General features: G+C 39.3%; 118 protein-coding genes, 1 tRNA gene and 1 pseudogene (2 of these 120 running past the window's edge). 91 read left to right on the plus strand and 29 right to left on the minus strand.

From position 1 onward, the window contains the following. The 12 genes from nosZ to nosD all read left to right on the plus strand — a co-directional run. Window positions 1–1,840: the 3' portion of a Sec-dependent nitrous-oxide reductase gene (gene nosZ, locus ETP70_RS00895; protein WP_151899396.1), read on the plus strand. The gene continues 767 nt to the left of window position 1, outside the view; 1,840 of the gene's 2,607 nt are visible here — the last part of the coding sequence; its start codon lies beyond the left edge, outside the window; it ends in the stop codon at window positions 1,838–1,840. Window positions 1,841–1,993: 153 nt separating this feature from the next. Further along, a complete protein-coding gene (locus ETP70_RS00900; protein ID WP_151899397.1) occupies window positions 1,994–2,779 on the plus strand; it encodes a cytochrome C in 786 nt (261 codons plus the stop codon). Between the two features lies 1 nt (window position 2,780). Next, a complete protein-coding gene (locus tag ETP70_RS00905; RefSeq protein ID WP_151899398.1) occupies window positions 2,781–3,995 on the plus strand; it encodes a nitrous oxide reductase family maturation protein NosD in 1,215 nt (404 codons plus the stop codon). 25 nt (window positions 3,996–4,020) lie between these two features. Then, window positions 4,021–4,764, plus strand: coding sequence for a 4Fe-4S dicluster domain-containing protein (locus ETP70_RS00910; RefSeq protein ID WP_151899399.1), 744 nt, complete (start codon window positions 4,021–4,023; stop codon window positions 4,762–4,764). A gap of 8 nt (window positions 4,765–4,772) precedes the next feature. Continuing rightward, window positions 4,773–5,387, plus strand: coding sequence for a c-type cytochrome (locus tag ETP70_RS00915; protein ID WP_230973289.1), 615 nt, complete (start codon window positions 4,773–4,775; stop codon window positions 5,385–5,387). Then, window positions 5,384–5,884, plus strand: a complete 501-nt coding sequence (locus tag ETP70_RS00920) for a c-type cytochrome (RefSeq protein WP_151899400.1) — start codon at window positions 5,384–5,386, stop codon at window positions 5,882–5,884. Before ETP70_RS00915 ends, ETP70_RS00920 begins: the two co-directional genes overlap by 4 nt. Window positions 5,885–5,886: 2 nt before the next feature. Next, window positions 5,887–6,792, plus strand: a complete 906-nt coding sequence (locus tag ETP70_RS00925; RefSeq protein WP_151899401.1) for a NapH/MauN family ferredoxin-type protein — start codon at window positions 5,887–5,889, stop codon at window positions 6,790–6,792. 3 nt (window positions 6,793–6,795) lie between these two features. After that, a complete protein-coding gene (locus tag ETP70_RS00930; RefSeq protein WP_151899402.1) occupies window positions 6,796–7,434 on the plus strand; it encodes an ABC transporter ATP-binding protein in 639 nt (212 codons plus the stop codon). Further along, a complete protein-coding gene (locus tag ETP70_RS00935; protein WP_151899403.1) occupies window positions 7,435–8,262 on the plus strand; it encodes an ABC transporter permease in 828 nt (275 codons plus the stop codon). It abuts the gene before it with no gap. 8 nt (window positions 8,263–8,270) lie between these two features. Further along, window positions 8,271–8,738, plus strand: a complete 468-nt coding sequence (locus ETP70_RS00940) for a nitrous oxide reductase accessory protein NosL (protein WP_151899404.1) — start codon at window positions 8,271–8,273, stop codon at window positions 8,736–8,738. A gap of 9 nt (window positions 8,739–8,747) precedes the next feature. Beyond that, complete coding sequence (locus ETP70_RS00945) at window positions 8,748–9,272, plus strand: PAS domain-containing protein (protein WP_151899405.1); 525 nt, start codon at window positions 8,748–8,750, stop codon at window positions 9,270–9,272. Window positions 9,273–9,291: 19 nt separating this feature from the next. Continuing rightward, window positions 9,292–10,500, plus strand: coding sequence for a nitrous oxide reductase family maturation protein NosD (gene nosD, locus ETP70_RS00950; protein WP_151899406.1), 1,209 nt, complete (start codon window positions 9,292–9,294; stop codon window positions 10,498–10,500). On the opposite strand, the gene ETP70_RS00955 is transcribed toward nosD, so the two are convergent. Together ETP70_RS00955 and ETP70_RS00960 are read right to left on the minus strand one after the other, a co-directional pair. Further along, window positions 10,481–10,927, minus strand: coding sequence for a hypothetical protein (locus ETP70_RS00955; protein WP_151899407.1), 447 nt, complete (start codon window positions 10,925–10,927; stop codon window positions 10,481–10,483). The genes nosD and ETP70_RS00955 overlap by 20 nt on opposite strands. Before the next feature lie 65 nt (window positions 10,928–10,992). Further along, window positions 10,993–12,318: an MFS transporter gene (locus tag ETP70_RS00960; protein ID WP_151899408.1), complete on the minus strand. Its 1,326-nt coding sequence runs from the start codon at window positions 12,316–12,318 to the stop codon at window positions 10,993–10,995. A 111-nt stretch (window positions 12,319–12,429) separates the two neighbouring features. Here ETP70_RS00960 and rdgB point away from each other — a divergent pair, with 111 nt between their 5' ends. Further along, window positions 12,430–13,020 (plus strand): RdgB/HAM1 family non-canonical purine NTP pyrophosphatase, encoded by a 591-nt coding sequence (gene rdgB, locus ETP70_RS00965; RefSeq protein WP_151899409.1) that lies wholly within the window; start codon window positions 12,430–12,432, stop codon window positions 13,018–13,020. A 145-nt stretch (window positions 13,021–13,165) separates the two neighbouring features. Here the strand turns inward: rdgB and ETP70_RS00970 are convergent, their stop codons facing one another. Then, window positions 13,166–13,936 (minus strand): undecaprenyl-diphosphate phosphatase, encoded by a 771-nt coding sequence (locus ETP70_RS00970; protein ID WP_151899410.1) that lies wholly within the window; start codon window positions 13,934–13,936, stop codon window positions 13,166–13,168. Between the two features lie 90 nt (window positions 13,937–14,026). Between ETP70_RS00970 and ETP70_RS00975 the strand changes: the two genes are divergently transcribed. The 18 genes from ETP70_RS00975 (at window position 14,027) to ETP70_RS01060 (ending at window position 31,122) form a co-directional block, all read left to right on the plus strand. Beyond that, window positions 14,027–15,154 (plus strand): pyridoxal-phosphate-dependent aminotransferase family protein, encoded by a 1,128-nt coding sequence (locus ETP70_RS00975; RefSeq protein WP_151899411.1) that lies wholly within the window; start codon window positions 14,027–14,029, stop codon window positions 15,152–15,154. Beyond that, complete coding sequence (locus tag ETP70_RS00980) at window positions 15,155–16,003, plus strand: ATP phosphoribosyltransferase regulatory subunit (RefSeq protein WP_151899412.1); 849 nt, start codon at window positions 15,155–15,157, stop codon at window positions 16,001–16,003. A 19-nt stretch (window positions 16,004–16,022) separates the two neighbouring features. Continuing rightward, window positions 16,023–17,282 carry an adenylosuccinate synthase gene (locus ETP70_RS00985; RefSeq protein WP_151899413.1) on the plus strand — a complete coding sequence of 420 codons (1,260 nt, stop codon included), beginning with the start codon at window positions 16,023–16,025 and terminating at the stop codon, window positions 17,280–17,282. Between the two features lie 9 nt (window positions 17,283–17,291). After that, complete coding sequence (locus tag ETP70_RS00990; protein WP_151899414.1) at window positions 17,292–17,720, plus strand: flagellar export protein FliJ; 429 nt, start codon at window positions 17,292–17,294, stop codon at window positions 17,718–17,720. Beyond that, window positions 17,717–18,226 carry a MotE family protein gene (locus tag ETP70_RS00995; protein ID WP_151899415.1) on the plus strand — a complete coding sequence of 170 codons (510 nt, stop codon included), beginning with the start codon at window positions 17,717–17,719 and terminating at the stop codon, window positions 18,224–18,226. The genes ETP70_RS00990 and ETP70_RS00995 overlap by 4 nt, the downstream gene beginning before the upstream one ends. A gap of 41 nt (window positions 18,227–18,267) precedes the next feature. Next, window positions 18,268–18,819 carry a DUF507 family protein gene (locus ETP70_RS01000; RefSeq protein ID WP_151899416.1) on the plus strand — a complete coding sequence of 184 codons (552 nt, stop codon included), beginning with the start codon at window positions 18,268–18,270 and terminating at the stop codon, window positions 18,817–18,819. A 4-nt stretch (window positions 18,820–18,823) separates the two neighbouring features. Continuing rightward, window positions 18,824–19,963, plus strand: coding sequence for a glutamine-hydrolyzing carbamoyl-phosphate synthase small subunit (gene carA / locus ETP70_RS01005; RefSeq protein WP_188110015.1), 1,140 nt, complete (start codon window positions 18,824–18,826; stop codon window positions 19,961–19,963). A 212-nt stretch (window positions 19,964–20,175) separates the two neighbouring features. Continuing rightward, the gene (gene ccoN, locus ETP70_RS01010; RefSeq protein WP_151899417.1) at window positions 20,176–21,669 is read left to right on the plus strand and encodes a cytochrome-c oxidase, cbb3-type subunit I; all 1,494 of its coding nucleotides are present in this window, start codon (window positions 20,176–20,178) and stop codon (window positions 21,667–21,669) included. A gap of 18 nt (window positions 21,670–21,687) precedes the next feature. Continuing rightward, complete coding sequence (gene ccoO, locus ETP70_RS01015) at window positions 21,688–22,380, plus strand: cytochrome-c oxidase, cbb3-type subunit II (protein ID WP_151899418.1); 693 nt, start codon at window positions 21,688–21,690, stop codon at window positions 22,378–22,380. 14 nt (window positions 22,381–22,394) lie between these two features. Further along, a complete protein-coding gene (locus tag ETP70_RS01020; RefSeq protein WP_151899419.1) occupies window positions 22,395–22,598 on the plus strand; it encodes a CcoQ/FixQ family Cbb3-type cytochrome c oxidase assembly chaperone in 204 nt (67 codons plus the stop codon). A gap of 9 nt (window positions 22,599–22,607) precedes the next feature. Continuing rightward, window positions 22,608–23,549, plus strand: coding sequence for a c-type cytochrome (locus ETP70_RS01025; RefSeq protein ID WP_151899420.1), 942 nt, complete (start codon window positions 22,608–22,610; stop codon window positions 23,547–23,549). A 1-nt stretch (window position 23,550) separates the two neighbouring features. Next, the gene (locus ETP70_RS01030) at window positions 23,551–23,760 is read left to right on the plus strand and encodes a DUF4006 family protein (RefSeq protein ID WP_151899421.1); all 210 of its coding nucleotides are present in this window, start codon (window positions 23,551–23,553) and stop codon (window positions 23,758–23,760) included. Between the two features lie 109 nt (window positions 23,761–23,869). After that, window positions 23,870–24,589, plus strand: coding sequence for a 3-dehydroquinate dehydratase (locus tag ETP70_RS01035; protein ID WP_151899422.1), 720 nt, complete (start codon window positions 23,870–23,872; stop codon window positions 24,587–24,589). Beyond that, entirely contained in the window at window positions 24,567–25,094 is a 528-nt protein-coding gene (locus ETP70_RS01040) for a FixH family protein (protein ID WP_151899423.1), read from the plus strand. The genes ETP70_RS01035 and ETP70_RS01040 overlap by 23 nt, the downstream gene beginning before the upstream one ends. A gap of 2 nt (window positions 25,095–25,096) precedes the next feature. Then, window positions 25,097–27,442 (plus strand): PD-(D/E)XK nuclease family protein, encoded by a 2,346-nt coding sequence (locus ETP70_RS01045; RefSeq protein ID WP_151899424.1) that lies wholly within the window; start codon window positions 25,097–25,099, stop codon window positions 27,440–27,442. 309 nt (window positions 27,443–27,751) lie between these two features. Further along, window positions 27,752–28,039: a nucleotidyltransferase family protein gene (locus ETP70_RS01050; RefSeq protein ID WP_151899425.1), complete on the plus strand. Its 288-nt coding sequence runs from the start codon at window positions 27,752–27,754 to the stop codon at window positions 28,037–28,039. Next, window positions 28,032–28,412: a HepT-like ribonuclease domain-containing protein gene (locus ETP70_RS01055; protein WP_230973290.1), complete on the plus strand. Its 381-nt coding sequence runs from the start codon at window positions 28,032–28,034 to the stop codon at window positions 28,410–28,412. The genes ETP70_RS01050 and ETP70_RS01055 overlap by 8 nt, the downstream gene beginning before the upstream one ends. After that, window positions 28,405–31,122 (plus strand): RecB-like helicase, encoded by a 2,718-nt coding sequence (locus ETP70_RS01060; protein WP_151899426.1) that lies wholly within the window; start codon window positions 28,405–28,407, stop codon window positions 31,120–31,122. The genes ETP70_RS01055 and ETP70_RS01060 overlap by 8 nt, the downstream gene beginning before the upstream one ends. Window positions 31,123–31,175: 53 nt before the next feature. Here the strand turns inward: ETP70_RS01060 and ETP70_RS01065 are convergent, their stop codons facing one another. The 6 genes from ETP70_RS01065 to ETP70_RS01090 form a co-directional block, all read right to left on the minus strand. Then, window positions 31,176–31,553 (minus strand): response regulator, encoded by a 378-nt coding sequence (locus tag ETP70_RS01065; protein WP_151899427.1) that lies wholly within the window; start codon window positions 31,551–31,553, stop codon window positions 31,176–31,178. A 10-nt stretch (window positions 31,554–31,563) separates the two neighbouring features. Continuing rightward, complete coding sequence (locus tag ETP70_RS01070) at window positions 31,564–34,746, minus strand: ATP-binding protein (protein WP_151899428.1); 3,183 nt, start codon at window positions 34,744–34,746, stop codon at window positions 31,564–31,566. 3 nt (window positions 34,747–34,749) lie between these two features. Then, entirely contained in the window at window positions 34,750–36,216 is a 1,467-nt protein-coding gene (locus tag ETP70_RS01075) for an Hpt domain-containing protein (protein ID WP_151899429.1), read from the minus strand. Between the two features lie 11 nt (window positions 36,217–36,227). Beyond that, on the minus strand, window positions 36,228–36,644 hold the full coding sequence (locus ETP70_RS01080; protein ID WP_151899430.1) for a PAS domain-containing protein: 417 nt from the start codon (window positions 36,642–36,644) through the stop codon (window positions 36,228–36,230). A 69-nt stretch (window positions 36,645–36,713) separates the two neighbouring features. Beyond that, complete coding sequence (gene uvrC, locus ETP70_RS01085; RefSeq protein ID WP_151899431.1) at window positions 36,714–38,516, minus strand: excinuclease ABC subunit UvrC; 1,803 nt, start codon at window positions 38,514–38,516, stop codon at window positions 36,714–36,716. Continuing rightward, window positions 38,506–38,844: a hypothetical protein gene (locus tag ETP70_RS01090; protein WP_230973291.1), complete on the minus strand. Its 339-nt coding sequence runs from the start codon at window positions 38,842–38,844 to the stop codon at window positions 38,506–38,508. Before ETP70_RS01090 ends, uvrC begins: the two co-directional genes overlap by 11 nt. 81 nt (window positions 38,845–38,925) lie before the next feature. Between ETP70_RS01090 and ETP70_RS01095 the strand changes: the two genes are divergently transcribed. From ETP70_RS01095 to ETP70_RS01150, 12 genes are all read left to right on the plus strand, one after another. Beyond that, the gene (locus ETP70_RS01095; protein ID WP_151899433.1) at window positions 38,926–39,120 is read left to right on the plus strand and encodes a hypothetical protein; all 195 of its coding nucleotides are present in this window, start codon (window positions 38,926–38,928) and stop codon (window positions 39,118–39,120) included. Beyond that, window positions 39,120–40,571: an L-aspartate oxidase gene (nadB, locus tag ETP70_RS01100; RefSeq protein ID WP_151899434.1), complete on the plus strand. Its 1,452-nt coding sequence runs from the start codon at window positions 39,120–39,122 to the stop codon at window positions 40,569–40,571. The genes ETP70_RS01095 and nadB overlap by 1 nt, the downstream gene beginning before the upstream one ends. Next, a complete protein-coding gene (gene nhaD, locus ETP70_RS01105; protein ID WP_151899435.1) occupies window positions 40,571–41,878 on the plus strand; it encodes a sodium:proton antiporter NhaD in 1,308 nt (435 codons plus the stop codon). The genes nadB and nhaD overlap by 1 nt, the downstream gene beginning before the upstream one ends. Before the next feature lie 249 nt (window positions 41,879–42,127). Next, window positions 42,128–43,678, plus strand: coding sequence for a glutamine-hydrolyzing GMP synthase (gene guaA / locus ETP70_RS01110; RefSeq protein ID WP_151899436.1), 1,551 nt, complete (start codon window positions 42,128–42,130; stop codon window positions 43,676–43,678). Window positions 43,679–43,804: 126 nt separating this feature from the next. Then, window positions 43,805–44,446, plus strand: a complete 642-nt coding sequence (locus ETP70_RS01115) for a uroporphyrinogen-III synthase (protein ID WP_151899437.1) — start codon at window positions 43,805–43,807, stop codon at window positions 44,444–44,446. Between the two features lie 298 nt (window positions 44,447–44,744). Next, window positions 44,745–46,010, plus strand: coding sequence for a phosphoribosylamine--glycine ligase (gene purD / locus ETP70_RS01120; RefSeq protein ID WP_151899438.1), 1,266 nt, complete (start codon window positions 44,745–44,747; stop codon window positions 46,008–46,010). A gap of 11 nt (window positions 46,011–46,021) precedes the next feature. Further along, window positions 46,022–46,471 carry an RDD family protein gene (locus ETP70_RS01125; RefSeq protein WP_151899439.1) on the plus strand — a complete coding sequence of 150 codons (450 nt, stop codon included), beginning with the start codon at window positions 46,022–46,024 and terminating at the stop codon, window positions 46,469–46,471. Then, on the plus strand, window positions 46,464–48,656 hold the full coding sequence (locus ETP70_RS01130; protein WP_151899440.1) for an LPS-assembly protein LptD: 2,193 nt from the start codon (window positions 46,464–46,466) through the stop codon (window positions 48,654–48,656). Before ETP70_RS01125 ends, ETP70_RS01130 begins: the two co-directional genes overlap by 8 nt. Window positions 48,657–48,667: 11 nt before the next feature. Beyond that, complete coding sequence (locus tag ETP70_RS01135; protein WP_151899441.1) at window positions 48,668–49,336, plus strand: phosphoribosyltransferase; 669 nt, start codon at window positions 48,668–48,670, stop codon at window positions 49,334–49,336. Continuing rightward, window positions 49,333–51,513 (plus strand): polyribonucleotide nucleotidyltransferase, encoded by a 2,181-nt coding sequence (locus ETP70_RS01140; RefSeq protein WP_151899442.1) that lies wholly within the window; start codon window positions 49,333–49,335, stop codon window positions 51,511–51,513. Before ETP70_RS01135 ends, ETP70_RS01140 begins: the two co-directional genes overlap by 4 nt. Window positions 51,514–51,654: 141 nt before the next feature. Next, the gene (locus ETP70_RS01145) at window positions 51,655–51,969 is read left to right on the plus strand and encodes a F0F1 ATP synthase subunit C (protein ID WP_151899443.1); all 315 of its coding nucleotides are present in this window, start codon (window positions 51,655–51,657) and stop codon (window positions 51,967–51,969) included. Window positions 51,970–52,040: 71 nt separating this feature from the next. Then, window positions 52,041–52,124: transfer RNA gene (locus ETP70_RS01150), tRNA-Leu, on the plus strand. A gap of 115 nt (window positions 52,125–52,239) precedes the next feature. Here the strand turns inward: ETP70_RS01150 and ETP70_RS01155 are convergent. From ETP70_RS01155 to modA, 6 genes are all read right to left on the minus strand, one after another. Next, window positions 52,240–53,892: an EAL domain-containing protein gene (locus ETP70_RS01155; protein WP_188110016.1), complete on the minus strand. Its 1,653-nt coding sequence runs from the start codon at window positions 53,890–53,892 to the stop codon at window positions 52,240–52,242. Window positions 53,893–53,993: 101 nt separating this feature from the next. After that, window positions 53,994–55,673 (minus strand): two-component system response regulator, encoded by a 1,680-nt coding sequence (locus ETP70_RS01160; RefSeq protein ID WP_151899445.1) that lies wholly within the window; start codon window positions 55,671–55,673, stop codon window positions 53,994–53,996. 99 nt (window positions 55,674–55,772) lie between these two features. Beyond that, window positions 55,773–56,627, minus strand: a complete 855-nt coding sequence (locus ETP70_RS01165) for an ATP-binding cassette domain-containing protein (protein ID WP_151899446.1) — start codon at window positions 56,625–56,627, stop codon at window positions 55,773–55,775. Next, window positions 56,624–57,295 (minus strand): molybdate ABC transporter permease subunit, encoded by a 672-nt coding sequence (gene modB / locus ETP70_RS01170; RefSeq protein ID WP_151899447.1) that lies wholly within the window; start codon window positions 57,293–57,295, stop codon window positions 56,624–56,626. The genes ETP70_RS01165 and modB overlap by 4 nt, the downstream gene beginning before the upstream one ends. Then, on the minus strand, window positions 57,292–57,690 hold the full coding sequence (locus ETP70_RS01175; protein ID WP_151899448.1) for a TOBE domain-containing protein: 399 nt from the start codon (window positions 57,688–57,690) through the stop codon (window positions 57,292–57,294). The genes modB and ETP70_RS01175 overlap by 4 nt, the downstream gene beginning before the upstream one ends. After that, window positions 57,687–58,433: a molybdate ABC transporter substrate-binding protein gene (gene modA / locus ETP70_RS01180; RefSeq protein ID WP_151899449.1), complete on the minus strand. Its 747-nt coding sequence runs from the start codon at window positions 58,431–58,433 to the stop codon at window positions 57,687–57,689. Before modA ends, ETP70_RS01175 begins: the two co-directional genes overlap by 4 nt. Before the next feature lie 118 nt (window positions 58,434–58,551). Here modA and rplM point away from each other — a divergent pair, with 118 nt between their 5' ends. The 9 genes from rplM to ETP70_RS01225 all read left to right on the plus strand — a co-directional run bounded on the left by rplM (window position 58,552) and on the right by ETP70_RS01225 (window position 66,299). Then, window positions 58,552–58,974, plus strand: a complete 423-nt coding sequence (gene rplM / locus ETP70_RS01185) for a 50S ribosomal protein L13 (RefSeq protein ID WP_151899450.1) — start codon at window positions 58,552–58,554, stop codon at window positions 58,972–58,974. Between the two features lie 11 nt (window positions 58,975–58,985). Continuing rightward, complete coding sequence (rpsI, locus tag ETP70_RS01190; RefSeq protein WP_151899451.1) at window positions 58,986–59,378, plus strand: 30S ribosomal protein S9; 393 nt, start codon at window positions 58,986–58,988, stop codon at window positions 59,376–59,378. Between the two features lie 127 nt (window positions 59,379–59,505). Continuing rightward, the gene (locus ETP70_RS01195; RefSeq protein ID WP_151899452.1) at window positions 59,506–60,861 is read left to right on the plus strand and encodes a YdgA family protein; all 1,356 of its coding nucleotides are present in this window, start codon (window positions 59,506–59,508) and stop codon (window positions 60,859–60,861) included. Continuing rightward, window positions 60,861–62,378 carry a peptide-binding protein gene (locus tag ETP70_RS01200; RefSeq protein ID WP_151899453.1) on the plus strand — a complete coding sequence of 506 codons (1,518 nt, stop codon included), beginning with the start codon at window positions 60,861–60,863 and terminating at the stop codon, window positions 62,376–62,378. Before ETP70_RS01195 ends, ETP70_RS01200 begins: the two co-directional genes overlap by 1 nt. A gap of 1 nt (window position 62,379) precedes the next feature. Then, a complete protein-coding gene (locus ETP70_RS01205) occupies window positions 62,380–63,033 on the plus strand; it encodes an HAD family hydrolase (RefSeq protein WP_151899454.1) in 654 nt (217 codons plus the stop codon). A gap of 112 nt (window positions 63,034–63,145) precedes the next feature. Continuing rightward, window positions 63,146–63,703, plus strand: a complete 558-nt coding sequence (locus ETP70_RS01210; RefSeq protein ID WP_151899455.1) for a pyruvate flavodoxin oxidoreductase subunit gamma — start codon at window positions 63,146–63,148, stop codon at window positions 63,701–63,703. Window positions 63,704–63,713: 10 nt separating this feature from the next. Then, on the plus strand, window positions 63,714–64,109 hold the full coding sequence (locus ETP70_RS01215; RefSeq protein ID WP_151899456.1) for a 4Fe-4S dicluster-binding protein: 396 nt from the start codon (window positions 63,714–63,716) through the stop codon (window positions 64,107–64,109). After that, window positions 64,110–65,333: a 2-oxoacid:ferredoxin oxidoreductase subunit alpha gene (locus ETP70_RS01220; protein WP_151899457.1), complete on the plus strand. Its 1,224-nt coding sequence runs from the start codon at window positions 64,110–64,112 to the stop codon at window positions 65,331–65,333. It begins immediately after the preceding gene. 9 nt (window positions 65,334–65,342) lie between these two features. Then, window positions 65,343–66,299, plus strand: coding sequence for a thiamine pyrophosphate-dependent enzyme (locus ETP70_RS01225; RefSeq protein WP_151899458.1), 957 nt, complete (start codon window positions 65,343–65,345; stop codon window positions 66,297–66,299). A 193-nt stretch (window positions 66,300–66,492) separates the two neighbouring features. Here ETP70_RS01225 and ETP70_RS01230 read toward each other — a convergent pair whose 3' ends face one another. Then, a complete protein-coding gene (locus tag ETP70_RS01230; protein WP_151899459.1) occupies window positions 66,493–66,900 on the minus strand; it encodes a hypothetical protein in 408 nt (135 codons plus the stop codon). A 66-nt stretch (window positions 66,901–66,966) separates the two neighbouring features. Between ETP70_RS01230 and ETP70_RS12490 the strand changes: the two are divergent. Next, window positions 66,967–68,072: pseudogene (locus ETP70_RS12490) on the plus strand (ISAs1 family transposase). 14 nt (window positions 68,073–68,086) lie between these two features. Here the strand turns inward: ETP70_RS12490 and ETP70_RS01245 are convergent. Further along, window positions 68,087–68,968 carry a hypothetical protein gene (locus tag ETP70_RS01245; protein WP_151899462.1) on the minus strand — a complete coding sequence of 294 codons (882 nt, stop codon included), beginning with the start codon at window positions 68,966–68,968 and terminating at the stop codon, window positions 68,087–68,089. Between the two features lie 284 nt (window positions 68,969–69,252). On the opposite strand from ETP70_RS01245, the gene luxS reads away from it, so the two are divergent. The 3 genes from luxS to ETP70_RS01260 are packed head-to-tail and all read left to right on the plus strand — an operon-like array spanning window position 69,253 to window position 70,570. Further along, entirely contained in the window at window positions 69,253–69,768 is a 516-nt protein-coding gene (gene luxS / locus ETP70_RS01250; RefSeq protein ID WP_151899463.1) for an S-ribosylhomocysteine lyase, read from the plus strand. Next, entirely contained in the window at window positions 69,768–70,070 is a 303-nt protein-coding gene (locus tag ETP70_RS01255) for a hypothetical protein (protein ID WP_151899464.1), read from the plus strand. Before luxS ends, ETP70_RS01255 begins: the two co-directional genes overlap by 1 nt. Window positions 70,071–70,078: 8 nt before the next feature. Then, a complete protein-coding gene (locus tag ETP70_RS01260) occupies window positions 70,079–70,570 on the plus strand; it encodes a hypothetical protein (RefSeq protein ID WP_188110017.1) in 492 nt (163 codons plus the stop codon). 105 nt (window positions 70,571–70,675) lie between these two features. Here ETP70_RS01260 and katG read toward each other — a convergent pair whose 3' ends face one another. Continuing rightward, entirely contained in the window at window positions 70,676–72,838 is a 2,163-nt protein-coding gene (gene katG, locus ETP70_RS01265; protein WP_151899465.1) for a catalase/peroxidase HPI, read from the minus strand. Window positions 72,839–72,988: 150 nt separating this feature from the next. Here katG and ETP70_RS01270 point away from each other — a divergent pair, with 150 nt between their 5' ends. Beyond that, window positions 72,989–73,780, plus strand: coding sequence for a tRNA (5-methylaminomethyl-2-thiouridine)(34)-methyltransferase MnmD (locus tag ETP70_RS01270; protein WP_151899466.1), 792 nt, complete (start codon window positions 72,989–72,991; stop codon window positions 73,778–73,780). On the opposite strand, the gene recQ is transcribed toward ETP70_RS01270, so the two are convergent. The 4 genes from recQ to ETP70_RS01290 form a co-directional block, all read right to left on the minus strand. After that, window positions 73,777–75,552 carry a DNA helicase RecQ gene (recQ, locus tag ETP70_RS01275; RefSeq protein WP_151901477.1) on the minus strand — a complete coding sequence of 592 codons (1,776 nt, stop codon included), beginning with the start codon at window positions 75,550–75,552 and terminating at the stop codon, window positions 73,777–73,779. The genes ETP70_RS01270 and recQ overlap by 4 nt on opposite strands. Before the next feature lie 169 nt (window positions 75,553–75,721). Next, window positions 75,722–76,336: a riboflavin synthase gene (ribE, locus tag ETP70_RS01280; protein ID WP_151899467.1), complete on the minus strand. Its 615-nt coding sequence runs from the start codon at window positions 76,334–76,336 to the stop codon at window positions 75,722–75,724. Between the two features lie 75 nt (window positions 76,337–76,411). Beyond that, entirely contained in the window at window positions 76,412–77,098 is a 687-nt protein-coding gene (locus tag ETP70_RS01285; protein ID WP_151899468.1) for a tetratricopeptide repeat protein, read from the minus strand. After that, complete coding sequence (locus tag ETP70_RS01290; protein WP_151899469.1) at window positions 77,098–77,301, minus strand: hypothetical protein; 204 nt, start codon at window positions 77,299–77,301, stop codon at window positions 77,098–77,100. Before ETP70_RS01290 ends, ETP70_RS01285 begins: the two co-directional genes overlap by 1 nt. A gap of 428 nt (window positions 77,302–77,729) precedes the next feature. Between ETP70_RS01290 and mnmG the strand changes: the two genes are divergently transcribed. From mnmG to ETP70_RS01360, 14 genes are all read left to right on the plus strand, one after another. Beyond that, window positions 77,730–79,607 carry a tRNA uridine-5-carboxymethylaminomethyl(34) synthesis enzyme MnmG gene (mnmG, locus tag ETP70_RS01295; protein WP_151899470.1) on the plus strand — a complete coding sequence of 626 codons (1,878 nt, stop codon included), beginning with the start codon at window positions 77,730–77,732 and terminating at the stop codon, window positions 79,605–79,607. Further along, window positions 79,604–80,470, plus strand: coding sequence for a hypothetical protein (locus ETP70_RS01300; protein WP_151899471.1), 867 nt, complete (start codon window positions 79,604–79,606; stop codon window positions 80,468–80,470). The genes mnmG and ETP70_RS01300 overlap by 4 nt, the downstream gene beginning before the upstream one ends. A gap of 61 nt (window positions 80,471–80,531) precedes the next feature. After that, window positions 80,532–81,068 carry a ubiquinol-cytochrome c reductase iron-sulfur subunit gene (petA, locus tag ETP70_RS01305; RefSeq protein WP_151899472.1) on the plus strand — a complete coding sequence of 179 codons (537 nt, stop codon included), beginning with the start codon at window positions 80,532–80,534 and terminating at the stop codon, window positions 81,066–81,068. 14 nt (window positions 81,069–81,082) lie between these two features. Continuing rightward, the gene (locus ETP70_RS01310; RefSeq protein ID WP_151899473.1) at window positions 81,083–82,297 is read left to right on the plus strand and encodes a cytochrome b; all 1,215 of its coding nucleotides are present in this window, start codon (window positions 81,083–81,085) and stop codon (window positions 82,295–82,297) included. Window positions 82,298–82,307: 10 nt separating this feature from the next. After that, entirely contained in the window at window positions 82,308–83,276 is a 969-nt protein-coding gene (locus ETP70_RS01315; protein ID WP_151899474.1) for a c-type cytochrome, read from the plus strand. A 234-nt stretch (window positions 83,277–83,510) separates the two neighbouring features. After that, window positions 83,511–83,975, plus strand: a complete 465-nt coding sequence (locus tag ETP70_RS01320; protein WP_151899475.1) for an RDD family protein — start codon at window positions 83,511–83,513, stop codon at window positions 83,973–83,975. A gap of 54 nt (window positions 83,976–84,029) precedes the next feature. Next, window positions 84,030–84,995, plus strand: a complete 966-nt coding sequence (moaA, locus tag ETP70_RS01325) for a GTP 3',8-cyclase MoaA (RefSeq protein ID WP_151899476.1) — start codon at window positions 84,030–84,032, stop codon at window positions 84,993–84,995. Further along, complete coding sequence (locus ETP70_RS01330; RefSeq protein WP_151899477.1) at window positions 84,992–85,750, plus strand: 7-carboxy-7-deazaguanine synthase QueE; 759 nt, start codon at window positions 84,992–84,994, stop codon at window positions 85,748–85,750. Before moaA ends, ETP70_RS01330 begins: the two co-directional genes overlap by 4 nt. A gap of 178 nt (window positions 85,751–85,928) precedes the next feature. Continuing rightward, on the plus strand, window positions 85,929–86,510 hold the full coding sequence (locus ETP70_RS01335) for a 6-pyruvoyl trahydropterin synthase family protein (protein ID WP_151899478.1): 582 nt from the start codon (window positions 85,929–85,931) through the stop codon (window positions 86,508–86,510). A 91-nt stretch (window positions 86,511–86,601) separates the two neighbouring features. Further along, entirely contained in the window at window positions 86,602–88,035 is a 1,434-nt protein-coding gene (gene sufB / locus ETP70_RS01340; RefSeq protein ID WP_151899479.1) for a Fe-S cluster assembly protein SufB, read from the plus strand. 5 nt (window positions 88,036–88,040) lie between these two features. Continuing rightward, the gene (gene sufC, locus ETP70_RS01345; RefSeq protein WP_151899480.1) at window positions 88,041–88,784 is read left to right on the plus strand and encodes a Fe-S cluster assembly ATPase SufC; all 744 of its coding nucleotides are present in this window, start codon (window positions 88,041–88,043) and stop codon (window positions 88,782–88,784) included. A gap of 1 nt (window position 88,785) precedes the next feature. Beyond that, complete coding sequence (locus tag ETP70_RS01350; RefSeq protein ID WP_188110018.1) at window positions 88,786–90,018, plus strand: SufD family Fe-S cluster assembly protein; 1,233 nt, start codon at window positions 88,786–88,788, stop codon at window positions 90,016–90,018. Beyond that, entirely contained in the window at window positions 90,015–90,437 is a 423-nt protein-coding gene (locus ETP70_RS01355; protein WP_230973292.1) for a SufE family protein, read from the plus strand. The genes ETP70_RS01350 and ETP70_RS01355 overlap by 4 nt, the downstream gene beginning before the upstream one ends. Next, window positions 90,434–90,784 carry a metal-sulfur cluster assembly factor gene (locus tag ETP70_RS01360; RefSeq protein ID WP_151899482.1) on the plus strand — a complete coding sequence of 117 codons (351 nt, stop codon included), beginning with the start codon at window positions 90,434–90,436 and terminating at the stop codon, window positions 90,782–90,784. The genes ETP70_RS01355 and ETP70_RS01360 overlap by 4 nt, the downstream gene beginning before the upstream one ends. 10 nt (window positions 90,785–90,794) lie before the next feature. Here ETP70_RS01360 and ETP70_RS01365 read toward each other — a convergent pair whose 3' ends face one another. Beyond that, window positions 90,795–92,006, minus strand: a complete 1,212-nt coding sequence (locus ETP70_RS01365) for a molybdopterin molybdotransferase MoeA (RefSeq protein ID WP_151899483.1) — start codon at window positions 92,004–92,006, stop codon at window positions 90,795–90,797. Window positions 92,007–92,066: 60 nt separating this feature from the next. Here ETP70_RS01365 and ETP70_RS01370 point away from each other — a divergent pair, with 60 nt between their 5' ends. From ETP70_RS01370 to ETP70_RS01435, 14 genes are all read left to right on the plus strand, one after another. Further along, the gene (locus tag ETP70_RS01370; protein WP_151899484.1) at window positions 92,067–92,480 is read left to right on the plus strand and encodes a hypothetical protein; all 414 of its coding nucleotides are present in this window, start codon (window positions 92,067–92,069) and stop codon (window positions 92,478–92,480) included. A 1-nt stretch (window position 92,481) separates the two neighbouring features. Beyond that, entirely contained in the window at window positions 92,482–93,153 is a 672-nt protein-coding gene (locus tag ETP70_RS01375) for a 16S rRNA (uracil(1498)-N(3))-methyltransferase (RefSeq protein ID WP_151899485.1), read from the plus strand. 23 nt (window positions 93,154–93,176) lie between these two features. After that, entirely contained in the window at window positions 93,177–94,853 is a 1,677-nt protein-coding gene (locus tag ETP70_RS01380; RefSeq protein WP_151899486.1) for a sensor domain-containing diguanylate cyclase, read from the plus strand. 112 nt (window positions 94,854–94,965) lie between these two features. Continuing rightward, the gene (gene rpmE / locus ETP70_RS01385) at window positions 94,966–95,166 is read left to right on the plus strand and encodes a 50S ribosomal protein L31 (protein ID WP_151899487.1); all 201 of its coding nucleotides are present in this window, start codon (window positions 94,966–94,968) and stop codon (window positions 95,164–95,166) included. A 9-nt stretch (window positions 95,167–95,175) separates the two neighbouring features. Continuing rightward, complete coding sequence (rsmI, locus tag ETP70_RS01390; RefSeq protein ID WP_151899488.1) at window positions 95,176–95,985, plus strand: 16S rRNA (cytidine(1402)-2'-O)-methyltransferase; 810 nt, start codon at window positions 95,176–95,178, stop codon at window positions 95,983–95,985. Window positions 95,986–96,033: 48 nt separating this feature from the next. Further along, the gene (rlmB, locus tag ETP70_RS01395; RefSeq protein WP_151899489.1) at window positions 96,034–96,720 is read left to right on the plus strand and encodes a 23S rRNA (guanosine(2251)-2'-O)-methyltransferase RlmB; all 687 of its coding nucleotides are present in this window, start codon (window positions 96,034–96,036) and stop codon (window positions 96,718–96,720) included. After that, window positions 96,710–97,492, plus strand: a complete 783-nt coding sequence (locus ETP70_RS01400; protein WP_151899490.1) for a hypothetical protein — start codon at window positions 96,710–96,712, stop codon at window positions 97,490–97,492. Before rlmB ends, ETP70_RS01400 begins: the two co-directional genes overlap by 11 nt. Beyond that, complete coding sequence (locus ETP70_RS01405; protein WP_151899491.1) at window positions 97,486–98,319, plus strand: hypothetical protein; 834 nt, start codon at window positions 97,486–97,488, stop codon at window positions 98,317–98,319. The genes ETP70_RS01400 and ETP70_RS01405 overlap by 7 nt, the downstream gene beginning before the upstream one ends. A gap of 74 nt (window positions 98,320–98,393) precedes the next feature. Further along, window positions 98,394–99,626, plus strand: coding sequence for an LL-diaminopimelate aminotransferase (locus ETP70_RS01410; protein ID WP_151899492.1), 1,233 nt, complete (start codon window positions 98,394–98,396; stop codon window positions 99,624–99,626). Next, complete coding sequence (locus ETP70_RS01415) at window positions 99,626–100,888, plus strand: homoserine dehydrogenase (RefSeq protein WP_151899493.1); 1,263 nt, start codon at window positions 99,626–99,628, stop codon at window positions 100,886–100,888. Before ETP70_RS01410 ends, ETP70_RS01415 begins: the two co-directional genes overlap by 1 nt. An 8-nt stretch (window positions 100,889–100,896) precedes the next feature. Next, window positions 100,897–101,628 (plus strand): SDR family NAD(P)-dependent oxidoreductase, encoded by a 732-nt coding sequence (locus tag ETP70_RS01420; RefSeq protein WP_151899494.1) that lies wholly within the window; start codon window positions 100,897–100,899, stop codon window positions 101,626–101,628. Window positions 101,629–101,750: 122 nt separating this feature from the next. After that, window positions 101,751–103,826: a molybdopterin oxidoreductase family protein gene (locus tag ETP70_RS01425; RefSeq protein ID WP_151899495.1), complete on the plus strand. Its 2,076-nt coding sequence runs from the start codon at window positions 101,751–101,753 to the stop codon at window positions 103,824–103,826. 126 nt (window positions 103,827–103,952) lie between these two features. Next, window positions 103,953–104,282 carry a YraN family protein gene (locus tag ETP70_RS01430; protein WP_151899496.1) on the plus strand — a complete coding sequence of 110 codons (330 nt, stop codon included), beginning with the start codon at window positions 103,953–103,955 and terminating at the stop codon, window positions 104,280–104,282. Window positions 104,283–104,333: 51 nt separating this feature from the next. After that, window positions 104,334–105,422 (plus strand): HD domain-containing phosphohydrolase, encoded by a 1,089-nt coding sequence (locus tag ETP70_RS01435; RefSeq protein ID WP_151899497.1) that lies wholly within the window; start codon window positions 104,334–104,336, stop codon window positions 105,420–105,422. Here the strand turns inward: ETP70_RS01435 and ETP70_RS01440 are convergent. Continuing rightward, window positions 105,419–105,817: a thioredoxin family protein gene (locus ETP70_RS01440; protein WP_151899498.1), complete on the minus strand. Its 399-nt coding sequence runs from the start codon at window positions 105,815–105,817 to the stop codon at window positions 105,419–105,421. The two genes, ETP70_RS01435 and ETP70_RS01440, sit on opposite strands and share 4 nt — an antisense overlap. A 73-nt stretch (window positions 105,818–105,890) precedes the next feature. Here ETP70_RS01440 and ETP70_RS01445 point away from each other — a divergent pair, with 73 nt between their 5' ends. Both ETP70_RS01445 and ETP70_RS01450 read left to right on the plus strand, forming a co-directional pair. Next, entirely contained in the window at window positions 105,891–107,309 is a 1,419-nt protein-coding gene (locus tag ETP70_RS01445; protein ID WP_151899499.1) for an aldehyde dehydrogenase family protein, read from the plus strand. Between the two features lie 165 nt (window positions 107,310–107,474). Next, window positions 107,475–107,939, plus strand: a complete 465-nt coding sequence (locus ETP70_RS01450; RefSeq protein ID WP_151899500.1) for a 2-thiouracil desulfurase family protein — start codon at window positions 107,475–107,477, stop codon at window positions 107,937–107,939. Here the strand turns inward: ETP70_RS01450 and ETP70_RS01455 are convergent. From ETP70_RS01455 to ETP70_RS01465, 3 genes are all read right to left on the minus strand, one after another. Then, on the minus strand, window positions 107,908–108,141 hold the full coding sequence (locus tag ETP70_RS01455; RefSeq protein WP_151899501.1) for a hypothetical protein: 234 nt from the start codon (window positions 108,139–108,141) through the stop codon (window positions 107,908–107,910). The two genes, ETP70_RS01450 and ETP70_RS01455, sit on opposite strands and share 32 nt — an antisense overlap. 86 nt (window positions 108,142–108,227) lie before the next feature. Next, window positions 108,228–108,695, minus strand: a complete 468-nt coding sequence (locus ETP70_RS01460) for a DsrE family protein (RefSeq protein WP_151899502.1) — start codon at window positions 108,693–108,695, stop codon at window positions 108,228–108,230. Window positions 108,696–108,769: 74 nt separating this feature from the next. After that, complete coding sequence (locus ETP70_RS01465) at window positions 108,770–109,240, minus strand: rhodanese-like domain-containing protein (RefSeq protein WP_151899503.1); 471 nt, start codon at window positions 109,238–109,240, stop codon at window positions 108,770–108,772. 296 nt (window positions 109,241–109,536) lie between these two features. Between ETP70_RS01465 and ETP70_RS01470 the strand changes: the two genes are divergently transcribed. Both ETP70_RS01470 and ETP70_RS01475 read left to right on the plus strand, forming a co-directional pair. Further along, the gene (locus tag ETP70_RS01470) at window positions 109,537–110,775 is read left to right on the plus strand and encodes an IS110 family RNA-guided transposase (protein ID WP_188109952.1); all 1,239 of its coding nucleotides are present in this window, start codon (window positions 109,537–109,539) and stop codon (window positions 110,773–110,775) included. 410 nt (window positions 110,776–111,185) lie between these two features. Then, on the plus strand, window positions 111,186–111,545 hold the full coding sequence (locus tag ETP70_RS01475; protein WP_151899504.1) for an ArsR/SmtB family transcription factor: 360 nt from the start codon (window positions 111,186–111,188) through the stop codon (window positions 111,543–111,545). A gap of 16 nt (window positions 111,546–111,561) precedes the next feature. Here ETP70_RS01475 and ETP70_RS01480 read toward each other — a convergent pair whose 3' ends face one another. Next, on the minus strand, window positions 111,562–112,512 hold the full coding sequence (locus ETP70_RS01480; protein WP_151899505.1) for an MBL fold metallo-hydrolase: 951 nt from the start codon (window positions 112,510–112,512) through the stop codon (window positions 111,562–111,564). 64 nt (window positions 112,513–112,576) lie between these two features. Here ETP70_RS01480 and ETP70_RS01485 point away from each other — a divergent pair, with 64 nt between their 5' ends. Next, on the plus strand, window positions 112,577–114,289 hold the full coding sequence (locus ETP70_RS01485; RefSeq protein WP_151899506.1) for an oleate hydratase: 1,713 nt from the start codon (window positions 112,577–112,579) through the stop codon (window positions 114,287–114,289). 76 nt (window positions 114,290–114,365) lie between these two features. Here the strand turns inward: ETP70_RS01485 and ETP70_RS01490 are convergent, their stop codons facing one another. Next, window positions 114,366–115,175 (minus strand): hypothetical protein, encoded by an 810-nt coding sequence (locus tag ETP70_RS01490; protein ID WP_151899507.1) that lies wholly within the window; start codon window positions 115,173–115,175, stop codon window positions 114,366–114,368. A gap of 161 nt (window positions 115,176–115,336) precedes the next feature. Between ETP70_RS01490 and alaS the strand changes: the two genes are divergently transcribed. Beyond that, window positions 115,337–115,343 carry the 5' end (the start) of an alanine--tRNA ligase gene (gene alaS / locus ETP70_RS01495; protein WP_151899508.1) on the plus strand. Its footprint extends 2,585 nt past the window's final position, so the window shows 7 of its 2,592 coding nt (coding positions 1–7); it begins with the start codon at window positions 115,337–115,339; the stop codon falls past the right edge of the window.

Raw genomic sequence — 115,343 nt, forward strand, 5'->3', positions numbered from 1 at the left:
CTCTTTCAATACAGAGATGTACACAGGCGGTATAGAAGTCGGAATGCCACCGTTTGAGGCAGGAATGTCAAGAAATGATACTGACTTTTTACATGTATACAACTGGAAAAAACTCTACCAGCTTTCTAAAAACAAAAAAAATGTAAAAGTTGTCAACGGAATGAAGGTTATTCCTATGAGTGTGGCAGTGGCCAACAATGCACTGTTTTTAATTCCTGAACCGAAATCTCCGCACGGTGTTGATGTCTCTCCTGATGGTGAATACATCACTATCTGTGGAAAACTTGATACACATGCTTCTGTTTTTAAATGGAGTAAAATCAAAAAACTGATTGATAACCATGAATATGCAGGAAAAGATCCTTACGGGATTCCTATTTTGGATATGAAAAAATCTTTACACGGTCAGGTAGAGTTGGGTCTTGGGCCATTGCACAACCAGTATGGCAAAAACTGGAAAGACGGTGAAATCTATACGTCACTTTATGTGGATTCACAAATTGTAAAATGGAACTACAAAACACTGAAAGTCCTTGACAAAGTCAATGTGCATTATAATGTTGGACACCTGTGTAGTATGGAAGGAAAATCGGCTGATCCGCAGGGAAAATATGTAATTTCTTTGAACAAACTTGCTATTGACAGATTTAATCCGGTTGGTCCTCTGCATCCGCAAAATCACCAGCTGATTGATATCAGAGGCAAAAAAATGGACCTTTTGTATGATATGCCGATTCCGTTGGGTGAACCACACCAGGCGGTTGCAATTCGTGCGAGTAAACTGCATACTGAAGTACGCTACAAAATGGGTACAAATCCGAAAACGGGTAAAATGCATGTAGGAAAAACGCTTGCAGGACAGGAAAGAATTGTAAGAAAAGGCAATAAAGTATATATTTACGGTACATTGGTCCGTTCCCATATTAATCCTGAACGGATTACTGTGAACAAAGGAGATACTGTAATCTTTTATCTGACAAATCTTGAAAGAGCAGAAGATGAGACACACGGTTTTACAGTAGATAACTACAATGTACACGGATCATTGGAACCGGGAGAGACTGTAGAACTTAAATTCAAAGCGGACAGAGAGGGTGTCTTCCCTTACTACTGTACAGAGTTTTGTTCTGCCCTTCACTTAGAAATGATGGGTTATCTGATGGTCAAAGATCCAAACAAAAAATATGTCAGCGCACAAAAGCTTAAAATGAAAAAAATGTCAAAAGCTGAGCTTAAAGCCGAGTATGAAAAGACTGTAGCTGTGAACAATGCAACAGATGCGGTTATTCAGTCTGTTGTCAAGTTCCTAAAAGAAAATCATTACGAAAAATATCCTACAGTCAAAGCACTTGTAGAAGATGCACTTGACCAGTACGGAAAAATTCCGGAACAAAAGAAAAAAGCTGATGAAGCCGTCAAAAAAGGCGACTATGAAAAAGCAATTCTTTTTGAAAATATGATTTGGCAGTATATGGTCAAGACGGCAGATGTCGGTATCCGTGCCAAAGATTTGTTAGTGAAAAAAGTTGCAACAAAACAGTCTCCTGCTGCTGCTGCCGGTGAACGGGCATTTGGCGAAGGCGGATGTGGCGGTTGTCATGTTATCGGTAAAGTATCTTCTGGGCCAGACCTCACAGGTGTTTTACTCCGTCATGAAAATGCTGAGAAATGGGTCAAAGACTTCATTATGGATCCTGCATCCAAATATGATGATCCGTATGTGAAAAGTATGATAGATTACTTTAATCTAAAAATGCCGAATCAGCATATGAATGAAAAAGAAGTCAAAAATATCATTGAATACCTGAAATGGGTCGATGAGAATGCAAATCTGTTTTAAACACAACAGTATGTCAACAGGGAGGAGGAATGCTTTTTTTCCTCCTCCACAATGAAAAATTGATATATATCATTAAATTTACCCCAAACAATTAGATACAATTAACTAAGTCTATATTTAAGTTTATAATCACTTATAGTAAAGGAATAAAATATGCATCCAAGTCTCATAAAAGCCAAAATATTTGCCACAATAGCTTTACTGATTTTAACATTTTCATTTACACTGCCAATGATAGCTTTTCACGGAACCTTGAATAAAATAGAAGAAGGGAAGGCAAATGAAGTCTCATCGGTCAGTAAAAGTGTATGGAATCTATACAACAAAGGAAGATATAAAAGCGTTGCAACACCTAAAGATGCCAGAAACAATTTAGAGAAGATGATAGAAGAAGGGGCTGAAATCGGTCCGGCATCTCTGCCTATCTGGGCGGTTTCTCTGGAAGCTCCAAATTATCCGAAAGAGGCATTTCCGGAAGGGATACCTGTCTTTTTCCATTTTGACGGATACAGTGGAGAAGTACATGAAATGAACACAATCAACCACTATGTGGGTATGGACCCTATGTGGGCAGGCGGTCATATAGAACGTGCAATCGGAATTTATGCTCTTTTATTTCTTTCTTTGGGAATTATTTTGTTTATTGCCTATGATAAAAAAATCTTTAATTACATTATGCTGATTCCTGCCGCACTGCCGCTTATCTTTATAGCTGATTACTCCTACTGGCTGTATCATTTTGGGCACAGTCTGCATGACTGGGGTGCTTTTAAAATCAAGCCTTTTATGCCGACTGTTTTTGGTGACGGAAAAATAGCACAGTTTACAACACACTCCTACCCAACCATTGGTTTTTACATGCTGTTGCTTATCAGTTTTTTCAGTATTTTGGCTTTTTTCGCAAAACAGAAAGCTTTTAAAGAGATGGAAGAGAAATAAAATGCTTCTAAGAATATTTGTATTGCTTTTGTATTGTAACGGATTAAATGCAAATATTCTGCAAGAGGCTATAGACAAAGCTCCTGCAGGCTCAATTTTAAAACTCCCAAAAGGTATATACAAAGGCTCTGTTGTCATTAACAAACCGCTCTCAATCATAGGGCAGGAAGCAGGTGTAATTATTGACGGAGAGAATAACGGAACGGTCATAACAAGCAAAAGCTCGTATGTGACATTAAGAAATCTGACGATCATCAACAGTGGTGACAGGCATGAGAATGTTGATGCGGCTATTGCAATGAGTGAGTCCAAACAGTGCGAGATAAGCAACTGTACAATCAAAAACTGTCTGTTTGGCATAGATCTGCAAATGGTCGACAATTCTATCATTCAAAACAATACCATCAGTTCAAAACCTTTTGCTTTGGGGCTTAGAGGAGATGGCTTAAAGCTGTGGTATTCCAATGACAATATTGTCCGGGGCAACAGACTGATCAAATCACGGGATATGGTTGTCTGGTACTCCCACGGAAATCTGATTGAGGAGAACTTTGGAAAAGACGGCAGATACTCTTTGCATTTTATGTATGCGGGAAAAAACATTATAAAAAACAATTACTACGAGCTCAATTCTGTGGGTATATTTTTTATGTATTCGCAAGACTCCATAGCCGTGGGCAATGTGATTAAAAGCTCTCAGGGTGCCACAGGAATGGGCATAGGCTTAAAAGATGCATCCAATTTTACGATAAAAGACAATACGGTCATCTACTGTGCGCAGGGACTTTATATAGACAGATCCCCTTTTGAGCCGGGAACACACAATACAATAGTGGGCAATAAGATTTTATACAATGCCGAGGCAATGCATTTTCACTCCCTGAGTGAGAATAATATTATTAAAAACAATATCATACAGGGAAATATAGAGGATATTGTCAATGACAGCAGAGGCAGCAAGACAAACGAAAATGAAATATCGGGAAATTACTGGGACAAATATGAAGGTTTTGATAAAAATCACGACGGCATAGGCGATACACCGCATAAAGTGTATCAGTATGCTGACCAACTATGGGTTTATAACTCTAATGTGAAATTTTTTTATGCTTCACCGGTTATCTCACTTCTTAATTTTTTGGCAAAACTGGCACCTTTTACGAAACCGCTTTTTTTGATGGAAGACAAGAAACCAAGAGTGGTAAAACCATTATGACTCAAGTTAACAAAAAAGGAACACTATGGCAAAGCAAGTAAAAACAGACAGAAGAGAATTTATAAAGTACTCTACATTGGGTGTTTTGGGACTGGTTCTGGGAGGCGGTATTGTTTTGAGCCCGTATTTGCAGGCAAAAGAGAATCGGCTTCGTCCGCCGGGGGCGGTTCCTGAAAAAGAGTTTTTAGGTTTATGCATTAAATGCGGGCAGTGTCTGCAGGTGTGCCCTTACCACTCTATAAAACTGGCAGATATTGCCAAGGGAGTAGGCGAAGGGACGCCTTACATAGATGCAAATATCCGGGGATGTTATGCCTGTGATGCCGTTCCCTGTGTGCTGGCCTGTCCAAGCGGTGCTTTGGACCACAGTTGCTCAAAACCCGAAGATATTCAGATGGGAGTTGCCGTACTGGAATTTCCCGATACCTGTCTGGCAATGACAAATACTCTGGTACCAAAAGGCTACAATGATAAAATGAAAGCCTTTACCGCCTCTGTCAACAATGTGACAAGTCAGGAATTGCAGCTTCTTGAAAAATTTGACGGGTATGAGGGAAAAGAGTGTACGCTGTGTGCCGATATGTGCCCGGTTCCCAATCCTTTAAGTGCCATCGCTATGGTTCCGGATGCGCAGGGAGGGAAGCGCCCTGAAATATATGACGGGTGTATAGGATGCGGAGCCTGTCAGGAGGTCTGCCCGACGCAAAAACCGTCGATAGTCGTCAAACCAAGAGTAACATACGAACAGTATTATGAAAAAACAACATAGGAAATCCCATGAAAACAGATAAAAGAAAAAAGAGTATGAAGGGTTTTGTTCTTACTTCGTCGTTGGTCTTGCTGACACTTTTAAGCGCATGCAGTGACTCAAAAGAGGACAGATCACAAAAAGAGCAATCTCTGTCTGCTAAAAATCAAAAGAGCAGTCCAAAGATTGAAATAGTTGAAAATAAAAATGCGCATGCGGTGAAAGTGGCCCGGCAGGAGAATGGAAAAACACAGAATAACTCGTTTTATTATGATTACGGAGAGAAAGAGAGTGTGCAGGAAGTCAATACAAAAAAGCGTACTGACATTGATGCCAATTTACATGTACGCAGCCCCTATGAACAGATTCAGGTCACGATGCTAGTAAAAAAACTAAGCAAAAACTTTATCGTCAGATGTGCACCTTGTCACAATGATTATGCAAACGGGGTTATCGGGCCGTCGCTTCTGGAGAGAAAAGCGGACTATATATACAATAGAATTCAGGATTTTAAAACCGGAAAGAAGTCCAATCCTTTGATGAATGACCTTATCCAGATGATGAGTGACGAACAGATTAGAGCTATGGCAGATGAAATATATGCCTTTAATAAAGAGATTAACAAGATGAGGGGCAGAGAATGAAAAATATAATTGTAGGAATCTTAACACTTGTAATTTTTGGACTGATGGCGTGGACGGCTATGAACGGAGGTGCATACAACGGAGGCGAACACGGAAAAATTATTGCAGATATCGGCAACAGAACGGCTGCTGTGCAAGAGAGCCAACCACAGGAAAAGAGTGACAGAGAAAAAGAGAACGAAGCATTAAGTGCATTGCGAGAGAAGGCCGGCAATGTTGCAGGTTTTAAAGTAAGTGATGCGTACAAAAGCAAATGTGCTTCCTGTCACGGTGTAGACGGCAGCGGTATGCAGTACGGGAAAAAACTGATGGGACCGAAGCTCTTCGGACAAAGTGCGGAGACAATTTACAAAAAACTTGAAGACTTTAAATCGGGAAGAAAAGAAAACCTGGTGATGAAAGGGCTTTTAATTCATATGACACAAGAGGATTTACGCAGGTTTGCCAATGAAATAGGTGAGTTTCCGGCAAGAGCACAAGCAGTGAAACAGGAATAAAAATGGATAAGTATCATAATAGAGAGACGATAAAAAGAACAACTTTCTGGTCAACATTCTATAACACAACAAAAGAGGGGAAAAAGGTTCTGAGCTACAGAGCCAAAAGATGGATTCTTGTTATAGTAATTCATCTGATGTTCTTTTTATCTTTTGCTGTGGATATTCAAATGCTTGAAGGAACATTAAACGGTTCACGTTTTTTAGGCTTTCACCTGATTGATCCTTTTACGACTTTAGAGATGCTGATGGCAGAGCACCATCTGCATATAAACATCATTATCGGTGTGAGTACGATTGTGCTGTTTTATATTTTGGTTGGGGGCAGGAGCTATTGTGCCTGGGTCTGTCCTTATGGAATATTGAGCGAAATAGGCGAAAAATGGCATGATACGCTGGTGCATAAAAAAATTATAAAAGAGAGAAGGTTTGATCATCGAATCCGTTATGCTTTTTGGGTGATTTTTCTTATACTCTCATTTACAAGCGGCTATCTTGTTTTTGAAACATTTAATGTCGTGGGAATACTCTCCCGTGCAATTGCGTACGGCTGGAGTCTGGCACTTGTCTGGGTTTTGGTGGTGCTGGCTTTTGAGGTCTTTTTTTCACGCCGGGCCTGGTGTACATATATCTGTCCGATAGGCACAACCTATGGTATGATAGGAAAAGTTTCCGCATTGCGTGTTGAATGGAATGACAACTGTGACCACTGTATGGTCTGTCATGATGTCTGTTTTGAAAATCAGGTTTTGGAAATCACAAAGGCAAAATATGACAAACAGAGAGAAGAAGAAGGCATCACAAGAGAGTACATTACGGGTGCGGACTGTACTTTATGCGGAAGATGTATAGATGTTTGCCATGAAGATGCGCTCAATTTCGATTTTCGATTAAAAAGTTTGGTGTAAATTATGATTCAGATATCCCATGTAACAAAAAAATTCGGACAGAATATTTCCCTTGACAATGTCAGCTGTGAATTTAGGAAAAACGAATCCATAGCACTTATGGGCGCAAACGGTGCAGGAAAAACAACACTCATCCGTTCGATTTTGGGATATTACCATCCTGATGCCGGAGAGGTGCTGATTAACGGATTGAATCCCGTAAAAAAGAGAGTCGATGTTTTGTCCCATATCAGTTTTGTGCCGCAGCTTCCTCCGCCTATCAAGCTCAGTATTGACGAACTGATACAGTATGTCTGTGTGAGTGCCGAGGTGGACAAAGAGTTGGTGAAACATTATGCGAATGAAATGAAACTCGATATAAATGCCAATTTGAACAAATCATTTTTCAAACTCAGCGGAGGAATGAAACAGAAGCTTCTTATCGCAATCTCTTTGGCAAAGAAGAGTGACATTATCATATATGATGAACCGACGGCAAACCTTGATCCAAAAGCCAGAGATGATTTTTACAGACTGCTCAGGCAAAATGAGCAGGAGAAGGTTTTGCTCTTTGTAACGCACAGGCTTGAAGAGGTAAGAGAGTTGGTCAACAGGCAGATCTATATGGATATGGGAAAAATTGTATCAGATGAGAGATTTTAAATGAAAAATTTATATTTAATTGCATACTTGGATTTAAAAGAGTCAATCCGGGCGAAATGGTTTTTAGTCTATTCCCTTGTGTTTGGCGGTCTGATTGCCCTGTTTTTTATTGCAGGGGTGACGGAATCGCAGGTAATGGGATTCAGCGGGCTGAGCCGTCTGCTGTTGATGTATATTCAGATAACGATTGTTATTTTGCCTATATTTATTTTGATTACTACGGTTCGTTCCATCTCGGGGGACAGAGACAGTCATATTTTGGAGTATATGCTCTCTTTTCCTATCTCTTTAAAGCAGTATTACTGGGGGAAGATTATCGGGCGTTTTATTACCGTCTATCTGCCTGTTGTTTTTGCGATGGTGATTGCCGTTGTCTACGGTGCTTTTAAGGGAGCCGAAATTCCCTGGGGTATTTTCTTTTTGTATACCGGGCTTTTGTTTGCGATGAGTGCCACATTTTTGGGCATTGCTTTTTTTATCTCCTCTTTTGTAAAATCTTCCGAAGTGGCTTTGGGTATCGCATTTTTTATTTGGATATTTTTACTGGCATTTATAGACATTGCCCTTATATCACTGATGATGCAGGAGCGTTTTAGTGAAGGTTTGATTATCACCATAGCACTGTTAAACCCTATGGAGATTTTCCGGGTGGCAGCCATATCACTGTTTGATCCACAGTTGACAGTGATGGGCCCGGTTGCCTATTATATACTTGACTCTGTAAGTCAGACAACTTTTGTACTGCTTGCTATTGGGTATCCTCTTGTTTTGGGGATTGGGTTTGCGTATCTTGGATATAAAATATTTGAGAAAAAAGATTTGGTCTAGGAGCTGTTATGAAAAAAATTATGAGTATGGTCCTGTTTACAACACTGTTGTTTTCGTATGAGATGAATTATGACAAAAATACGACAGGGCTGATAAGACAGATGAAAGTCTATAAATATCCGACATGGGTCGCGAAGATAGAACTGGCAAGCGGAAAGAAAATATTTTTTGTTTCTCCAAAATCCATGTTTGAATTTTATTTTCGGCCTGCCGCATGGCCTGAATACGGCATAAAACAGGAGAGTGATTTCAAAAACATCTATGTGACTGATTTTGCAACGGCAGAACCTATCAAAGCCAAAGGTGCCTTTTATGTGTACGGAAGTGATACGACCTCTCCTTCGGGTGATGACCTGGTGCCTTTTGACTCATATAAAAGAGCGGAAGAGTTTGCAAAAAGGCACAAGGGAAAACGCATTCTCGGATTCAGAGAGATTAACAGAGGACTTATCAACTGGCTCAACGACAGCCTGTAGGAGAAAAAAATGACAAAACCGACACCAATAGATGAAGAGATTCAGCTGGATCCGAAACGATACATCGTCAGTGAAACAGACGAAAAAGGAAAGATCACTTATGCCAATGATTATTTTCAGGAAGTTTCAGGGTATACGGAAGAAGAACTGTTGGGACAGCCTCACAGTATTGTGCGCCATCCGGATATGCCAAAAGTAGTATTTAAACTGTTATGGGAGACGATAAAACAGGGAAAAAACATTAATGCTGTTGTGAAAAATCTGGCAAAAGACGGGCGCTACTATTGGATATTTACCGAGTTTGAAATCAGAAAAGACACAGACACCGGGAAAATCATAGGGTATCATGCTTCAAGAAAGACCATATCAAGGCATGTTATTGAAATCATAGCGGACCTGTATGCCAGACTTTTGGAAATAGAGAAAAAAGAGGGTCTTGCAGCAAGCGAAAAATATCTTATCTCGTTTTTAAAAGAAAAAGGCGAAACAATAGAATTTGCAGATATTATGGAAGAGATTCACAAGTTTTACTGATGTTGAGGTACAAAACAGAATGAAATTCCTCATACTTTTTGTAATTTTTATCTCCTCTCTTTTTGCAAACTCCTTGCAGGAAGCTGTTGATCAGGCATCCGCGGGTGCCGTCATTAAGCTTCAAAACGGTATTTATCATGGAAATATTCTTATTAAGAAACCGCTGACAATTATCGGGGTTGGCAATCAGGTTGAAATCAGGGGAGAAGGAAGAGGTTCTGTTGTCAGGATACAAAGCGCACATGTACGTTTAAAAAACATAATTATCACAAACAGCGGAAAAAACATGCGCTCTATTGATGCAGCAATTAGCCTGAAACAGGTAAAGTACTGTGAAATCAGCCACTGTACACTGAAAAATGTATTGTATGGAATTGACATGGATATGGTGCAAAACTCTTTGGTTTTGCAAAATGATATCACTGTTGCAAAAAATGATATTGCCTTGCGCGGAAATGCTTTGAAGCTGTACTATTCGCACTACAACACCATTGAAGCAAACAACATTCATGATGCACGGGATGTGACACTGCGCTATTCGCATCATAATCTTTTTCAGAAAAATAAATTTGCACATAACAGGTTTGCAACACATCTCGAACTCAGTAATGCAAATATATTTAAAAACAACAGCTACATGTATAATTCTGTGGGCATGATGTTTATGGGTGCAAAAGATACGCAGGTTATTGCAAATAAAATTTACAGTTCAACAGGAGCAGCCGGAATCGGCGTGATGATAGGCAGTGTTTCCAATTTTGTATTTACAGGCAACAGTGTGCGTTATAACGCAAAAGGTATTTATATTCAAGGGGCTGAAAAAGCGCGGGGAATGAAACGCTTTTTTAAAAACAATGAAATAGCCTATAATGCCGAAGCACTGCATTTTCACGCCTCTATCAGAGACAACATGATTGTACATAATAAATTTTTTGGAAATATTGATGATGTGCTCAAGGATATCGGAGGTGATTTTGATGCTTCCAATGTTGTGGAGTATAATTACTGGGACAGGTATGACGGTTTTGATGCAAACAGTGACGGTATAGGCGATACACCCTACCGTGTCTACCAGCATGCTGATCTGCTGTGGCAGGAGAACAACAAAGTCAAGTTCTTTTACGCGGCTCCGGTGATGAGTCTGCTTGATTTTTTGCTCAAACTTGCTCCTTTTATCGAGCCGGATTTAATTATGGAGGACAAAAAACCTATCTTCCGATCTTTTTGACACGTCTGAGCACTTCATTGAAATCTATAATCTCCTGATCTTTTGCTATATCATTTTTGGAAGCATGAGCAGAAAATCCGTATGCCATTGGGGTAATGTTTTCAGTGTCATAGTAGGCAGTTCTTGCATTAATCCATTTTCCTGTTTTTGCATCTGTCACCCAGATAACAGCTTTGTCCTTCCAGGGAATCTGTTCATCATGAAACCAAAGAACCATGCAGCCAATATCATCAAAGGGGTAATATTTTCCGTTTGAGGGGTTGATGACCTGGACCGTGTTTTTCCGGTCACTGACAACCATTGCACAGCGTGCACACATATCTCTGTCAAAATGGACTTCGTGGGCCTGTACGGCAGACTTTTTTTCACATCCGGTTATACTCAGCAGGCCCAAAACAAGCGTGACTGATAAGAAGAATAATCGCATAGGCAAATCCCTTTTTGATTATTCTAACTTATTCCTGTTCTTTAGAAGATGATATATGTCAAGTATTATTTAATTATCTGTGCTTTGAGAGTCTCTTCTTCGAGTTTTTCCGTTGCATATTTTATGACGACGACATGCTCTGTTTCATTGATGAACCACTCTGCAATATGTTCGCTTTCCAGGGCATTGAGTTTATCAAAGTCCACTTCATTTTGTGGAATAATCAAATGAGAATATCTTGTAGGATTTTTCATTTTCAAGAGTGTCCACAGAAGCCATAAAAGACCAATGGCACCGATGGTGAGTCCCAAAGTCTCTCTGGAGCTGACATCAAGATAGAGTCCGGCAAAGGTACCGCCCAAAAAGGTTGCAAAATATGCCGCAGAGTTTGCTATACCCAAAGCGGCACCTTTTTGGTGTACTTTGGCAAACTTGCTGATCATAGACTGCACAAGCGGTTCCATCATATTAAAGGCTACAAAAAAGAAGATAACGGCAGTAATAAATACGGCACTTGAAGTTGTTGTTCCCATCATCACAAATGAAGCGATAAACAGGATGATAGAGAGTAAAAAGATCTGTTTTGGAATATTTCTTTTTTCTCCAAATACAGCAGCCGGTCCCATCGCAACAAGTCCTGCGATCATTGCAGGCACATAGACCATCCACAGATCACTCTTTTCCCAGCCAAAACCGTATTCCGGCTTGGTCAAAAAGACGGGAATAATGACAAATGCGGCAGTCATCAGACCTTTTTGCATTGCATTGATGATAATCATACTTAAGAGATTCGGATCTTTAAGTATATCTGCAGTTTTTGTTTTTCCGTGGTAGATATGTTTTATCTTTGGCGGTGTCGGTACTTTGACAAATAGAATAACAATGGCAACAAGTGATAAAATCGCCGTAATAACGAAGATAACACTGATGCCGAATTCTGCGGCGATAACCGGACCGAGTGCCATAGCAGCAGCAAAACTCATAGCGATAAACCCGCCCATGATCGCCATGGCATGGCCACGCTGCTTCTCTTCAACCAAATCGGCAATCATAGCAGTGACAACAGAACCGATAGCGCCGGCTCCCTGCAAAAAACGCCCAAACATCAAGGTGTATATATCTGTTGAGTAGGCACAGATAAGCGAACCGACCAAAAAGATGATCAGACCGAAGAGTATCGTCGGTTTTCTTCCGATTTTATCACTCATGCTTCCAAAAGGAACCTGAAAAACAGCCTGTGTCAGGGCATAGCCGCCGACAACAACACCGACAAGAAAAGGTGTGGCCCCTTCCAGGTCAAGAGCATAAACGGAAAGAACCGGTAAAACGAGAAAAAGTCCTAAAAATCTGAGAAAAAGAATACTGGAGAGTGGTAAAACTTTTTTGAACATAAAAATCCTTTTGTTTTAGTGTATAATTTTGTAATTATAGAGCAACTATTATTTATAATTGATTTGCAAAAGATAAATAATATAATTTAAAAGATAATTTAAGGAAAGAAATTGAAACAACTGGTTTTAGCAACATCAAACAAGGGAAAAGTCAGAGAGATCAAAGAACTTTGCAGTGAATATGAAGTAGTGCCCTATACAGATTTAATCGATGCTTTTGAAATTATAGAAGATGCCGATACTTTTCAGGAGAATGCACTGATTAAAGCACGTGCGGTTTATAAGGCTTTGGGTAATGAAAATGCAATTGTACTGGCTGATGACAGTGGCATAAGTGTGGATGTGCTTGAAGGTGCACCGGGAATTTACAGTGCCAGATACGGAGGAGAAGGGGCAGATGACAAAGAGAACCTGCACAAGCTTATGCAGGATATCAAAGCAAAAGGTGTGACGAACTCTCCTGCACATTATACGGCAGCCATTGCCATTGTAACAAAAGGCATTGAAAAAACAGTACACGGATGGATGCACGGAGAGGCGATTACTGAGGCAAAAGGGGAAGGCGGTTTTGGATATGACCCGATGTTTGTACCGCTGGGGTATGAAAAAACACTGGGCGAGTTGGATGAAAAAGTCAAAAAAGAGCTTTCTCACCGCTCCCAGGCTTTAAAACTGGCGGGTAAAATTTTAAAAAGCTTATAAGAATTTACGGCTTGCCAGATAGAATGTTTTTTCTAATTTACTGAGTAATACATGTAAGTGATCGCTGTATCGGCTGATTCTTTGCATGATATCTCCTTATAGATTTAAAATGTCTCACAGGAGAGACTCAGCAAAAAGTGTACCATTAGTTAAATAGCGTTAAAAGTATCACACCAAAAAGAATTCTGTATACACCAAAGGCAACAAAGGTGAATTTTTCCAAAAATTTCAAAAAGAGCTTGATTGTCAGATAGGCAACAGCAAAAGCAACAACAAAGCCGACCGCCAAAGCTTCGATGTTTGCAGAAGAAAATTCATGATAATGTTTGAGCAGATCATATCCACTCACGGCACTCATTACGGGAAAAGCAAGCAAAAAACTGAATTCCGCACTGGCCTTTCTGTTCAAACCGACCAGTAAGGCCCCGATGATTGTTGCTCCCGCACGTGAAGTTCCGGGGATGAGTGCAAAAATCTGTGCAATACCAATCCACAAAGACTGCCTGAGTGTAATATCTTCGACATCTTCTGTAAGTTTTTTTTCTTTGGGAATATAAAATTTTTCGACAATCAAAAATATAATTCCGCCTGTGATAAACATAATCGCAACAATATTGATACTGAAAAGTGCTTTGATCTGGTGTGAAAAAATGAAACCGACAATACCGATAGGCAAAAAGGCAAGAAAAACTTTTGTCCATAATGAAATATGTTTGAATGTAAATTTTTCTCTGTAGTTGAGAACAACAGCCAAAATAGCTGCAAACTGGATGATAACTTCATACGCTTTGGTGACATTTGTCTGGTCTATACCCAAAAATTGACTCGCTACAATCAGATGACCGGTTGAAGATATGGGAAGAAATTCGGTAAAACCTTCAATTATACCTAGTAAAACAGAGTCAGACAATGTCATGAAAGAACCTTCTTTTTTAAAATTTAAACTTATTTCGATATAATACGAGGTTTTATTTTTAAACAACCTAAAACTCACAGGAAATTACATATGTTACTTTTTACACCCGGTCCTACACCAGTACCGCAAAATGTTAGAAATGCCATGGCTGATGAGACAATGCACCATCGTACCCCTGAATTTGAAGCTATTTTTGAAAAAACACGAAAACATCTTTTTGAACTTTTTGCTACTGATGAAGTTGTTATGATTGCATCAAGCGGAACAGGCGCTATGGAAGCAACAGTAGTCAACCTGTGTAAAAATACAATTTTAAGTGTCAATTCAGGAAAATTCGGCGAGCGTTTTGGAAAAATTGCCAAAGCACACGGACTCAAAAATATTGAGATAAAAAATGAGTGGGACACACCTGTCAGTGTTGAAGATGTTGTTGCCGCTGTAAAATCCAACAGCGACATTGATGCTGTGGCTGTGCAGATTTCTGAGAGTGCGGGCGGACTGAGGCATCCCGTGGAAGAGATAGCAGAGGCGCTCAAGGCAATCAATCCGGATATTATGATTATTGCGGACGGGATTACCGCTGTCGGTGTTGAACGTATAGATGTGACAAATATTGATGCGTTGATTGCAGGCAGTCAAAAAGCACTTATGCTGCCTCCTGGACTTGCCATTATCGGACTCAGCAATGCCGCGATAGATAAAATCGGCGAGGGCAAAGGCTACTATTTTAACCTTGCGTCCGAAATCAAAAAACAGCGCCAGAACACGACAGCCTATACTGCTGCTACGACACTTGTTATCGGTCTTTTGGAAGTTTTGGAGACAATAAAAAAAGAGGGCGGATTCGGCGTGCTGTATTGCAATACAGCCAGACGTGCCAAAGCGACAAGAGCGGCACTCGAAGCGATAGGTTTGCACTCTTACCCCAAAGTGCCTGCTAAAAGTATGACAACCATTGATGACAAAGATGCGGCAAAAATCCGCTCCGCTTTAAAAGAGGAGTACGGGGTAAATGTAGCCGGCGGACAGGACCATTTAAAAGGTAAAATATTCCGTATAAACCAGATGGGCTTGATTGCACCGCATGAATCTCTCTGGGTTGTCAATGCGATAGAGTTGATCTTGCACCGTTTGGGACGTTTGGAGTATGCGGGCATTGCTTCAAAAGTCTATAATGAGGTTTATTTTAAAACCGCATTAGAAAAAAAAGAGGTATAAATGATACTTGAACATGAAATACCCAATGGTTCAAAGCTTTATTTTGGCAAATCCGCCAAGATAAAACGCCAGATAGAAAAAACTGCAAGTGATATTCTTGATGCAAATGGCTACGAAGAGATAGTAACTCCTGTGTTTTCCTACCATCAGCATCAGAGTATTGCAGATCAAAGAGAGCTGATTCGTATAAATGATGAAAAGAACAATGCGCTTTCTTTACGTGCAGACTCGACAATAGATGTTGTACGCATTATAAAAAAAAGACTCGGAAGCAATACGAAACAGAAAAAGTGGTTTTATATCCAACCTGTGTTTACCTACCCGACAAACGAACAGTATCAGGTCGGTGTGGAATTTATGGGGGAGAAAAAACTCTCTTGTGTGGCAACACTGGCAATAGAGATTTTTGAACGCTTACATGTAAAGCCTCTGATGCAGATTTCCAATATTAAGATACCCGAGTTGCTGGTTGCAATGTTTGATGAACTGACTATAGATGATTTCAGACATATCAACATTGACAAGTTTTTGAATCTCAAAGTCGAATGGCTGAGCGAACTTGTTTATCTGCAGTATGTGGAGCAGATAGATGATGTGCTTCACAAGGTACCCGAAGCAATCAAAAAAGAACTCTTGAAGATGAAAGAACTGTGCGCGGAAATTGCCTGTGAAAATGCTGTTTTGGCACCAATGTATTATGCAAAAATGCTTTATTATGATGAGCTGTTTTTCAGATGCATAGTAGGCAATGAAGTCTATGCACGGGGCGGAAGATATAAAGATTCAGATTTAACATCTGTAGGGTTTGCAATTTATACAGATACTTTGTGTGAAGCATTAGAGCAATAGAAAAAGAGGAAAAGAAAATATGTATACAAATAAAGCAGATGTGATCGTCGGAATCCAGTGGGGAGACGAAGGCAAAGGCAAGATTGTTGATAAACTTGCAATGGAATATGATATGGTTTGTCGCTCCCAGGGCGGGCACAATGCGGGACATACGATTTGGGTGGACGGAGTCAAATATGCACTGCATCTCATTCCTTCGGGTGTTTTGAATCCAAAAGCCGTCAATGTAGTGGGTAACGGTGTTGTTCTCTCTCCTGTTTCTATTATCAAAGAGATGGAGCAGTTTGAAAATCTTGAGGGACGTCTTTATATTTCAGATAAAGCACATCTCAATCTTGCATACCATGCAGAGATTGACCAGGCAAAAGAGAAGCTCAAAGGCGATAAAGCAATTGGAACAACAGGAAAAGGGATAGGACCTGCCTACTCTGACAAAATCAACCGCATCGGACATCGTGTGGGCGAACTGCTGGATCCTGAGAAGTTGTGTCAGACTATTTTGGACTATTTTGCGCTTAACAAGCCTATTTTTGATGTTATGGATCTGCATGCACCGAAAAAAGAGGAACTTTTGGCAGAGCTTAAAGGCTATAAAGAAAAGTTGGCACCTTATATTACGGATACAACACAGATGGTATGGCGGGCTCTGGACAGTGAAGGCAAACGTGTGTTGCTTGAGGGTGCACAGGGAACAATGCTTGATATTGACCACGGAACCTATCCGTATGTGACCTCTTCGTCTACCGTAAGTGCGGGAGCATGTACAGGTCTGGGTTTAAATGCAAAAGATATCGGTAAAGTGACAGGGATAGTCAAAGCCTATTGTACCCGTGTGGGTAACGGGCCTTTTCCGAGTGAAGACCTTGGTGAAGCCGGTAGACGTCTTGGTGAACAAGGGAATGAGTTTGGAACGACTACAGGCCGGGCAAGACGCTGTGGCTGGTTTGATGCGGTTGCAACCCGTTATGCAAGCCGTCTGAACGGATGTGACGAACTTGCACTGATGAAACTTGATGTTCTTGACGGTTTTGATGAGGTAAAAGTCTGCGTTGCCTATGAATATAAGGGCAAGACTATAGATTATGTACCGATTGATCTGGAAAATGTCAAACCGGTTTACAAAACTTTTAAAGGCTGGGACAATTCAGTGGGCGTGAGAACTTTTGAAGAGTTGCCGGCATCTGCGCAGGATTATGTGAAACTTATTGAAGAGATAAGTAAAACAAAAGTCGGTATAATTTCTACATCACCGGAAAGAGAAGATACAATAATTTTATAAGGATACGCCGTGAAAACACGTTTTACCTCTTTGGTACATGTAAAGAAAAACATTATGCAAAAGAGTGAACGTGTTTTGCAAGAGGCAAATACAAACCTGCAAAAAGCAAAAAAAGCGCTGGAAGACTCTCTGGCGTTTTTGCAGGAAATTTCTCTCCCCTCACATGGAAAAATAGCAGAATTTATGGCAGGAAGGGCACTTTTGGATGCACAAAGAGCCGTGATACAGCATAACCAGGAATGGTTGCAATATGCAAAAAACGAAGTAGAACAGGCAAAAGAGGCATTGAAAAAAAACATGACAGAGTATGAAAAGTATAAATATTTAGAATATGAAGAGATAAAAAAAGCACTCAAAAAAATAAAAATCAAAGAGGCAAAAGATTTGGATGAAATTGCTCTAATGACCTATACAAACAAAAGCAAGGAAGCCTCTTGAGATATCTTTTACTTACAGCATTTCTCTGCTCTTCACTTTTTTCGATACAAAACAGTGACAAACTTTTTGAATGCACACAAATATTCAACGAAAGAAAAAATGAACTTTTGGTTGAACTTGAACGTATAGATGAGCAAAAACAGGCATTAAATGCCTTGAAAACGGCTACTGAAGAGTTATTGAAACAAAAAGAGGCAAAACTTTCTTTGAAAGAAGAGGAAGTGAATGCCAAACTGGAGCAGATCAGCGAAAAAGAGAAGAAAATAAAAGCAATGCTTGAAAAAGATGCGCAAATTCTCAAAGAGCTGAAATCGACAAAGATGAATAAAATATCGCAAACATTTGCAAAAATGAAAGCAGGGGCTGCGGCAAATGTACTCTCGGACATGGACGAAATAGAAGCAGTGGCTATTTTGCAGTCTCTCAAACCAAAAGTAGTAGGAAAAATATTAACCAAGATGGATCCAAAAAAAGCATCAAAGTTAACGCAACTATTAGCTAAATAATTGTAAAATACTTAAATTTAATTTATAAGCAGGCTGAATCTATGAAAATATCTCTTAAAACTATTCCCCATATCGCAAATAAAATTGCTGTTGATTTAAACAAAAGCGGTGCTGTTACAATGACAAAAGGGCTTGAAAATGTCGCACTTGAGGCACAGAAAGTATTGGAAGAGAATGTCAAGCAGGAGATGGCTCTTGAGAAAAAAGTAGATGAGATCTGTATGGACAATGAAGAAGAGATTGAGTTTATGCTTGCAGACGAGAGACAGCTTTTCTTTATGATTAAGAAAAAACTGGCTCCCGAATACGGGGTGATTTTAGATTATGAGGAGCGGTACTCGGATATATCGCACAAAATTCTTGATGAACTTTATGAAGAAGATTTGATTCATTTTGAAGTAACGGAAAATCGTATTAAAAATATTATTTACAATGCCATTACTTCTTTTATTGCGGATGCGTCGGAAATTGAAGATGCCGTAATGGACAAAATTCGTTCGTACAAGAGAAAATTTATTCCCGGAACAGATGAGTTTGACATCTTGCATGAAAAACTTTACAGAGAAGAATTAATGAAAAGAGGAATGGAGTAAGCGTATGAGTTATTCATTGAAAAAAGCCTGGATATATTTGGAGAACGGTACTTTTTTGGAAGCAAACAGTTTTGGTGCAGACAAAACAGAGGTCGGCGAAATCGTTTTTAATACCTCAATGAGCGGCTATCAGGAGATAATGAGTGATCCCTCGTATGCCGGACAGTTTGTTACTTTTACAATGCCGGAGATCGGAAATGTCGGTGTGAATGAGCAGGATATGGAGAGCGCCAAGGCGCATGCCAAGGGAATGATAGTGCGAAAGTACCAGGGGCGTTATTCAAATTTTCGTGCACAAAACTCCTTGCATGATTTTTTGATTGAGAACAGTGTGATGGGTATTTGTGATATTGACACACGCTATCTGACAAAAATGCTCAGAAGCGAAGGTTCCATGATGATGGTTGCTTCAACATTAATAAGCGACAAAGAAGAGCTGAAACAGATTCTCCAAAACGCTTCCCGCATTGAAGATGTAAACTATATAGAACAGGTCAGCACAAAAGAGCCGTATCAGCATACTTCAAGCACTTTTTCATACAGAGCATTCAAGTATGACGAAGCACCAAAAGCAGAGGCAAAAATCGTTGTCATTGACTTTGGTGTCAAGCGTAATATTTTAAATGAACTTGTGAGTGCAGGCATCGAGGCAGAAGTCATCCCAAATGATTTTATAGCCGAAGACCTGATAGAAAAATATCATGCAAAATTAATTGACGGCGTCTTTTTGTCAAACGGTCCCGGTGATCCGCTGGTACTTAAACGCGAACAGGAGCAGATTAAAAAGCTTATAGATGCAAAAGTGCCGATGTTCGGAATATGTCTGGGGCATCAACTGCTCTCAATTGCTCACGGATATGATACTTTTAAATTAAAGTTCGGACATCACGGTGGCAACCATCCTGTCAAAAACGAAAAAACCGGACTGGTTGAGATTACAGCACAAAATCATAACTATAACGTTCCGGACACTATTACAGAGATTGCAGAGGTGACACATACAAATCTTTTTGACGGAACCATTGAAGGCTTACGTTATCATGAAGCGCCTGTATTTTCAGTCCAGCATCACCCGGAAGCTTCCCCCGGTCCCAAAGAGAGCCGCTATATATTCAGTGAGTTTTTATCTTTGATAAGAAGATAAAACTCTCTCTTTTTTCGTAATTTTCTTATAGCAAACACATAATTCCTAATTAATTGCTTCCTTTTAGAATGATATTAAAAAAAGTGTCATTTTTATGTCACTTTTAAGATAGATTAAACAAATCTATTGTTAATATACAAATGTTGATTAGTCTTTTGAGTGTATTTATACATTTAAAGACTTAATTGCTTTGAATCTTAAGGAGGCTATATATGGAGAATCGTCCATTAGAGTACGACTATACGGTTGCAAAGATGTTCATGTTGACAACAATTGTTTTAGGAATTGTTGGTATGAGTATCGGTGTATTTATTGCATTTGAACTTGCATTCCCTGGATTGAATACAATCTTTGGTGCAGGTTTGGCTGAATATACAAACTTTAGTCGTCTTCGTCCATTGCATACTGACGCAGTTGCATTTGGTTTTACGTTAAGTGGTATTTTTGCTACGTGGTATTATGTTGGTCAGAGGGTACTGAAAGTATCTATGGCAGAATCTAAATTTCTGATGTTTATCGGTAAACTTCAATTTTGGTTATATGTTATCGGTGTTGCGGCAGTTGTTGTTTCACTGTTTATGGGAATTACTACCTCAAAAGAGTACGCTGAATTCGAATGGCCTATTGATATAGCCATTGTTGTTGTATGGGTACTGTGGGGTGTAAGTATCTTCGGTCTTATCGGTATTCGCCGTGAGAAATCATTATATATTTCTATCTGGTATTATATTGCTACTTTCTTGGGTGTGGCTATGTTGTATCTGTTTAACAATATGGAAATTCCTACAATGCTGGCAACTTCTGCAGCAGGTGAGACAGGAATCGGTGCATGGTATCACTCTATTTCTATGTATGCAGGTACTAATGATGCGCTAGTACAGTGGTGGTATGGACACAATGCGGTTGCATTTGTATTTACTGTGCCTATTATTGCTATGATTTATTACTTTTTGCCAAAAGAGTCCGGACAGGCGATTTACTCTTATAAATTGTCTTTACTTGCATTCTGGGGTTTAATGTTTGTATATCTTTGGGCCGGTGGTCACCACCTTCTTTACTCAACTGTTCCTGACTGGATGCAGACTATGGGTTCTGTTTTCTCGGTAATTCTTATTTTACCGTCATGGGGTTCAGCGATCAATATGCTTTTGACAATGAAGGGTGAATGGCAACAGGTTGCAGCATCTCCATTGATTAAGTTTATGGTTCTTGCTTCAACTTTCTATATGTTCTCAACTTTGGAAGGACCTATCCAGGCGATTAAATCTGTTAATGCTATTGCACACTTTACTGACTGGATTGTCGGTCACGTACATGACGGTACTCTTGGTTGGGTCGGATTTATGATTATTGCTGCGCTTTACCATATGGCTCCGCGTGTATTCAAACGTGAACTGTATTCTAAAAGTCTTATGGCTGCACAATTCTGGATTCAAACTTTAGGTATCGTTTTATACTTTACTTCTATGTGGATTGCAGGTATCACTCAAGGTATGATGTGGCGTGCTCACGATGAGTTTGGAAACCTGGCATATTCATTTATGGATACTGTTGATGTATTGCATCCTTACTATGCTTTACGTGGTACAGGTGGATTGTTATATCTTATCGGTTTCTTTATGTTTGCTTATAATATTTACAAAACTATGTCGTCTCGTCCTGTGGAAGAGTCTGAATTACAAAATGCTTCGCCTATGGGCGCTTAAGAAAGGGAGGATTATATTATGTTTCATTGGTTAGAAAAACACCCGTTCTTTTTTGCGGTAGGTGTATTTGTAGTAATTGCGTTTGCGGGTTTGATTGAAATCGTTCCAAACTTTGCACAGGCTTCTCGTCCTGTTATCGGAACTAAACCGATAAGTCTGTTAGAACAGGCCGGTCGTGATGTTTATATCAAAAACAGCTGTAATGCCTGTCATTCACAGCTTATTCGTCCGTTTAAAGCGGAGACTGACCGTTACGGTCACTACTCTTTAAGTGGAGAGTATGCGTATGACAGACCATTCCTTTGGGGCTCAAAAAGAACAGGTCCGGATTTACACAGAGTAGGAAATTACAGAACTACCGAGTGGCATGAAAACCACATGAAAGATCCAAAGTCTGTAATGCCATCAAGTATTATGCCTGGTTATCCGTGGATGTTTACAAACAGTGCAGATATAGACACTGCATATGCGACACAGTTGACAAATGCACAGTTCTTTGGTGTACCGTATAACAAGCCTGTTCCTATGAAAGACGGCTCAACTACAGTAGTTAAAATGGCAGATTCTGTTGCTCAAGCACATGCTATGGCACTGGAAGAAGCGAAAAAAATTACAGCGAAAATGAAAGATCAAGACGTTAAAGATGCAGTGGCTGCAGGTAAAATACCTGAAATAGTTGCTTTAATTGCATATTTAAACAGTCTTAAATAGAAAAGGTGTTGATAGTGGATTTTAATGAATTTGCCGCGTATGCGTATTTCTTTTTAATAGTTTTTTTGGTGGTTGCAACATATTCGTATGTGTATCATCTTTATACAAAAAAGAAAGATGCTACCGGAGTTGATTATGAACACTATAGTAATATGGCACTGAAGGATGATATAGGGGATACTCCGGTAAAACCTGTATCAAAGACAGAAGAAAAATAGGAGAGATATATGAATAAGCTTTATCTTTGGGGAATTATCATAACGGCTGCAATGTTGGCTGCAACATATGCAACAGTTGGATACCAAAAAGGCGGTCTCAATGATGATATCGTCAATATGCTTGCAATTGCAGGGGCTGTGGCACTTGTAATAATTACAGTATTTGTGGTTATCAAGTATGTTCGTCAGATGCAGGTTGATCAGGCAACTGGTGAATTGGCAGATGAGTCATGGGACAACATAGGTGAATATAAAAACCCGGTACCTTTTGGTTGGGCAATTATGTTTTTAGGTACAATGATTTGGGGTATGTGGTATTTTACAATCGGGTATCCAGTAAATGCATTTTCTCAAATCGGTCAGTACAATGAAGAAGTAAAAGAAAAAGATGCTGACTTTGAGAAAAAATATGCAAACATCAAAGGTGAACAACTTGTAAACATGGGTGAATCTGTGTATCTGGTTGAGTGTGTTGCCTGTCACGGTCTCAATGCTGACGGCAATAATGAAGTTGATGCGGCAGATTTAAACCGCAGAATATCTGCTAAAAGTGTGAAGTATGTTATCAATCACGGTTCAAACAACAAACTTTTAGGAACAGAGATGCCGATGCCTGATAGAAACGGTCTTTTCAATGCAGCAACCGGTGCATTGATTACAGATAAAGAGATAGATGAAGTGGCTGATTATGTTGCAGGCGGATTAAAAGATGCAAACAGCGCAGGTGCGGCAGTATTTGCAAATGTATGTGCCGCATGTCACGGTCCTGACGGAAAAGGCATGGCATATGTTGCTCCGGATATTGCAACTTGGAACCAACAACTGATCATCAATGTTCTTGATAACGGTAAAATAGGGGCTATTGGTAAAATGCCAGCAATGGACAGACTGAACCCTAAACAAAAAGAAGCTATTGCAGCATATGTGATGAGCTTAAGTAAAGGAGAGTAGCATGAATGAAAATAGAAGTGTTTTTGCTCTTGATGGTGTAACGGGTATGCTGATTGCAACTGTTTTACTGCTCAGCATATTGGTTTTTTTAACTGTTAATGCCTTAAGCGTACAACATGCAAATGCTGAAAACTTTTATCAGATAAAAGATGAAAAATCAATTAAGATGTTTAGTACCGAAAATGCTAAGCATGTTGTTGATGTGAAGTAAGGAGTTTAGAATGGAAAAAATTATTTCTTGGGGCCTTGTAATTATGGCTGCATATACTCTTTGGGCTGTTGTAACTCCAAATCATCTTTATGTTGGTTAGGAAGTTTATTTGAAACTTTTAAGAAGAGGGCTTTATGCCCTCACCCTCATACTGTTATTTCAAACACATTTATTTGCAGAGTATTTATATAAAGATGAAGTGATACACAACCCAAAATTCACGGAAGAGGTGGAAACCTTAGGGAGTACGCTTTATAAGAAAACAGGGATTTCTTTACGCCTGATGATGCTTAAAGAACTGCCAAAGAATATGACGATGTACGAATATGAAAAAAAAATATTATCGCAGTTTCAGGAACCGACAATATTGTTGACATTCTCTGAAATGAATTCGCAGGTAGATATAGAAGCAAATGATCAGTCTTTATATAAATATTTTGACAAAAAACAGGTACTGAGTCCGGTTACGTCCTATGTACAGGCTTTTATGATGGCAGCCTTTTATGCAAAAAGCTGGGATGACTTTGTCAGCATTATGAGCAATACCGGAGGGACTATTTTGCCTCTTTTAGGCGGAAAAGCAAAAAAAGGAATGGTCGCAGACAAATATTCTGCGGCAATGTTTAACGGTTACCTGGATATAGCGCAGCAGATAGCAAAAGCCAAGGGTGTCAAGTTGGGACATGGATTTGACAGTGATGCAAATCAAACGTCTTTGTTTTATGTAAGAGTATTATTCTATGGTTTTATTTTATATGGTATAGTTATGCTTTTTAAAAGAAAAATTTATAAAATGAGGCATAAAAATGAGCATTATAAAAAGTGGTAGACTCTGGCCTTATGCAATAGGGCTGGCAATTACAGGTGTTTTTGGCTTATGCGTATGGACAATTATAGAAACAAGCAAGGCTGACATACAGCCGAGTGATGATTATATGACAAAATACCAGGATGCAGATGCAAATGCAAACAAACTTATCAAACAGAGAATAGCTTTTGACAAAGCATATAAACTGAAATTTGTTTCAGACAGAATTTCAGAAAATGGTTCGGATGTAAAGTATGCCCTCACTACAAAAGAGGGCAAAGCGGTCAAAGGCGCAAAAATGATTTTGGAAATCAGCCGTCCTGAAGTTGACACCTACACAAAAACGCTCAAAGATCCTGTGTTTGAAGAGGGTCTTTATGTATTTCATGATGTGAAATTTCCAAAAAAAGGTGTTTGGAATCTGTTGTTAAAAGTAGATGTCGGTGACAAGAGCAGATTTTATGCCATCAAAACTGATACCCGCATCATAAACGACAGAAGCATCCAGGAAGCTTCGCAGTACTAAATATGGAAGAGACAACCATAGTCCTTCCGACTGCCCGTGCTATTCGTCACGAGCAGCTTGCTGCACAAGAACAGACACTCTTTTTACCCAACTACATTACTATGAGCGATTTTATCGCCAGACTCACGCTTGTAAAAGGCTATAAATTTATAGATGATGAGAGCAGAATACTGCTTTTGCTTGAAGCGTCAGATTTTAAAGGCTTTGCAAACCTTCAGATCGAGCGGAATTTTTTTACCTTTACCAAAAATTCTTCGTATATCTTTAAATTTTACGAAGAACTGAGTGCAGAACTTTATGATATCAATCTACTCAGCAGTGCCGATGTTTATGCAGAGTATGAAGAGCATATTGCCATTTTGCAAGAACTTTACAAACGTTATGAAAAACTGTGCAATGAAAAAAAACTGCTTGACAGAATATTTTTGCCAAAGCTTTACGAATTTAACGAAGCGTATGCAAAAACACATCAAAATGTGACGATTTATTTAGACGGGCATCTGACAAACTTTGAGCTTGAACTGTTGCAAAAGGCAAAGTCGTTTATGTCTATAAAACTCCGTTTCTGGGCGACGCGCTTTAATGAAAAGATGCAAAACAAACTGGGCGAACTCGGGTTTGAACTGGAAGCCGGATTTATATATGAACTTGACTTTAACAACATAAAAACGCTCACAAAAGAAAAAATACCTACAGATTACAAGCTTACATGTAACAGTTTCAGCGAATCTCTTTTGCAGGTTGCCTTTGTACAGCAGAAAATCTATGAATTTGTACAAAAAGGATATAATCCCCAAAACATTGCTGTCATTTTGCCCAATGAAACCGCAGCACCGATACTTAAAAGCTTTGATGAAAAGTGCAATCTGAACTTTGCAATGGGGGAGTCTTTTCGTCACTCCGGAGTTTATAAAAAAATCGAAGCAACATTAAATGCGATAGAACAGGACTCAAAAGAGAATGAGGCACGTATACAAAGAGTGGGAGATGAGCTCTTTTTACTTTTGCACGGACTCTACTATAAAAAAGTTTCAGAGATTGATTTTATACAAAAAATGCAGGAAGTGGCTGCTTTTTTTACCAATAGACAGGAGAAGAAAATATTGAACGAGGAGTTGCATAAAATAGAAAAACTTTTGCCTTTTATGCAGGATATGAGTGTAAAATCACTCTTGAATATTTTTATGCAGCGTCTGGCTTTGAGAACTGTGGATGATGTCCGTGGGGGCAAAGTGACGGTAATGGGAGTACTTGAGACAAGAAGTGTTCATTTTGATGCAGTAATTATTATAGATTTTGATGACAAAAATGTTCCAAAACGCAGTGATAAAGATATGTTTTTAAATACACAGATACGAAAAGCTGCCTCTTTGCCAACGATGGGAGACAGGGAAAGCCTGCAGAAACATTACTACCAAATGCTGATTTCACGCTCAAAAGAGGTGGCAATCGCCTATGTCAACTCAAGTGAGAGCAGCGGTTCAAGGTTTTTAAAACAACTCGGCATTACACAAAAAAATGAGCACAGAGAACTGGACTACGCTGAAATTCTCTTTCAAAAAAGAGAGGCAGGTTTTCAAAAAGAAGAAGAGATAATAGAGGAGTACAGTTTTAAAAATGTAGCGCTCTCTGCCAGCAGGCTCAAAACCTTCCTTACATGTAAGCGTAAATATTACTATAAATATATCCAACATATAAAAAACCATGAAATACCAAAAGATATGCCTCAGGAGTATGAAATAGGCAATGTCGTGCACAGTGCATTAAAAGCAGTCTATGAAAAGCAGAATTTTTATACGGATACCGAAAAGCTCAAAAAAGATATCAACAAAGCTCTGGATGATTTTTGCGGAGAGAGTGAGCTTGACAAGTATCTCGTTGAAATGCAAAAAAAACGTCTGGAGGCTTTTGCGGAGGCTGAAATAGAGCGGTTTAAAAAAGGCTGGAAAGTATTCAAAACAGAAGAACTTTTAGAAACGAATTTTGCAGGCATGAAAATTGTCGGTCAAATAGACAGAATAGATAAAAAAGAAAATCTTATCGAGGTGCTTGACTATAAAACAGGTGCCTACATGCTTTACAATAAAAACAACTACACAGAGGCAACGGACTTTCAGCTTGAATTTTACGCTCTTTTGGCCGGCGGTTTTGGAAACGTTGAGCGTTGCGGTTTTTATGATTTGAAAGAGTCTCAAATCATCCCGGAAGCATTTTTGCAAGAAAAAACAGAAATATTAAAATCTCATATCAAAGATCTCCTTTCCATAGAGTCCGTCAACTTTGAAAAATGTGAAGAGACAAAGCCCTGCCAGTTTTGTGAATATGCCATCATGTGTAATAGAGATTAATTGTAAGTATAATGCAAAATATTATTTATGAATACAGTAAAATTGAAAATAAAGGTCTGAAAAGCCATATCATCAACACGCCTAAACTATATAAATATTTTAAACTTGATTGGAATGTTTTATAATCACGACAGTATTGTGGGATATTGAATTTTGGGGCATTATACATTTGTAAAAGAGTATTTTTATGCCGATGAAAAAAGTGCAGATGAAATAACGGAAGAGGTCTTGAGAGAAAATAATGGCTAAGTTTGTTATTTACAGAAATGCTATAATACACTTAAGAAAGCAAAAAAGAGGTATATTATTATGACAAAACGTGATGTACTTAATTATTTAAAAGAGCATTACCCCGAGTTCCATAAACAATATGCGGTTGAAAAAATTGGATTGTTCGGAAGTTATGCAAGAGATGAAGCAACACCGCAGAGTGATATAGATATTTTTGTAAAAATGAGACCTAATATGTTTGATATGATTGCAATAAAAGAGCAGATAGAAGAAGATTTGCATATAAAAGTGGATATTGTGCGTGAACATAAAAATATGAAACCTTTTTTCCTGGAAATGATTCAAAAAGATTTGATTTATGCTTAATGATAAACAAAGAATGATTTTATCCACACTTGATGATATACGAATATCATTAGAACTCATTATTCAAAGATGCCAAAAAATAAATTCGAGTGATGATTTTTTAGAAAACGATGAGGGACTTTTAAAACTTGATAGTATCTCAATGCGACTAATTGCTATTGGAGAGGGTTTTAAAAATATTGATAAATTGTCTGAGGGAAAAATATTGCCTCAGTATCCAAATATTCCGTGGAGACAGGTAAAGGGAGTGCGAGATGTTTTATCTCATCACTATTTTGATTTGGATGCGGAGGTAATATTTGAAATTTGTCAAAATGATATACACAATCTTTTAGAAGCAACTGTTGAAATAATAAAAGATCTTCATGTCTAAGTTTAAAAATAATCTTGCCTACGAAGCGAGTGCGGGGAGCGGGAAGACTTTTATGCTTGTTGTGCGCTATCTTTCTCTACTTTTTAAAGGTGCGGAGCCTGCGAAGGTTTTGGCTCTTACTTTTACAAATAAAGCGGCTGCCGAGATGAGTGAGCGGATTGTCGAGACACTGCAGGCATTGGAATCACGTATGGAATTGCATGAAATTGCCAAAGAGTGTGGGATGTCTGACAAAGAGATTTTGGCAAAACGGTCGCAGATTTTGGCCGAGTTTTTAAATGCACATACGAAGATTATGACGATAGACAGCTTTTTCGCTCAGATTTTGAGAAAATTTTCTCTGTATGCCTTTTTGATGCCCGATTTTTCAACGGCGAATGCCCAGCATGAAGTCAAACTGATGTCTCGTTTTTTAAAAGAAGTCAGTGTTGCCAACAAACGCAAGACACTTATCAGTCTCTCTTTGGAATCAAACAAACGTGTCAGTGACATTTTTGCGCTGCTGGATGATTTTTATCTTAAAAAAGAGGAACTTTCTCATCTGAAGTTTCAAAAAAAATCGATACAGGCGTATGAAGAGGAGGCGATGCAAGGGCTCTCTCTTTTGCAAAATATTGTAAAAAACTGCAAAGAGGCATCGGTGACACTGCAAAAAGCCGTTGTTGCCCAAAATTTTGAAGCACTCAAAGCAAAAACATGGGTATATAAAGAGAGCCTGAACTACTGGGTCTTTAAAAAATGCTTCAGCCCTGCAATGGATGCGGCTCTGTTGCAAATTCAGCGTGCCGTACAGTCGCATGCAAAGGCAAAAGAGCAGAATTTTTTCTATGCCCTGAATGAACTTGTTACACTTTACAAAAAGGCAAAAAAAGCACTCTATGTAGATGAGGGAGAACTCAGTTTTTCGGATGTGACGCTTCTGGTGTATGAGATTTTGCACCGTCTCAATGAGAGCGAATTTCTGTACTTTCGCCTCGATGCAACGATAGAACATATGCTGCTTGATGAATTCCAAGATACCAGCATATTGCAGTATGAGATTTTAAAACCGCTTATCACAGAGATAACTTCGGGTGTGGGTGTCTGCAGCGAGGGAAGTTTTTTCTTTGTGGGGGATGTTAAACAGTCTATTTACCGTTTTAGGGGAGGTGTGTCGGCTCTTTTTGGGGAGGTGGCAAAAGAGCACCGCACCGAGGTAAAAAAACTTTTGACAAACTACCGTTCGCAAAAAGAGGTTATAGCGTTTGTCAACAGAGTCTTTGCGGATAAAATAAAAAACTACACTCCTCAGCTTGTTCGCAAAGAGGCACAGGGCGGTTTTGTCGAAGTGATTGCAGATGAGGAACTTTTGGATGCACTGGTTGAGCAGGTAAAGCGCTTGATAGATCTTGGCGCAGATGTGAATGACATTGCCGTTTTATGTGCGACTAACAGTGACGGACAGGTCATTAAAAACGTACTTGACGAACAAAATATAGAGGTTGTGACTGAGACAACCACAAAGCTTATCAACCAAAGAAGTGTCAAGGCTGTTTTGGAGTATTTGAAATATCTCTATTTCAGAGAAGAGATTTACAGACAGAACTTTTTTGCTTTGATAAATCAGGAGGTCAGGGCTGTTGCCACTGTAGATTTTAACAGTGTCAAGCTTGTAGATGTTGTGAAGAGATGTATAGAAGAGTACAGACTTTTTCAAGATGATTTTCACCTGATTCGCTTTTTGAATGCTGTATCCAAATATGCAGATATTGAAGCGCTTTTGTTTGAGTATGAAAGACTTGATACTTCTGCAGCGGCGGCTGATATCAGTGGAGTGAGGGTTTTAACGGTACATAAATCAAAAGGCCTGGAGTATGAGCATGTGATTGTCATGGACAGACTGAAAAAGGCTCCTGCCCCAAGAGATGCCATTATTTACAATTATGACGGCATCAAACTGCAAAATCTTTATCTGAGAACAAAAAACAGAGAGCTTATTGACCATGATTATGCCTATGCTCTTTCCAAAGAAAAAGAGCTTATACGAGAAGACAGTTTGAATGCCCTGTATGTTGCTTTTACAAGAGCAAGAGAAAACTTGATCATCCTTGCAAAACCAAAAGATTCCATATTTGCATTGCTGGATTTACAACCTCAAAGCTTCGGAGAACTGCGCTCTACATGTAAAGCCAAAAACATACCGCAGGCATATAAAAAACTTTCGTTTGAAAATATCTATTACGGAACACAGAGTGATTTGTTGGCATTAGAAAAACACAATGAAGAAGATTTGCAAGCCATTAATTTTGGAATTGCTTTGCACTATACTCTGGAGATGATGCAGGAGTTTACACAAGAAGCGCTTGCTTGTGCCAAAGATATGATGCTGAACAAATATGGCTTTATGCTCACAGAGCCAGAGATAGATGATATACAGCAGAGAATAGAGCGGCTTGTTGCTGCACCGGAGTTTTTGACTTTGACCCGGGGAGTATGCTATAAAGAAAAGGCTCTGCGCTATAAGAACAATCTGCGTTATCTTGATTTGTTGGTCAAACATGAAAAGGGAGAGTGGAGTGTGATAGACTACAAAAGTGCGATGCATTTTACCGAGGAGCATCGCAAGCAGGTTCGATACTATGTAAAAGCAGTGAAAGAGATAACGGGAGATGAAGTGCGTGGCTATATCTGCTATATCTTGGAAGATGCCGTTAAAATAGAGACCGTTTAAACGGGTAGAAGAGGTATTAAAAACAGGTTCTTGTGCAGAACCTGTTTTGCAGTTTAGACGATGACTGTTTTGATTTTTGCAATCAAATCGTCATTGCGTATAGGTTTCATTAAAAATCCATTTGCGCCGCACTCCAAAGCTTCTGCTTTTTTTGTTTCATCTGTTGTAAGAACCAAAATAGGAAGTTGACGCAGACTTTCATCGGCACGCACGACTTTAAGCATATCGATACCACCCATGATAGGCATAATGATATCCAAGAGTATCAAGTCAATATCATCACGGCTTTTTAAAACACCTATGGCATCTGAGCCGTTTTTTGCTTCGACAACCTCTTTTACATTTCCGCTTTTCATCAGCATAGATTTTAAAAGCTTCAAATTAATGAGATCATCATCAACTGCAAGCACAACCAAATCAGTTTTTTTCATAGTTATTTCCTTAAATAAATTTTTCTATAACAAGTCTCAGCAAGTCTTTGTTTATAATATTTTTAATCGTTTCATCTACATATTTTGAATCTTCTTCACTTACAGGTACAGCCGGATCTACAATCAATACCAGGTAGGTGGAGAGATTGTTTTTTTGACTTTTCTCTTTGACTGACCGGGCGAAATCTTTCAAGTCTAAAGTTTCTGTCTCTTTGTCAAACAATATAAGTTTATAGCTCTCCTCTTCAATTTTCTTTTGCAATTCATCTATATTGTCTATGACTTCGTAAGTATATCCAAGTGAACTGAGAATTTTTGTAAAAAGCTTTGTTTCAAAGGGACTTTTTTTAGCAAGAAGAATATCAGCTTTGTATTTTGCCGGAACTTGTTCCGGTACTGCTTTTTCTTCTTTTTCCGGTACTGCTTTTTCTTCTTCTTTTGCTTCTTCTTCCTGCTGTTGTGCTTTTTCTGTTTTCTTTTCTTCTGTCTTTGCATCATTGACATCCACAATGTGGTCTGCTAAAAAATGATTCAGCAGTGTTATGATCTCTTCACGTACTAATGGTTTTGTTGTATATTCATCAAGTCCGGCTGCTAAAAATCTTTCACGATCACCCTTGAGTGCATTTGCTGTTAAAGCGATTATTGGAACATGGGGCTGGTTGTATACCTCTTCATATTCAAGAATCTCCTGCGTCGCTTCTATACCATCAAGGAAAGGCATTTGGATATCCATAAAAATCAGATCATAGTTATTGTCTTTGCGTTTTTGAAATGCTTCAAGTCCATTGGATGCGATATCAACAGTGAGTCCCAAGTCTTCAAGTGTCCGTTTTATCAGTTTTTGGTTGATTATATTGTCTTCTGCAACAAGTACTTTTGCTGCAAATTTAGACGAACCGACTGTAAAGACTTTGTTTGAAGTTGTTTTTAATTTTGGTGCTGTAAAATTTTGACTTTGGTAATTTTCAAGGGCTGCTTTTAATTTGGTATTATTTAATGGCTCATATATGGTCTTAAATATCTCAATACCCATAGAGTCGATTTTTCTCATAAAATAAGATTTTGTAAGAAGTATCAGCTTTTGCGGAAGAGTGCTGTATGCTTTTAATTCTTCTTCGGTTGCATATTCATAATCTACAAAAAGCATATCATAATTTATTTGTCGCTGGAGTGTTTCACTTTCATTTTTGTTTTTAAATGTTGTATAGCTTACGCCGTAAAAATCAAGATACTCTTTGAGATAGGTGTCTTGTCTCTTTGTTTTATGAGCAGACTCTAAAATTAAAGCATTGATTCCCATATATTGTTCTTTGGCACTTTCGCTGATAACTTCTATCTCTTCAAAATCAAGTGTAAAGAAGAAAGTTGTTCCTTCTCCCGGTTCACTGTGCAGATCAAGTTGTCCGCCCATCAGTTCAATAAAACGCGCAGAAATTGTAAGACCAAGACCTGTACCGCCGTATTTACGTGTAATGGATGTGTCTGCCTGTGAAAAAGCTTCAAAAATTCTGGATTTTTGCTCGCTTGTAACACCGATACCGCTGTCTTGCACTTCAAATCTGATACGTGTTGTTCCTTCCTGAGGTGATTGCAGTTTTCTGATATCGACATTGATAGCTCCGGAACTGCTTGTAAACTTCACAGCATTAGAGAGCAGGTTAATAAGAACTTCTTTAATTTTTGTCGGGTCACCTTTGAGCGGCTGTTCAAGTTCAGGGTCAATAAAACATCCCAGATCAATGTGCTTTTCACTTGCACGGACAGCATATACATCAACGGCACTTTCAAACTCTTCTATAGGATTAAAGATTACATCTTCAATTTCAAGTTTATTGCTCTCGATTTTTGAAAGGTCAAGAATATTGTTGATAATTTCAAGCAGATTTTCTGAAGATTTTTCAATAATTTCAACAAACTCCTGTTGCTCTTCTTTGAGTCCTGTATCTTTAAGAAGTTCCGTAAAGCCAACAATTCCGTTGAGCGGTGTACGAATTTCATGGGACATATTTGCAAGAAACATCGATTTTGCTTCACTCGCTTCCTGTGCTGCTTCTTTATCCCGTTTTGTCTGTTCAATGATTTTTTCCAAAAGACTGTAGGCTTCTTCTGTCCCTTTGGCTGTATGAAGATTGATCTCAACTGCTTTGTCGCTTTCATTCGTGTCTTCTGCAACTTTTCTGAGGACACCTTCAAGGTTGTGAATATTTCTGGCAATTTCATTAGAGAGCAAAAAGCCCAAAACTGCCAATATGATTGAAATCAGCCAAATTGTCAATGTAATGGTCAAAAACTGTAAAGCTTCTGTTTTTACCTGAACGGCTCTGGTGTCCATGGCACTCAGGACAACATTTTCTCCCTCTGAAATAAGGTTGCTTTTTTCTGAAAGCATGGCAAACCAGACACCCGGGTTTGTTTCATACTCTCCGCTTGCTGCAGCAATTAAAATAGAAGCACGTTCTGAGTTAAGGTCATCAAAGAGCTCAAGAGCATCATCACTTTTAAATAGTTCATCAAGCTTTTTCTCAAGATTTTTGTCTTTGAGGTTATAGAAGTTGATAGCATCGGCTTTTGCGATTAATGAGAGCCATTGATTTATCTCTTCTTCTTCCATTTCTGTTGAACGGGCAAGGGTATAAGAGATAAAGTCACGTTCATCTGCAGTATAGGCATTTGCACGTACCAGCGAAATATAAACAGAAGCATAAGTGTTGATTTTACTGTCAAGCTGGTGCGACGTAATCGTTTCAAGCTGCTTGATAATTATTTTTTCTGCTTTACCGTATACCTTATTGTATATATCTTCAAAGTTTATTTTATGTGTATCAACCAATGTTCTGGCATGTTTTATACTTTGCATCGCATTTTTTAATGCCGTGTCTTTTTGTGAAAGTGCCTGTAGCTTTTGAAAATAGAGTTTTTCCTGTTTGTCAACGATCTTTCTCTGCTTTAAGAGTGATTTTAATGTATTTGGTGAGGAATTACCAAGGTACATTACGGTCATACCTCTTTCCCGGGAAACATTTCTCAGAAGGTTGTTGAGTTGCCTGTTTGTGGAAAGTTTATCCTGAAGAAGTTGTGCTGCTTTATAGTTTTCGTATGAGTTATATACAAAATAACTTGTAATAGAAATTAAAATAATAATCGGTAATAAACTAATAAGTCGAAGTCTGTTTTTTAGTCCTATTTGCATTGCCTATTCCTCTTCTTTTGAAATTGCTGTAAGTATATTTTCTATCTCTTTTACAGTTTGTGTCAGCGTCTCTTTATCTGTAGAGTGTGTGAGTGTTTCAAGTTCATTTGTAAAAGTGTGCATTCTCATATTGTCACTCATTCCTTTTAATTTTAAGGCCTGCCGCTTCAGTGCAGGGTAGTCTTGGGTGGCGAGAGCATCATTTATTTTTGCAATTATAGCATGTGCTTCTTTTATAAAGTCTTCAAAGAGTTCATTGAAACTCTCTAAATCCAGGCCTATCTCATTGGCAATTTTTTCTTTAGAATATTTTTTCTCATTTTCTGATTCTTCCTGCGTTTCTGTCTCTTCCTGCGTCTCTGTCTCTTCCTGCGTCTCTGTCTCTTCCTGAATTTCCTGTTCTTCTTGAATCTCCGGCTCTTCTTTAAATTCCAAAGTCAGTTCAGGTTCATCATCTTTAAAAGTGAGAATTTCTTCAGATTCCTGTGGTGCAACAAAATCATCATCATAAAGTTCCGGAATTTCAATTTTTTGAGGCACTTCATCATCTTTTATGGTGGCAAGATCTTCTTCACCGGCTAATTTTGCAATAATTCTGTAAAAATCATCCAGGTTTGTCTGTATGATATCGACATCAGAAGTAGCATTTATAATTGAAAGTACTTCATGTGCATCTTCAATACGAAGATTCGCTGCGACTCCTTTAAGCTTGTGCGAAAGAGTTTTAACATTATCAATATTTCCTTCTTCAAGTGATTTGTAAAGTTCATCTTTAAAGTCGTTTGCCTGGGTTATAAAATCCTGTATAAACTCTTCAATCAAATCAAGTGGCAAACCAAGCTCTTTTGATGCGATATTGGGGTCAAAAACATAGGTGCTTTTCGGTTTTTGAGGAGATTCCTGAACGAAAGGCTCTGTCTTTGTTACTTCCGGGGTTTCGATGCTTAAGTCACCTACATCCAGCATTGCATCAAGGTCTTCTTTCTCTTGTGTCTCCACATGTAACGGAGTGTCATACTCATCTTGTATGACTGTTGGTTCTTCTGTTGTCTTAAGGATTGGTTGTGACTGCTGTGGAGATACTGTTTCCGGTATTGTTCTTTGCGTAATATCTCCTGAAATAGCATCATACTCCTGCGCTGTAAGTGTTCGCAGATTGTTTAAGTGTACTATATAGGCTTTTTGAGTCGGATTGTCTACAAGGTAGGCATTTGTAATTGTAATTATTGCTTTGTAGTTTTTTGAATTGGCATTAATGATGACTTTGGATTCTTCATTAGACTCTGCACATGTTATATAGTCAATCCAGTGCACATGCTGAAAATTATGTATATATCCTGGTGTTTTTACAAACAAATCTGCGAAATCTGTCACTTCTGCGCGCAGATCAGCCAAATCTTTATATCCCAGTGTATGCAGGTTTTTTTCGTCAATACCCAAAAACTCTTTTTGAAAATTATAAATTAGCATTCTTCCATCCCTTATTCCTCTTCTGTCTCAAGCATCTTTTTATATGTTTCTTCTGTTTCTTGAATATCTTTGCGAGAGGCTGCTTTTCTGGCAGCAATATAACCTGTTATATTTTCATCATTATCTCTGATTGGCAGAATTTCTGTCTCTACCCAGTAGTACAGACCGTCTTTTCTAAGGTTTTTTACAAGTCCGTTCCAAGCCTGTCCACTTTGAATAGTTTCCCACATTTTTGCAAATATGCTGCGCGGCATATCCGGATGTCTGAGTATGTTGTGGGGTTGTCCTACCAGTTCATCGGCTTTATAACCGGATACACTGCAAAATAGTTTGTTTGCATAGGTAATAACACCTTTTAAATCTGTCTGAGAAATAATGACATTTCCGTCAAAAAAATACTCTTCGTCTACAGGGATAATTTTGCTCATTAAAAAACCTTATAATTAGTGATTCACTTGAATTCTCACAAATATATCATAAAGGAGTGAAAAAAAAACTTATTTATAAAAATTTTTGATGGTTTTTGCATCTTTTGTATTTAAAAGTGAACGAATATCATCAAATGTGGCACTTTTGAGTGCTTCAAAGGTGCCATAATGATTGAGCAGTTTTTGAATTTTTGCAGCCGATATTCCATGTAAACTTAAAAGTCTGCTCTCCTGGTCAAGTTTGAGTTTTGTTTTTTTGTGAAATGTGATCGCTGCTCTGTGTGCTTCATCCCGTAAATTTTGAACCCACTGCAGACGTTTGTCACTTGTTTTGAGTCTGAAAATTTTCTCTTTTGTATAGAGAATATCCTGAGCATTTCCTTTGGCCCGGTGTGCCTTGGCATCAACTTTTTCTTTTGAAATGGCTATGACATCAAGGGCGATACCGTTGGATTCAAGTATGTCAAGTGCAAGTTTAAGCAGTGTTGCTCCTCCGTCGAGTATCCACAGGTCCGGCGGTGAATTTTTAGAAAAACTCTCTACTCTTTTTGTAAGTGTTTCGCGCATTTGGGAGTACTCGTCTTTTGCCTCCAGATGATAGGTTCTGTAGGATTTCTTGTCAAACTTTGCATTTTCATATACGACCATAGCTCCGACTGTTGCAACACCGGACATATGGGAATTGTCAAATATTTCCACTCTGTTTGGAATTTTTTGCAATTGACACAGTTCCTGGAGTTCTTCGAGTATTTTGACATTAAGTGTTTCTTTGTCTTTTTTCAATAACTCCGCTGCATTTAATTTTGCCAAAGCAATCAAGTCTTTTTTCTTTCCTCTTTGAGGGATGAGAATGTGTGCTTTTTGACCAAATACTTTTGTGAGGTGATGCGCTATAAGTTCTTTGTCCTCAAAACTCTGAGGAAGAAGAATCGGAGCAACGATGGGAGGCTTTTCATCTTTGTAAAATCCAAGCAGTGCTCTTGAATAGAGCTCATTCAAATCCAAGCCTTCATGAAGCTGCAGATACTCATGAGAAGAAGAGATTATTTTGCCGTGTCGCATAAATATTTTTACAACTACCGCTCTTTTTTCAGAATTTTCTATTGCAAAAATATCATAATGTTCATTTGTGGCAAAATCAATTTCGCTTTTAATCTGGGACCGTTCTATTCTCTCTATGGTGTCTCTGAGCTCGGCGGCTTCTTCAAAGCGCAACTCCTGGGCATAAAACTCCATTTTTTCTTCCAGTTTGCCAAGAAGCAGTTTTTTGTTTTTAATCAGCTGCGATGCAAGTGTTACTTCCTGCTGATAACGCTCTTTGCTGATTGGCAGTTCACAGGGACCGAGACATTTGTCTATCTGATAGTAGAGACAAAGTTTTTTTGACTTCAGACAGGATTTTTTCTGTACAAGTTTGCAAATATCATAAATGGAGTTGAGAATATCTCTCGCACCGACAGAGTAGGGACCATAGTAGGTGATATCTTTGGAGTTAATCACCTTTCTTGTAATGTCGAACCGAGGGTACTCCTGAGAGTTGTCTATATAAATGTAGGGGTAGGTTTTGTCATCACGGAGCAAAATATTGTATTTCGGACCCAGCTGTTTGATCAGTGAATTTTCAAGTATGAGCGCATCATGTTCGGAATTTACAATGATATAATCCATGGAAACGGTTTGGTTTATCATTTTTGAGATGCGCAAAGAGAGCTGCGGATTTGCACAAAGTTCGGGAGTAAACTGCCAGTAGCTTTTTACACGCTTGGCAAGGTTCTTGGCTTTGCCCACATACAGGAGATGGCCGTTTTTGTCAAAATACTGATAGACTCCCGGGTTGTTCGGCAGTTGTTGGATTTTTTCTTTAAGTGTCATTTTTTTCTTTTATAATTTTTTGGATAGAGAGAATAAGTTCTCTGAGTTTTTCATCATGAACAGGAATGTCAAAGTTTCCCGTTGCTCTTTCCCTGTAGGATACAATTTTTCTGGGTTGTGTCAATGCTGTTGTGTCTCCATGTAAAGCAGGTTTATGTGTAACAAAAGCTTTTATATCTGTTATAGTTTCATTTTCACATTCTGCGGGAGTGTGAAACTTTAAAGCACTTTTAATGCTTTGTATACTATTATCAAATTCTTGTTTGGCACCGGGATGATTGAGAACGAAAAAAAGTATTTTATTTTTTATATATGAAAACTTAATCATCTTTTGTAAAGGGGGACTGAATGCCGATTGTATTTTATGAATGCATTTGTATTGAGACAGTTTGGAAAATTGAGGTTTATTTTGAAGAGAGTTGAGAATATCACTGCTGTTTTTCATAGGCTAATTATAGCAAGCTTTTTATTAAGCGTAAGCGGGTGCGGCTATAAAGCACCCCCTTATTATGAACAGAGTGTACCAAAAGAGGATAAAAATGTGAAGTTTATTATTCAAAAGAAAGAGTTTAATAATGATACGAATGAAAGCTGTGCACCGTAATGACTGAATATGATGTAGTAATAATAGGCGCAGGTGTGGCAGGACTCTATGCAAGTATGAATATCCCTGCTGAGAAAAAAGTGCTTATTATCAATAAGCGGGAAACTTTTAAATGCAATACATTCTATGCCCAGGGCGGAGTAGCGCTGGCTCGTGATGAAGCGGATATTCCGGTACATATAAAAGATACGCTTGCCGCCGGTGACGGGCTGTGTGATCCGGAAGCGGTGGATGTGCTGAGCCAGAATTCACGTCAGGCGATTGATGACCTGATAGAACAGGGGTTTCGTTTTGACACCAATGAAGAGGGGGAACTTCTTTATACAAAAGAGGCGGCACATTCCTGCGAACGGATACTGCATGCAGGCGGTGATGCGACGGGGAGATATCTGCACCATTTTCTTCTTGAACATACTGCCCATGCGATGCTCAGTGATGCAAGAGTCGTTGATCTGCTGATTGATAATGGCGAATGTTATGGCGTTACCGTACTTGATCACAGACAGCGCAGAAACATATATGCAAAAAATGTCATTATAGCGAGCGGAGGCGTAGGTTCTTTGTATGAATACCATACAAATGCACCCTGTATCAGTGCTGATATACAGGGACTTTGTGTGATGAAAGGCATAGCCCTTGACAGAATGGAAATGTTGCAGTTTCATCCCACTGTATTTGTAAATTCCAACAATGCCCAAAAAATGCTCTTGACAGAAGCTCTCCGTGGAGAAGGGGCAACCATAGAGGATGAAACCGGAAAAAGATTCCTGTTTGATTATGATGAGAGAGGCGAGCTGGCTTCACGCGATATTGTCAGCAAGGCAATATATAAATATAAAAAGAAGACAGGTATGCATGTGTATCTCAACTGTGAAAATTTTGATAAAGAGTATTTTGAACACAGGTTTCCAAATATTTGCAAGAACCTAAGGGAACTGGGCTTTAATGTTCCTGCGCAAAGGGTTCCGATATCGCCTGCTTTTCATTATGCCATCGGTGGTATTCGCACCGATTTGAATGCCAGAGTGCCAAATGTAAAAAATTTGTATGCTGTTGGCGAAGTTGCTTCAACAAGGGTGCATGGAGCAAACAGACTGGCATCGAACTCACTGTTGGAGGGTTTGGTTTTTGCAAAAAGGGCAGTGGATGATATTTTAAAAAATATTGACACTCCTAAAAGTATGAAAACATTTGAACTCCATGATGAGGTGATGAGTCTCAAAGAGGACAAGGCGAAAAAAGACCAGCTCAGACGAATAATGTGGGAAAATGTTTCTATAATTCGTACAAAAAGCGGATTAAACGATGCTTTATCCACAATTAATGCACTTTTAAATGAAAATATTGGTAAACTACTAAAATTTCGTTTACTGACGGCAAAAGAGATAGTAATATCTGCATTAAACAGGCATGAATCCATAGGGGTTCATACAATACAAGAGGAGAATTAATGGAACACGAAGCAATAAATCTTGCAACAACCTGGGTAGGATGGCTGAGCTTAGCTGTCTTTGTTATAGCGTATTATTTTATCGCTACAGAAGAAAAATATGAGATAAACAAAGCAAAACCGGCACTGTTTGCCGGTACATTTATGTTTATGCTTATCGGTATTTATTATGCTATTAACGGGATGAATCCTGATCCGCTGCATGATGAACTGGAAAAACTGATTTTGGAAATAGCCGAAATTTTCTTTTTCCTGCTTGTTGCAATGACTTTTATTGAGACGCTTTTAGAACGCGGTGTTTTTGATCTGTTAAAGTATAAACTTGTCTCAAAAGGGTATACCTATAAAAAACTCTTTTGGCTGACCGGTCTGCTGGCATTTTTTATCTCCCCTGTCGCAGACAACCTGACAACTGCTTTGATCCTTTCCACCGTGCTTTTTACGATTGACAAGAAAAATCTTGCATTTTTGGTTCCGGGAGCTATAAATATTGTCGTAGCTGCCAATGCAGGCGGCGCATGGTCTCCGTTTGGTGACATTACAACACTCATGGCATGGACTGCCGGCAAAGGAGAGTTTGTGGACTTTCTTTTCCTCTTTCCTGCTTCTGTTGTCGGCTGGGTTGTTACAGCATTTTTACTCTCTTTGTCCGTTCCCTCGGGAGAACCGCCGTTTGATGCAGCGACAGAAAAGAAACCCAAAGTACTTGATGGTGGAATAACCGTTGCCTATTTGGGAGTATTGACCATTGCAATTGCTGTTCTCGGGCATACATTTTTTCATTTTCCGGCAATGTGGGGTATGATGTTCGGTCTGGCTATTTTAAAACTTTATGCGTTCCAGCTTGAAAGAACAGGAAAGAACAGTTTTAACATTTATGTCAATATGGAAAAGGTAGAGAACGATACGCTTCTTTTCTTCTTCGGTATTCTTTCGGCTGTCGGAGCATTGCACTTTTTAGGCTTTTTGGAATACATCCATCATCTGTATGAGTTGCTTGGTTCAACCACAGCCAATATCGGTGTCGGATTCCTTTCTGCAATTGTAGACAATGTACCGGTAATGAGTGCAATTTTAAAATCTTCTCCAAACATGGGAATAGACCAGTGGATGCTTGTAACCATGACAGCGGGTATAGGCGGCAGTCTGATCTCTTTTGGTTCGGCAGCCGGTGTCGGAGTTATGGGAAAACTTCGCGGAATCTATACTTTCGGTTCACACATGAAGCATTCATGGACTATTTTAGTGGGATATGCGGTCTCTATTATAATCTGGTACGTTCAGTTTGAAATTATGGGACTTTATTAAAAATCCAAATTTCGGAACCCGCACTTTATGTGCGGGCTTTGTCTCTAATGGCTAAGACTTGGATTTCCAAGAACAAATCAAACATTAATCTTATTTATTGTATCCTTTCATAACTTAAATTCTTTTCAACTTTTCTTTTCTCAAAAAACATTGTTTTTTGTAGCTTTAGGGGGTTGTAGGGACGCAGAGTCCCTGCTGTAAAATGGGCTTTTGCTCATTTTATATATAAATTTATCAAAAGGCATTTCAATGACAAATGTTAGCATTATAGTTTTAGACTTTGGTTCTCAATACACACAACTCATCGCTCGTCGTCTTCGTGAAGATAAAATATACTGTGAAATCCTTCCTTTTCATACAAAAGCCCAGGATATTGCAGCGAAAAATCCTCAGGGTATCATACTCAGCGGAGGTCCCTCTTCTGTATACAACAAAGATGCCTATGAAGTTGACAAAGAGGTTTATAAAATGGGCATTCCGATTCTTGGTATCTGTTATGGAATGCAAAGGATTGCGGTAGATTTTGGCGGTTCGGTTATACGTTCTGACCACCATGAATACGGAAAAGCAGAACTTGACATAGTCGGCTACCCTGACAATGTTTCTCCTCTTTTTAAAGATTGTGACAATCACACTGTAGTATGGATGAGCCACTCGGACAGAGTAGAAACACTTCCTGAGGGTTTTAAGGTAATTGCCACATCTGACAATTCACCGTATGCGGCCATTGCAAATGATGAAAAACGTGTCTATGCGCTTCAGTTTCATCCGGAAGTACAGCACTCTGAAGAAGGGTACCTGATGCTTCGCAACTTTGCAAAAAATATCTGTGGCGTCACAGAAAAATGGAAAATGGAGCATTTTCTCAAGCAGCAGATTGAATCCATTCGCGAACGTGTCGGTGACGCCAAAGTGCTTTGCGGACTGAGCGGCGGTGTTGACAGTTCTGTTGTGGCAGCAATGCTGTATGAAGCAATCGGTGATCAGCTTATTCCTGTGTTTGTAGATAACGGACTGTTACGCAAAGGTGAGAGAGAGCAGGTTGAAGAAGTTTTCAAAGTAAATCTCAAAGCGCCTCTTGTTACTGTGGATGCAGCGGATAACTTCTTAACAAAACTGGCAGGAGTGAGCGACCCTGAACAAAAACGCAAAATTATCGGGCATACTTTTATAGAAGAGTTTGAAAAAGAGGCGAAAAAACATGACGGTATTAAGTTTTTGGCACAGGGAACACTCTATCCGGATGTCATTGAATCTATCTCTGTCAACGGCCCCTCAGAAGTGATTAAATCTCACCATAATGTCGGCGGTCTTCCTGACTGGATGGATTTTGAACTGATTGAGCCGCTGCGTGAACTTTTTAAAGACGAAGTACGTAAAATCGGACTGGAACTGGGACTTCCGGAGAGTATGATTAACCGTCATCCTTTTCCCGGACCTGGTCTTGCTATTAGAATCATGGGGGATGTCAATGTTCCTGATTTGGATCTTTTACGCGAAGCAGATGTTATTTTGCTCGATGAACTCAAAGCAAGCGGATATTATGCAAAAACATGGCAGGCTTTTGCCGTGCTTTTAAATGTAAAATCAGTAGGGGTTATGGGTGACAACCGTACCTATGACAACACGGTATGTATCAGAGTTGTAGAAGCAGTTGATGGTATGACAGCAACATTCGCACATCTGCCGCATGACCTGCTTGAGAGAATTTCAAGAAGAATCATTAATGAGGTTGATGGAATAAACCGCGTAGTTTATGATATATCATCTAAGCCGCCCGCAACAATAGAGTGGGAATAAAATTGAGAAAAATTTCGGCTCATCTTGAAAGGATTGAGGAATCAGCATAGTTTAACTATGCCTTAACCTCAAAACATTCCAATCTGAACCAAACTTTTTACGATTTCCATAAACGAGGAAATTTCAATGCATAACAAGCCCATTTACCTTTTTTCTGTCTCTTCTCATCCTGATGCTCACCATGTAAACTCTTTGGATATTACTTTTTTTCAGCCTGATATTGATTTTTCCAAATATGATTATCTGATAATTACCTCAAAGCAGGCATCAAAAGCGTTGCAACAGTATGAGAAAAAAGAGTATATAAAGAAGCAGGCGCTGTGTATCTCAAAACAGAGTGCAAAAAGTTTTGAAGATTTAGGGGGTCAGGTCCTGGCTGTCGGTAAGGGGTACGGCGATACTCTTGCGGAAAAAATAAAACAATACCCAAAAGAGACAAAATGGCTTTATTTGCGTGCTGAACTTGTTGCTTCTGATTTTGTCCTTACATGTAAAGAAGAGGGATACTGTATAGATGAAAAAATTGTCTATGCAAGCAAGTGCAGTGAAGAGTTGTTACATGTAACAGTGCCGCAGGAGGCTATACTTATTTTCACCTCTCCTTCAAGTGTAGAGTGTTTTTTAAGCAGGCATTCTTTGCTGCACACACATAAAATAATCGTTATAGGCAAAACAACGGCAAAAGCACTGCCAAAAAACTGCTCCTGTATTCTCTCTGATGAGACAACTATTGAGAGTTGTATGCAAATAGCGCATTCCCTAAAATAAAAACAAGCATATTTTTAGTATAATTATCTTGTTAATCTGAGTAGTTCGTGTCAGCACATATATGCGGGTTCTACATATTCAACCTGTGAATCAGTAGGGTTGTCGTGTGTCGGTGGTTTCGCTTGAGGTATGTTCACTCTGCCGATGAAATTGCCGCCGTCAGGCAACCCTCTCTTCACCCAAATTCGGCTTTTAGAACCAAGCCAGTAGTGCGACGGCTGCTCGGGTTAATGCAAAAAAAGTTTATTTATTTCATCAGGGTGGGCTAAATAAATTTTTTAATTATATGGAGATACAAATGAAAATATTGATCTTGGGGAGCGGTGGACGAGAATACTCTATTGCCCGTGCTATAAAAAATGAAGAAGAGGAACATGAACTTTTTTTTCAGCCTGGAAACGGTGCAACAAACAATCTGGGAACAAACCTCGATATCAAAGATTACAATGATTTGGCAGCATTTGCAAAAAAAAATGAGATTGATTTGACTATAGTAGGTCCTGAAGCGCCTCTGGTGGATGGTGTTGTTGACATATTTAAAGCACAGGGACTGACAATTTTCGGACCGGGTAAAGAGGCTGCTCAGCTTGAAGGCTCAAAAGTCTACATGAAAAACTTTTTGGCAAAATACAATATTCCTACAGCAAAATATATAGAGAGTGATTCGATAGAAGAGCTGTTTAGGTTTACAAACACCCTGCAGGCACCTATCGTTGTAAAAGCAGATGGTCTGTGTGGCGGAAAGGGTGTTATCATCGCACAATCCCATGATGAGGCAAAAAAAGCAATTTCTGAAATGCTCAGCGGAAAAAGTTTCGGTGATGCGGGTAAAAAAGTAATCGTGGAAGAGTTTTTAGACGGATATGAACTTTCTATGTTTGCAGTATGTGACGGGAAAGATTATATCTTGCTTCCGGCTGCACAGGATCACAAACGCCTGCTTGACGGTGACAAAGGTCCAAATACAGGAGGAATGGGTGCCTATGCCCCGACTCCGCTTGTAGATGAAACACTGTACCAAAAAGTACGAGAGCGTATTATCCGCCCTACACTTGAGGGTATGCAACAAGAGGGTGCACCTTTTGAGGGTGTACTTTTTATCGGTATTATGGTGGTAAACGGTGAGCCGATTACTCTGGAATTTAATGTACGTTTTGGAGATCCTGAATGTGAAATTCTTATGCCGTTAATGACTTCAAGCGTATCTGACATGTTTTACAAAGCGGCAACAAACCGTTTGGGCGAAATCAAAGTAGAATTTTCAGACCAGTATGCTGTCGGTGTGGTTATGGCGAGTGAAAACTATCCGTACGGACCATCAACGCCTGCTGAAATTATTTTAGATGATGTCAAGCATAAAGAAATAGAAGAAAATACACATATATCTTTTGCCGGTGTTGCAATGGAAGACGGGAAGCTCTACGCAACGGGTGGACGTGTTTTGGTATGTGTCGGTTTGGGTGAGAGTATCAAAGAGGCACGTGACAGAGCCTATATGAGATGTGGACAGGTTCATTTTGCAGGAAAAAAACTTCGTACAGATATCGCCTACCAAGCTCTTTAGGAATTTGAATTTTGAATGAAGAGATTGAAAAACTTCTCAACCGAGAACATTTACAGCTCGCCTCTGTTAAAAAAAGGGCAATGGCATTTTTTATAGATGAAATGCTGCTCTCTTTTTTACTTATTATCGCGATGTCTGATTCATTTGCCAATGCGCAGACGGTTGAAGATATTATTATACTGACAAATACCTATGTATTGCAGTATATTGCGATGAAAATAGTCTATCAGACTTTTTTTGTAATGCAGTACGGGGCTACTTTAGGGAAGCTGGCAATGAAAATAAAAGTTATTGATGTACGTACACTGGACAATCCGAACTTTGCAGCAGCACTCAACAGGGCAGTTTTCAGAATTATAAGTGAAATGATTTTTTATCTTGGTTTTTTATGGGGAATGTTTGATCCGCAGCGCCAGGCATGGCATGATAAAACCGCAAAAACTTTGGTGATAGATGCTTAAATATTTTCTTTTTTTCCTTCTCGCCTGTATGGGTATTCTGATTGCAGATGACAAGATTGAAATATATGCATCCTCTGTTAAATCAAAAAACAATATTGTGTATGCGGACGGAGGAGTCAGTGTTGTTTACAAAGATTATTTTTTAACTGCTCAAAGAGCGGTGTATAACCAAAAGACGCAAGATTTGGAACTCTTTGGGAAGGTACGGCTCAACCATAACAAAAAGTACAAGATACTCGGAAAATATGCAAAACTCAATTTGGCAAAAAAAGAGCGGTATTTTAAACCGCTTTATCTGCTTGAGAACAAATCTGATGTCTGGATCAGTGCAAATGAAGGTGAATCAAAAGGAGTGCTGCTGGATATCACTTCAGGTTCAGTCAGTGGATGTGATCCTGTAGACCCTTTATGGACAATGGAGTTTTCTTCATCGGAATACAATACAGATTCCAAATGGATTAATTTATACAATGCACGGCTTTATATTTACGATATACCGGTATTTTATACACCCTATTTTGGCTACTCTCTTGATACGACACGGCGTACCGGTCTTTTGAAGCCGTCTTTTGGAATATCCTCAACCGAAGGGTTTTATTATGAACAGCCGATTTACATTGCCGAACAAAACTGGTGGGATTTAGAAATCAATCCACAGATCAGAACCACAAGAGGAAAAGGACTTTATACTACTTTCAGATTTGTGGATTCTGCTGTTTCACACGGAGAATTCAAAGCAGGATATTTTAAAGAAAACGAGGAGTATTATTTAAAATATAATCTGCAAAATCAATCCCATTACGGATTTAATTTTAAGTATGACAATACAAATCCTCTGAATCAATGGCTTGGACTGAACTTGCCAGGACAGTCCGGAATATATGCAGATATTAACCATATGAATGATGTTGACTACATTAACCTTGCACAAAACAACAATGCACTGCAGCAGGCAACTGCAACACAGGTACTTTCACGAGTAAACCTTTTTTATAATACAAATGACAACTATATAGGTGCCTATTTTAAATATTATGAAGATTTGACACTCCAGACAAATGACAATACACTGCAAAAACTCCCAACTGTTCAATACCATCATTATGTAGATACTTTTTTGAAAGATCATTTGCTGTACTCCTTTGATGTGCAGAGTAATAATATTCAAAGAATCATAAACAAAAAAGTAATTCAAACAGATGTAAATCTGCCTGTAACACTTCAGGCGCCATTGTTTAGTGAATATGTCAATCTTTCATACAAGGCAAATCTGTATCTGCAACATTCTCAATTTAGCGGGCATGAACAAAATCCAATTCCGGGTTTTGAATATCATGACGGCTTTTATGCAAGCAACTACAATACTGTTACTGTTTCAACACAGTTAACAAAGGCATATGCAAATTTTAGTCATGTTGTAGGCTTTGACGTGAGTTATAATGCGAAAGGCTGGAGTAAGAAAGACGGTTTTTATCAGGACAATATGGACTACTGTTCAGATTTTACAAATAAGGCAGATCCAAATTTTGCACAAAGATGTGAGTTTTATAATATAGCAACAATTCAAAATGATACACAGCTAAACTTTCAGCAATATTTTTATGACAGTACCGCACAGGAGATTATCTATCACAGACTTTCCCAAAACATCTCTTACGAAAATACAAAAGAACGCTATGGTGACCTGGAAAATGAGCTTGACTATAAGATAACGAGTTTTTTGTCCTATTACAATAACATGTTTTATAATTATAAGGAAAAAAAGTTTTCAAAGATTTTGAATCAGGTGTCATTCAACAGGAATGGCGTGAAAATTGCACTCTCACATCTCTATAAAAATACCTTTTTACCAAAAACAGCCACTTATACGCCCTATACAAGTTATCTCACATCAAATGTAAAATATACTTACAACAAACACTATTCTTACAATACAAGCTATAATTATGATTTAGAATCAAAAGAGAGAAAAAGTTTTTCTTTCGGATTTTTGTACACAAAGCGATGTTGGGATTTTGGAGTGCAGTATACCGAAAACAACAGACCTGTCTTGACTACAGTCGGGAGTACAAGTTCCTCTGTGTATGACAGGTTTATATACTTGACTATTGTATTAAAACCGTTAATGAAAGCAAATGCCGGCAGCTCTTTTTTATCGTATAAATTGCCGGATGATACAAAATAGGATGCAAAAAGATGCAAAAGTATAAGCATATTTTACAAGACAGGGAAGATGCAGCACAAAAGCTTCGTGATGTACTGCCTATGCAAAAATTAAAAGAAGAAGCGTGGAATATTGTTGCAGTGTCAAAAGGCGGACTTGAATTGGCTTCACTGATAAAAGGCAAGTTGAAAAATAACCTGGAAATTCTTTTTTTAGAAGCAATTATGGCGCCAAACAATCCTGAATGTGAAGTTGCCAGAGTCAGTGAGACAGAGGAGATTGTCCTCAATGAAGAGTTGATTAATGCCTTTGGAATACAGTATGATTATATCTACGGAGAAGCTCACAGAAAGCATGAAGAGGATATACTTAGCTATATATACAAGTATCGCAAAGGAAGACCGTTTCCTCCTATGAAAAACAAGATTGTTTTACTTGTAGATGAGGGAAGTGAGACAGGAAGCAAGTTTATGACTGCACTCAAAACAGTTTTGGCCCAGAAACCAAAAGCAGTTTATATTGCCAGTCCTGTACTGCCAAGAGATGTTTTAGAATTGTTAGAAACATTCGTAGATGACATATTTTTTCTGTATGACATAGATGACTATGTAGAAACATCATTGTATTATAAGAATTTAACAATAATGGACGATGAAGAAATAGAAGAAATACTCAGTAAAGATTTAAAGGATAACAGATGACGTATGATGTAAAATTAGAATTAGAAAACAGAGTAGAAGAATACTCCTTTGGTGATGTTGCCAAACAGGCAAACGGTTCGGCATGGCTTAAATCAGGTAAAACTGTAATACTGGCGACGGTAGTAATTGATGAGACTGAGGTTGTCAAAGATGACTTTTTGCCTTTGACTGTACAGTATATAGAAAAAACATATGCAGCCGGAAAAATTCCGGGAGGGTTTTTCAAACGTGAAACAAAGCCGAGTGATTTTGAGACTCTGACATCACGAATAGTAGACAGAAGTCTGCGTCCCTTGTTTCCGAAAGGATTCGGGCACCCGACACAAATTACCATTATGGTATTTTCGGCAGATGCTGAGTCTGATATGCAGCTTCTTGCGCTTAATGCCGCTTCGGCTGCACTTTTTACTTCGGACATAGATATAAACAGCAGTGTATGTGCGGTTCGCGCAGCTAAAGTAGACGGAGAGCTTGTACTGAACCCAACACTTTCACAGTTGAAGAACTCTACACTGGATTTGTATCTTTCAGGAACGAAGAAAGATTTACTGATGATAGAGATGCGTTCCATCGGCAGTGAAAAGGTTGAAGTCGAAGAGACCTACGAGCCGATGCTTGACCCGATGATGGATCCGAGTCTTGGTACAATAGTGGTAGATACACATGTATCCAATGCAATGAGTGAAGATGAACTGATAGAAGTACTTGATAAAACAGAAAAAATTCTTTTTGCTTCAAATGTTGAATATGAAGTGGCCTTTGGACCGTATCAAAAAGAGATAAAACCTCTGGAACTCAAAACAGACGGTTTAAATGAAGAGATGGTGGCTTTTGTGAAAGAACGTCATATGCAAGATATCATAGATGCCATGAATCAAATGGCAAAGTCTGAACGCTCAACTGCCTTAAGAAACCTCAGAAAAAGAATTCTTACCAATAATCTGGAGTGGGATGAACTTGAACTCAAAGCGGCAATAGAAGCGGTTAAAAGAGAGCAGGTGCGTGCACAGATACTCAATGAAAAAGTAAGAGCCGACGGACGTACACTGACAGAAATACGTCCTATCAGTATTGATACAAATGTATTGCCGGCTGCGCATGCCTCTTGTCTCTTCACCCGTGGACAGACACAGGCTCTTGTGGTCTTAACGATGGGCGGACCCAAAGATGCGCAAATGTTTGAAGGTTTGACAGATTCCGGCACTCAAAATGAAAACTTTATGGTGCATTATAACTTTCCGGGATTTTCGGTAGGGGAAGCTTCTCCTATTATGGGAACAAAAAGACGTGAACTCGGACACGGAAATTTAGCAAAACGTGCGCTTGAACCGATACTCAACCTTGATGGACAGACAGTCCGTCTGGTGTCTGAAATACTGGAGTCAAACGGTTCTTCTTCAATGGCAACTGTGTGTGGCGGGTATCTTGCACTTAAAGCTGCAGGGCTTGAGACAAGTGATACGGTTGCTGGTATTGCCATGGGTATGATAAGTGACGGAGAGCGTTATGCAATTCTTTCTGACATTATGGGTCTTGAAGATCATGATGGTGATATGGATTTCAAGGTTACCGGTTCGAAAGAGGGTATTACCGCTATGCAGATGGATATCAAACTCGGCGGTGTGAGTCTGAACATTTTAAAAGAAGCATTGTATCAGGCAAAAGAAGGACGTGCGCATATTATTGACATTATGCTTGATGCAGAGGCTAAAATAGAATTTAATGACGGCGTACTTCCTGTTACAGAATTTTTTCATATTGATCCGGGATTTATCGGTGAAATTATAGGTCAGGCAGGAAAGACAATCCGTGAAATGATAGAAAAGTTTGAAGTGGCGATAGATATAGATAAAAAAGAGGGAAAAGTTAAAATTACCGGTAAAAACAAAAATGGTGTAGAGGGAGCAAAAGAGCATATTCAAAAAATTGTCAATGCACCGAAAAAAGAAAAAATAAAATATGAAGTAGGCGGAAAATACGAAGGGACTGTAAAGAAAATCGTTGACTTTGGTGCTTTTATAGAGTTGCCTGACGGAACAGACGGCCTGTTGCACATATCCAAACTTTCAAAAGACAAACGTGTGGAGAATGTAAGTGATATTTTAAGCGAAGGCGATAAAGTAAAGGTGGAAATTTTAGAATTTAAAGGAAATAAAATTTCTTTAGGTCTTGCATAAGAGAATATTTAGCAAAACTTTCATATAATGCGCTTATCAATTTCTAGTAGGGAAATCTGGGCATTTATGTTCAGGTTGCTTCATTACATGTAATGAGGTTACGCTATCCGAACGGATTGTAATTATTTCAAGGAATATATTATGAAAAAAATTCTTTTTCTTTTAGTAGCTTTTTCTGCTGCTGCATTCGCAAATGACGGTGAGGTTGCCAACCAAACTCTTAAAGCATACTCAATGATCGCTGCCGGTCTCGGTCTTGGTCTTGCTGCATTAGGTGGAGCTATCGGTATGGGTCATACTGCTGCTGCAACTATTGCCGGTACTGCACGTAACCCTGGTCTTGGTGCTAAACTTATGACTACAATGTTCATCGCTCTTGCAATGATCGAAGCACAGGTTATTTATGCACTGGTAATTGCGTTAATCGCACTTTACGCTAACCCATATTTAGGATAATCTTTAGAGATTACTAAATATACCTCAGACCTGGCTCCCAAAGAGTCAGGTCACTTTTATACCACACAAATGCGCAGGTGGTGGAACGGTAGACACGCAACGTTGAGGTCGTTGTGCCTTCGGGTGTGGGGGTTCAAATCCCCCTCTGCGCACCATAACCCCCTATTTTCGAACTTTCAAAGCAATATTTAAAAACCGGCATCGATACTATATAAAAGACAACGGAAGATGAAGTGCGTGGACATATATGCTATATTTTGGCAGATACCGTTAAGATAGTTCAGGCTTAGGTTCCGATATTTCATAACCCTGGGCATAATCTATCCCCATTTTTTTTACATAATCATAAACTTCCAAAGAACAGACAAATTCGGCAATGACCGGAATGTTTTTCTGGTGCGCATAGTCGAGTATTGTTTTTGCGGTAATCTGGGAGTTTCTGTCTGCAACGATATTTTTTATAAAGACCCCGTCTATTTTTATAAAATCAATTTTTAGGTTGTTGAGCTGTCCGAAATTTGAACACTCAGCGCCAAAGTCATCAATGGCAAGTTTACACCCGAGGTCATGCAAAATATTAAGCGTTTTTTGAATCTCTTTGTGTTTTGCGATACTGTTGTTTTCTAAAATTTCAAAGGTCAGTCGTTCCGGACTGATACTGTATTTTTCGATATTTTTTTTCACAACTGCCATAAACTGCGGATGTTTCAGGTCATAGTCACTGATGTTGACGGTAAAATTATAAACACTGGTCTGAATTTTTTTACAGGCCTCTTCAAGAATTATTTTAAATATTTCAAAGAGCTGTCCGCTGTAGCGGGCGGCATCCAAAAAATGGTAGGGAGAATAGATTTCACCTTCATACTCTATGCGGACCAGACTTTCATATTTTTCAATTTTATCTGTTTTGAGATTTTTTATAGGCTGAAAATAGGTCAGAATTCTATGCTCACTCAGGGCATCGCGTATTCTTCCTGTCCACAAAGAGTTTGAATGGATGGTTCGCAGAATCGTCAAATCATCACTGTATTTCTTTAGATTGTTTTTTCCATACAGACGGGCTTCTTTTAAGGCAAATTCTGCTTTTTGTATAATGTTTCCATAGTCATCGATGACAACACCAATGCTGGCAGTCAAATGTATTTTAATACCGTTGATGGAGAAAAGATGGTTGTAAATGTCATCCTTTACCTTTGTAATTCTCTGCTCGGTTGTGAGCGTGTCTCCCTGTGTATAGAGCATGGCAAAAACATCTGCTTCAAGGTGAAAAACCTGGGCATCCTGTGTATATTTTTCCAATAAAAAACGGGAAAAAGCCCGCAGAACTTTGTCTCCAAAATCAAATCCGTTGTGGTTGTTAATAACACTGAAATCATCAATATTGATAAGTATGAGAGATTTCTTGCCGCTACTGCTGAGATTTTCAGAGAGTTTGAGCCGATTTGGCAGTTTTGTCACCTCATTTGTAGTCATCTTAGTGTAAATTTCATCTTTTTTGTCTTGAATGTCTTTAAACTGCTGGTACTGTTTGATAGCTGCACGCACAGTCAGAAAGAATTTTTGAGACTCTATGCAGGCGCGTGACCTGTAGTCATTTATATCATAATGCTCAAGAATTTCATCAGTGGGAACAGCTGAGTCTACACTGTCTATAATGACTATGCGCATTGTAGTACTGATTTGTGCCCGAATGTAGTTGATTAATTGCAGTCCGCCGCTTAGTTTTTCTATATTGATATCTATAAAGGCAACAGCGATATCTTTATTGTTTTGAATGATTTTTCGTGCTTCTTCTGCGTTGTGTGCATGAAGTACTTTGAGCTTTTTATGGAAAATGACGGCATCTCCCAACTTTTCCTTTAAAATATCGTGGACAAAAGCATCATTGCCAACCAGTAGTATTTCCCAAAATTTTGTAGACATTATGAACTCCATGCGTTAGTAACTATTATATATCGCTGCTCATAAAACTTTTATTAATCAATTAAATGAGGATTCTCAGAAGGAAAGGCTTTTTATCTGTACTAAGGAGACAAGAAGTCTAATTCCTGCAAATCAGGTTTCGGTTCTGCAATCTCATACCCCTGCACATACTCCACGCCCAAAGCCTTTACATAATCATACACCTCTTTGGAGCAGACATATTCTGCAATGACCGGAATCCCTTTTTTGTGGGCAAAGTCAATAATGGTAGTCGTGACTATCTGAGAGTTTTCATCTGTTATGATATTTTTGATGTAGGCTCCGTCAATTTTAATGAAATCTATGGGCAGGTTGTTAAGCTGTCCAAAGTTTGAACACTGGGCACCAAAGTCATCTATGGCAAGCCGAAAGCCCTCTGCATGGAGTTCATTCAGCAGTGCCTGAATATTTTTGTTGTGGGCAATGCTGTCATTTTCCAGAATTTCAAAAGTAATACGGGAATGGGGCAGGTTATATTTCTTTACTATCTTTTTGACTGTCGGAAGAAAATCAGGATACTGCATATCGTACTGGCTGATATTTACCGTAAACAAGTAAGTGTTTTGGACAGCCTTTTTGCAGGCCTCTTCCAAAACAAACTGAAATATTTTAAATATCTGTCCGCTGTAGAGTGCCGCATCCAAAAAATGAAAAGGGGAGTAGATCTCATTTTCGTATTCCAGTCTGACAAGGGCTTCGTATTTAATGATTTTACCGGTTTTTACTTCTAAAATAGGCTGAAAATAGGTATGCATTTTATGGTTGTGCAGGGCATCACGTACTCTTGTACTCCATAGTGAATTGGTATGAATCGTCCGGAGTATGTTCAAATCATCTGTATACTTTTGAATACTGTTCTTGCCGTAACGGCGTGCCTCTTTGAGGGCAAACTCCGCTTTTTGGATGATATTTCCGCGTTCGTACAGTGCAATGCCTATACTTGCTGTCAGGCGTGTTTTTATACCGTTGACGTTAAAAATATATTTTGCAATATCGTCTTTGATGCGTAAAATATTATCTTCGGTTGTTTCATTTTCGAGTTTGACACACAAGAGTACGAAATTATCGGAGTGCAGATGAAAAACCTGGGCATATCTGCCATATTTTTTCTCCAAAAATTTTGCAAAAGCACGCAGTACTTCATTGCCAAAGTCAAACCCGTTATGTTCATTGATGAGGCTGAAGTCGTCTATATTAATGAGTATAAGAGATTTTTCTCCCATTGTGTCCAGATATTCTGAGAGTTTGATTCTGTTTGGCAGATTGGTTACATTATTGGTCGTCATCTTTTTATAGATTTCATCTCTGCTGGATTTGATCTCTTTGTACTGTTCATACTGCTTAAGTGCATTGCGGATGATAAAATAAAATTTACCGCTTACAATTTCTTCTCTTTCTTTGTAGCCGTTAATATCATAATGGTCAAAAATTTTATCAGGAGGAACCGGCGAGTTTCCGCTGTCTATCATGACAATTCTTATGTTGCTGTTGTGCAAAACATTTCTTATATGTTCAACAAGCTTCAAGCCTGCGTCGGGTGTTTCCATAGATATGTCAATAAAAGCAATAGCAGTATCAGCATTGTTTTTTAAGAGTTCTTTCGCCTCTTGTGCATTGTGTGCATGGAGGATTTTTACGGGTTTGTTTTGAATAAAGATATTTTGCAGTTCTTTCTTAATGACATTATGCACAGCAACATCATCATCAACGACTAAAATTTCCCAATATTTTTCAGACATCATTATATTTCCTAGTAGTATTAACCATAGACTAGCATGAAAAAGATTAATATTTGTTTATAATAAACGGGGGGGGGAATACCGTTAAGCCAATAAAAAGCTTTAGTTTTGTGTGACAGTCGGAGCAAAAGCCTTTGTACTGAGTCTGACACTTTGTCCGATTTGGAGATTCTTGGCTTCTGCGGAGCTGACGACAACCTCGACGAGTTGCTGTCCTATGGCTACAACAGCGATGTAGATGACATCTGCTTTTTTAATATCGAGCAGTTCTCCCTCAAAAGAAAATTTTTGACTGCCCTGCGTTTTGAGCAAAACCTCTTTTGGTGCGCCGTCATTGATTATTTTTCCGTTTTGTAAAATGATGACACGAGAGGCAAGACGGTATATTTCGCTCGGGTCGTGACTGACCATAATGGTTGTCGTGCCAAACTCTTTATGCAGCACAAGCAGTTCGTTTTGCAGTTTTGTCCGCATAGCAGGGTCAAGTGCCGAGAGGGGTTCGTCAAGCAGTAGTATTTTTGGTTTTTTCATCAAGGCACGGCAGATGCTGACTCTCTGTTTCTGCCCGCCGCTGAGGCTGTTTGGATAGCGTTCTTTGAGACTGGAGAGTTCACTCAGTTCCAAAAGATGCTCGGCTAATTTTTTGTCATTGTTGACAAAAAGCAGATTTTTTTCTACACTCATATTTTCAAAAAGGGCATACTCCTGAAAAACAAAACCGATGGCTCTTTTTTGAACAGACAGGGCCCCTTTTGCATCAAGCCAGACGCTGTTTTGTACAGTGATGCTCCCTTTGGCCTCTTCAAGCCCTGCTAAAATTCTCAAAAGTGTGGTCTTTCCGCTGCCGCTTTTCCCACTGAGGGCTACAAACTCGCCCTCTTTAATATTGAGCTTTACATGTAAAGGCATAACGCCCTGGGCTCCGTGAAGTTTTTTTGTGACATCTATATGTATCATAATCCAAACCTTCTGTTGTGTCTGGCATTAAAGATGTAGACGCTCAGAAGTACTGCAAAAGAGATGCCCACCATTATGGCGCTGTAGATATGAGCGGCAGTGTAGTCCATATTTTCCACCATTTCATAAATGGCTACAGAGGCCACCTTTGTCTCACCCGGTATGCTGCCGCCTACCATTAAAACTACGCCGAATTCTCCGACTGTATGGGCAAAAGTGACAATGACGGCAGTGAGTACCGCCGGTTTCATATTTGGCAGGGCGACAAAAAACAGAGTCTGGAGTTTGCTTTTGCCGGCAATGTAACTCGCCTCAAGCATATTTTTGTTGAGACTCTCAAACCCGTTTTGAAGAGGCTGCACCATAAATGGCAAAGAGTAAAAACAACTTGCCACAACAAGTCCCGTAAAAGAAAAAACAAGTTTGACATCAAAAGTCTCTTCAAAAAAGTGACCGATTGGGGAGCTGTATGCAAATGCCCAAAGCAGATAAAACCCCAAAACAGAAGGGGGCAGAACAATTGGCAAAGCTGTAAGGGCTTCTAAAAAAGGTTTTGTTTGTGATTTTGTCTGTGAGAGAAACCATGCAAGCGGCAGGGCGATACAAAAGAGAATAAAAGCTGTCAACGCCGCAAGTTTGAAGGAGAGCACAAAGGGTTCAAAACTCATGAAACTATCTCCTTGAGTGACAAATCACTTGATTTTATCAGTGCGATGACAGATTCCCCTACATGCAACTGCATTCTTTGCAAAGAATCGCTTGTGATGATGGACTCCAAAACATTGTCATAAAACTGTAACTCTACAACAGACAAGAGCTCTCCGACTTCTATAGAACGCACCGTTACATGTAACTGGTTTGCATGGCTCAGTTCTCCCTGAAGATTTTTTGCTATGGCAATGGCTGTGGGTTTACATGTAAGGAGAACTTCTGTGTTTTGTGTGAGTGTTTGGGGCAATTCAAGGCTCATCATGCCCAGCGTGCTCTCATTACATGTAAAGTGTACTACATGTAAGTTTTGCACTGTTTGGATTGTCTCTGCTTTTGCTGGAATTGTATTCATTGTACACTGTATCCGTACGCTTTGAAAATCTCTTTTGCCGGTTGTGAGAGTAAAAAGGTGTAAAAAGAGTGTGCGTCTGCATTGTCTGTGGCATGTTTGAGCAAAACAATACCCTGTGCAATGGGTGTGTAGAGTTTTGGATCAACATCTTTAAAATTGACGCCTTCTTTATACTGTTTCATTTTAGGCGAAAAGAGTGCTGACTTGGCGATAAAACCCAAATCAGCTGCCGTGACTGCATAGGCAACAGTCTGTCCGACAGACTCTCCGTACACAAGTTTCTTTTTGATTTTTTTATACAAAGAGGCATTTTGCAATGCCTGACGCGCTGCTATTCCGTAAGGTGCGGTTTGCGGATTGGCTATGGCTATTGTTCTGATATTTTTGTCAAGAACGAGAGCTGTTCCCTGCTGAAACTCTCTTTTTTTTGTGCTAAAAAGAGCAAGCGCGCCCCGGGCATACACAACCGGTTTGGTCAGAGCAAAGCCTTTTTCGTATAATTTTTTTGGATAGGCCATATTTGCAGAGAGAAAAATGTCATAAGGTGCGCCGTGCATTATCTGTGCTGTGAGTTTTCCACTGCTGCCTATAGTCATTTGTATTTTTGTTTGCGGATTGTTTTTCTGAAATTCTTTTATCAGTCGGGGAAGGGCATAACTGACATTTGCCGCGGTTGCAATGTTGAGAGTACCCGCCAAAACAGTTGTAAAGGAGAATAAAAGTATAATAAGATAATTTTTCATTACAAGATTATAGCAGAGAAACCCTAATCGGCAAAACTTACAAATAACTTAAATTCAGTTGTTTATAAGTTTATACGGCTATACTTCCATCAAATAAAATTACTTGAAGGGTTCGAGAATGAAATTTACAAAAATTGCAACTCCTGAACAAATCGATCAAAAATGGGTTTTGATTGATGCTGAGGGTAAAACATTCGGTCGTATGATCACTGAAGTAGCTACTATACTTCGTGGGAAAAACAAACCGTGTTTTACTCCTAATATCGACTGTGGTGACTACGTAGTTATCATCAACGCTTCTAAGGCAAAATTTAACGGTCTTGGAAAAATAGCAAACAAAGAATATTTTTCTCACTCTGGGTACTTCGGTAGTACAAAGAGCGTTAAAATGACTGAGCTTTTAGAAAAGAACCCTGAGAAACTGTATAAGTTGGCAACTCGCGGTATGCTTCCTAAAACAAAGCTTGGTGCTAAAATGCTTAAAAAATTAAAAATTTATGCAGGTGCTGAACATCCTCACACTGCACAAATTGCTAAATAAGGACTGATTATATGGCAAATAAAATATATGCAACAGGTCGTCGTAAAGCCTCTGTAGCAAAAGTATGGTTAACTCCAGGAACCGGTAAAATCACTATCAACGGTCTTTCGTTAGACGCATGGTTGGGCGGACTTGAAGCGAAAAAACTTCGTGTAAAACAGCCATTGGTAGTAACAAAACAAGAAACAAATGTTGATATCGTTGCTACTACTTTAGGCGGTGGTTTCGGTGGTCAGGCAGATGCACTTCGTCACGGAATTTCCCGTGCTTTGGTAGCATACAACCCGGAATTAAAAGCAATGCTTAAACCTGAAGGTATGATGACTCGTGACTCACGTGTTGTTGAACGTAAGAAGCCAGGTAAGCGTAAAGCTCGTCGTTCTCGCCAGTTCTCTAAACGTTAATCGTTTGGAATTTTTATCAATGCCTTTTGCATTGGTAAAATTCTTTTTTATCTCCTCTTTGCAAAGTACACAATAAATTAACTCTATTAGTATATAATGTCTGTTCCATAAAAAAGCAGGTATTTATATGAAAAAAACAACGCTCATTCTCACACTGTTTACCATACTCATAATGCTTCTTTTTCCGTTTTTCGGCAACAGTTTCATGCAAAAACTTATAGATGAAAATATTCAGGTTTTGCAGTCACAGGGTCTGGTACTTAAAAAGAGTACAAAAGAGAGCGGTTATCTTAACACAAAACAGCATTTTGAATTTGTTTTGCAAGATACACAGGCACTGCAAAACTATTTACGTTCTTACACAAAATCAGCAGTGCCGCCGGCTGTAGAGAAAGTTTTTCAAGGTGCGACAATAGGCGCAGATGTTGCCTACAGCAATATTCCCTTTTCAAAGGCTGTGACTGTAGAGGTATATCCTTTGCAGCTTGCAAATACACTTATGCAGGAGATGAAAAAAAACAATCCGCAAGCCTACAGATATTTTACTGACTTTCTTGATGCAAAAGGGCTTTTGTATCATGTAGAGTACAATGTGCTCAGTAGTGATTTTAACGGCTTTGTCAAAGATATAGATACGCATTACAGTGTAAAAAAGAATGCAAATGTGCGTATGCAGTTAGAAGGTGTCAGGTTCAGCGGAGAGGGAAGCCTTTTTGCAGCAGAAAATATGACTTTTCATATACAAACAATGAAGCTCGCTTTGGAAGATGCTGCAAATGCACTCTCTTTTGAGATAAATAATTTGCAAAACAGGAGTGAATTTGCATCTTTTTCCCACTATACAACGGATACTAAAGTATTTCAAATCAAGTTTTTGATGAAAAATTCTCAGGATGATATCAATATATCTCTTGGTAATGTGGATATGGCTTCCTCTTCTTCTGAAAAAGACGGCAAAGTGGCATTGCATTCAAAAAGCTTTATAGATACTTTGATATTTCACGCAAATAAATTAAATTTTTCTCTCAAAGCATTCAACAGCGATATCTCTATTGAGGACCTGGACAAACAAAGCTATGAAAAATTTTCGCAGTTACTCACACAGTCAAAACAGATAAAACAGCAGGCCTTGCTTGCCATGCTTGCTCACGGTTTACATGTAAAGGTATCGGACCTCTCCTTTGAAAATATAACACTCAACAGGATTGAAGAACTTGGCAGTATGAAAATTCAAAGTGATTTGAAAATAGCACAGGACAAAGATTTTGCCAAAAAACTCAAGATGTCACCTCTGTTGCTGCTTGCAAATGCACAGATGAATATGAAAATAAAAGTCGCAAAAGCACTCTATCTCAAAATGATAGAAGATACACCTGCGGCAGCAGTGATTGTATCCTATGCAAAAGAGGATGCGCAGAGTGTCTATTTTGATATAGCATTTACAGACAGCAGACTTACAGTAAACGGTAAAGTTGTACAGTAATGGCAAAGACGGTTTTTTTTCTTTTTTTTTCCTGGAGTTTCTTCTTGGGCTCTCTCAACGGAGCCACTTTGCATCTGGCTACATCGTCAAATCCTTCAAGACTCAATCCTGTTTTGGCAACAGATTCTTCTTCCTCGGAAATCAGCTCTTTTATATTTAACGGGCTTGTCAAATATGACAAAGATTCCAAAGAGATTATAGGGGATTTGGCAGAGAAATTTTATTTTAAAGACAATAAAACACTTGTTTTTGAACTGAAAAAAAATGTTTTGTGGCATGACGGCAAAAAATTCAGTGCCAAGGATGTACTCTTTACCTATAAAACACTTCTCTCAGATAAAATAGTTTCCCCTTACAGTTCAGATTTTCGTTTTGTCAAAAGCGTCAGGATTATCAATGACTACAAGATAGAAGTACGATACACAAAACCTTACTTTAAGGCACTTGAGACATGGATGATGGGGGTACTCCCCGAACATGTTTTAAAAAACGAAAAAAACCTGATGAACGCCTCTTTTAATACACATCCGACAGGGACAGGTCCCTATAAACTGACGCGTCTTGAATACTCAAAAAATATAGAGCTCTCTGCTTTTGATGCGTATTTCGAGGGCAGACCAAAGATAGATACTGTTTCTTTCCATGTTATCGGTGATGCAATGACAAGATTTCTGATGCTTAAATCAGGACAACTGGATATCGGCAGTGTAGAGCCTTTCGTCTATGAAAGACAGCTTACTCAGAAATTTTTTGAAAACTTCAATATATATGAAAAAATCACTCTCTCCTATACATATCTCGGATTTAATCTGCGAAAAAAGAAGTTTCAAAATCCGAAAGTCAGACGCGCACTCTCTTTGGCGATTGACAGGCAGGAACTCATCGACATCCTTTTTTTAAAACATGCAAAGGTCTGCACGGGTCCGTTTCTGCCGGGAACAATTGCCTTTAATCCTGATGTCAAAGCTCCGACACAAAATATTGGGGAGGCAAAAAGACTGCTTAAAGAGGCAGGTTATGACGAGCAGCACCCTTTTACTTTTGAAATAGCCACATCAAACGCCAGCTCGATTCGCCCCTATGCGGCAGAAATCCTGCAGTATCAGCTCAAAAAAGTCGGTGTAATTGTCAAGCTGAGAGTCATGGAGTGGCAGGCCTTTTTAAATATGGTGGTTTTTCCGCATAAATTTGACACGGTTCTTTTGGGCTGGGGACTCTCACCTACACCCGACCCCTATATGTTCTGGCACTCAAAAAGCGATAAACCGGGCGGTTTTAACCTTGTAGGCTATCACAACAGTGAAATAGACGCAATGATAGAAAAATCACAGGCGACAATTGACAGAAAAAAACTGGGAGAGCTGTGGAGAAAGATGTTTAAAATCATTGCAGAGGACAACCCTTATCTTTTTTTGTATATTCCAAATTCCATCACGGCCGTGAACAAAAAGATAAAGCATATTCAACCGGCACAAAGCGGTATATGGCACAACTACATACAATGGGAGAAAAACTGACGTGATAATATTATTTGATTTGGACGGCACACTTATAGACTCGACAGAGGCAATTTTGGAGAGTTTTCACAACTCTTTTGCAGTGCACGGCTTCTCTGTACCCGATGATGCACAGATAAAGGCGCTTATCGGCCATCCTTTGGATGTAATGTACAGAGAACTCGGGGTGGATGAAGCGCTTGTTTTGGATTTTGTCACTACCTACAAAGAGCATTACAGAGAAATTTCCACGCAAAAAACAAAACTCCTGCCCAATGCCAAAGAGGCCGTAGAAGCGGCAGCAGCATTTGCTTCTTTGGGAATAGTGACAACAAAAACAGGAAAATATTCCCGGATTTTAATGGAACATTTCGGATTAATGGATAAATTTGAGGTCCTTGTAGGCAGAGAACATGTGCAAAATCCCAAACCGCATGCGGAACCGATTTTAAAAGCTCTGCAGAGTTTTGATACAAAAAACAAAGAGATATGGATGATCGGAGATACACAGATGGATCTGTTGTCGGCAAAAAATGCCGGTGTCAATTCCATCGGTGTTTTGAGTGGATATGAAGAGAAAAAAAGTTTAAAAAAGTTTTCTGACATTATATTTAATGATTCTTTGGATGCAATCGGTTACCTGAAAAGTAGAAAAACCGCACACTTTATAGTATAAGTTAATCTTAATCATATTATCAAGCTAACTTTAAGTGGGTCTGTTCTAAAATAGAGCTTAAGAATTGACAAAAATTGTTAAAGTAAGTTTCTTGAAAATTGAAGGAGAATTTATGCTAGAGATTAGATGGCATAGTCGTGCTGGCCAAGGTGCTGTTACAGGTGCCAAGGGTTTGGCAGACGTTATTTCTACAACTGGTAAACATGTACAGGCATTTGCGTTTTACGGTTCTGCAAAACGTGGAGCTGCAATGACAGCATATAATCGTGTGGATGATAAAGTAATCATGAATCATGAAAAATATATGGAGCCTGATTATGTCTTTGTCATAGATCCCGCTTTGGTATACACAACAGATGTTACGGTAAACGGGAAAGACAATACAAAATACATCATTACAACGCATATGAGTACAGAAGAACTTGTCGCCTCTCAGCCAAAACTTGAGGGCAAAGATGTTTACACGGTTGACTGTATTAAAATTGCGCAAGAAACGATTGGGCGTCCTATTCCTAATACACCGATGCTTGGTGCTTTTATGAAGGTATCGGGTATGTATGATATTGAATTCTTTAAAGAGAATATGATGAGAATATTAGATAAACTGCCTAAGAAAATTGTTGATGCAAATATGATCGCCATACAGCGCGCATATGATGAAGTAAAATAAGGAGCTATAGATGGCAAATACAGGTTGGGACGAATTTGAAATCGGAGCAATGCTTCGTACATTTGATGGTGCAGTAGAAGATATTGCGGGTACACTCCAAGAAGACCGTCCGTATTCACAAAACAGCTCTTTTTCTGCAAGTGTTGCTGACTGGAGAATTGAAAAACCGGTTTTTAATAAAGATTTTTGTATTGATTGCCAATTTTGCTGGGTCTACTGTCCGGATATTTCAATTATTTCAAGAGACAAAAAGGTTGTGGGCGTAGATATGGATCACTGTAAAGGATGCGGAATTTGTGTTGAGGTTTGTCCTACAAACCCAAAATCACTTTTAATGTTTCCGGAACAGGCAGACGAAGAGACAGAAATAGCAAATTGGCCTGCTAAAGAGACAAAGGAGAAATAGATGGCATTTGATAAAATGGAATTAAGAGATATCGAAGTATGGGATGGAAACTTTGCAGCTGCGCAGGCAATGAGACAGTGTCAAATTGATGTTGTTTCCGCATACCCGATTACGCCGTCAACTCCTATAGTTGAGGGATATGCAAAATTTTTGGCAGACAACTATGTCGAGGGTGAATTCGTAATGGTTGAGTCTGAACATGCGGCAATGTCGGGATGTATCGGTGCTGCAGCTGCCGGCGGGCGTGTTGCTACCGCAACATCTTCACAGGGTTTTGCTTTAATGGTTGAAACGCTTTATCAGGCTTCCGGTATGCGTTTGCCGATTGTCTTAAATGTCGTAAACCGTGCATTGGCTGCACCGCTGAACGTAAATGGTGACCATTCAGATATGTATCTTGGACGCGACTGCGGTTGGATACAGCTTGATGCATACTGCCCTCAGGATGCGTATGACTTGAACTTTATCGCTTTTAAAGTGGCTGAAGATCATGATGTGAGACTGCCGTGTATGGTACATCAGGATGGTTTCATGACTTCACATACAGCACAGGGTGTGCATACACTCGATGATGATACCGCATACAGTTTTGTAGGTGATTTCAAGCCTATGAACGATATGCTTGATTTTGAACACCCGGTAACACACGGAGTACAAACAGAAGAAGACTGGCATTTTGAACATAAAGCACGCCAGCATAATGACCTTATGACAAAAGTAATGCCAAAGATTCAAGCAGCCTTTGATGAGTTCGAGAAACTCTCAGGACGCAAATACAATATCGTTGAAAAATATGATATGGATGATGCGGATGTGTGTGTTGTATGTATGGGTACTTCAGTGGAAACTGCCCGTGAAGTGGCAAGCGAGATGAGAGAAAAGGGTGTTAAGGCCGGTGTTGTCGGACTTCGTGTTATTCGGCCGTTTCCGTTTTTTGAAATTCAAGAAGCGCTTAAAGATGTAAAAGCTATAGCAGCACTTGACCGTTCGTCTCCAAACGGAGCGCCGGGTATGCTCTTTAATGAAATTGCGGGTGCACTTTTTAACACAGATACAAAAGCCTTACTTTCGGGTTACATTTATGGTCTTGGCGGGAGAGATTTAACAAAAAGACATCTCACAGACCTGTATACTGAACTGCAGGCAAATGCTGATGCCGGCAAGGTGCTTACTCCACTACAACAATTTATCGGTGTTCGTGGACCGAAATTACAATTTTTATAGGAAAAAACGATGAGTGAAATGAAAAAAATTAAAAACTTAAAAGAGTTTTCTACATCAGCAGACCGTTTTGAAGGGGCAAACCTTCTTTGCCCTGGTTGTGCACACTCTATCATTGTTCGTGAAGTTTTAAATGCAACGAATGATGACCTGGTTCTTTCAGCATCTACCGGATGTTTAGAAGTTTGTACAGCAGTGTATCCTTATACTTCATGGGATGCTTCATGGATTCACATCGGTTTTGAAAACGGCTCAACTGCTGTTGCAGGAGCTGAAGCCATGTATAATGCATTAAAACGCAAAGGCCGTCTCAAGCAGCCTGACCGTAACCCTAAATTCGTATCTTTTGCCGGCGACGGTGCTTCTTACGATATCGGTTTTCAGTGGATTTCAGGCTGTATGGAGCGTGGGCACAATATGATGCATGTTGTTTTAGATAATGAAGTATATGCAAATACGGGCGGACAGCGTTCCTCTTCAACACCGATCGGTTCAAGCACAACAACTGCACCGGCAGGTCGTGTAAGCTACGGTGAGAAGAAAAACAAAAAAGACATGGTAAGCATTATGGCAAGCCACGGTATTCCGTATGCGGCGCAGGTAGCTCCAAACAAATGGAAAGATATGGTGAAAAAAATCCAACACGGTATGGCAGTGGAGGGGCCTGTATTTATCAATGCAGTTTCTCCTTGTACGACTGAGTGGAAATTTGACCCAAAAGATACGATGCTGTTAACGGACCTTGCGACTGATTCGTTGGTATTTCCGCTTTATGAAATCATTGACGGGCATGAGTTAAACATAACATACAGACCAAAAAGCGTTATTCCTGTTGAAGAATATTTAGCTGCACAGGGACGTTTCAAGCATCTTTTTAAAGATGAATACAAACATCTTATTAAAGAGTGGCAAGAGCGTGTCGATGCAAACTGGGAGTATCTAAACCGCCGAGAAGAAGCTCGCGTTTAAGAAGTTTCATCTTCACCGCATTTTGCACAAAAGTCAGAAACGGCAGGCTGTTAGCCTAGCCTTTTTCTGACTTTGGCACAAACTACAGTAAATCTAAAACTTCTTTATTTTTCGGAACCCGGACTTCAGTCCGGGCTGAGAGTGCCAAGACTATTCCAACAGCCGGCACTGAAGTCATAAGTATCTACACAACTTAAAACTCCATCTGCATAAAGTCATTGAGTTCTTTTTTAATGCTATGGAGTTCTTCAATATCATAAAGTTCAAGCATATCCATAGCAGAGAAGAAGTTCCATAAACCTGCTAACAGAGCCGGAGAGGTAGATATCTTCTTTCTTGCTACCAATCTCCCGCTTAATCGAACTAAAAACTTTCTAATTGCCAGCATGTTTTTACTATTTGTATGTTCAATTTCCCATACAAGCAAACAGGCATAAGAGGCAACAAACAAGCGTTTAAATATAGCCTGTGCACTCTCTTGCTGCCATTTTTCCAAATTAAACCCTGAGCTTTTTAACAGTTTAAAATACGTTTCTATATTCCATCTGTAATAATACCACAATCCTATCCTTGTTATATCAACATCTTCACGGTAATTCAAGTTTAATAACCAGTTAAATAAACTAGAACAAAATTTGCTTACTCCTATAAAAATTAGGAGGAGCAGATGCAAGTATTATTGGAAGAGTTTAGACAACTACCAGATTATAGAAAAAATAAAGTGCGATACACACATCCAGGAGAGATATTATTTTTATCACTTTTGGCTCTCCTTTCAGGTGCCGGGAGCTATGAAGATATTGCAACATGGATGAAAGAGAGAAAAAGAGAACTCTCTAAATTTTTGGGTCGTGCTTTTAAAGCTCCGGCATATACAACAATAAGAAATACATTTTTGGGAATTGATACACAAGCAGTAGAGAAGATGCAACAAAAATGGATTCATCAACTTTCAAATACTCCAAAAGATTCACAAACATTGACAATAGTTGCAACAGATGGGAAAACCATGAGAGGTTCTGCAAATAAAGAGATGAGTGAGAAAGCCAGACATATAGTTTCGCTCTTTCTAACAGAATCTAAACTTACATTGGCACAAGCCCAGGTACAAGAGAAAACAAACGAGATTCCCGCACTTGTTGAACTATTAGATGCTTTAAACCTCACAAATTGTGTGATTACCATGGATGCTATGCATACTCAAAAAAAACATTGAATAAAATAGTAAAGTGTGGACATGATTATATTGCACAGGTAAAATCGAATCAGAAAGAGCTTTTAAAATGGGTAATATTCAATACCTCTCTTGAAGATGCTAAGCCAATAGATACTTATGCCCATTATGAGCATAACACTCATGGGAGATATGAAGAGAGGGTTTGTGAAGTCTATGATGACCTCTATCAAATCAAAAAGAGTTGGTTATCTGTAAAAAGGGTTGTAAAGATTACAGCAACAACACTATCGTATGGAAAACATACGACAGAGTATCATTACTATATTTCAAGTCTTGATGTAGATGCAAAAACTTTTGCACATATTATCAGGAGCCATTGGAAAATTGAGAACTCTTTACACTATGTAAAAGATGTCAGTTTCGATGAGGATAGCTCAAGAGTTCGCACAGGTCAAGCACCTTTAATCTCTACAATGTTAAGAAGTCTTGCCATAAATATCATGAATATTAACAAAATCTCCAATATTAAAAAAGCCAGAAAGGTTTTTGGATGGAGTCCTCATAAGCTTTTCAGTCTTAGTAGTAGACTTGGGTGAGTATTAAACTTGAATTACCGTGCAACATCTTTTGGAAGATTGCTTAACAGAAGCCAGGTAGCAACTGTATTGTTCTTCTCATCTATGAGTCTTTGGACTATAAATCTGTTTTTTATTGGCTTGCCTTTTACTTTTTGTTTTATTGTTTTACCTTGTGGCGTATCTGTCTTTTGATAGCTGTCTCTTGTTATAAGTATATCTACCGTATTAACATAAATTTTTACTTTTTTATTTTGATACTGTATAGTTTTTACATATTTGCCTTTATCCATTTTTTTGGACAACTCTTTTTGGGTAATATCTTCATCTTCATACCTGACTTTGACATTGTCTAATGCTCGTACTATATATAAATCCTCTTTTTGCAGTCCTCTGAAAAACCCCGCACTGTCTGCTTCTCTGTCAATTACATGTACAATTTTCTTTTGTATGTTGAGGGATTGATTGATATAAGCTATTCTTTGTGTTAATTCACCGAGATGGGTAAGATGACTCTTCATTGTAGGATTATAGCTTGAGAGCACTTTATCTTGTGTCTTTAGGTTCTGTACCAAGGGAAGGATTGGTTTGCCGCTGCTGCTCTCAATTGCAAGGGAACTTTGCAACTCATATCCTCTTGATGAAGCATTATTTACATTGCTTCTGCGTTTTCGTATACAATCTGTTTTTGCCGTATGGTTTTTATAATTTATGAGTGACCAGTCATGGGCTACAAGTATATATTCATCACTGCTTTTATTAATAGTTTTAATCCCTCTTGTAAGCATTGGCTCATTGAGTGACTCTATATCTACATGCTCATTATTGTAAAATCTCCAAGCACTTTGTGCTTGTGAAAATCCTTCAGTCTTTTGTAGCAGGTTTAATCCATTGGTACTGTGTTGTTTATGATTCATATGACTTTTTACCAGTCTCATATATCTTTTTTTTTAAACGCTCTTCCATTGCATAAACTCTCTTGTTTTTTAAAATCTTATGCAATATCTATTCCGCTTTCTTTGCTTTTTTGAGTTGTGTAGATACTTATGACTGAAGTACCGCTTCCGAGAAAGCATTATTTTCTTAACTTAACGGCATAGAGACTTCAGTCCGGGCTAAAATTCATGCCTGCTTTCATCCTTCAATTTATCATCAATTTTTTTCGCTAAAATACATATAATATAAACTAAGGAATAGACTCATGCCATTATTAGACTCATTTACCGTTGACCACACAATTATGCCGGCACCTGCAGTGCGTAAAGCAAAAGTTATGAAAACACCGTGCGGAGACAAAATTACAGTTTTTGACTTGCGTTTTTACAAACCAAACGAAGAGAAAATGGACGGACGGGGAATTCATACCTTGGAACACCTTTTTGCAGGATTTATGCGCAATCATTTAAATTCGAAAAATGTTGAAATTATAGACCTCTCGCCGATGGGATGCCGTACAGGATTCTATATGTCGGTAATTGGAACTCCTGATGAAAAAAGAGTGGCAAAGGCCTGGAAAAAATCTATGGAAGATGTCTTACATGTAAAGAGCAAAAAAGATATTCCTGAACTCAATATTTATCAGTGCGGAACCTATAAAATGCACTCTCTTAAAAATGCCAAAAAAATTGCCAGTGACATTCTTTCGCATAAAATAGGCGTGATGGATAACAAAAAACTGCAACTGAGTAAAAAGAAACTTAAAGAGATAAACAGCTAATGTTGGTTTTAGTACCGATGAACACTGCAGATGTGCAAGAAGCCGAGATTACACCGGTTTTAGAAGCAAAAACATGGGCACAGCTTCGTATAGAAGAGGGTGAACTTGTAGAGGTACTGCATTGTGACACATACGACGGTTTTGAGAACTGGTCTGAAGCCGTTGTTGTAAACAGCGATGGTGAACCTGTTATGGACTTTATGAATATGTCCATGATGGTACTCGTTGCACATACGCAAAAAACGATTGATGAGATTGTAGAAGCGTATTTATTTCGAGAACTGCATGATCTTGCATATTAGGAAAAACAATGGAGTTAAAACAGTTTTTAGAACTTTTTAACCCTCTGCCGGGAAATCACTATATTCAGATTACCGACAAAATTGATGCAACGACCCTTGCTTTGCAAAAAATGATTGCAGCAGTTGAGGGTGAGTTTCATCTGGCTCTTTATACAGAAAAAAAGCTGCAAATTCCCGATGCCCTCAAAGAGATTAAAATAGAGTATATACCAAATTTTTCAAAACCTTTTCGTGCATTGCCCAGAGATCATGACATCGTAATTTTCAAAGATGTTTTTTTTAAGCATCAAAACCCGGAGTTGCTCCTCAGAATTGCCTACACAACACTTGCAAATACGGCAAATGTGATAATTATGCAAAAAAAAGGAACAATGGATATAGAAAAGACAAAAGAGCTGTTGGAAAAATTTGAATTTCGCGCTCCCAATGCCATAGACATACTGCCTGAATATGATCTGGTCATGGCAAAAAAAATGCACATGTGGGGTAACGGGTTATAATTTTTCTCAAACTTCACCTGCCCCTTTTGCAGTTCGTTTGACACAGGAGATGATTCCTTTTGATGAGCTAAAAGAAGTGTTTCATCAAAAAATCATCAAATAATTTTATAAAACATCAAACCTGTCTAAATTCATCACTTTATCCCATGCCGAAATGAAGTCATCTACGAACTGTTCCTGTTTGTCATCTTGGGCATAAAATTCTGTTTGTGCTCGCAGTTGCGAGTTTGCACCAAAAATCAAATCTGCGCGTGTGGCTCTGTATCGAATTTCGCCGTTGTGGTGGCCCTCAAACAAGCTGTGTGTTTCATCTGCCGGTGACCATGATAAATTCATATCTGCCAAATTGACAAAAAAATCATTACTGAGACTCTCTTTTTTATCGCTGAGCACTCCATAATCACTTTGGCTATAATTGATCCCGAGCACTCTCAGCCCACCGATGAGCACTGTCATTTCAGGAACACTCAGTGTCAATTGTTGTGCTTTGTCGAGTAAAAGACGTTCAGCAGCTACCTGAGACTCTTTTGGAAGATAATTTCTAAAGGCATCTCCCTCTTTTGGTTCAAGGTATGCAAAGCTGTGAACATCGGTCTGCTCCTGTGTTGCATCAACTCTTCCCGGCAGGAAAGGAACTTTTTTTGCATAGCCGCCATTGTGTACAGCTTTTTCAAGTGCCGCTGCTCCTCCAAGGATAATCATGTCCGCAAGTGAAATTTTATTTTTATGATTTTCATTGAAATTCTCTCGAATTTCTTGCAAAGCAGATAATACTTTTTGCAGCTGTATCGGATCGTTCACCTGCCAGTTTATTTGTGGTTCCAGAGCAATTCTTGCACCATTGGCACCGCCTCTTTTATCTGAATCTCTGTAGCTTGCAGCAGATGACCAGGCGGTATACAGCAGCTCGGAGATTTGCAGGGAGCTTTGTAAAATCTCTTCTTTAAGAGCTTCTGTCTCATCGTCATTTATCAGCGTATCCTCATTAACAGCAGGAAGCGGATCTTGCCATAAGAAGTCATCTTGCGGTACTTCCGGCCCAAGATAACGTGATTTTGGACCCATGTCCCGGTGTGTCAGTTTAAACCATGCTTTTGCAAAACTTTGGGCAAATAATTCCGGATTTTCTAAAAAAGAGCGGGAAACTTTTTCAAATTCAGGATCCATTCGCAGTGCCAAATCTGTTGTAAACATAATTGTTTTGTCTTTTTTCCCTTCTATATGTGCATCAGGGGCCAAATCTTCTGCATCAGGATTGACAGGGACCCATTGCCACGCACCTGCAGGGCTTTTTTCAAGATTCCATTCATATTTAAACAGGATTTCAAGATAGCTGTTGTCCCATTTTGTAGGAGTCGGTGTCCAGGCACCTTCCAAGCCGCTTGAAATAGTATCGGCTCCTTTGCCGCTTTTATAGCTGTTTTTCCAACCAAAGCCCTGTTGTTCCAATGGGGCTGCTTCAGGTTCGGGACCTACATACTTTTGAGGATCAGCGGCTCCATGGCTTTTGCCAAAGGTATGTCCGCCTGCAATAAGCGCAATTGTTTCTGCATCATTCATTCCCATTCGACGAAAACTTACCCGTATGTCCTCAGCGGCAGCCAAAACATTCGGTTCTCCGTTAGGGCCTTCAGGATTCACATAGATAAGTCCCATCTGTACAGCAGCTAATGGGTTTTGAAGCTTTTTGTCCTCTGAATGGCGCTTGTCTGCAAGCCACTCCTCTTCCTCTCCCCAGTAAATGTCTTCTTCTGTCTGCCAGATATCTTCACGGCCGCCGCCAAAACCGTAAGTCTGTAGACCCATAGATTCCATCGCAACAGTTCCGGCAAGTATCATTAAATCCGCCCAGGAAATTTTTTCTCCATATTTCTTTTTCAGAGGCCATAACAAACGGCGGGCTTTGTCCAGGTTGACATTATCGGGCCAGCTGTTAAGCGGGGCAAAGCGCTGGTTGCCTGTTGCTGCGCCGCCGCGTCCGTCTGTGATTCGATAAGTTCCGGCGCTGTGCCATGCCATACGAATAAAAAAAGGACCGTAATGCCCATAATCGGCAGGCCACCAGGAAACGGAAGTCGTCATAAGCGAAATAAGATCTTTTTTGAGTTCTTCATAGGGGAGTGTCCCAAAAGCTTTTTTGTAAGAAAACTCTGATGTTGCAGGCGTCAGACGCGGATTGTTCTGTGTAAGTATTTTAAGATTAAGCTGATTTGGCCACCATTTTGCGATTTCATCACCATCTACAATGGTATGTTTGTATGATTGCATAATAAATCCTTTAAAGAACTATTTTCTTAATGGAAAATAATTATCCTTTATTATTGCAGAACTAAACTTAAACGATTATTTATTATTAGAAATTTTTACAATTTGTTTCTCTGTGCAATATTTTGAGTAACACAATGGTAAAATAGCATCATGAAAAAAGATACAGACAGATTCGACACAGATATGCATACCTTGGAACTTACAAAAGACGGAAGCTATACGGCCTACTCAAAAGAGTATGCCCAGCACTATCATTCAACAAGAGACGGTGCTCTGCATGAGTCCTTGAAAAAGCATATACTCCCTGCTTCTTTACATGTAAAGGAGAAAAAAGAGGTAGCTATTTTAGATATTTGTTACGGACTCGGGTTTAATACTCTGGCAACAGTATTGCATTACAAAAAATATGCACCGCAGATAAAACTGCATATATATTCTCCGGAGTCGGATGCAAAACTGGTGCAATCCCTGCCTTCTTTTCACTATCCGGAGGAATTTAAAATACTGCACGAGGTAATAACAGCACTCAGTACACAGGGAAGATATGAGGATGAGACGCTTTGCATAGAACTTTTTTTAGGGGATGCACGGGAGTATGTAAACAAATTTGAAAACAAATTTGACATTGTCTATCAGGATGCTTTCTCGCCTGACGCAAATCCGATGCTCTGGACACAGGAGTATTTCAGTGATATAAAAAAGAGTATGAAAAAAGATGCGATTTTGACAACATACTCTACAGCACTCAAAACCCGTCTGGCCTTACATGTAAACGGGTTTTATATCTATTTAAACAAAGGAGAGGATTTCAGAGCTGCAACGGTGGCATCTCTGAGGGAGTTAAGCAACTTTGAACCGGTGAATATGCAACACAAGATTACATGTAACCCTGACGTACAACCCTTGCGAGACAGTGAACTGAATTTTTTGTCACCTGTTTAGTCATTGATAACATCCAAAAACTCTTTTCCAAACTGTGCGAATTTCTTTTCTCCCACACCGTTTACTTCAAGCATCTCTTCTTTGTTGGTCGGCATGTCATTGGCAAGGTGTTTGAGTGTTTTATCTCCAAAAATGATGTAGGCAGGTACCCCCATTTCACTTGCGAGTTCGGCTCTTTTTGCCCGAAGTTTTTCAAATAACTCTTCATCATAATCAAACTCTTTTGCCTGTTTGATCTTTTTCTCTTTTATGTTTATCTGGAGTCTGGAAGATTTGATATCTACAAGTTTTTGTGATTTGAGTACGGCTATGGCATCATTTGTGAGTTTTAAAACGCTGAAATCACCCAGCAGTAAGATTTTTAATTCCAAAAGGCGTTCAATGATGACAAACCACTCTTTTTTGCTTAGTTCCAAACCGATGCCATAGACTGAAAGCTTGTCAGCACCGTTGGCAAGCAGCTTTTGTTCAGTGGAACCGCGAAGAATATCTATGATGTAGTTTTTTCCAAAACCCTGATTGGTCTTGTAGATTGTACTGAGAATCATTTGTGCCTCTTTGGTGATATCCTGGCGTTTGTCATCGGATGTCAGACAGTTGTCGCAGCGTTCTTTACAGGCATCAAGAGTGTCGTTAAAGTATTCGGCAAGCTGTTTGTGAAAGCAGATCTCGCTGGTGGCATATTTGTATATTTTGTCTATTTTTGTATCAAGATGGGCTTTGTACTCTTCATTTTCGATGTCTGCCAGAAACCTTTTATGCTGTGCCATATCGCCTGCATTAAACAGCAACAGCACTTCGCTGTCTTCACCGTCACGTCCCGCACGTCCGATTTCCTGATAGTAGTTCTCCTGTGACTTTGGCAGGCTCATATGCACGACAAAACGGATGTCGCTTTTGTCTATGCCCATGCCAAAGGCGATGGTCGCTACCATAATGTTGATCTTGTCGTTGACAAAGATTTTAAAATTCTGTTCTCTTACATGTTGAGGCAGGCCTGCATGGTAGGCAAGAGATTTGTAGCCGTTGACATTTAAAAAAGTGCTGAGTTCTTCGGCTTTTTTTCGCGAACTCACATATATGATTCCGCTTTCGTCTTGGTGTCTTGCCAAAAAGTTTTTAAGCTGTGCATGGCCGTTGCTTATGCGTCTTTGCGCGGAAATAAAAATATTTTTGCGAAATACTTTTCCTTTGAGCAAAAGAGGGTTTTCAAGACGCAGTTCTCTTAAAATATCCTGTGTGACATTGTCTGTTGAAGTTGCGGTAAAAGCGGCGATTGTCGTATGTGGAAAGTTGTGTTTGAGATTTCCCAAGGCACGATAATCATCACGAAACTCATGTCCCCACTGCGAAATACAGTGTGCCTCGTCAATCACAAAAAAGTTTACATGTAAACCGTGCAGCAGTTCAATGGTATGTCCGTTGTTTAAGCGTTCGGGAGAGAGATACAAAAACTTTAAAGCACCGCTGTATGCCTGTGATATAATATCCTGCACCTCTTCATAACTTTGTGCCGAGCTTATCATTTGTGCAGATATGTTTTGTGCCTGCAGTGCGCGTACCTGATCCTGCATCAGGGCGATAAGAGGAGAGATGACAATAGTAATGCCCTCCATCATCATCGTCGGGAGCTGATAAACAAGAGACTTTCCGCCGCCGGTTGGCAGTATCATCAGTAAATCCTGCCCCTTTAAGATGGCATCCACACCCTCTTCCTGGAGTTCTCTAAAGCTGTTATGTCCGAAATTGTCTTTTAATATCTGATTTTTGATTTGTACTCCATTAGTTGTCAACTTTTTTTCTGCACAGCTGATTGTTGTTGCTTTGACTCTCAGCCCACCCTGAAGGATGGGTTCCTGGCATTTATTTTCCCGGAATCGGTACTTCAGTGCCGACTGCCACAACTTTCCTGCCGTTTTCAGCCCGCACTACAGAAAAAAATTAATAATTTGCACTTATTCGATCTACTTCATCCCATGAGAGTGAAGTTGATTTTTGATGTTTGATGATATGTGCGACGTACCGGGCAAACATATCTGTCTCGACATTGACACGACTGCCTTTTTTGTAGTTCTTAAAAAGTGTCTCTTTCATTGTATGCGGAATGATAGTCAGACGAAAACTGTTTTCGTCGACATCATTGACCGTAAGGCTGACCCCGTCAATGGTAATGGAGCCTTTTGGCACAATATAGGGAATAAATTTCTTCTCTACTGTTATAAAAACATCATAAGAGTTGCCGTTGTTTTTGATCTCTTTAATGGTGCCTACAGTATCAACATGTCCCTGAACGATATGCCCCTCAAACCGGTCACCCATTTTCATAGCAGGTTCTATATGCACCTCGTTTTTATAATTTTCAATGGCCAAAAGTTTTTGGCTCTCAGGAGAGAGTTCTACGGCAAAGCCGTCTGGATTTACTTTTACTACGGTTAAACAGGCACCGTTTACGGCAATTGAATCACCGATACCGGCTTTGTATGTTGCTCTGATACTGAGAGTGGAACCCACAAAGCTTTTCACTGTTGCAACTTCTCTGATTAGTCCTGTAAACATATATCTGTTTCTCCTCTGCCTCATGAGAGGCTAGCGCAGTTAATCGGGACGTGTTCCGATTCACGTGTTAAAAAACTAGAAGACGATTTTACCGTCTTCTTGAAGACCCTTAATGATAGCTTTGGCTTTTTCATGTCCTTGATAGGCAGCTTTTCGGCACAGGTCAAGGGCTTTGTCATGATCCTCTTCACAGCCTATTCCCTGATCATACAGGAGTCCAAGATTATACAGCCCTTCTGTGAGTCCGCCATCAGCTGCACGCTTGAAACAGATAAAAGCTTTTGCATCGTTCTGTATCACGCCATGGCCCTCTTTGTAGAGTGCGCCAAGATTGTTAAATGCCTGCAAATGTCCGCGTTTTGCCGCCTCTTCATACCAAAATGCGGCTTCTGAGTAGTTTTGCATACAGCCAAGCCCGCGCTCAAGCATAAGCGCAACTTCATACATGGCAGGCGGAACGCCTCTTGTTGCCGCTTCCATATGCAGCTCATATGCTTTGAACATGTCATGTTTGACACCGCCAATACCGTTTTCATATAAAATAGCGAGATTAAAAAGGGCATAAGGCTGTTTTGCCTCGGCTGCCTTTGTGTAGAGCTCCAGTGTTTTTGCCTCATCCTTTTCACACCCCTGTGCCATTTGGTGCATATAGCCCAAAGAGGTTTGTGCATCGGCATTGCCTTCTTGGGCAAGCTGTGTATAAAGTTTGTATGCAGTTTCAAAATCACCGGAATTATAGGCTTCGTTTGCTTTTTGTATCATTATTCTTCATTCTCCGTACGAATTGGTTGTCTAAAAGTTGTTGTATTGCCTTTGGCGGCTGCTTTTGCTTTTCTTACTTTTTCTAATAATTTTTCTTTGCTGCTGAGATGTTCGTCCCGTATTTTATGCTTGTAACTGCCGTCAATTTCTGGGTCATAAACCAGTATTTCGGGTACATAATCTTGAAATAAATCTGTACGCATCTTAAAAACCTCAGGTAATTTACTTTATATTATGCAAATGATACTGAAAAATGATAAAATTCGCATTAATAAAGTAAGTTTATATAAGTAATTTAAGGGCATCTCTAAAAACCCTGATATCCCTCAAAGCCAAAAAGAGGAGTGAGATTGTGCAAAACTTTTCTTGAAGCATAGCCGTAGCTACGGTGATCGAAAATTTTGTGCAAGATTGCTTCTCTTTTTGGCTCCGGCAGGGCATTATAGCAAAAGCACTACTGCTTCGTTAAAACCACTTGAAGCTACTCGTAGCTCCTGCGTAGTTTTGCCTTGCATTAGTACCTTCGCTATAATGTTGAGATATATCAGGGTTTTTAGAGGTGCCCTTAATTAGCCCATTCTCAAAAAATTAAACTACTTATATAAACAAGCTATGCTAACAGGATGTATAAATGAATTATGATGTAATAGTAGTAGGCGGTGGACATGCCGGTATAGAGGCTTCTTTGGCGGCAGCTCGAATGGGGAACAAAACACTGATGATTTCCATGCTTGCGGAAAATGTCGGGGCAACTTCCTGTAATCCTGCCGTAGGCGGACTCGCAAAAGGGCATTTGGTACGTGAGCTTGATGCACTCGGCGGCGAAATGGGACTCATTACCGATGAAGCGGGCATACAGTTTCGCATACTCAATCAGACAAAAGGGCCTGCAGTTCGCGGAAGCCGTGCACAGATAGATATGGACAAGTACCGTGTAATCGCCAGAAATGTTGTACTCAATACGCCTAATCTTGATTTGGCACAGGATACGGTTGAATCATTAATCATAGAAGAAGATGAGGTAAAAGGTGTCCGCACAGCATTGTTAAATGAGTACAGAGCCAAAAAAATCATCATTACTTCGGGGACATTTCTCAACGGTATAATCCATATAGGCGAGGTGCAGCAAGAGGGCGGACGTTTTGGAGAACCACGAAGCGTCGGACTTTCTGCTTCGCTTAAAAATGATGCAGGGCTGAGTATGGCACGCCTCAAAACCGGTACCTGTGCGCGTATTGACAGTTCAAGTATTGATTTTTCTGTCATGGAAGAACAGGATGGGGATGCCTTGCCGAATCCTTTCAGTTTCAGAACAGACAGAGAAAAATTCCGTGTGACAAAAAAACAGTTGCCGTGCTATATCGCCTATACAAATGAAACGACACACAAAATCATTGAGAGCAATTTTTACAGAGCCCCTCTTTTTACGGGTCAGATTGCAGGAAAAAGTCCAAGATACTGTCCTTCTATCGAAGATAAAATAGACAAGTTCCCTGATAAAGAGCGACACCATCTCTTTTTGGAACCGCAAACCATGGACAATACAGAGATCTATGTCAACGGGCTCAGTACCTCTTTGCCTCCTGAAGTGCAAAGAGAAATGATTCATTCGGTTAAAGGAATGGAAAATGCAAAAATTGTCCGTTACGGCTATGCCATAGAGTATGATTTTGTCGATCCGCGTGAACTGAAGCACTCGCTTGAAACCAAAAAAATCAAAGGTCTGTATCTTGCCGGACAGATAAACGGGACAACAGGCTATGAAGAGGCGGCAGCACAGGGAATTATGGCGGGAATCAATGCCTCTTTGGCATTGCAAAACAAAGAACCGCTTATTTTACGTCGTGATGAGGCATACATCGGTGTACTGATTGATGATCTGGTCACAAAAGGAACGAACGAACCCTACAGAATGTTTACTTCGCGTGCAGAGTACAGACTCCTTTTGCGTGAAGAATCAGCGGATGTACGACTGGGAAAATACGGACATGAACTTGGACTCATCTCCGATGAACAGTATGAAAAAATCAAAATAAAAGCCCAGCAGATACAAGAGGGTGCCAAACTTTTGGAAGAGACAAAATTTACACCAAACAAAGAGTTTAATGCACTGTTGGCATCTATGGACGAACAGCCGCTCAAGGATGTCTCAACTGCACAGCAGCTTATTGCCCGTAAAACATTTGATGTGCAGAAGATGGTCACGATTGTGCCGGAACTTGACAAGTATGATGACTATATAAAAGAAGAAATTTTGGTGGAGGGAAAATATGCCCGTTACGTTGACAAACAGAGCCAGGAAATAGAACGTATGAAAAAATATTTGAAAGTCAAAATACCCGAAGGGTTTGATTTTACGGGTGTGAGCGGGCTCTCCAAAGAGGTACAGGAAAAACTGGCGGCTTTTTCTCCTCCGACACTCCAGGCAGCGATGAATATCAGCGGAATTACACCCGCAGCAATTGAGATACTGCATATATATATCAGAATGGCTGCAAAAAAACTATGAGAACTTTTTATTATGTGCATACGGGGCACAGAATAGGCCTGGACAGATTTCGCAGGGCAGTGGCGATATTCAATGCTTTAAAAGATGAAGATATTACACTGTTGACAAGTGATTATCGCATTGCACAGGCGGCACGTGATTTTGGCATACAAAAGAGTGTGGGGATTGATGTTGTCAGAAATATCCCCCAAATTGCCCATAACGGCGACAAGCTGATTTTTGATTCTGCAGAGGCAAATCCTGTCATGCTTGAGGATATGCGAAACTATTTTTCAAGATTTGTGAGAATCAGCGATAAGCCTGATGAGGTAAAAGCGGAGAGTGAATTTTTGCTCTCTCCCTATTTGGAAGATGAAGGTATCTGCAAAGCCGTGGTTGTAGCTGACAAATACTTTACATGTAAAGAAAAGACAGTACCACTCTCCTATTTTTTCGGAGATGATGATTATGAAAAAGATTTGGAAAAACATTTAGATTTTATAGAAGATTTACGTCCACATTTGCAGCTTGGATTTTATTATTTTCTAGATTATGAAGAAATGTTAAAAACAAGATTCGTTCATTATTTCGAATTTGAAGAGTATGATGAAATGATAATGCAGAGTGAAGTTTTAGTTACAGCTTCGCCACAGGCAGTGCTGGATTCTTTAGCCTCTGGCGGGAAACCTGTTTATATACAGAGAGAAGATTACACACGGGATTTTATTCCTCTGTTTGAAAGCTTAAATATTCCTGTCGTTTATAATTATGATAAAAATCACTTAAATGTGATATTAGAGACTGTTTTTACGAGAAATTATGAAATAATTGAAAAAAATAGTAACAAAACAGCAAACTTTCTAAAGGAAAGCTTAAATTTATAAATAATTAAAACTTATTTGGTATATAATAAGGATTGAAAATTGAATAAAGAAGAGAGAAAACATGAAAAATAATAGCCGTAGAGGTTTTATGGGCAAAGCGTTTGGTGCTGTTGCCGGTGTGGGTGCTGTCGCTTCATTGTACGCGATGAAGAGATCATGGGATCCTTTACCGAGCGTCAAAGCAGCCGGATTTACTACTCTTGATATGTCGCAGTATAAAGAGAATGAGTTGGTAACAGAAAAATGGAGAGGGAAGCCTATTTTCGTTTTAAAGCAAACTGCAGAGATGGTTAAAAAAGCAGAAAAAAATCCTAAAGATTTAGAGAGACTTATTAAAATTGGAAATGATTACTTTTTAGTATGTCTTGGTCTTTGTACACATCTTGGTTGTATCCCTGGGTACAATCCTGACGAAAAAAGCTTTTTGTGTGCATGTCATGGTGGTATGTATGACTTTACAGGGGAGGTGACAAAAGCTCCGCCACCGCGTGGGCTTGATATTCCTCCATTTAAAATTGATGGAGATAAACTGGTTTTAGGTGAAGAAGGACCTGAATATAAGAAGATGCTTGAAAATGGCATAACATTAAAAGCATAAGCAAAGGAAGATAAATGGCACATTTTACAAAAGCAAAAAATTTGCACGATTGGCTTAATCAACGACTTGCGATTGATACGCTTAACCGTGTTTTAGCTACGGAGTATTGGATTCCTAAAAATATTAACTTTTTATGGGCAATGGGTATGATACTTGCGATTACATTCGGACTGTTATTGATATCGGGTATCTTTTTACTGATGTATTATCAACCGAATATTGATTTGGCATTTGACAGTGTAAACTACACGATAATGCAGGAAGTCGGTTACGGTTGGTTATGGAGACATGTTCACGGTGTAGCGGCATCTGTAGTGTTCCTGATAATCTACATTCATATGTTCACAGGGATATATTACGGTTCATATAAGAACGGTCGTGAAATGATTTGGATTTCAGGGATGCTTTTATTTGTTGCGTTTTCAGCAGAAGCATTTTCAGGATACATGCTCCCATGGGGTCAAATGTCTTATTGGGCTGGTATGGTTATTACAAATCTTTTTGCTGGTGGTAGTTTACATGCTGATGGCTTAGTTGAGTGGATACGCGGAGATTATATTCCTGCTCAAGCATTTTTAAATCGTTTCTTTATGTTACATGTATTGTTGATTCCTTTGGCAATTATCGGTCTTATCGGATTACACTTCGGTGCGCTTCGTATTCCACATGTAAACAACCAGGACGGTGAAGAGATTGACTTTGATGCTGAAGCGAAAAAATATTTGGCCGGCGACAAAGCAAATTCAAAAGTAATTCGTTTTATGAATGACTTTTTGGCAAAAGATATGATGGTTGTGGGAATTTTCCTCATTCTTTTCTTTTATCTTGTCTTTTATCATTATGATTTTGCAATGGACCCTGTAAACTTTGACCCTGCAAACGGTCTGAAGACGCCTGCGCATATTTATCCTGAGTGGTATTTCTTATGGTCTTATGAGATTTTACGTCCATTTTCAACAGATGTTGGACTGATTGCATTTGCTTTTGCACAGGTAATTTTCTTTCTGTTACCATTTTTAGACAGAAGCCCAAATGCAGTGCCTGCGTCACGTCGAGGTCTGTTCAAATACTGGTTCTGGGCAATGTTGATTGACATGATTATACTGACGGCAATGGGTAAAGTTCCGCCAGAAGGTGTATTTAGCGCTATCGGTTTTTACGCGGCTATAACGTTTATCGGTTTATGGATTATACTTCCATTTATCACAAAATTTGAAAAAAAAGTTTAAGGAGTAAACAGTGAAAGAATTATTTATATTAGTGGTCGTAACTGTATTTACTCTTGTGACATACTATTTGGTTGAACCGTTTGCACATTCGCAAATGCACAAACACATAGAAAGTGAAGGGTTTACATACAAAGATTTACCGGCATTGACAAAAAAAGGTGATGCTGCACGTGGAAAAGACCTGGTCATGGGTGCAGGTGCCTGTGTTGGTTGTCACAGTATTGAGGTTGCCGGTATGCCGGCTCCGATGGATCCTGTAACTGCAGCACAAAGCTACGGTGTAAACCCACCGGATTTATCAAATGCAGGGGTTGTTTTCGATGCTAAATTTTTAGCAGCACTCATTAAAAACCCTGCACATGCTTTAATGCTTGAGCATAAATACAATGAAAAAAGCGGTAAATCTTATCCGATGCCACAGTTCTACGGAGCCGGCGGAGATATGGATCAGGAAGTGGCTGACATGGTTGCCTACTTACAGTCAATTGCAGTACCGCAAGAGAAATTAACGCCAAATATGGCATTTGAAGTTGCTTGTGGACGATGTCATGCAATTCATTATCAGTATAATTTAGACGGAAAGCTTCATGCACCGTGGACACAAATCGGAGAAAAACCGACATTCAAACACAAACAGGATGAGTTGGCATTTGAAACAAAAGTGCTTGATTATCAAGACGCTTTAACAAAATATCTCGGTACCTTGCCACCGGATTTAAGTATGTATATCCGTTCTCGCGGAGAGCACTACATCAAAACTTTTGTTGAAGATCCTCAAGCGTATCTTAAAGGAACTGCGATGCCTCGTGTAGGTGTGACTGCAGAAGCTGCTGATAAAGTGATTGAGCATCTTGAAAATGTCGGAGATTCCAAACGTCACAAAAGAGAAGAAATCGGTAAATATGTTATGATATATATTATTATCTTTGCAATATTTGCTATTCTTTGGAAAAAAGAAGTGTGGAGAGACTTGCACTAGTCTTTTTCTTTGGGTTTCCATACTTTGTGTGGGAATCCATTCCTTGGTTATTACAATCAATGTTATTAAGTTAAGCGACTTTTGAGAACCCGTACTTCAGTGCGGGCTGAGAGTGGCAAGAATATTGCAACAGCCGGTACTGAAGTACAGGTTCCGAAAAAGTATTAATTTTTTTAACTTAATAACACTGCGCTATTACCCCTCCTAAAGTTAAGCTTTGATATAATCTTTTTTATGAGATTTAGAGATATCAAAAAAAACACAAAACATCAAAAACAACAACAAAAGAGACCTCACATACGTTATGCGCGTTATCCGGATAGAATAAAAGCACTCATTACCGACTTGTTTATGATATATGCACCTATTTTATATATTATTGCTTATATTGTTATGGGAAGCAAAGAAGCATTTCAGTCTTCGCAATGGGCACCATTTTTCGGGGTAGCAACATATGGATTGATTTACGCCGTTCTTCTGGCAAAATTTGGACAGACTCCGGGAAAAAAAGCCTATAAAATTAAAGTAGTTGACGATAAAACATATAAAAATATAGGATTTTTTCGGGCTTTGTGCCGTTTTACAGTTTTTTTGTTTTCTGCAACAATTCTTTTAGGATTAGCAATTCCATTTTACAGAAAAGACAAAAAAGCATTGCATGATATAATATGCGCAACTGTAGAAATTGAAGTTGATTAAGAAGTGCATCAACTCTAAAAGATATAATGACAAGAATTAAAATTAGGAAATATAATGCTTATTGATAGCTATGACAGAGTGGTAGATTATTTAAGAGTTTCTGTAACCGAACGATGTAATTTTAGATGTCAGTACTGTATGCCCGAAAAACCGTTTTCATGGGTTCCAAAAGAAAACTTATTGAGCTTTGAAGAGCTGTTTGAATTTATGAAAGTGGCTATTGACGAGGGTGTGAAAAAGATTCGCATTACAGGCGGAGAACCGCTTTTGCGCGAAGATCTGGACAAATTTATTCAAATGATTTATGATTATGAACCTGCGATAGATTTGGCAATGACAACCAATGCTTTTTTGCTCAAAGGCACGGCACAGCGGCTTAAAGATGCAGGGCTTAAACGCATTAATGTCAGTATTGATACTCTTAAACCGGAAGTGGCACAGGCTATAGCGGGAAAAGATGTTTTGAAAAATGTACTTGAAGGCGTGGATGAGGCACTCAAAGTAGGGCTGAAAGTCAAAGTAAACATGGTACCTATGAAAAACATGAATGCTGATGAGATTGTGGATGTGCTGGAGTATTGCAAAGAGCGTGATATGAGTGTGCGTTTTATAGAGTATATGGAAAACAAATTTGCCAAAGCGGATATTTCAGGGCTGAAATCATCAGAGCTTCTGGAAATTCTCAGAGAAAAATATGAATTTGAAGATGAAGGTTTTGACGGTGCCTCGCCATCGCATTATTACAGAATGAAAGACGGATACCGGTTTGGTATTATTGAACCCTACGGAGATGATTTTTGCAAGCAGTGCAACCGAATAAGACTGACTGCCGAGGGTAATCTGATACCGTGCCTGTATTTTGATGAGGCAATGAGCATTGCGGAGTCGATTAAAAAGGGTGATATCAAAGGGGCGGCAGCTGTTTTAAAAGAAGTAGTACGCACAAAACCGGAAAAAAATCGCTGGGGCGGAGAAGATGATGAAGTTTCCAACCGGGCTTTTTACGAGACGGGTGGATGATCTACCTCGTTGAGCATTTTTACTCTATTCAGGGGGAGGGCAAGTATGTAGGCACGCCTTCTCTTTTTTTCCGTTTCGGCGGCTGCAATATGAAGTGCGAAGGTTTCGGGTGTAAAGAGACAGCAAACGACGGTACAGAAGTTGTCGGCTGTGATACTGTTTATGCCGTCAATAAAGAGCATTTTTTACAGAGTTGGGTGCCTGTTTATAAAGTAGAAGAACTGCTCAATATTCTCTCTTTGTATGATTTGCCCGAAGCGGTAGACATTGTTTTGACAGGCGGTGAGCCTCTGATTTATGCCAACGATACACTCTTTGTTGCTTTTTTGGAAGCCTTGGTGGCAAAGGGACATCAGATAACTTTTGAAACAAACGGTTCTTTAGCGGTTGATTTTGAAAAATATCCTGTATACAAAGAGTGTGTGTTTGCTCTGTCAGTGAAGCTTTTTAATTCTGGGGAATCCCTGAGTAAACGTCTGCGCGGTGATGTGATTTACAATATTGCCGCAAATGCAAAAGATGCTTTTTTTAAATTTTCCATTGACAAAGAGTCTATAAATATAGCTCTGGAAGAGGAGATACAAAGAGTCACCATACATTCCCCTCAGACCAAGGTTTACTGTATGCCTGTAGCAGGAAGCAAAAAAGAGTTGGAAGAAAATACCGAAGCGCTGATAGAGTTCTGCAAGGCAAAGGGGTACAATTTCAGTGACAGACTGCACATAAGAATCTGGGATGCCAACAAAGGTGTATAGCATCAAGGCAGTTTCATATGTTTTGTCGGAATCCGTACTTTAATGCTCAAACATGATTTGAGAGAAAAACTAAATTTTTTTCTGCAGTCCGGGCTGAGAGTGGCAAGGCTATTGCAACAGCCGGCACTGAAGTGCCGGCTTTGTGTCTTTAAAAATAGGTGAACAAGAGGGATTTATCATGATTATCAGAAAACTTTTTAAATTTGAAAATGCACATATTGTACGGGGATGCTCAACTGTAAAATGCAGAAGTTCGATTCACGGGCACTCTTACAAAGTGGAACTGCTTTTTGCATCCAACTTTTTGGATAACGGACAGATGGTCTATGATTTTGGACTGATGAAGCAAAACATGAAAGATCTCGTGGAGAGTTTTGATCATGCGATTGCTCTGTGGCGTGATGATGATCCGGAGTTTGTCCGTGATATGAAAAAACACTCTGCGCGATGGGTCCAATTGCCGGTGTCGCCTTCTGCAGAGCAGTTTTCACGCGTCATTTTTGTGATGATAGAGAGACTTTTGTCGCTTACATCAACACAAAACGGAGAAAAAGAAGTACGCCTTGAGAGCGTCATAGTGCATGAAACAGCCACAGGTTATGCACAATGTTTTCGTGAAGATGCCCACTCAAAAAACATGGGTGAAATCAAGCTTGAAGAGATTGTTTTTTCTGTGCAGGTTTTAGAGGATTTTAAAGATAAAGACCTATTTGAAAAGATAAAAAGAGGAGAAACTTTTTTAAATCCTGCAAGTGTCTGAGCCCTCTTAATATTTTTTAATAATAGAGTGCTATACTTAAAGCAAACAAAAATATAAAACACTGTTCTTTTGGTATAAAAGGAGAAGAGATATGGCACAGGAAGAGATTAACAAAGCTGTCTCGGGCGAGTATAAACTCGGATTTGAGATAGATATAGAACAGGACACACTGCCTCCCGGGTTAAATGAAACAACCGTTCGTTTCATTTCCCAAAAGAAAAATGAACCGGAGTGGATGACGCAGTGGCGCTTAAATGCTCTTGAAAAATGGCAGAAAATGCAAGAGCCCCACTGGGCACATGTAACTTACGAACCTATAGACTACCAATCAATTTCTTATTTTTCGGCTCCAAAAAAGGGAGCAAATTCTCTTGATGAAGTTGATCCAAAAATTCTTGAAGCCTATAAAAAACTCGGCATTCCTTTGGATGAACAAAAACAGCTGCAGGGGATTGCCGTAGATGCCGTTGTGGATTCTGTTTCTGTAAAAACCACATTTTCTGAGGAGTTGAAAAAGCACGGGATTATCTTTTGTTCTATTTCTGAGGCCCTGCAGGATTATCCTGAACTTGTTAAAAAGTATATGTTCAGTGTCGTACCGATGAATGACAACTATTATGCAGCCCTGAATGCTGCTGTTTTTACAGACGGCACCTTTGTCTACATTCCAAAAGGGGTTCGCTGTCCGATGGAGTTGAGTACCTACTTTCGTATCAATGCACTCAACACAGGACAGTTTGAGAGAACACTGATTGTTGCAGACGAAGGAAGTTATGTAAGCTACAATGAAGGCTGTTCCGCACCAATGCGGGATGATTCACAGCTGCATGCCGCAGTTGTGGAACTGATTGCGATGAGGGATGCGGAAATCAAATATTCTACCATTCAAAACTGGTATCCCGGTGACAAAGAGGGCAAAGGCGGCATTTACAACTTTGTTACCAAACGCGGTCTTTGCAAGGGAGACAATGCGAAAATTTCCTGGACGCAGGTGGAGACCGGTTCCGTCATCACCTGGAAGTATCCAAGCTGTATTTTGCAGGGAGACAACAGTGTGGGTGAGTTTTATTCAGTTGCCGTGACAACGCTTGCACAGCAGGCAGATACAGGAACAAAGATGATTCACCTGGGAAAAAATACAAGTTCTACCATCATCTCAAAAGGAATTTCTGCGATGCGGGGACAGAACAGTTATCGCGGACTAGTCAAAATGGCGGCCAAAGCTGAAGGTGCACACAATCGAAGCGAATGTGATTCCCTGCTTATAGGAAGCGAGTGCGGGGCACATACATTTCCTTATTTGGAGAACAAAAGTGCCCATGCCAAGGTTGAACATGAGGCAACAACAACAAAAATCAGCGACGAACAGCTTTTTTATCTGCGTCAACGGGGTATCAGCGAAGAGGATGCTGTGAGCATGATAGTACACGGATTTTGTAAAGAGGTGTTTAACCAACTGCCGATGGAGTACGCGGTAGAAGCCAAAGCGCTCTTAGAATTAACATTGGAGGGAAGTGTAGGATGAGTACAATGATGGAAATAAAAAATTTGCATGCAAATATAGGTGAAAAAAATATTTTAAAAGGATTGAATCTTTCACTCGAAACAGGGAAAGTTCATGTCATTATGGGGCCAAACGGTGCAGGGAAGTCGACACTCTCCAAAGCCATTGTCGGGCATTATGATATCAGTGTCGGTGAGGGCGATATTGTTTACAAAGGAGAAAGTATTGTTGAAGAAGCACCGGAAATGCGTGCGCTCAAAGGTATATTTTTAAGTTTTCAAAATCCTGTAGAGATTCCGGGTGTGAGCAATGCCTATTTTTTACGAACAGCGGTGAATGCAAAAAGAAAGTTTGAAGGCAAAGAAGAGCTTAACGCTGCAGAATTTTTACGCGAAGCAAAGCGTCTGGCAACGGAACTCGGAATGAAACCTGAGCTCATTACCCGTTCACTCAACGAGGGTTTTTCGGGCGGCGAGAAAAAACGAAACGAAACACTGCAGATGCTGATGCTTGAACCTGATTTTATTATTTTGGATGAGATTGATTCCGGACTTGATATTGATGCTCTGCGGGCAGTAAGTGAGGGGATTAACAAAATCAGAGATGAGAAAAGAACCTTTTTGATTATCACACATTACAGCAGAATTCTTGAGTATGTGAAACCTGACTATGTGCATGTTCTCAAAGACGGCAGAATTGTTAAAACTGCGGGTCCTGAACTTGTGGCAGAGTTGGAAGAGAAGGGATATACAACTCTTGAGGAGTTTTAAAATGAAACAGATAGTTTTGGCAAATATTTTAGCAAATCTTTCTTCTGTGGTCTCACAAGAAACAGCAGCTGCGGCATCCCGTCTGCAACTACTCGGACTGCCTACGAAAAAAACAGAGCAGTACCGGTATTTTCCTATTGAAAAACTCCTCAATGCAGAGTACAGAGCAATCGCAAAAAAAGAGTCTGAAATTGAAGAAGCTGATTTTGTGGAGATAGTTGATGGTGTTGTAGTACGTGCGCCAAAGGGCTTGAAAATCGGCTATACAAAGAGGCGTACTATTGCTGAAGAACATTTTGACCCGCTCTATTATCTTGGGCATCTGCTCTCTTTGGAAGTCATTGAAATCAATTTTGAAAATGACAGCAGCATAAAGATTTTACACAGATATACCCAGGAAAATGCGCTTATTGCCTACAGGGTAGTTGTGCAGACTGCACCAAATATAAAAGTGACACTTTCTGAATCTTTTATAGGCTGTGATGCAAAAGAGAGTTTGGTGCTCTACGGCTGTGATATCCGCCTTCAAAGAGATACGCGATTCACTTTTATAAAAGATGAAACACTCGTTGAGGGTATCTATATACCGGTCCATTCACATTATATAGAGCTGGCAGAACAAAGCAGTGCAGACTTTTTCAGTTTTGATTTTGGCAATGCCGACGGGCTTCAGTTAATACAGGCAAAACTGATGCACTCAAGTGATTTCAGGGCACATCATCTTTTATATACAAAGGGAGAGAGCAAAAGAGGCACAGTTTCCCAGATTGTGCATGCGGCAAGGGAGGCAAAAAGTTCCCAAAAAGCAAAAACAATTTTAGGAGAGAGCGGACGGGGAATTTTTGATGCGCTCATTAAAATCAAAGCAGAAGGGAGCGGTACAAAAGCCTACCAAAACTCCCAGGCCGTTTTACTCAATGACGGGGCCTACATGGCGAGTAAACCACAGTTGGAAATTTATATAGATGATGTGGAAGCCAGTCACGGTTCAACGATAGGGGAGCTTGATGCACAACAGCTTTTTTATCTTCGCTCACGTGGTATTATGCTTGAAGAGGCCAGAAAAATGTTGATTTTGGCTTTTGCAAATGAAATCATTGATGCGATAGAAGATGAAAAAACAAGAGAAAATGTGCACCTTTCTTTTGAAAAGGTTTATTACGGTCATGGACAGTTGGAGTGTATAGCCACCTGCCATCACTGCTGTGAGACTGTGTTTGGAGAAGAGTTGTGAGTGTTAGGGACAAAGTAAATTATTACAAAGAAGATCTGGAGATGTTTGAAACACCAAACGAAAAGTTTGAATATATTTTTGATTTGGGAAAAAAACACACTGTCTTGCCTGAAGAAGAAAAAAATGAAGCAACATTTATAGAAGGCTGTTCTTCTCCTGCCTGGCTTGTCGGTGAGTGTAAAGATGGTAAGCTTGTTTTAAGAGGTGAGGGCAGCAGTGAAATGGCAAAGGGAATGCTGAGTCTGCTTTTAGATATTTTCAGCGGACAGGAGGTGGATGATATTCTTGCCTTTGATTCCAAAGAGCTTGAAAAACTGGGAATAGTCGAGCACCTTTCTCCTGTACGTCAACAGAGTTTAGAGGCTTTTTTAAACAAAGTATACAGTTATGCAAAAAGATGCAAAGAGGAGGAAAAATGAGCGATATAAGAGATATAAGTCCGCAAGAGAGCGAAGCACGGGTTATTGAAGAATTAAAGAAGATATATGATCCTGAACTTCCGGTAGATATTTACAATCTTGGTCTGATTTATGATGTCAAGTGTGAAAAAGATCCGGTGAGCAAATTAAACAGATGCAAAGTTGTCATGACGCTTACCGCACCAACCTGTTCGATGAGCCAGGTCATTATAGATATGGTGAAAAATATTGCCAATACGATAGAAGACGGTTCCGTTGAAGAACTTGATGTTGAGGTCGTGTATGATCCGCCATGGGATCAAAGCAAGATGAGCGAAGAGGCAAAACTTGCTATGGGGATGCTGTAAAATTACGCTGCTAACTTAAAGGTATAAAGTCTGCACTGCAGAAGCTGAACTTTGTACTGATTGTCTTTACCGGGGTTTCTTTTGGAATTTCTGTACAGTTTTCATCAGTGATGATAAAACTGTTCGCCTCTGCGAGAGGAGAAATCATTCCCGGAGCATACTGCTCACAAACCGTAAAATATTCACCGTCAAAATAGCCGGGAATGACTGTTCTTCTTCCTGCGCGCAGTGTGACATCATTTTTCATTTTGGCAGTAATGGGGTTGATGTATTTGTCTTTTTGTCCGCTCATTGCATAAATAATGCTTCTTCCGAAAAGCTCAAAATTTAGAGCTGCTGCGAGCGGATTTCCAGGCAGATTCAAGATGACTTTGTTTCCGATTTTTCCAAAAGTAGTCGGTTTTCCAGGTTTGATGGCTACTTTGTCAAAAAGAATTTCATACCCGAAGGCGCCAAACGCCTCTTTTGTAAAGTCGGCATCTCCGACACTTACTCCGCCGCTTGTAATGATAAAATCACAGTCAAGTGCACTCCTTATGTGTGTATGAATATCTTCGAGGGTATCTGCGGCAGTACCGATAAACTCCACTTCACAGCCGAGTTCTTTGACACGGGAGAGGAGAGTCGGTGTATTTGTATTGTAGAGTTGATACTCTGTAATCTGCTCAAAGTGCATTTTCAGTTCATTCCCTGAAGCAAACAGAGCGACACGGGGCTTTTTGTACACTTTGACATGGCTGATGCCCTGGGATGCGAGCAGTGTAATCTGATGCGCATCGATTTTGTCACCGACACAGAGCAAGAGAGTCTCTTTTTTGATATCTTCACCGCTGAGACGGATATGCTTTGAGATGACAAGATTGTCGGGAAGTTTGACACCGTTTTGGCACTCCTGTGTATCTTCAACCGGTACGATACACTGGGTTCCAAGCGGAATTCTTGCTCCTGTCATGATTTTGATGGCTTCTCCGTGTCTGAGTTCACCCTGAAAATCATCCCCTGCAAAAATTGTACAAGACACCGTAACACATTTGTCAGAGTCTTCTATCTTTACCGCATACCCGTCCATCGCGGAATTGTCATAAGGCGGGAGATTGTGTGTTGCTGTAATATTTTCGGCAAGTACATAGCCCAAAGCTTCTTCAATGGGCAGTATTTTGAGCGATTTTCGTTTCGTATTTGTATAAATCAGTTCGAGTGCTTTTTCAATGCTTACAGTCATAATAGTATATCCTTTGTGCAGACTCTTTGTTTAATGGACATATTATAATATAATTTCGTTATGAATGAAATGTATAATATGGGTTTAAGCCTACATAGTTGGTCTGCGGTTGTAATTTTGGTGATGATTTTTGTAAATCTTTTTTTTCTGATAAGTTCTCAGGAGCTTGCCAGATACAAAAGGGTCAACTCTTTGTATTTGACACCTTTGACAATGACAATACTTGGTTCGCTTTTGTTTACCGGTATTGTGATGATGGCGGCAAAGCACCTGCACTTCAGTATAGAAAATATTGCTATGATTTTTTTAGGTGTTGTATTGATTGTTTTGGAAACAAAAAGGTTAAAAGCCCTGAAATATCTGAGTATGAAAAAAGAGCATGCTTTTAACGCATACAAACCGTTTGCAAGAACAATTTTGCAGGCAGAATTTGTTTTGGTGCTTTTGATGTCACTGTGGATGTGGTTTTTGTAAAATGGTATATCTTTTCAATGCAGAAGCAGGCAAAGACTCTTTACATGTAAAGAGCGAAGATTTTAAATATCTTATAAAAGTACGCCGCCACAAAGTCGGTGACGAACTGGGTTTTCGCAATAAAGAAGATATAGAGAGGCTGCATATATACAGGTTGCAGAAAATCGAACCAAGAACGGCAGTGTTTGAGCGTATTTCTTCAGAAATCCTGAGAGTCAAAGCAGAAAAAGAGTTGCATATCGGCTGGTGTGTCATTGACAACAGGTCTGTTGAAAAAGTACTGGCAAGTCTGAACGAAACAGGGGTGAAAAAGATTACTTTCATCTACTGCGAGCGCAGTCAGAAAAACTTTAAGCCTGATTTCAAGCGGTTTGAACGGATTTTGCAGGCTTCAAATCAGCAGTGCGGGCGTACAGAGTTTATGGAATTTGCTACATGTAAAGGGCTTGAAACATTTATCAAAGAAAATCCGGATACAAAAGTTTTTGATTTTACAGACAAAATACTGGAGTGTGAGAGTGATTTTACAACAGTACTGATAGGCTGTGAGGGCGGGTTTTCAGCCAAAGAAAAAGAGTTTTTGAAAAATCAGGAAGTGTTCCGGCTGGATACACCTATGATTCTTCGTTCTGAGAGTGCAGTTTTAGCAGTTGCAAGCAAAATATTGCTTTAAGAGAAGCGTGATATAATTTTTGAATGAAGAGTTATAATATAATTTATAAAGATGAAAAAACATTTCAAAAATTTGTAAAAAAGTATAAACTGAAAGAGGAAAAGGCACTTCTTGTTCAGGTATTGAGCGGGATTACAGAGGAAGAGTTCTGTCTCTCTCTTGCACAGTTTATCAAAAAAGAACTCCCCTATGCAAATATCATCGGTACCACAACGGCCGGCGGCATAGCGAATGCTGTCATGTATGACAAAGAAGTTGTGCTCTCTTTGAGTCTCTTTAAAAAAAGTACAGTCGCTTCGAAACTTTACTCTTTTGAAGATGATTTTAATGTTGCAATGATGCAAAAAGCGCTGGTACGGGAAAATACAAAAGCGATGATAATTTTCAGTGACGGATTTAAAAGTAACGCTGAAGCATTGATAGAAAATATTCACAGGACCATGCCAGATATTGTCATTGCAGGAGGAAGAGCCGGTGATGAATTTTTTCAAAAAACATTTGTTTTTGACGAGAAAAATTACAGTGACAACGGATGTGTGATAGCAACATTAAGCGGTGAGGAACTGCATGCCAAGAGTGATTATATTCTTGCCTGGACCCCTATCGGCAAAGAGATGATAGTGACAAAAGCACAAGAGACAGTTTTGTATGAACTTGACGGAATCCCTGTTTTGGACATATACAAGAGATACCTGGGCAAGCATATTTTGGAAAAAATTCCTGAAGCATGTGCTCCTTTTCCTTTGTTGCTGAAAAAAGGAGACATTACTGTAGCGCGGGATCCTATTGCTGTGACGCAAGAGGGCTTTTTGCAGTATGCAGGCAGATTTGAAGTAGGCGATGTTGTGCGGTTTGGTTTTGCCGACATTGAAGATTTGACAGATCATCTTGATGAACTCTACGGTGCTTTGAGCCGGCACTGCGCAGAAACAATCTTTATATATTCCTGTGTCGCACGAAAAGCACTTTTAGGAGAAAAACTCGAAGATGAACTGGGTGTTTTGGAAGCCATTGCACCGACAGGCGGTTTTTTTACTTTTGGTGAATTCTTTCAATCTTCTGAGATGGCAGAGTTGTTAAATGTCACGACAACAGCGCTCTTCTTGTCAGAATCAGACTATACAGAGTGCGAGAAAAAAAGTTTTGCACCAAAGCATACTTTTGACTCTATAAAAAAATCATTAACCCATCTGGTCAAGATGACATCCCAGGAGTTGGAAACCCTGACCATTCATGATCCTCTGACTGCCTTGTATAACCGACAGGAGTATATCCGTATAGTTACAAAGAAGATAAAAAGTGCAAAACGGTATGGCGAAGTGTTTGGCATGATGATGATTGATATAGACTTTTTTAAACTGGTCAATGACAATTACGGACACGATGTCGGAGATCATGTCTTGAAAAAAATTGCACAAATTTTGCTGAAAAATGTACGTGAGGATGATTTCGTTGCACGATGGGGCGGCGAAGAATTTATTATTGTGAAAAACGCCAAAGTAGAAGCTTTGGAAAAAGTAGCACAGAAGATTCAGAAAAAAATGCTTCAGGAATCTTTTGCGCCGGTGCCAAAGGTGACGCTTTCCTTCGGATTAACGCTTTACTGTGAGGGAGATGATGAGGATGCACTCTTTAAACGTGTAGACAATGCACTCTACAGAGCAAAAGAGAATGGAAGAAATCAGTATATCATCGGATAAATTTTGTATTAAGAAAAAATTTGGTTATAATTCCATTCAGAAAATCTGCCCCCATACGGATTTAAAAAATATATAGATATTCGTACTTCGACGAGTATCAAAAGGTAAAAAGATGAAAAAAGGTATTCACCCTCAGTTAGTTGACTGTACTGTAACATGTGCATGTGGAAATAGTTTTGTAACAAAAAGCCAAAAGCCGGAAATGAGAATTGATATTTGTAATGAATGTCACCCGTTCTTTACAGGCGAAGAGCGTATGGTTGATACGGCTGGTCGTATCGAGAAATTTAACGCACGTTACAATAAAAAATAATTTTTTAACTTGCTGACTCTTGTTCCAACTCCGATTGGAAACATCGGCGATATTTCACTCAGAGCGATTGATGCTCTGAGAAATGCCGATACACTTTTATGCGAAGACACCCGCGTTACCAAAAAACTCATCCATATTCTTAAAGAACGCTATAATACAGAATTTAAAGAGAACCAAAAGTTTATTGCTCTGCATTCTCATAATGAACAAAGTTTTGTTGAAAAACTTTCTCCCTCTTTTTTTGAGCAAAATATTGTCTATGTCAGTGATGCCGGCATGCCCGGTGTGAGTGATCCCGGACAGGCCTTGGTTGCCTATTGTCTGGAACATGATATTTCCTATGATGTGCTTCCTGGTGCCAATGCCGTGCTTACTGCTTTTGTTGCCAGTGGATTTTGTGAAACAAAAATGCTGTTTTTAGGATTTTTGGACCATAAAGGAAGCAGTCGCAGTGAAGGTTTGCAGCGTGCTTTGCACAGTGGCTATACAACAGTTTTATATGAGTCCCCCCACCGTTTGGAAAAACTGCTTTTAGAAATTGCAAAAGAAGCACCTGAAAGAGAAATATTTCTGTGTAAAGAGCTGAGTAAGAAATATCAAAGATACCTGCGTGGCACTGCAGCTGAAATAGTTGTAAAACTTGATGGAAATTTTCGTGGCGAATGGGTTGTGGTGATTCAGGCAGCCAATGAACAAAACAGTTCTGCCGTTAGTGAAAACGATATACTGGCACTGGACTTGCCTAAAAAAGTGCAGGCAAAACTTATCAGTAAAATTACAGGTGAAAATACAAAAGAGATCTATCAAAGATTAATGTAAATTTATGAAAAAATTTTAAATAAACACTTTTTTGGATAAAATACTCTCATGTTAATTTATGCCAAACAACCAATATATTATCTTATCAACAACTATCCGCAAAAAATAAAGACTCTGTATCTTGCAAAAGAACTTGAGAAAAAAGAGTACTCCCGCCTTATGAAAATGGATTTTGCAATTAAACGCATTCCAAATGAAGCAGCCGTTAAAATGAGTAAAAATGCCAATCACCAGGGATTTTTGGCTGAAGTTGAAGATTACAAACTCCATAATTACCAGACATTTTTAGACAAAGAGTTTGTAGTTGTTTTGGCAGGGCTCACAGATGTCGGCAATATTGGCGCCATTGTACGAAGTGCTTATGCCTTGGGTGTGGATGCGATTATTGTCAGCGGGATCAAACATCTTGCTGTTGAACCATTGCTCCGTACAAGTACCGGTGCACTTTTTGATATGCCTTTGGCTGTTGAAAATAACATACATAACTTATTGAATGATTTTAAGATGTCCGGTTTTGTCAGCTATGGTGCTGATATGGGCGGTATTGATATCAGAGAAGCAAAAATTGCGAAAAAAAGGCTTTTGGTCCTGGGCAATGAAGGAGAAGGTCTGACCGCAAGAGTAAGCGCAAAATTAGACAATATAGTCAGTATAAAAATGGCACATGATTTTGATTCACTGAATGTAAGTGTTGCCGGAGCTATTTTAATGGACAGGATGAGATATGAACAATGACGGGTTGCAAAAATTAAAAGATATCGGCGCACAGAAAATTTATGAAGATACACACATACCGGTAGGACATATACAGGCAATTTTACATGCAAGTTTTGACGGTTTGAACAAAATTCAGTTTATTGGTTTTATTTCGATACTCCAAAGAGAGTACAACATTGATTTGAGTGAATTGAAAAATGCCGGAACTGCCTACTATAATGAAAAAAATCCTGTTGAGACAACCACTGAAGACGGGATTTTTATAGCACCGAAAAAAAAGAAAAACTTCACACTTTTATATATTTTACTTACAATGGTTGCTCTGCTTGCTGCTTTGTATTATACAGTGGAATATACAGATGAAGAGATAAAGACTCCTTCTCCAAAACAAAGCAATATTCAGATTTTATCTGTTGATACAAATGTCAGTCAGAAAAAAGATGAAAACAAGACACTCAAAGATGCAAACACGACACAGGAAACTGCAATAAAAAAAGAAAAAGCCGTAGAGAAAAGTTTTAAAATTATTGCAAGATCAAAAGTCTGGATGGGTTATATTGATGTTGCAACAAACAAGAAATATCAAAAGACATTTACGGGAGAGTTTGATCTTGATCCAGACAAAGAGTGGCTTTTGATTTTTGGGCATGGCTACATAGATGTTGTCACGGATACAGAGAAAAAGGAATTTAATTCGAAAAAAACATTAAGACTCCTGTATAAAGAGGGTGCAGTGAAGGAGTTGACTTTTGAGGAATTTAAAAGACTCAACAGAGGTAGTGCATGGTAAAAGTCTTTGTTCTCATGGCACTCTTTTTTGGTTTTGCAAATTGTGCTGATATAACACAAGACTCATTGGATGTGAAAATTAAAAGCTTTTTAGGTGAGAAATCCTATAAGACAAACAAAGATTTTATCAATGTGATTTTTGAACCGAAATCCTCTTTTTATGTCAAAGACAGGGTCAATGCGGTAAAAGTCATACAGACACTCAAAGACAATGGTCTGTTAAATCTTTTTTTTCGTTCACCACAGGATTTTCGGCTCAATTTTAAAACAAGCGGGTATCCTCTCTTTTTTGTAAAAATTATGGAAGACACGCTGCAAAACCTGGGCTATTTCAGATATGTGACAACAGCATCAAATTTTGACAGTTCAGAATTTTCCTGGAGTATTAATCTCACATCAGAGTATGCAACCGACCCTTTGATACTGCAAAACGAACTGCAAAAAAGCGGTTGCAGGATTGTTGATGTAGAAAAAAATTCTCTCAAAGAGTGGACATACACCATTGACATAAGCAACGGATATCTCAATGTCGTGCAGCTGCATACAGGCGAAGAGATGAAACTAAAACGCTCTTTGTATGCCCACTGGCTTGATATTTCAAAGATCAGAAGTCTGACGATCAAAAGTTCAAGAAGAAACAGATGGTATCCGTATATTGCTTATTATGATGCCTCTTTGCATCTTTTAAAACTTTTTAAAAAAAATAAAATTTATAAAAAACTGACACTTATCATGCCCAAAAATGCGAAATATATCAAAATATCGGATATGCATACACTCAAAAATGTCAAAGATTCTCTTGTTTTATATCCAAAGGGCAAAAGATAATTTACAGACCGTAACTTTATTCTAATAATTTTTCGCTAAAATAGCACTAAATATTTCATGTTATAGGGTAAACAATGTTTGATGAGTTTAATTTTAATAGAGTTGAGAGACTTCCAAAGTATGTATTTGCGGAAGTTAATGATATAAAAATGGCAGAACGCCGTGCCGGTAAAGATGTGATAGATTTTTCTATGGGAAATCCTGACGGACCGACGCCGGAGCATATACGAAACAAACTTGTCGAATCAGCCCAAAAGACAAAAACACACGGATACTCTTCTTCAAAAGGGATTCCGAAACTCCTCAAAGCAATTGCAGACTGGTATGAACGCCGTTATGACTGCAAGCTTGATCCTGAAACAGAGTGTGTGGCGACAATGGGTTCCAAAGAGGGGTATGCACACCTTACCTATGCCATTACAAACATAGGAGATGTGGCGGTTGTACCTGATCCTACCTACCCGATTCACGAATACTCTTTTATTCTGGCCGGAGGCAATGTTATCAAATTCGGTATAGAATTTGATGAGCATTACCGGGTAAATGAAGATCACTTTTTTGAGAGTCTGGAAAAGGTTTTCAAAGAGAGCTCCCCGAAACCAAAATATGTTTTGGTCAATTTTCCGCACAATCCGACAACGGCAACGGTTACGCCTGAGTTTTATGAACGTTTGGTTGCAATGGCAAAAGAGAAAAGATTTTATGTGATTTCCGATATTGCCTACGGTGACATTACCTTTGACGGCTATAAAACACCTTCTATTATGAGCGTAGAGGGTGCAAAAGATGTGGCAGTCGAGTCGTTTACGCTTTCAAAATCGTACAATATGGCAGGTTGGCGTGTAGGCTTTTTTGTAGGAAACAAAAAACTCATAGGTGCCTTGCAAAAAATCAAATCATGGTTGGATTACGGTATGTTTACACCTATTCAGGTGGCGGCGACGGTTGCACTGAACGGCGATCAGACCTGTGTGAGCGAGATTACCCAAAAATACAATCACCGCCAGGAGGTGCTTATAGAAGCATTCGGGCGTGCAGGCTGGCATATACAAAAGAATGAGGCAACAATGTTTTCCTGGGCAAAAATTCCTGAGTGTGTCGCACATCTCGGTTCTTTGGAGTTTTCGAAACGTCTGTTGATTGAAGCAGGTGTTGCCGTGGCTCCGGGAATCGGTTTTGGAGAATACGGTGAGGGCTATGTTCGTATAGCACTCATTGAAAATGACAACAGGATTCGTCAGGCTGCCAGAAATATAAAAGAATTTTTAAAACAGTTTGACGGCTGTAAAAAAGAGAGTAAAAAGTAATGATAAAAGTCGGAATAATCGGTGTCGGAACAGTCGGAACAAGTGTAGCACAAATTTTAAAAGAGAATGCGGATGTGATTTCTGCCCGTGCGGGTGTTGATATTGTCGTCAAAAGCGGTATCGTGAAAAATCTCAAAAAAGAGCGGGGTCTGGACATTGTATTAACAGATAATGTAGATGATATTTTAAATGATGAAGAAATAGATATTGTCGTAGAATTGATGGGCGGAGTAGAAGAGGCATTTGAAGTGGTAAAACGCGCACTCAAAGCCGGTAAGTCTGTTGTAACTGCAAACAAAGCGCTGCTGGCATACCATCGTTATGAATTGCAGGAGATTGCAAAAGACAAAGCCTTTGAATTTGAAGCGAGTGTTGCCGGAGGTATTCCAATCATAACGGCACTTCGTGACGGTTTGTCAGCCAATCATATAGAGTCGATTATGGGTATTATGAACGGTACATGTAACTATATGATGACAAAGATGACGAATGAGGGTGTGGCATACGATGACATTTTAAAAGAGTCTCAGGAACTCGGCTATGCCGAAGCTGACCCGACTTTTGATGTGGGCGGATATGATGCTGCGCACAAGCTGCTTATTTTGGCTTCCATTGCCTACGGCATTGATGCAAAACCCGAGGATATTCTGATAGAGGGCATTGAAAATGTGACGCAGGACGATATTGCATTTGCCAAAGAGTTCGGTTATGCCATCAAACTTTTAGGGATTGCAAAAAAAGACAAAAATGAAGTGGAACTGCGAGTACATGCCTGTTTGATTAAACAAGAAGAGATGATAGCAAAAATAGACGGCGTGATGAACGGTATATCTGTTGTCGGCGACAAAGTCGGCGAAACACTCTACTATGGTCCGGGTGCAGGCGGCGATGCAACGGCTTCGGCAGTTGTGGCAAACATCATAGATATAGCAAGAAGCGGAAAATCGACGCCGATGCTTGGATTTAACCGACCGATGGAAGGCAATCAGCTGACACTCAAACCAACGGAAAAAATCGAGTCCAAATACTATTTGAGAGTCAATGTCTCAGACAGAACCGGTGTTTTGGCAAGACTGACAAAAATATTTGAAACACACAATATCTCTATAGAAACCATGCTGCAGCGTCCAAGTGACAATGAAAGTGCAAACCTGTTGATATCAACACATACAGCCGTGGAAAAAGATATACAAAATATGATAGGCGAACTTGAAGCACTTGATTTTATAAATGCAAAACCTTCTATGATCAGGATAGTGTAACTTTTAAGATGAAAATCCTGATTACAGGGGCAAGCTCCGGTCTTGGTGCGGAATTTGCACGTCAATATGCGAACAAAGATACTGAACTTATTTTGTTGGCACGCAGAGAGCAAAAACTGCAAAGCCTGCAAAAAGAACTCGCTCCAAAATGTAAAAGTATTACTTTGCTTGTTGTGGATGTAACTGATTTTGTTCAACTTCAGAAAAAAGTCAGGTCAGTCGGAGCAGTTGATTTGCTTCTGTTAAATGCAGGAATATCGCTTGGACATACGCAAACTATTCCAACGATACATGATTTTCAAAATCTTTACAATGTCAATGTGCTGGCAAATCATGCGATTTTAGAAGTGCTTTTACCGCAACTGCAGGCACAAAAAAGCGGTCATATTGTATTTGTTTCATCGCTTTCGTCACTTTTTACTATGCCGAGTGCAAAAGTGTATGCTTCGTCCAAACGTGCTTTAAATGCCTATGCGGAGGGTATATTTTACAAGTATGCAAAAGACGGTTTACATGTAAGCATACTTTTGCCGGGATTTGTCAAAAGTGAAATGACTGACAAAAATGAATTTAAGATGCCGTTTTTGCTGGATACTGCAGAGGGAGTCAAACGTATGAAAAAGGCAATAGAAAAAAGAAAAAAGTTTTATGCCTTTCCTCTTAGATTTTATTTAATCATTCGTTTTATGAATTTACTTCCATCAGCTTTAAGTCAAAGAATTGTAAACTACCTTTCATAGTTGTAAATTGCAGATTTTTTAAAAAACATATCTTAGAAGGCAAATCCTCGCTTTGCTCTGAGCTTCACGATATGCTTTTTAAAAAATCTTACTGAAAATACGGTAGTAGTTGAGGGTGGAAAATGGAAAATATAAAAACAATTGACAGTGTGTGCGCATACTGTGGCGTAGGCTGTGACATTGCCGCACATGTTGATGTCAAAGAGAACAAAATCAAGAAGATATTCGCACATCCCGACGGTGCTACATCAGAGGGAAAGCTTTGTATCAAAGGAACATACGGTTTTGACTTTGTTGATGCAAAAGAGCGTATTAAAAATCCCCGTATCCGAAAAAGCTTTTTGGAAAAGAATCCTCATATCAAAGCTGTTATAGCTGATTCGCTTCATTCTCTGGATGAAAAATGGTATGAAACAAATTTGGAGAGTGCAACAACAGCCGGTGCAATGAAGCTCAAAGATATTCAGGCAAAATATGGCGACAAATCTGTCTGTTCGCTTGGCGGGGCAAGAAGCTCTTGTGAGAGTGCCTACTATTTTCAGAAATTTACGCGTTATACACTGAACTCTCCACATGTGGACAACTGTGCGAGAGTCTGCCATTCCCCATCACTAAAAGGCATGCGTCTTACTATAGGCGAAGGGGCTGCCTCGAATCCTTTTGATGATATATACAAAACAGAATTTATGATCGTAATGGGCTCAAATACTACAGAAGCTCATCCTATTGTCGGAAACCGTATGATAAAAGCGGCACAAAAGGGCACGCCTATTGCATGTTTTGATGTTCGTGAGATAAAACTGCACAAGTTTTCAAAGTATAAAGCGGTAACACCGCATGAATCAAATCTGCTTGTTTTAAATATGATAGCCTACACTATCATCAAAGAAGAGCTTTACTGTAAAGATTTTATCAAAAACAGAACAAAGAACTGGGAACATTTCAAGGAAAACATATTAGCCGACCCGTATGCAAATCCGGAGTTTTTCAGAGATGTAGAAGGGTATGAGTATCTTGCGGATATGCTTCCTGAAATTGCCCGTGAGTATGCGGCCAAAAAGTCTTTGATTCTCTGGGGTCTCGGGATTACCGAACATGTGGACGGTTCCTATGCTGTTATGGCCATAGTGCATTTGGCACTAATGACCGGAAATATAGGTAAAGACGGAGCCGGTGTTATGCCGCTTCGCGGACAGACCAATGTACAGGGTGTCTGTGACATGGGAATGCTTCCGTATTATGCGCCTGATTATACAGCTCCAAAAGAGGTAGGGCTAATGACACCCCAACTGGTTGACGGAATGCTTGACGGCAGTATAAAAGGTGTTCTCAACATTGGTGAGGATCTGACACACATTCATCCGAATCTTAACAAGATTACGAAAGCCTTTGAAAATTTGGAACTGATATTTGTGCAAGAGCTTTTTATGACAGATATTGCCGAACGTGCCGATATAGTGGTAGGTGTAAAATCAGCCTACGAAAAAACAGGTGTTTATATCAATGCCATGAGAAAAGTACATCTTTCAAGACCTTTGGTAGAGTGTGATTTACCTGATGACTGGGAAGTGATCAAACTGCTTGATGAAAAGATGGGCGGCGGTTTTGGTTTTGACTCGTCCGAAGCAATATGGGAAGATGTCAGAAAAACAGCGACAAACAGATTTAAAGGCGCTTCTTACAAAGTGCTCAGAGAAAATGAAAAAAAAGGCATTTCCTGGCCGATAACCGAAGAGGGAGAGGGCACTCCTGTACTGCATCGCGAAGATTTCAGAACACGTGACGGCATTGGTGCTTTTAGATACCACGGATACAAACTCTCAGGGATGGTAGAAGAGATTTTAAACAAAAATCTCAAAGGATACCATCTTACAACAGGCCGTGCTATGGCACATTACAACAACTCTGCACAAACAAAATATACCGAAAAACTGATGAAACGCTATACAGAGGATCTCTTGTTGGTACATGAAGAGGATGCGGCAGACTTTGTGAGCGAAAAGGTGATTCTAAAAACAGAGTTTGGTCAGACAAATCCTCTTCGTGTAAAGTTTACCAACAAAGTCCGTCCAAAAACGCTTTATACAACATTTCATCATGCAGATTCAAAACTGAACAATATATTTGGAGACAAGAGTGATGAGCTGATTATGACAGCGGCATTTAAGTCTATACAAGTTGAAATAATAAACTGCTAAGCAAACACCAGCCCAGGTTAAAACCTGGGTTCCGAATAAATATAAGCATGTCAAGATATCGAGGAACCAAGACTTCAGTCTGGGCTGAGAGTTGCTTTGAAAATTGCCAAGAAAGGACATAAACCCATGAGCAGAGCAAAAGGAAATATAGCAGAAGAAAAGGCTGCTCTATTCCTGCAAGAACATGGGTATACTATTTTAGAAAAGAATTTTTATTCCCGTTTTGGCGAATTGGACATTATTGCCTTCAAAGATAATATCCTGCATTTCATAGAAGTAAAAAGCGGTGAAAATTATGAACTAGCCATTCAAAACATAACACCGGCAAAACTCTCCCGTCTTATAAAAACCGCACAGGTCTATATGAAAAAAAATACTCTGGATCCTGAGTATATGTTTGATGCACTGATAGTCACCCCGAAAAACATAGAAATATTGGAAAATATTACAATTTAATTTAATTTTTGCTAAACTGTAGAAAGTGATATTTTTTTTACAGGTTTTTTTATGAAAAATAATTTTTTGAATGACACAATGAATAAAGACTATTTGCTCAAAACATTTGACAGAGATGTCATTTTTTCTGCAACTGATTTGCAGGGAAAAATTGTATATGCCAGTGAGGCATTTTGCAGAATAAGCAAATATTCAAAAGAAGAACTTTTAGGAAAAAACCATAATATTTTAAGACATAAAGATATGCCAAAAGAGCTGTTTGCAGATTTGTGGGCTACTCTCAAAGCCGGAAAAGAATGGTATGGCGAGATAAAAAACAGGGCCAAAGACGGCAGTTTTTATTGGGTGTATGCGCATATCGGACCATATACCAATGAGAGCGGAGAAGTTGTCGGCTACCATGCATTGAGAGAAAACATTACAGACAAAAAAGCTTTGCAGGAGCTGCAGAAAAATATGGAAAATATGAATGAGTATCTCAAAGAAGAGGTACACCGCAGAATCAAAGATATTGTAGCACTCAACAAAGATATACGCGAAACACAAAAAGAGATCATATTTACAATGGGCACAATCGGTGAGAGCCGTTCCAAAGAGACAGGAAATCATGTAAGGCGGGTTGCAGAGTATTCCCGCTTGTTGGCGGAGTACAGTGGTATGGATAAATTTCATGCGCAGATGTTAAAAGAAGCAAGTCCAATGCATGACATAGGAAAAGTAGGCATACCCGATGCTATACTCAACAAACCCGCAAGACATACAGCCCAGGAGACTGAAATTATGAAGACACATACTACTCTGGGGTATGATATGCTTAGACACAGCGACAAAGAACTTTTACAGATTGCAGCTACGATTGCGTATGAGCATCATGAAAAATATGACGGCTCTGGATATCCCAGAGGTTTGGCAGGAGAAGAGATAAGCATATATGCAAGAATTACCGCTGTAGCAGATGTATTTGATGCGCTTGGAAGCGAGAGAGTGTATAAAAAAGCCTGGAAGGATGAAGATATTGTTGCAATGTTTCAAGAAGAAAAAGGAAGACACTTTGACCCTCTGCTTGTTGATATATTTTTAAATAATATTGCGGACTTTAAGAAAATAAGAGACCGATATTGTGATGTTGCCTGCTCTTAGTTATTTGTATTTAAATCGGCTTCGTCTAAAAGGGTAAAAAAGCCTGCGGGCTCAAGCACTCCGAAACTTTCAAATAAAATTTTTCCCTGTGAATTAAGAAAATAGTGTCTTGGAACGCCGAATCTTTGGAATTTTTTTGGAATGAAGTGCCGGTCACGTGAGAGATATACAAGAATATAGTCTTGACGAAGCCTCTGTATGACTTTTTTTTGAGAGAGTGTTACTTCTTTAAATCTTTTGCAAAAATGGCATCTGTCCGCTCCGACAAAGAGGTAAATGTTTTTGTGCGCTTTTTGTGCTTGATTTACTGCCGTATTGTAATCATGCAGCCATTTGTCTGTTTCAAATCCAAAAAGAGAAGATGCTAAAAATAGGATAGTTATAAATGTTTTCATAATCAAATTGTATTAGGATTACAATTAAAATGATATAATTTTCCTAATATAAAATGATATCTTAGGAAAAATGATGAAAGAAGCAAAAATATTTTTCGGTTCTAAAGAAGCAGAAAAAGCAGAAGTAAGCCAAAGAAAATCGCCTTACAGCGGGGAAGTGGTTTCAACTGCTCCTGTATGCAGTGAAGAGGATGCAAAAAAAGCATTGCAGATTGCCAAAGATGCCGCTGTATTTGCCAAAAAAAGTACTTTGGCACAGCGTTGCGCATGGCTGCTTGATGTTGCCAAAAAACTTCAAGAAAACAAAGAAGATTTGGCAAAAACCATTACGGATGAAGTAGGGAAGCCTATCTCTTTTTCACGTATAGAAGTTGAACGTTGTATTGAAACCATAACGCTTTCAGCAGAGACAATGCGGACAATGCACGGTGAAACGATCAACACTGATGCCATGCCCAGCGGAAAAAAAACGCTTAGCTTTTTTCGACGCGAACCTGCCGGTGTTGTTGTGGCAATTACGCCTTTTAATTTTCCTTTAAATCTCGTGGCACATAAACTCGGACCGGCACTTGTCGCAGGTAATGCCGTAGTGCTTAAACCGACACCCGAAGCACCTCTGACCGCATACAAGTTTGCAAAGCTTTTTATAGAGAGTGATTATGCCGTACCTGATGCATTAAGTGTTGTTTACGGTGATGCAGAAGTTGGTAATGCACTAATTACAAGCGATATTCCCCGTGTTATCAGTTTTACAGGCAGTGTTCCTGTCGGCAATATTATTACAAAGAATGCCGGTATCAAAAAAATAGGACTTGAACTCGGAGGCAATGCCGCGACATTCATAGAAAAATCGGCTGATCTGGCCTATGCTGCAACGAAATGCGCCATGGGTGCTTTTGTCAATTCGGGACAGGTGTGTATATCGCTGCAGCGTATTTATGTGCAAGAAGATATATATGATGAATTTGCAGAACTTATGGCAGCGGCTACAAAAAAACTCAAAGTCGGCAGCCCTTATGATGAGGAGACATTTATGGGACCGCTCATAGACGATGAATCATGCCAGCGTGCTATGGGTTGGGTTGATGCCGCTATAAAAGAGGGTGCAATTCCTTTACTGGTTCCGCGTTTGGAAGGCAGAACATTTTATCCCTGTGTCATGGCAAATGTAAGGGATGATATGGCAATTGTCTGCGAAGAGGTCTTTGCACCGATAGTTTCGCTGGTAAAAGTGATGGATTTTGATGATGCTGCCCTAAGAATGAATGACTCGCCTTACGGTTTGCAGTTTTCGATTTTTACGAACGATTTAAGCATTGCAAACCGTGCAATAGAGGAGCTTGATGCGGGCGGAATAGTTATAAACGATATGCCGACACTTCGTTTTGACATACAGCCCTACGGCGGGGTGAAACTCAGCGGAGTAGGACGCGAAGGTCCGCGTTTTGCCATAGAAGAGATGACGGAGTTGAAGTCTATTGTCATTTGTTAAATGACAAGTGAAATTTAGACTTTTGTACCCTAAGAGTCGGCACTAAAGTACCGATTCCGATGAAAGAGCTTTTGGGAACCCGTACTTTTAACGCTAAAGCGTAACTTAGAAAAAACTAAATTTTTTTCTGCAGTGCGGGTTTTGTTTTTTACAAGAGAGGGCTGTATGAAAAAAAAAGTAATCGTTTCTGCCTGTTTACTCGGTGAGTGTTGCCGTTATGACGGTAAAACAAAAAAGACAGATGTGGTAGAAGAGGCTTTAAAGGAGTATGAAATCATTCCTTTCTGCCCTGAAGCACCGCTTTTTGGAACGCCGAGAGAACGTATCAATGTTTTGGAAATACACGGAAAAAAGAGAATCGTGACAGATGAGACAAACAAAGACGTTACACAGCTTTTGGAAGACGAAACAAACGCTTTTATGAAACTGCATCCAAAGGTTGAGCGTATCATTCTCAAATCAAAGTCACCAAGCTGCGGATATGGTACGACTCCTGTTTTGAATGAGAAAAAAGAGACTGTGAAACTCGGCAACGGAATCGCTGCAGAGCTTATGAGCAAATATTACAAAAATATCAAAATCGAAGATGAATTAAATTTTATGAAACATAATCCAAACGAGTCAGGTTGACATACCAGTCATCTCTGTAATAATGGCGTGACGGTTTCAGATAGACTTTAAAAGCATCCTCAAAACACTCGATTTTTTTGATAAAATTCTCAGGGATTCCAAGCGTGTTTTCGCAAATGCTTTTGGCGCAGGCATCATCCAGATCATAAAAAAACTCTAACTCGGGATTGTTCGCATCTATCGTAAACTCTCTCTCATGCATTTTGTTTTTCTCCATTTTCAGTGGGTTTGAAAATTGTAGTATTTTTTTATTCCATTTTGGTTACAAAGAGTGACACATATTCTCTGTTAATCTCCTACAGGAATATAGGCAAAACCGTCATTTTGTTTGTTGATAAGTCCTATGGTAGAGTTTGGAATAATTTTTACAAAAGGAACAATGTCATCTTTTGTAAGCCTGTTGCGGTCCATTGCCGCTCCACACATTAGAAATTCCACATCGTAGGTGTCAGCCATTGTGGCGATACGCTGCTTGAGCTCTTTGTAGGCTTTTTGAAGTTTTTGATCATTTTTAAAGATGGTAGTGTCCAGATTTTTTACAAAAAACCTGTAGGCTCCTCCATGGATAACAACGGCCACATCAAGCTCTTTGAGCTGGTTTGCATAGAGTGTTTTGTTGAAAACAATTCCTTTGAGTATATTTCTTTCAAATTTTGCCAAATTTTTTGTTGTCAAATCATACACTGCCTTTGCATTTTCATCTTCGGCCTGAACCAGACTAAGAAGTAAGGTTAAAATCAGTATCACTTTTTTCATTTATACATTCCTTTTGAATTAATGGCATTGGAGATGCCCTTATATTATCCCAGATAAGTAAAATTTATGTAAAATCACTTTTCTTTTTTTAGTACAACTTCACCCAGACCTGTTTTTACAGGGTATCCTGCTTTTACCCAGCCTTTGAGCCCGCCTTTGAGCGTGGTTACATTTTTGTAACCCATTTTTTTCAACACTTCGGCTGCCAATGCCCCTCTGCCTCCGCTTCGACAATATGTTACTATCAGGACATCAGGATCTTTGATCTTTTTCGCCGCTTCCCATTCCAGATTGCCGCGTGTAATGGCTACAAAGTTTTCTTTGTTGAACTCATCATAGGGAATACTTCCCTCGGCTCGCTGTTCACTCTCTCTTACATCCAGAACAATGACGTCTTCACCCTCATCAAGCAAAGCTTTAAGCTGTTTTGCAGGCATCTCTCCCACACTTTTTCTGGCTTCTTTGATAAGCACCATTTTATTTGCAATATCTGCCATAAGCAGGTTGGTACTCAACAATGCAATGATCAACAACAATTTTTTCATTGTTATTCCTCGTATAATAAATTTATCAAATCATTACATCCAAAGGAGTAGTGATTTGATATTTATTTTTTAGTTTTTGATAAAGTTGTTATGTTTGTCAAATACTAAAACAACTTACAGTTAAAGAGTTGAATGACAGTCATTTTTCCTTATGAGGTGTAATGCCAACTATCTAAGAAAGCATACTGCGTTTAACCTGAGTAACTTACCCATAGGATGCCAGGATGAGTTCTATCTCAATCCTCTATCGTTACGAGGCTGTAAGAAAAAAGTTAAACATACGAAAGGATGTACAGATGCACTATTATGTAGGTATAGATATAGCAAAAGGTTTTCATGTTGCCTGTGTGGTTAATCAAGATGATAAAGTGATAAAGAAGTCACTTAAGTTCAGCAATGATGAGAATGGCTTTAATGAGCTACTTTTACTTTTAAACTCCATTGATGAAGTATCAACCTTTACCATTGGTATGGAAGCCACTGGAATTTTCTTTGAAAATCTCTATCTTTATCTGAGTGAAAAAGGATTTAATGTACTATTACTCAATCCTTATCAAACAAATAGATTTAGAGAGATGGACAGCATGAAGAAAGTAAAAAATGACAACATTGATGCTTTAATGATAGCAGCTCTTATTAAATCAGGCAGATACTCTAAAGCCTATGTAAGTGAAGATACTTATCAGAGTATCAAATCACTCTATAGACATAAGAATAATCTACTTGAAGAGATGAAAAAGCATAAAAGACAAATCTCTACACTCTTAGCTGTGGTATTCCCAGAGATGGAACAAGTGATAAGAGATCCCTTTAATGTGACAGGCTTGGCACTTTTAGAGAAGTATCCAACTGCAAAGCATTATCATCATGCGAGTGTAGAGAGAATACTAAAAACCTTTCGGGGTATCAAAGGCAATAACTTCAATGAAGAAAAAGCTACAAAGCTTTTAGAGTTAGCCAAACACTCTGTTTATCAAGGCAATGGTGTAGATGAGAGAGCTTATGTTATTAAATCTCATATCCGAGTGATTAAGCTTCTACAAGAGGAGCTTAAAGAGCTTGAGAATGAGATGTTAAAGCTTTTTAATCAAACACCGCAACTTGAGAGTAATGAAGAGCAAGAGATTATGAATATTATTGATAATCTTAGAACCATACCAGGTGTGAGTGATAAAACCATCTTTGCTCTTATTAGTGAGTGTGGAGACTTAGCGCGATTCAAAAATAATTCTCACTTCATTGGTTATTTAGGTCTTTATCCTACACTAGAGCAATCAGGTAATAAACTCACCTACGGTGCAATCGCAAAAAGAGGTGCAAAGCTTGCTAAAAAAGCTCTCTATCAAGCCGCTATTGCTGCCATTAGGCATAATGAGCAACTCAACAAGCTTTTTCTTGACAAGGTCTCTCAAGGTAGAGCCAAAAAGGAAGCTGTTGTGATTGTTGCAAGGAAGCTTGCACATATCATTTTAGCTATATATAAAAACAATGTTGCCTATAACCCACAAAGGGTATTTCAAGCATCACTATCCTAAAGTTTAATTCAACTATTTAACAATAAGTTGTTATAGAACTTGATAAACACTATATAGGAAATTATATAAATTGTCCTATACCCTCAAGGGGCACCTAGTACCTTATCATTGTCAACCAAACAGTTTTTAGGTGTTTGATCATTGAAACACTTGAGTCAAATTCTAGATAATGACTTTAATAAAGTGCTTCAAAAATCAAACAATCCCAAGAGTTTTATACTCTTGAAAATGTTCTTTGAGGTTTTATTGTTACTGGGCTATTGTTTTTTTTATTTTTTTACTCCGTTTAAGTTATTCTTTATAGGATTCCTTTGTTTTGAAATAACCTAATAGTTAAATGCTTAATTAGGCATTTAACTAAATAGATGAGAGTATGGTATAATTTTATAATTAAAATGTCAAGGACAACAATGCTGGATATGCAACAAAAAATCAAGATATTCAAGGCGCTTGGGAATGAAACACGTTTTTTAATTTTTAAAAATGTTTTTACGGGCGGATATACATGTTCTCTTGATAAAAAAGATCCAAAGGTCAAGGTCAGTCCCCATGCAACCTGTGTAAGCACCATTGCCGAGCATTTTGATTTTTCACTGCCTACGATCTCAAAACATTTAAAAGAACTTCGAGAAGCCGGTATCATCACAATGGAAAAAAAATCAAATAAAATCTATATAGAACCGAATATGGAAACAATCCGGGAACTAGGGGGCTGTTTCAATACTTTGGTTGAAAATTTTGAAGCCAACCGGGAACTTTTTTTCACATAAGACAAAGCGTGTAAAATTACAACTTTTGAAGTTTCTTCTTCCTGTCAAGATAAAAAACATCAAAATCAGCGGCAACAAAACATTCCCCTTTATAGGCAAACTTTATCTCCCTGCAAATCATTTCTGCATCGCAGGAACTTCCCCGTGAATATCTTGGACTGATGTGGGTAGCTATAAGATTTTTTATGTGATGTTTCTGTGCCGCTTCACCCAGTTTTTTTGCTGTAGTATGAAGAAATTTTGTCTTTAATGCATCGTATACTTTCTGTGTGTAGGTACTTTCATGCACCAGCAGATCAAGATTCTCCAGATAAGCGCCTAAAATATCAGGTTCACTGTTGTCTCCGGCTATTATGAGGCTTCTTCCCGGCAGGGGAGACAGCATATAGTCCTTTGAGAGAAACTCTTTTCCTTTGTGCATAATGCTGTTTCCGCGTTTAAGCTCTCCATAAAGAGGCGAAGGCTCGAGTCCCGCCAGGCGCAGCTTTTGCTCATCAAGTTTGTCTGTTGTGTCATGCTCTTGTATAAAATAGGCAAAACTTTCCATAGAGTGTACAAGCGGGAGAACACGGAGGATGAATTTGTCAAAGATTATTCTGCTGTTTGCTTCTGTCTCAACTATTTTGAGCGTATATCCCAGATGCTCTTGGGAAGTGTCTGTAACACATTCAATGAAATGTTTGATTCCTTTTGGTCCATATATCGTCAGAGGAGAAAAGGCTTTGTCGAGTTTTTTTGAAGAGAGCAGTCCGGGAAGCCCGTAGCAATGGTCGCCGTGGAGATGGGTGATGAAGACTGTAGAGAGTTTTCCAATGCAAAGAGAGGTTCTGAGTATCTGATGCTGCGTAGCTTCCCCGCAGTCAAAAAGATACCATTTGTTGTCCTGGTCAAATTCGAGTGCAAGGGCTGTGACATTTCTCTCTTTTGTCGGTTTTCCGGCACTTGTTCCTAAAAAAGTAAGTTTCAATGCGTATTCCTTATATTTGCCCTATAATGATAATAGTGAAATTTTATACAAAGGATACCCAATCATGAATAATTATCAAAGAGTCCATCCGCACAAACCCGCAGGTATTGAAAACAAACGAGCTTTTTTGATTGGTTCGGGGATAGCTTCTTTGGCTGCTGCCGAGTATTTAATGCGTGACGGATATATGCAGGGTCATCAAATAACGATATTTGAAGAGAGCAGTGTGGCCGGTGGTGCGCTTGATGGCGCAGGCAATCCCCAAACGGGCTTTGTAGCGCGCGGAGGACGGGAGATGGAAGAGCATTATGAGTGTTTGTGGGATTTGTATGCCGGGGTCCCATCTCTGGAGGAGGAGGGAAGAACTGTTCTTGATGAGTTTAAAGAACTCAATGACATTGATCCGAATTTTTCAAAGGTACGCGTAATATACAACAGGGGAGAAAAACAGCGTTCAACAGGTTTGGGACTGGAAGAGAAACACATAAAAGAGTTGACAAAACTGCTTTTGAAAAAGGAAGAGGATTTGGGAACTATGAGTGTTGAAGAGTATTTTGAGGCATCCTATTTTGAGACAGACATGTGGCTGTACTGGAGAAGCATGTTTGCTTTTGAGCCGTGGCACAGTGTTGTCGAGATGAAGCGCTATATGCACCGTTTTATGCATCTTTTGCCGGGAATGAGTACGATGAGGGGCCTGGTGTTTACCAAGTATAACCAATACGATTCTTTGACCCTTCCGCTGAAAAAACTTTTAGAGGACAAAGGTGTCAATTTTGTTTTTAACACCAAAGTAAGTGATCTGGAAGTAGATATTCAGGAAGAGAAAAAGACGATAACCGCCATTCATCTGCTGCAAAACTCCAAAGAAGAAGTTATTGAGACATGTGAAAATGATTTGGTATTTTTTACCAACGGCTCAATGGTGGAAAACTCCTCTTTTGGAGATATGAAGAGGGCTCCTGTTTTAAATAGAAAAGAGGGTGCCTGCTGGGCTTTGTGGAAAAAACTGGCACAAAAAGATGCGTCTTTCGGCAAACCGGAAGTTTTTTGCAGTGATATAGACAAAACAAAATGGGAATCGTTTACGATAACTGCCAGGGGACCAAAAATGCGTAAACTTTTGGAGAGTTTTGCCGAGAGAAAATTTTTGCCGCACAAAACGGCAACGGGCGGAATTATTACCATTAAAGATTCGAACTGGCTTATGAGTGTTACGGTAAACAGGCAGCCGCAGTATAAAAACCAGCCATTTGAGTATACGGTTGCCTGGGCATATGCACTCTATCCGGACAACAAAGGCGACTTTATCGACAAGAAGATGAGCGGATGTTCCGGAGAAGAATTGTTAAAGGAACTGTTATACCATTTTGGAATAGATGACAAGGATATGCAGGAATATGTTGAGGAGTGCATCGTGATTCCTGTGATGATGCCTTATATAACAAGCCAGTTTATGCCAAGGCTTCAAGGCGACAGACCGGAAGTTGTACCAAAAGGGAGTGTGAATCTGGCTTTTTTGGGGCAGTTCTGTGAGATTAAAGATGATTGCGTCTTTACTGTTGAATACTCTGTCCGTTCTGCAATTACCGCTGTGTATACACTATTGAAACTCAATAAAAATGTACCGGAGATATATCCGGGCCAGTATGATATTCGTGTGTTGGCAAGTGCTGTCAAAACGATGAAAAGTGAGCATGAAGGCTTGATAATGCGTTTGATTGAGAGTGTTGTCAAAAAGAAATTAAAAAATACCATTTTTGAAAAGTTGCTTTAAGGCACCCCGTAAAGGCTCCGGACAAGAGATACCTGATGAGAAATCAAAAGTATCAATTGTCACGCAAAAGAGCTTATTACTGAAAAAGAGATGTAAAGTAGTCTTCAATATCTCCAGGTGTGCCTGAGATTGACATAAACTCACCCATGCTGAGGTTTGGATAGGCAATAGCAAGATAGTATTTCGGGTGTAGGATTTTTGCTGTGTCTCCTTCAACCATTACCATATAAGGTAAAAATGCACTGTGTTTTTCTCCTTTTATTTCAGAAACATAGTATTTTTCACCTTTCTTAGTCGGCATTGCTATACCATAAAGCGTTGCACTCCCGGTTTCTAATGTAAAAACAATGTTTTTTGCTGCATTTTTTTCCAGTTTCTCTTTGAGTTTTTCTCCTTTTGCAACTTCTATCATATCTTCATAATACGGCATAGCCATCATAAAGTGATACCCTGCAATATCGTCATCATCAAGAGCATCGTCTGAATTTTTGAGTGTGCCAAAAGCATTTGCAAGCTTGGTGTTTACTTTTTTTGCATGTGCTTTTTGAAAATCATCCTGCATAAAAGCATGTAAAAAATATTGTGGATTTGTAAGCACGAGTTCATTGTCTTTAGTGTTTACGAGCACTTTTTGCACACCGGCAAATGCCCTGTCTTTTTTAGAAGCATCTTTTGTCAATGCAGGACATGTATAGGCTATGACATGATAATTTGGGTCCTGCATAGCATCATATTCGCCAACAACCTGTAAACCGTTTTTTGTAAGTGCCGTTTTTACATCATTTGCATTTTGAAATGCCGCATATTCATATGTGCTTACTTTTTCAGCCAAAAGATTTGCTCCTATTATCATTGTTACCAAGCCTGTTACTACTGTTTTTTTCATTTTCTCTCCGTGAATTAAATTGAAAAATATTATAATTTATTATAGTTAAGAGGCACATTAATTTTAAAAAATTTGTTTAATTTGTAGAAAAAAGAGAATAAATTCAAAAAATTTAGCTCCTTTTGGATATAATCGCGTAATTTTATAAAAGAGAAACAACCATGGATA

The organism is Sulfurimonas hydrogeniphila (genome assembly GCF_009068765.1).
Classification (GTDB): domain Bacteria; phylum Campylobacterota; class Campylobacteria; order Campylobacterales; family Sulfurimonadaceae; genus Sulfurimonas; species Sulfurimonas hydrogeniphila.

Coding starts and splice junctions, on each gene's coding strand:
- ETP70_RS00900 (WP_151899397.1), top strand. CDS start 1,994: ATGCATCCAAGTCTCATAAAAGCCAAAATATTTGCCACAATAGCTTTA.
- ETP70_RS00905 (WP_151899398.1), top strand. CDS start 2,781: ATGCTTCTAAGAATATTTGTATTGCTTTTGTATTGTAACGGATTAAAT.
- ETP70_RS00910 (WP_151899399.1), top strand. CDS start 4,021: ATGGCAAAGCAAGTAAAAACAGACAGAAGAGAATTTATAAAGTACTCT.
- ETP70_RS00915 (WP_230973289.1), top strand. CDS start 4,773: ATGAAAACAGATAAAAGAAAAAAGAGTATGAAGGGTTTTGTTCTTACT.
- ETP70_RS00920 (WP_151899400.1), top strand. CDS start 5,384: ATGAAAAATATAATTGTAGGAATCTTAACACTTGTAATTTTTGGACTG.
- ETP70_RS00925 (WP_151899401.1), top strand. CDS start 5,887: ATGGATAAGTATCATAATAGAGAGACGATAAAAAGAACAACTTTCTGG.
- ETP70_RS00930 (WP_151899402.1), top strand. CDS start 6,796: ATGATTCAGATATCCCATGTAACAAAAAAATTCGGACAGAATATTTCC.
- ETP70_RS00935 (WP_151899403.1), top strand. CDS start 7,435: ATGAAAAATTTATATTTAATTGCATACTTGGATTTAAAAGAGTCAATC.
- ETP70_RS00940 (WP_151899404.1), top strand. CDS start 8,271: ATGAAAAAAATTATGAGTATGGTCCTGTTTACAACACTGTTGTTTTCG.
- ETP70_RS00945 (WP_151899405.1), top strand. CDS start 8,748: ATGACAAAACCGACACCAATAGATGAAGAGATTCAGCTGGATCCGAAA.
- nosD (WP_151899406.1), top strand. CDS start 9,292: ATGAAATTCCTCATACTTTTTGTAATTTTTATCTCCTCTCTTTTTGCA.
- ETP70_RS00955 (WP_151899407.1), bottom strand. CDS start 10,927: ATGCGATTATTCTTCTTATCAGTCACGCTTGTTTTGGGCCTGCTGAGT.
- ETP70_RS00960 (WP_151899408.1), bottom strand. CDS start 12,318: ATGTTCAAAAAAGTTTTACCACTCTCCAGTATTCTTTTTCTCAGATTT.
- ETP70_RS00970 (WP_151899410.1), bottom strand. CDS start 13,936: ATGACATTGTCTGACTCTGTTTTACTAGGTATAATTGAAGGTTTTACC.
- ETP70_RS00975 (WP_151899411.1), top strand. CDS start 14,027: ATGTTACTTTTTACACCCGGTCCTACACCAGTACCGCAAAATGTTAGA.
- ETP70_RS00980 (WP_151899412.1), top strand. CDS start 15,155: ATGATACTTGAACATGAAATACCCAATGGTTCAAAGCTTTATTTTGGC.
- ETP70_RS00985 (WP_151899413.1), top strand. CDS start 16,023: ATGTATACAAATAAAGCAGATGTGATCGTCGGAATCCAGTGGGGAGAC.
- ETP70_RS01000 (WP_151899416.1), top strand. CDS start 18,268: ATGAAAATATCTCTTAAAACTATTCCCCATATCGCAAATAAAATTGCT.
- carA (WP_188110015.1), top strand. CDS start 18,824: ATGAGTTATTCATTGAAAAAAGCCTGGATATATTTGGAGAACGGTACT.
- ccoN (WP_151899417.1), top strand. CDS start 20,176: ATGGAGAATCGTCCATTAGAGTACGACTATACGGTTGCAAAGATGTTC.
- ccoO (WP_151899418.1), top strand. CDS start 21,688: ATGTTTCATTGGTTAGAAAAACACCCGTTCTTTTTTGCGGTAGGTGTA.
- ETP70_RS01025 (WP_151899420.1), top strand. CDS start 22,608: ATGAATAAGCTTTATCTTTGGGGAATTATCATAACGGCTGCAATGTTG.
- ETP70_RS01030 (WP_151899421.1), top strand. CDS start 23,551: ATGAATGAAAATAGAAGTGTTTTTGCTCTTGATGGTGTAACGGGTATG.
- ETP70_RS01040 (WP_151899423.1), top strand. CDS start 24,567: ATGAGCATTATAAAAAGTGGTAGACTCTGGCCTTATGCAATAGGGCTG.
- ETP70_RS01045 (WP_151899424.1), top strand. CDS start 25,097: ATGGAAGAGACAACCATAGTCCTTCCGACTGCCCGTGCTATTCGTCAC.
- ETP70_RS01050 (WP_151899425.1), top strand. CDS start 27,752: ATGACAAAACGTGATGTACTTAATTATTTAAAAGAGCATTACCCCGAG.
- ETP70_RS01055 (WP_230973290.1), top strand. CDS start 28,032: ATGCTTAATGATAAACAAAGAATGATTTTATCCACACTTGATGATATA.
- ETP70_RS01060 (WP_151899426.1), top strand. CDS start 28,405: ATGTCTAAGTTTAAAAATAATCTTGCCTACGAAGCGAGTGCGGGGAGC.
- ETP70_RS01065 (WP_151899427.1), bottom strand. CDS start 31,553: ATGAAAAAAACTGATTTGGTTGTGCTTGCAGTTGATGATGATCTCATT.
- ETP70_RS01070 (WP_151899428.1), bottom strand. CDS start 34,746: ATGCAAATAGGACTAAAAAACAGACTTCGACTTATTAGTTTATTACCG.
- ETP70_RS01075 (WP_151899429.1), bottom strand. CDS start 36,216: ATGCTAATTTATAATTTTCAAAAAGAGTTTTTGGGTATTGACGAAAAA.
- ETP70_RS01080 (WP_151899430.1), bottom strand. CDS start 36,644: ATGAGCAAAATTATCCCTGTAGACGAAGAGTATTTTTTTGACGGAAAT.
- uvrC (WP_151899431.1), bottom strand. CDS start 38,516: ATGACACTTAAAGAAAAAATCCAACAACTGCCGAACAACCCGGGAGTC.
- ETP70_RS01090 (WP_230973291.1), bottom strand. CDS start 38,844: ATGATTAAGTTTTCATATATAAAAAATAAAATACTTTTTTTCGTTCTC.
- nadB (WP_151899434.1), top strand. CDS start 39,120: ATGACTGAATATGATGTAGTAATAATAGGCGCAGGTGTGGCAGGACTC.
- nhaD (WP_151899435.1), top strand. CDS start 40,571: ATGGAACACGAAGCAATAAATCTTGCAACAACCTGGGTAGGATGGCTG.
- guaA (WP_151899436.1), top strand. CDS start 42,128: ATGACAAATGTTAGCATTATAGTTTTAGACTTTGGTTCTCAATACACA.
- ETP70_RS01115 (WP_151899437.1), top strand. CDS start 43,805: ATGCATAACAAGCCCATTTACCTTTTTTCTGTCTCTTCTCATCCTGAT.
- purD (WP_151899438.1), top strand. CDS start 44,745: ATGAAAATATTGATCTTGGGGAGCGGTGGACGAGAATACTCTATTGCC.
- ETP70_RS01130 (WP_151899440.1), top strand. CDS start 46,464: ATGCTTAAATATTTTCTTTTTTTCCTTCTCGCCTGTATGGGTATTCTG.
- ETP70_RS01135 (WP_151899441.1), top strand. CDS start 48,668: ATGCAAAAGTATAAGCATATTTTACAAGACAGGGAAGATGCAGCACAA.
- ETP70_RS01140 (WP_151899442.1), top strand. CDS start 49,333: ATGACGTATGATGTAAAATTAGAATTAGAAAACAGAGTAGAAGAATAC.
- ETP70_RS01145 (WP_151899443.1), top strand. CDS start 51,655: ATGAAAAAAATTCTTTTTCTTTTAGTAGCTTTTTCTGCTGCTGCATTC.
- ETP70_RS01155 (WP_188110016.1), bottom strand. CDS start 53,892: ATGTCTACAAAATTTTGGGAAATACTACTGGTTGGCAATGATGCTTTT.
- ETP70_RS01160 (WP_151899445.1), bottom strand. CDS start 55,673: ATGATGTCTGAAAAATATTGGGAAATTTTAGTCGTTGATGATGATGTT.
- ETP70_RS01165 (WP_151899446.1), bottom strand. CDS start 56,627: ATGATACATATAGATGTCACAAAAAAACTTCACGGAGCCCAGGGCGTT.
- modB (WP_151899447.1), bottom strand. CDS start 57,295: ATGAGTTTTGAACCCTTTGTGCTCTCCTTCAAACTTGCGGCGTTGACA.
- ETP70_RS01175 (WP_151899448.1), bottom strand. CDS start 57,690: ATGAATACAATTCCAGCAAAAGCAGAGACAATCCAAACAGTGCAAAAC.
- modA (WP_151899449.1), bottom strand. CDS start 58,433: ATGAAAAATTATCTTATTATACTTTTATTCTCCTTTACAACTGTTTTG.
- rplM (WP_151899450.1), top strand. CDS start 58,552: ATGAAATTTACAAAAATTGCAACTCCTGAACAAATCGATCAAAAATGG.
- rpsI (WP_151899451.1), top strand. CDS start 58,986: ATGGCAAATAAAATATATGCAACAGGTCGTCGTAAAGCCTCTGTAGCA.
- ETP70_RS01195 (WP_151899452.1), top strand. CDS start 59,506: ATGAAAAAAACAACGCTCATTCTCACACTGTTTACCATACTCATAATG.
- ETP70_RS01200 (WP_151899453.1), top strand. CDS start 60,861: ATGGCAAAGACGGTTTTTTTTCTTTTTTTTTCCTGGAGTTTCTTCTTG.
- ETP70_RS01210 (WP_151899455.1), top strand. CDS start 63,146: ATGCTAGAGATTAGATGGCATAGTCGTGCTGGCCAAGGTGCTGTTACA.
- ETP70_RS01215 (WP_151899456.1), top strand. CDS start 63,714: ATGGCAAATACAGGTTGGGACGAATTTGAAATCGGAGCAATGCTTCGT.
- ETP70_RS01220 (WP_151899457.1), top strand. CDS start 64,110: ATGGCATTTGATAAAATGGAATTAAGAGATATCGAAGTATGGGATGGA.
- ETP70_RS01225 (WP_151899458.1), top strand. CDS start 65,343: ATGAGTGAAATGAAAAAAATTAAAAACTTAAAAGAGTTTTCTACATCA.
- ETP70_RS01245 (WP_151899462.1), bottom strand. CDS start 68,968: ATGAATCATAAACAACACAGTACCAATGGATTAAACCTGCTACAAAAG.
- luxS (WP_151899463.1), top strand. CDS start 69,253: ATGCCATTATTAGACTCATTTACCGTTGACCACACAATTATGCCGGCA.
- ETP70_RS01255 (WP_151899464.1), top strand. CDS start 69,768: ATGTTGGTTTTAGTACCGATGAACACTGCAGATGTGCAAGAAGCCGAG.
- ETP70_RS01260 (WP_188110017.1), top strand. CDS start 70,079: ATGGAGTTAAAACAGTTTTTAGAACTTTTTAACCCTCTGCCGGGAAAT.
- katG (WP_151899465.1), bottom strand. CDS start 72,838: ATGCAATCATACAAACATACCATTGTAGATGGTGATGAAATCGCAAAA.
- ETP70_RS01270 (WP_151899466.1), top strand. CDS start 72,989: ATGAAAAAAGATACAGACAGATTCGACACAGATATGCATACCTTGGAA.
- ribE (WP_151899467.1), bottom strand. CDS start 76,336: ATGTTTACAGGACTAATCAGAGAAGTTGCAACAGTGAAAAGCTTTGTG.
- ETP70_RS01285 (WP_151899468.1), bottom strand. CDS start 77,098: ATGATACAAAAAGCAAACGAAGCCTATAATTCCGGTGATTTTGAAACT.
- ETP70_RS01290 (WP_151899469.1), bottom strand. CDS start 77,301: ATGCGTACAGATTTATTTCAAGATTATGTACCCGAAATACTGGTTTAT.
- mnmG (WP_151899470.1), top strand. CDS start 77,730: ATGAATTATGATGTAATAGTAGTAGGCGGTGGACATGCCGGTATAGAG.
- ETP70_RS01300 (WP_151899471.1), top strand. CDS start 79,604: ATGAGAACTTTTTATTATGTGCATACGGGGCACAGAATAGGCCTGGAC.
- petA (WP_151899472.1), top strand. CDS start 80,532: ATGAAAAATAATAGCCGTAGAGGTTTTATGGGCAAAGCGTTTGGTGCT.
- ETP70_RS01310 (WP_151899473.1), top strand. CDS start 81,083: ATGGCACATTTTACAAAAGCAAAAAATTTGCACGATTGGCTTAATCAA.
- ETP70_RS01320 (WP_151899475.1), top strand. CDS start 83,511: ATGAGATTTAGAGATATCAAAAAAAACACAAAACATCAAAAACAACAA.
- moaA (WP_151899476.1), top strand. CDS start 84,030: ATGCTTATTGATAGCTATGACAGAGTGGTAGATTATTTAAGAGTTTCT.
- ETP70_RS01330 (WP_151899477.1), top strand. CDS start 84,992: ATGATCTACCTCGTTGAGCATTTTTACTCTATTCAGGGGGAGGGCAAG.
- ETP70_RS01335 (WP_151899478.1), top strand. CDS start 85,929: ATGATTATCAGAAAACTTTTTAAATTTGAAAATGCACATATTGTACGG.
- sufB (WP_151899479.1), top strand. CDS start 86,602: ATGGCACAGGAAGAGATTAACAAAGCTGTCTCGGGCGAGTATAAACTC.
- sufC (WP_151899480.1), top strand. CDS start 88,041: ATGATGGAAATAAAAAATTTGCATGCAAATATAGGTGAAAAAAATATT.
- ETP70_RS01350 (WP_188110018.1), top strand. CDS start 88,786: ATGAAACAGATAGTTTTGGCAAATATTTTAGCAAATCTTTCTTCTGTG.
- ETP70_RS01360 (WP_151899482.1), top strand. CDS start 90,434: ATGAGCGATATAAGAGATATAAGTCCGCAAGAGAGCGAAGCACGGGTT.
- ETP70_RS01365 (WP_151899483.1), bottom strand. CDS start 92,006: ATGACTGTAAGCATTGAAAAAGCACTCGAACTGATTTATACAAATACG.
- ETP70_RS01370 (WP_151899484.1), top strand. CDS start 92,067: ATGAATGAAATGTATAATATGGGTTTAAGCCTACATAGTTGGTCTGCG.
- ETP70_RS01375 (WP_151899485.1), top strand. CDS start 92,482: ATGGTATATCTTTTCAATGCAGAAGCAGGCAAAGACTCTTTACATGTA.
- ETP70_RS01380 (WP_151899486.1), top strand. CDS start 93,177: ATGAAGAGTTATAATATAATTTATAAAGATGAAAAAACATTTCAAAAA.
- rpmE (WP_151899487.1), top strand. CDS start 94,966: ATGAAAAAAGGTATTCACCCTCAGTTAGTTGACTGTACTGTAACATGT.
- rlmB (WP_151899489.1), top strand. CDS start 96,034: ATGTTAATTTATGCCAAACAACCAATATATTATCTTATCAACAACTAT.
- ETP70_RS01400 (WP_151899490.1), top strand. CDS start 96,710: ATGAACAATGACGGGTTGCAAAAATTAAAAGATATCGGCGCACAGAAA.
- ETP70_RS01405 (WP_151899491.1), top strand. CDS start 97,486: ATGGTAAAAGTCTTTGTTCTCATGGCACTCTTTTTTGGTTTTGCAAAT.
- ETP70_RS01410 (WP_151899492.1), top strand. CDS start 98,394: ATGTTTGATGAGTTTAATTTTAATAGAGTTGAGAGACTTCCAAAGTAT.
- ETP70_RS01415 (WP_151899493.1), top strand. CDS start 99,626: ATGATAAAAGTCGGAATAATCGGTGTCGGAACAGTCGGAACAAGTGTA.
- ETP70_RS01420 (WP_151899494.1), top strand. CDS start 100,897: ATGAAAATCCTGATTACAGGGGCAAGCTCCGGTCTTGGTGCGGAATTT.
- ETP70_RS01425 (WP_151899495.1), top strand. CDS start 101,751: ATGGAAAATATAAAAACAATTGACAGTGTGTGCGCATACTGTGGCGTA.
- ETP70_RS01430 (WP_151899496.1), top strand. CDS start 103,953: ATGAGCAGAGCAAAAGGAAATATAGCAGAAGAAAAGGCTGCTCTATTC.
- ETP70_RS01435 (WP_151899497.1), top strand. CDS start 104,334: ATGAAAAATAATTTTTTGAATGACACAATGAATAAAGACTATTTGCTC.
- ETP70_RS01440 (WP_151899498.1), bottom strand. CDS start 105,817: ATGAAAACATTTATAACTATCCTATTTTTAGCATCTTCTCTTTTTGGA.
- ETP70_RS01445 (WP_151899499.1), top strand. CDS start 105,891: ATGAAAGAAGCAAAAATATTTTTCGGTTCTAAAGAAGCAGAAAAAGCA.
- ETP70_RS01450 (WP_151899500.1), top strand. CDS start 107,475: ATGAAAAAAAAAGTAATCGTTTCTGCCTGTTTACTCGGTGAGTGTTGC.
- ETP70_RS01455 (WP_151899501.1), bottom strand. CDS start 108,141: ATGCATGAGAGAGAGTTTACGATAGATGCGAACAATCCCGAGTTAGAG.
- ETP70_RS01460 (WP_151899502.1), bottom strand. CDS start 108,695: ATGAAAAAAGTGATACTGATTTTAACCTTACTTCTTAGTCTGGTTCAG.
- ETP70_RS01465 (WP_151899503.1), bottom strand. CDS start 109,240: ATGAAAAAATTGTTGTTGATCATTGCATTGTTGAGTACCAACCTGCTT.
- ETP70_RS01470 (WP_188109952.1), top strand. CDS start 109,537: ATGCACTATTATGTAGGTATAGATATAGCAAAAGGTTTTCATGTTGCC.
- ETP70_RS01475 (WP_151899504.1), top strand. CDS start 111,186: ATGCTGGATATGCAACAAAAAATCAAGATATTCAAGGCGCTTGGGAAT.
- ETP70_RS01485 (WP_151899506.1), top strand. CDS start 112,577: ATGAATAATTATCAAAGAGTCCATCCGCACAAACCCGCAGGTATTGAA.
- ETP70_RS01490 (WP_151899507.1), bottom strand. CDS start 115,175: ATGAAAAAAACAGTAGTAACAGGCTTGGTAACAATGATAATAGGAGCA.